This window comes from Klebsiella sp. BIGb0399 (assembly GCF_003752615.1).
Taxonomy (GTDB): Bacteria; Pseudomonadota; Gammaproteobacteria; order Enterobacterales; family Enterobacteriaceae; genus Klebsiella; species Klebsiella lignicola.
Window position 1 is genome coordinate 454024 of the sequence record NZ_RKHT01000007.1, and the last position, 115343, is coordinate 569366.

98 protein-coding genes, 3 tRNA genes and 1 pseudogene (1 of these 102 running past the window's edge) are annotated in these 115343 nt (G+C 57.2%); 62 read left to right on the top strand and 40 right to left on the bottom strand.

Features of this window, described 5'->3' with window-relative positions:
- Nucleotides 1-83: 83 nt before the first annotated feature.
- Both aas and lplT read left to right on the top strand, forming a co-directional pair.
- Nucleotides 84-2243, top strand: a complete 2160-nt coding sequence (gene aas, locus EDF82_RS16810) for a bifunctional acyl-ACP--phospholipid O-acyltransferase/long-chain-fatty-acid--ACP ligase (protein WP_123756660.1) — start codon at nt 84-86, stop codon at nt 2241-2243.
- A complete protein-coding gene (gene lplT, locus EDF82_RS16815) occupies nt 2236-3429 on the top strand; it encodes a lysophospholipid transporter LplT (protein ID WP_123756661.1) in 1194 nt (397 codons plus the stop codon). Before aas ends, lplT begins: the two co-directional genes overlap by 8 nt.
- Nucleotides 3430-3551: 122 nt before the next feature.
- Here the strand turns inward: lplT and EDF82_RS16820 are convergent, their stop codons facing one another.
- From EDF82_RS16820 to EDF82_RS25680, 5 genes and pseudogenes are all read right to left on the bottom strand, one after another.
- Nucleotides 3552-4592 (bottom strand): NADP(H)-dependent aldo-keto reductase, encoded by a 1041-nt coding sequence (locus EDF82_RS16820; RefSeq protein ID WP_123756662.1) that lies wholly within the window; start codon nt 4590-4592, stop codon nt 3552-3554.
- A gap of 236 nt (nt 4593-4828) precedes the next feature.
- Complete coding sequence (locus EDF82_RS16825; RefSeq protein ID WP_004867116.1) at nt 4829-5047, bottom strand: YgdI/YgdR family lipoprotein; 219 nt, start codon at nt 5045-5047, stop codon at nt 4829-4831.
- Nucleotides 5048-5171: 124 nt separating this feature from the next.
- Nucleotides 5172-5885, bottom strand: coding sequence for a TerC family protein (locus EDF82_RS16830; protein WP_123756663.1), 714 nt, complete (start codon nt 5883-5885; stop codon nt 5172-5174).
- A 63-nt stretch (nt 5886-5948) separates the two neighbouring features.
- Complete coding sequence (gene mutH / locus EDF82_RS16835) at nt 5949-6644, bottom strand: DNA mismatch repair endonuclease MutH (protein WP_123756664.1); 696 nt, start codon at nt 6642-6644, stop codon at nt 5949-5951.
- Nucleotides 6645-6732: 88 nt separating this feature from the next.
- A pseudogene (locus EDF82_RS25680) lies at nt 6733-6873 on the bottom strand (hypothetical protein); the annotation flags it as partial.
- 453 nt (nt 6874-7326) lie between these two features.
- On the opposite strand from EDF82_RS25680, the gene rppH reads away from it, so the two are divergent.
- From rppH to recD, 12 genes are all read left to right on the top strand, one after another.
- Nucleotides 7327-7857 carry an RNA pyrophosphohydrolase gene (rppH, locus tag EDF82_RS16850; protein WP_123756667.1) on the top strand — a complete coding sequence of 177 codons (531 nt, stop codon included), beginning with the start codon at nt 7327-7329 and terminating at the stop codon, nt 7855-7857.
- 12 nt (nt 7858-7869) lie between these two features.
- Nucleotides 7870-10116 carry a phosphoenolpyruvate--protein phosphotransferase gene (gene ptsP, locus EDF82_RS16855; protein ID WP_123756668.1) on the top strand — a complete coding sequence of 749 codons (2247 nt, stop codon included), beginning with the start codon at nt 7870-7872 and terminating at the stop codon, nt 10114-10116.
- Nucleotides 10117-10345: 229 nt separating this feature from the next.
- Nucleotides 10346-11221 carry a prolipoprotein diacylglyceryl transferase gene (gene lgt, locus EDF82_RS16860; RefSeq protein ID WP_123756669.1) on the top strand — a complete coding sequence of 292 codons (876 nt, stop codon included), beginning with the start codon at nt 10346-10348 and terminating at the stop codon, nt 11219-11221.
- A gap of 6 nt (nt 11222-11227) precedes the next feature.
- Nucleotides 11228-12022 (top strand): thymidylate synthase, encoded by a 795-nt coding sequence (thyA, locus tag EDF82_RS16865; protein ID WP_123756670.1) that lies wholly within the window; start codon nt 11228-11230, stop codon nt 12020-12022.
- A gap of 159 nt (nt 12023-12181) precedes the next feature.
- Nucleotides 12182-12676 (top strand): prepilin peptidase-dependent protein, encoded by a 495-nt coding sequence (locus EDF82_RS16870; RefSeq protein WP_227540137.1) that lies wholly within the window; start codon nt 12182-12184, stop codon nt 12674-12676.
- The gene (locus EDF82_RS16875; protein ID WP_123756672.1) at nt 12667-13230 is read left to right on the top strand and encodes a prepilin peptidase-dependent protein; all 564 of its coding nucleotides are present in this window, start codon (nt 12667-12669) and stop codon (nt 13228-13230) included. The genes EDF82_RS16870 and EDF82_RS16875 overlap by 10 nt, the downstream gene beginning before the upstream one ends.
- The gene (locus tag EDF82_RS16880; RefSeq protein ID WP_123756673.1) at nt 13227-13634 is read left to right on the top strand and encodes a DUF2509 family protein; all 408 of its coding nucleotides are present in this window, start codon (nt 13227-13229) and stop codon (nt 13632-13634) included. The genes EDF82_RS16875 and EDF82_RS16880 overlap by 4 nt, the downstream gene beginning before the upstream one ends.
- Nucleotides 13619-13942, top strand: coding sequence for a prepilin-type N-terminal cleavage/methylation domain-containing protein (locus EDF82_RS16885; protein WP_123756674.1), 324 nt, complete (start codon nt 13619-13621; stop codon nt 13940-13942). Before EDF82_RS16880 ends, EDF82_RS16885 begins: the two co-directional genes overlap by 16 nt.
- Nucleotides 13943-13954: 12 nt before the next feature.
- Nucleotides 13955-17326 (top strand): exodeoxyribonuclease V subunit gamma, encoded by a 3372-nt coding sequence (gene recC / locus EDF82_RS16890; protein WP_123756675.1) that lies wholly within the window; start codon nt 13955-13957, stop codon nt 17324-17326.
- Between the two features lie 121 nt (nt 17327-17447).
- The gene (gene ptrA / locus EDF82_RS16895; protein ID WP_123756676.1) at nt 17448-20333 is read left to right on the top strand and encodes a pitrilysin; all 2886 of its coding nucleotides are present in this window, start codon (nt 17448-17450) and stop codon (nt 20331-20333) included.
- A complete protein-coding gene (gene recB, locus EDF82_RS16900; protein WP_123756677.1) occupies nt 20330-23875 on the top strand; it encodes an exodeoxyribonuclease V subunit beta in 3546 nt (1181 codons plus the stop codon). Before ptrA ends, recB begins: the two co-directional genes overlap by 4 nt.
- Nucleotides 23872-25710 (top strand): exodeoxyribonuclease V subunit alpha, encoded by a 1839-nt coding sequence (gene recD, locus EDF82_RS16905; RefSeq protein WP_123756678.1) that lies wholly within the window; start codon nt 23872-23874, stop codon nt 25708-25710. The genes recB and recD overlap by 4 nt, the downstream gene beginning before the upstream one ends.
- A 75-nt stretch (nt 25711-25785) precedes the next feature.
- Here recD and argA read toward each other — a convergent pair whose 3' ends face one another.
- Nucleotides 25786-27117 carry an amino-acid N-acetyltransferase gene (gene argA / locus EDF82_RS16910; RefSeq protein ID WP_123756679.1) on the bottom strand — a complete coding sequence of 444 codons (1332 nt, stop codon included), beginning with the start codon at nt 27115-27117 and terminating at the stop codon, nt 25786-25788.
- Nucleotides 27118-27343: 226 nt separating this feature from the next.
- Here argA and amiC point away from each other — a divergent pair, with 226 nt between their 5' ends.
- The 6 genes from amiC to cobS all read left to right on the top strand — a co-directional run bounded on the left by amiC (nt 27344) and on the right by cobS (nt 33685).
- On the top strand, nt 27344-28597 hold the full coding sequence (gene amiC, locus EDF82_RS16915) for an N-acetylmuramoyl-L-alanine amidase AmiC (RefSeq protein ID WP_123756680.1): 1254 nt from the start codon (nt 27344-27346) through the stop codon (nt 28595-28597).
- Nucleotides 28598-28615: 18 nt separating this feature from the next.
- On the top strand, nt 28616-29692 hold the full coding sequence (gene cobD, locus EDF82_RS16920; RefSeq protein ID WP_123756681.1) for a threonine-phosphate decarboxylase CobD: 1077 nt from the start codon (nt 28616-28618) through the stop codon (nt 29690-29692).
- A gap of 166 nt (nt 29693-29858) precedes the next feature.
- The gene (gene cbiB / locus EDF82_RS16925; protein ID WP_123756682.1) at nt 29859-30818 is read left to right on the top strand and encodes an adenosylcobinamide-phosphate synthase CbiB; all 960 of its coding nucleotides are present in this window, start codon (nt 29859-29861) and stop codon (nt 30816-30818) included.
- Between the two features lie 64 nt (nt 30819-30882).
- Complete coding sequence (locus EDF82_RS16930) at nt 30883-32406, top strand: cobyric acid synthase (RefSeq protein WP_123756683.1); 1524 nt, start codon at nt 30883-30885, stop codon at nt 32404-32406.
- Nucleotides 32400-32945 carry a bifunctional adenosylcobinamide kinase/adenosylcobinamide-phosphate guanylyltransferase gene (cobU, locus tag EDF82_RS16935; RefSeq protein WP_123756684.1) on the top strand — a complete coding sequence of 182 codons (546 nt, stop codon included), beginning with the start codon at nt 32400-32402 and terminating at the stop codon, nt 32943-32945. Before EDF82_RS16930 ends, cobU begins: the two co-directional genes overlap by 7 nt.
- Nucleotides 32942-33685, top strand: coding sequence for an adenosylcobinamide-GDP ribazoletransferase (gene cobS, locus EDF82_RS16940; protein WP_123756685.1), 744 nt, complete (start codon nt 32942-32944; stop codon nt 33683-33685). The genes cobU and cobS overlap by 4 nt, the downstream gene beginning before the upstream one ends.
- A 136-nt stretch (nt 33686-33821) precedes the next feature.
- Here cobS and EDF82_RS16945 read toward each other — a convergent pair.
- From EDF82_RS16945 to EDF82_RS16955, 3 genes are all read right to left on the bottom strand, one after another.
- Nucleotides 33822-33898, bottom strand: a tRNA-Met gene (locus EDF82_RS16945).
- Between the two features lie 46 nt (nt 33899-33944).
- Nucleotides 33945-34021 (bottom strand) — tRNA-Met (locus EDF82_RS16950).
- A 51-nt stretch (nt 34022-34072) separates the two neighbouring features.
- Nucleotides 34073-34149: transfer RNA gene (locus EDF82_RS16955), tRNA-Met, on the bottom strand.
- Nucleotides 34150-34364: 215 nt separating this feature from the next.
- Here EDF82_RS16955 and mltA point away from each other — a divergent pair.
- Together mltA and tcdA are read left to right on the top strand one after the other, a co-directional pair.
- A complete protein-coding gene (gene mltA / locus EDF82_RS16965) occupies nt 34365-35462 on the top strand; it encodes a murein transglycosylase A (RefSeq protein ID WP_123756686.1) in 1098 nt (365 codons plus the stop codon).
- Nucleotides 35463-35567: 105 nt separating this feature from the next.
- Nucleotides 35568-36374 carry a tRNA cyclic N6-threonylcarbamoyladenosine(37) synthase TcdA gene (gene tcdA, locus EDF82_RS16970; RefSeq protein ID WP_123756687.1) on the top strand — a complete coding sequence of 269 codons (807 nt, stop codon included), beginning with the start codon at nt 35568-35570 and terminating at the stop codon, nt 36372-36374.
- A 77-nt stretch (nt 36375-36451) separates the two neighbouring features.
- Here the strand turns inward: tcdA and csdE are convergent, their stop codons facing one another.
- Nucleotides 36452-36880, bottom strand: a complete 429-nt coding sequence (csdE, locus tag EDF82_RS16975) for a cysteine desulfurase sulfur acceptor subunit CsdE (protein ID WP_123756688.1) — start codon at nt 36878-36880, stop codon at nt 36452-36454.
- Nucleotides 36880-38085 (bottom strand): cysteine desulfurase CsdA, encoded by a 1206-nt coding sequence (gene csdA, locus EDF82_RS16980; RefSeq protein WP_123756689.1) that lies wholly within the window; start codon nt 38083-38085, stop codon nt 36880-36882. The genes csdE and csdA overlap by 1 nt, the downstream gene beginning before the upstream one ends.
- Nucleotides 38086-38528: 443 nt before the next feature.
- On the opposite strand from csdA, the gene gcvA reads away from it, so the two are divergent.
- Genes gcvA through rlmM form a run of 3 tightly spaced genes read left to right on the top strand, consistent with a single transcriptional unit; the run spans nt 38529 to nt 40954 of the window.
- Nucleotides 38529-39446, top strand: a complete 918-nt coding sequence (gene gcvA / locus EDF82_RS16985; protein WP_123756690.1) for a glycine cleavage system transcriptional regulator GcvA — start codon at nt 38529-38531, stop codon at nt 39444-39446.
- A 19-nt stretch (nt 39447-39465) separates the two neighbouring features.
- Nucleotides 39466-39861 carry a DUF423 domain-containing protein gene (locus tag EDF82_RS16990; RefSeq protein WP_123756691.1) on the top strand — a complete coding sequence of 132 codons (396 nt, stop codon included), beginning with the start codon at nt 39466-39468 and terminating at the stop codon, nt 39859-39861.
- Nucleotides 39854-40954 carry a 23S rRNA (cytidine(2498)-2'-O)-methyltransferase RlmM gene (gene rlmM / locus EDF82_RS16995; RefSeq protein WP_123756692.1) on the top strand — a complete coding sequence of 367 codons (1101 nt, stop codon included), beginning with the start codon at nt 39854-39856 and terminating at the stop codon, nt 40952-40954. Before EDF82_RS16990 ends, rlmM begins: the two co-directional genes overlap by 8 nt.
- A 97-nt stretch (nt 40955-41051) precedes the next feature.
- Here rlmM and fucR read toward each other — a convergent pair whose 3' ends face one another.
- The 5 genes from fucR to fucP are packed head-to-tail and all read right to left on the bottom strand — an operon-like array spanning nt 41052 to nt 46837.
- Nucleotides 41052-41768, bottom strand: a complete 717-nt coding sequence (gene fucR / locus EDF82_RS17000) for an L-fucose operon activator (RefSeq protein ID WP_123756693.1) — start codon at nt 41766-41768, stop codon at nt 41052-41054.
- 56 nt (nt 41769-41824) lie between these two features.
- Nucleotides 41825-42247: an L-fucose mutarotase gene (gene fucU / locus EDF82_RS17005; protein WP_123756694.1), complete on the bottom strand. Its 423-nt coding sequence runs from the start codon at nt 42245-42247 to the stop codon at nt 41825-41827.
- A gap of 1 nt (nt 42248) precedes the next feature.
- The gene (fucK, locus tag EDF82_RS17010; protein ID WP_123756695.1) at nt 42249-43667 is read right to left on the bottom strand and encodes an L-fuculokinase; all 1419 of its coding nucleotides are present in this window, start codon (nt 43665-43667) and stop codon (nt 42249-42251) included.
- A gap of 53 nt (nt 43668-43720) precedes the next feature.
- Nucleotides 43721-45496: an L-fucose isomerase gene (gene fucI, locus EDF82_RS17015; protein WP_123756696.1), complete on the bottom strand. Its 1776-nt coding sequence runs from the start codon at nt 45494-45496 to the stop codon at nt 43721-43723.
- Nucleotides 45497-45526: 30 nt separating this feature from the next.
- A complete protein-coding gene (gene fucP / locus EDF82_RS17020; RefSeq protein ID WP_123756697.1) occupies nt 45527-46837 on the bottom strand; it encodes an L-fucose:H+ symporter permease in 1311 nt (436 codons plus the stop codon).
- Nucleotides 46838-47435: 598 nt separating this feature from the next.
- On the opposite strand from fucP, the gene fucA reads away from it, so the two are divergent.
- Together fucA and fucO are read left to right on the top strand one after the other, a co-directional pair.
- Complete coding sequence (gene fucA / locus EDF82_RS17025) at nt 47436-48083, top strand: L-fuculose-phosphate aldolase (protein ID WP_123756698.1); 648 nt, start codon at nt 47436-47438, stop codon at nt 48081-48083.
- Between the two features lie 25 nt (nt 48084-48108).
- On the top strand, nt 48109-49257 hold the full coding sequence (fucO, locus tag EDF82_RS17030) for a lactaldehyde reductase (protein ID WP_123756699.1): 1149 nt from the start codon (nt 48109-48111) through the stop codon (nt 49255-49257).
- 60 nt (nt 49258-49317) lie between these two features.
- On the opposite strand, the gene xni is transcribed toward fucO, so the two are convergent.
- Together xni and kdgT are read right to left on the bottom strand one after the other, a co-directional pair.
- Nucleotides 49318-50073, bottom strand: a complete 756-nt coding sequence (gene xni, locus EDF82_RS17035; protein ID WP_123756700.1) for a flap endonuclease Xni — start codon at nt 50071-50073, stop codon at nt 49318-49320.
- 237 nt (nt 50074-50310) lie between these two features.
- Nucleotides 50311-51300 (bottom strand): 2-keto-3-deoxygluconate transporter, encoded by a 990-nt coding sequence (kdgT, locus tag EDF82_RS17040; RefSeq protein ID WP_123756701.1) that lies wholly within the window; start codon nt 51298-51300, stop codon nt 50311-50313.
- Between the two features lie 409 nt (nt 51301-51709).
- Between kdgT and kduI the strand changes: the two genes are divergently transcribed.
- On the top strand, nt 51710-52546 hold the full coding sequence (gene kduI, locus EDF82_RS17045; RefSeq protein WP_123756702.1) for a 5-dehydro-4-deoxy-D-glucuronate isomerase: 837 nt from the start codon (nt 51710-51712) through the stop codon (nt 52544-52546).
- A gap of 74 nt (nt 52547-52620) precedes the next feature.
- Here kduI and EDF82_RS17050 read toward each other — a convergent pair whose 3' ends face one another.
- The 4 genes from EDF82_RS17050 to queF all read right to left on the bottom strand — a co-directional run bounded on the left by EDF82_RS17050 (nt 52621) and on the right by queF (nt 58265).
- The gene (locus tag EDF82_RS17050; RefSeq protein ID WP_123756703.1) at nt 52621-53988 is read right to left on the bottom strand and encodes an L-serine ammonia-lyase; all 1368 of its coding nucleotides are present in this window, start codon (nt 53986-53988) and stop codon (nt 52621-52623) included.
- A gap of 54 nt (nt 53989-54042) precedes the next feature.
- Nucleotides 54043-55332 (bottom strand): HAAAP family serine/threonine permease, encoded by a 1290-nt coding sequence (locus EDF82_RS17055; RefSeq protein WP_123756704.1) that lies wholly within the window; start codon nt 55330-55332, stop codon nt 54043-54045.
- Nucleotides 55333-55940: 608 nt separating this feature from the next.
- Nucleotides 55941-57308: a nucleotide 5'-monophosphate nucleosidase PpnN gene (ppnN, locus tag EDF82_RS17060; RefSeq protein WP_123756705.1), complete on the bottom strand. Its 1368-nt coding sequence runs from the start codon at nt 57306-57308 to the stop codon at nt 55941-55943.
- A 111-nt stretch (nt 57309-57419) separates the two neighbouring features.
- Nucleotides 57420-58265, bottom strand: coding sequence for an NADPH-dependent 7-cyano-7-deazaguanine reductase QueF (gene queF / locus EDF82_RS17065; RefSeq protein ID WP_123756706.1), 846 nt, complete (start codon nt 58263-58265; stop codon nt 57420-57422).
- A gap of 68 nt (nt 58266-58333) precedes the next feature.
- On the opposite strand from queF, the gene syd reads away from it, so the two are divergent.
- From syd to EDF82_RS17105, 8 genes are all read left to right on the top strand, one after another.
- Nucleotides 58334-58879 (top strand): SecY-interacting protein, encoded by a 546-nt coding sequence (gene syd / locus EDF82_RS17070; RefSeq protein WP_123756707.1) that lies wholly within the window; start codon nt 58334-58336, stop codon nt 58877-58879.
- Between the two features lie 850 nt (nt 58880-59729).
- Complete coding sequence (locus tag EDF82_RS17075) at nt 59730-60059, top strand: YqcC family protein (protein WP_123756708.1); 330 nt, start codon at nt 59730-59732, stop codon at nt 60057-60059.
- Nucleotides 60059-60853, top strand: coding sequence for a tRNA pseudouridine(65) synthase TruC (gene truC / locus EDF82_RS17080; protein ID WP_123756709.1), 795 nt, complete (start codon nt 60059-60061; stop codon nt 60851-60853). Before EDF82_RS17075 ends, truC begins: the two co-directional genes overlap by 1 nt.
- A 2-nt stretch (nt 60854-60855) precedes the next feature.
- Nucleotides 60856-61299 (top strand): flavodoxin, encoded by a 444-nt coding sequence (locus tag EDF82_RS17085; RefSeq protein WP_123756710.1) that lies wholly within the window; start codon nt 60856-60858, stop codon nt 61297-61299.
- A 459-nt stretch (nt 61300-61758) separates the two neighbouring features.
- Nucleotides 61759-63111, top strand: coding sequence for a galactarate/glucarate/glycerate transporter GudP (gudP, locus tag EDF82_RS17090; RefSeq protein WP_123756711.1), 1353 nt, complete (start codon nt 61759-61761; stop codon nt 63109-63111).
- A 2-nt stretch (nt 63112-63113) separates the two neighbouring features.
- Entirely contained in the window at nt 63114-64454 is a 1341-nt protein-coding gene (locus tag EDF82_RS17095; protein ID WP_123756942.1) for an enolase C-terminal domain-like protein, read from the top strand.
- Between the two features lie 29 nt (nt 64455-64483).
- Nucleotides 64484-65824, top strand: coding sequence for a glucarate dehydratase (gene gudD / locus EDF82_RS17100; RefSeq protein ID WP_123756712.1), 1341 nt, complete (start codon nt 64484-64486; stop codon nt 65822-65824).
- Between the two features lie 69 nt (nt 65825-65893).
- Nucleotides 65894-67033, top strand: a complete 1140-nt coding sequence (locus tag EDF82_RS17105; RefSeq protein ID WP_123756713.1) for a glycerate kinase — start codon at nt 65894-65896, stop codon at nt 67031-67033.
- Nucleotides 67034-67106: 73 nt separating this feature from the next.
- On the opposite strand, the gene barA is transcribed toward EDF82_RS17105, so the two are convergent.
- On the bottom strand, nt 67107-69878 hold the full coding sequence (gene barA / locus EDF82_RS17110; protein WP_123756714.1) for a two-component sensor histidine kinase BarA: 2772 nt from the start codon (nt 69876-69878) through the stop codon (nt 67107-67109).
- A 169-nt stretch (nt 69879-70047) separates the two neighbouring features.
- Between barA and rlmD the strand changes: the two genes are divergently transcribed.
- From rlmD to eno, 5 genes are all read left to right on the top strand, one after another.
- The gene (gene rlmD / locus EDF82_RS17115; protein WP_123756715.1) at nt 70048-71355 is read left to right on the top strand and encodes a 23S rRNA (uracil(1939)-C(5))-methyltransferase RlmD; all 1308 of its coding nucleotides are present in this window, start codon (nt 70048-70050) and stop codon (nt 71353-71355) included.
- Between the two features lie 288 nt (nt 71356-71643).
- Entirely contained in the window at nt 71644-73881 is a 2238-nt protein-coding gene (gene relA, locus EDF82_RS17125; protein WP_123756717.1) for a GTP diphosphokinase, read from the top strand.
- A 104-nt stretch (nt 73882-73985) separates the two neighbouring features.
- Nucleotides 73986-74777, top strand: coding sequence for a nucleoside triphosphate pyrophosphohydrolase (gene mazG / locus EDF82_RS17130; protein ID WP_123756718.1), 792 nt, complete (start codon nt 73986-73988; stop codon nt 74775-74777).
- A 227-nt stretch (nt 74778-75004) separates the two neighbouring features.
- Nucleotides 75005-76642: a glutamine hydrolyzing CTP synthase gene (gene pyrG / locus EDF82_RS17135; RefSeq protein ID WP_123756719.1), complete on the top strand. Its 1638-nt coding sequence runs from the start codon at nt 75005-75007 to the stop codon at nt 76640-76642.
- Nucleotides 76643-76723: 81 nt separating this feature from the next.
- Nucleotides 76724-78019, top strand: coding sequence for a phosphopyruvate hydratase (gene eno / locus EDF82_RS17140; protein WP_123756720.1), 1296 nt, complete (start codon nt 76724-76726; stop codon nt 78017-78019).
- 62 nt (nt 78020-78081) lie between these two features.
- Here eno and EDF82_RS17145 read toward each other — a convergent pair whose 3' ends face one another.
- A complete protein-coding gene (locus tag EDF82_RS17145; protein WP_123756721.1) occupies nt 78082-79191 on the bottom strand; it encodes an SDR family oxidoreductase in 1110 nt (369 codons plus the stop codon).
- 338 nt (nt 79192-79529) lie between these two features.
- Here EDF82_RS17145 and queE point away from each other — a divergent pair, with 338 nt between their 5' ends.
- Nucleotides 79530-80201 (top strand): 7-carboxy-7-deazaguanine synthase QueE, encoded by a 672-nt coding sequence (queE, locus tag EDF82_RS17150; protein WP_123756943.1) that lies wholly within the window; start codon nt 79530-79532, stop codon nt 80199-80201.
- An 81-nt stretch (nt 80202-80282) separates the two neighbouring features.
- On the opposite strand, the gene queD is transcribed toward queE, so the two are convergent.
- Nucleotides 80283-80645, bottom strand: coding sequence for a 6-carboxytetrahydropterin synthase QueD (gene queD, locus EDF82_RS17155; protein ID WP_123756722.1), 363 nt, complete (start codon nt 80643-80645; stop codon nt 80283-80285).
- Between the two features lie 434 nt (nt 80646-81079).
- Here queD and cysJ point away from each other — a divergent pair, with 434 nt between their 5' ends.
- From cysJ to cysH, 3 genes are all read left to right on the top strand, one after another.
- Entirely contained in the window at nt 81080-82879 is a 1800-nt protein-coding gene (gene cysJ / locus EDF82_RS17165; RefSeq protein WP_123756723.1) for an NADPH-dependent assimilatory sulfite reductase flavoprotein subunit, read from the top strand.
- Nucleotides 82879-84591, top strand: coding sequence for an assimilatory sulfite reductase (NADPH) hemoprotein subunit (cysI, locus tag EDF82_RS17170; RefSeq protein WP_123756724.1), 1713 nt, complete (start codon nt 82879-82881; stop codon nt 84589-84591). Before cysJ ends, cysI begins: the two co-directional genes overlap by 1 nt.
- A gap of 98 nt (nt 84592-84689) precedes the next feature.
- On the top strand, nt 84690-85424 hold the full coding sequence (gene cysH / locus EDF82_RS17175) for a phosphoadenosine phosphosulfate reductase (RefSeq protein ID WP_123756725.1): 735 nt from the start codon (nt 84690-84692) through the stop codon (nt 85422-85424).
- Between the two features lie 79 nt (nt 85425-85503).
- On the opposite strand, the gene EDF82_RS17180 is transcribed toward cysH, so the two are convergent.
- The 3 genes from EDF82_RS17180 to EDF82_RS17190 all read right to left on the bottom strand — a co-directional run bounded on the left by EDF82_RS17180 (nt 85504) and on the right by EDF82_RS17190 (nt 87445).
- Nucleotides 85504-85803, bottom strand: a complete 300-nt coding sequence (locus EDF82_RS17180; RefSeq protein WP_123756726.1) for a helix-turn-helix domain-containing protein — start codon at nt 85801-85803, stop codon at nt 85504-85506.
- 9 nt (nt 85804-85812) lie between these two features.
- A complete protein-coding gene (locus EDF82_RS17185; protein WP_123756727.1) occupies nt 85813-86154 on the bottom strand; it encodes a type II toxin-antitoxin system RelE/ParE family toxin in 342 nt (113 codons plus the stop codon).
- Nucleotides 86155-86401: 247 nt separating this feature from the next.
- Nucleotides 86402-87445 (bottom strand): aminopeptidase, encoded by a 1044-nt coding sequence (locus EDF82_RS17190; protein ID WP_123756728.1) that lies wholly within the window; start codon nt 87443-87445, stop codon nt 86402-86404.
- A 247-nt stretch (nt 87446-87692) separates the two neighbouring features.
- Here EDF82_RS17190 and cysG point away from each other — a divergent pair, with 247 nt between their 5' ends.
- The 13 genes from cysG to rpoS all read left to right on the top strand — a co-directional run bounded on the left by cysG (nt 87693) and on the right by rpoS (nt 98985).
- A complete protein-coding gene (cysG, locus tag EDF82_RS17195) occupies nt 87693-89099 on the top strand; it encodes a siroheme synthase CysG (RefSeq protein ID WP_154144129.1) in 1407 nt (468 codons plus the stop codon).
- Between the two features lie 32 nt (nt 89100-89131).
- Nucleotides 89132-90040 (top strand): sulfate adenylyltransferase subunit CysD, encoded by a 909-nt coding sequence (gene cysD / locus EDF82_RS17200; RefSeq protein WP_004866959.1) that lies wholly within the window; start codon nt 89132-89134, stop codon nt 90038-90040.
- A 9-nt stretch (nt 90041-90049) separates the two neighbouring features.
- A complete protein-coding gene (gene cysN / locus EDF82_RS17205) occupies nt 90050-91477 on the top strand; it encodes a sulfate adenylyltransferase subunit CysN (protein WP_123756730.1) in 1428 nt (475 codons plus the stop codon).
- The gene (gene cysC / locus EDF82_RS17210) at nt 91477-92082 is read left to right on the top strand and encodes an adenylyl-sulfate kinase (protein WP_123756731.1); all 606 of its coding nucleotides are present in this window, start codon (nt 91477-91479) and stop codon (nt 92080-92082) included. The genes cysN and cysC overlap by 1 nt, the downstream gene beginning before the upstream one ends.
- A 48-nt stretch (nt 92083-92130) precedes the next feature.
- On the top strand, nt 92131-92457 hold the full coding sequence (locus EDF82_RS17215; protein WP_123756732.1) for a DUF3561 family protein: 327 nt from the start codon (nt 92131-92133) through the stop codon (nt 92455-92457).
- 140 nt (nt 92458-92597) lie between these two features.
- Entirely contained in the window at nt 92598-92909 is a 312-nt protein-coding gene (gene ftsB / locus EDF82_RS17220; protein ID WP_123756733.1) for a cell division protein FtsB, read from the top strand.
- Nucleotides 92910-92928: 19 nt separating this feature from the next.
- The gene (gene ispD, locus EDF82_RS17225) at nt 92929-93639 is read left to right on the top strand and encodes a 2-C-methyl-D-erythritol 4-phosphate cytidylyltransferase (RefSeq protein WP_123756734.1); all 711 of its coding nucleotides are present in this window, start codon (nt 92929-92931) and stop codon (nt 93637-93639) included.
- Nucleotides 93639-94118: a 2-C-methyl-D-erythritol 2,4-cyclodiphosphate synthase gene (gene ispF / locus EDF82_RS17230; RefSeq protein WP_123756735.1), complete on the top strand. Its 480-nt coding sequence runs from the start codon at nt 93639-93641 to the stop codon at nt 94116-94118. Before ispD ends, ispF begins: the two co-directional genes overlap by 1 nt.
- Entirely contained in the window at nt 94115-95164 is a 1050-nt protein-coding gene (truD, locus tag EDF82_RS17235) for a tRNA pseudouridine(13) synthase TruD (protein WP_123756736.1), read from the top strand. Before ispF ends, truD begins: the two co-directional genes overlap by 4 nt.
- Nucleotides 95145-95906 (top strand): 5'/3'-nucleotidase SurE, encoded by a 762-nt coding sequence (gene surE, locus EDF82_RS17240; protein WP_123756737.1) that lies wholly within the window; start codon nt 95145-95147, stop codon nt 95904-95906. Before truD ends, surE begins: the two co-directional genes overlap by 20 nt.
- Nucleotides 95900-96526 (top strand): protein-L-isoaspartate(D-aspartate) O-methyltransferase, encoded by a 627-nt coding sequence (locus tag EDF82_RS17245; protein WP_123756738.1) that lies wholly within the window; start codon nt 95900-95902, stop codon nt 96524-96526. The genes surE and EDF82_RS17245 overlap by 7 nt, the downstream gene beginning before the upstream one ends.
- 124 nt (nt 96527-96650) lie before the next feature.
- A complete protein-coding gene (nlpD, locus tag EDF82_RS17250) occupies nt 96651-97775 on the top strand; it encodes a murein hydrolase activator NlpD (RefSeq protein WP_123756739.1) in 1125 nt (374 codons plus the stop codon).
- A gap of 217 nt (nt 97776-97992) precedes the next feature.
- Nucleotides 97993-98985 carry an RNA polymerase sigma factor RpoS gene (gene rpoS, locus EDF82_RS17255; protein ID WP_123756740.1) on the top strand — a complete coding sequence of 331 codons (993 nt, stop codon included), beginning with the start codon at nt 97993-97995 and terminating at the stop codon, nt 98983-98985.
- A 65-nt stretch (nt 98986-99050) separates the two neighbouring features.
- Here the strand turns inward: rpoS and EDF82_RS17260 are convergent, their stop codons facing one another.
- Nucleotides 99051-99428, bottom strand: a complete 378-nt coding sequence (locus EDF82_RS17260; protein ID WP_123756741.1) for a DUF4440 domain-containing protein — start codon at nt 99426-99428, stop codon at nt 99051-99053.
- On the bottom strand, nt 99425-100639 hold the full coding sequence (locus EDF82_RS17265) for an MFS transporter (RefSeq protein ID WP_123756742.1): 1215 nt from the start codon (nt 100637-100639) through the stop codon (nt 99425-99427). Before EDF82_RS17265 ends, EDF82_RS17260 begins: the two co-directional genes overlap by 4 nt.
- Nucleotides 100640-100748: 109 nt before the next feature.
- Here EDF82_RS17265 and EDF82_RS17270 point away from each other — a divergent pair, with 109 nt between their 5' ends.
- Nucleotides 100749-101636, top strand: a complete 888-nt coding sequence (locus EDF82_RS17270; protein ID WP_123756743.1) for a LysR family transcriptional regulator — start codon at nt 100749-100751, stop codon at nt 101634-101636.
- 89 nt (nt 101637-101725) lie between these two features.
- Here the strand turns inward: EDF82_RS17270 and mutS are convergent, their stop codons facing one another.
- Nucleotides 101726-104293 (bottom strand): DNA mismatch repair protein MutS, encoded by a 2568-nt coding sequence (gene mutS, locus EDF82_RS17275; protein ID WP_123756744.1) that lies wholly within the window; start codon nt 104291-104293, stop codon nt 101726-101728.
- Nucleotides 104294-104566: 273 nt separating this feature from the next.
- Nucleotides 104567-105499 carry a LysR family transcriptional regulator gene (locus tag EDF82_RS17280; RefSeq protein WP_123756745.1) on the bottom strand — a complete coding sequence of 311 codons (933 nt, stop codon included), beginning with the start codon at nt 105497-105499 and terminating at the stop codon, nt 104567-104569.
- A gap of 92 nt (nt 105500-105591) precedes the next feature.
- Here EDF82_RS17280 and EDF82_RS17285 point away from each other — a divergent pair, with 92 nt between their 5' ends.
- Nucleotides 105592-106068, top strand: coding sequence for a GNAT family N-acetyltransferase (locus tag EDF82_RS17285; RefSeq protein WP_123756746.1), 477 nt, complete (start codon nt 105592-105594; stop codon nt 106066-106068).
- Nucleotides 106069-106158: 90 nt separating this feature from the next.
- Here EDF82_RS17285 and EDF82_RS17290 read toward each other — a convergent pair whose 3' ends face one another.
- The 5 genes from EDF82_RS17290 to EDF82_RS17310 all read right to left on the bottom strand — a co-directional run bounded on the left by EDF82_RS17290 (nt 106159) and on the right by EDF82_RS17310 (nt 112226).
- Nucleotides 106159-106938, bottom strand: coding sequence for a heme ABC transporter ATP-binding protein (locus EDF82_RS17290; protein WP_187043084.1), 780 nt, complete (start codon nt 106936-106938; stop codon nt 106159-106161).
- Nucleotide 106939: 1 nt separating this feature from the next.
- Complete coding sequence (locus EDF82_RS17295; protein ID WP_123756748.1) at nt 106940-107935, bottom strand: iron ABC transporter permease; 996 nt, start codon at nt 107933-107935, stop codon at nt 106940-106942.
- Nucleotides 107935-108753: a hemin ABC transporter substrate-binding protein gene (locus EDF82_RS17300; protein ID WP_123756749.1), complete on the bottom strand. Its 819-nt coding sequence runs from the start codon at nt 108751-108753 to the stop codon at nt 107935-107937. The genes EDF82_RS17295 and EDF82_RS17300 overlap by 1 nt, the downstream gene beginning before the upstream one ends.
- Nucleotides 108750-109781 carry a hemin-degrading factor gene (locus tag EDF82_RS17305; RefSeq protein ID WP_123756750.1) on the bottom strand — a complete coding sequence of 344 codons (1032 nt, stop codon included), beginning with the start codon at nt 109779-109781 and terminating at the stop codon, nt 108750-108752. The genes EDF82_RS17300 and EDF82_RS17305 overlap by 4 nt, the downstream gene beginning before the upstream one ends.
- Nucleotides 109782-109856: 75 nt before the next feature.
- Nucleotides 109857-112226 (bottom strand): TonB-dependent receptor domain-containing protein, encoded by a 2370-nt coding sequence (locus tag EDF82_RS17310; protein ID WP_123756751.1) that lies wholly within the window; start codon nt 112224-112226, stop codon nt 109857-109859.
- A 215-nt stretch (nt 112227-112441) separates the two neighbouring features.
- Here EDF82_RS17310 and EDF82_RS17315 point away from each other — a divergent pair, with 215 nt between their 5' ends.
- Entirely contained in the window at nt 112442-112735 is a 294-nt protein-coding gene (locus tag EDF82_RS17315) for a SelT/SelW/SelH family protein (RefSeq protein WP_123756752.1), read from the top strand.
- 75 nt (nt 112736-112810) lie between these two features.
- Nucleotides 112811-113161, top strand: a complete 351-nt coding sequence (locus tag EDF82_RS17320) for a nitrous oxide-stimulated promoter family protein (RefSeq protein ID WP_123756753.1) — start codon at nt 112811-112813, stop codon at nt 113159-113161.
- A gap of 104 nt (nt 113162-113265) precedes the next feature.
- Here the strand turns inward: EDF82_RS17320 and EDF82_RS17325 are convergent, their stop codons facing one another.
- The 3 genes in view from EDF82_RS17325 to EDF82_RS17335 are tightly spaced (each overlapping or abutting the next) and all read right to left on the bottom strand, a layout consistent with a single transcriptional unit that may run on beyond the window.
- The gene (locus EDF82_RS17325; protein WP_187042435.1) at nt 113266-114111 is read right to left on the bottom strand and encodes a metal ABC transporter permease; all 846 of its coding nucleotides are present in this window, start codon (nt 114109-114111) and stop codon (nt 113266-113268) included.
- Nucleotides 114105-114953 carry an iron/manganese ABC transporter permease subunit SitC gene (gene sitC / locus EDF82_RS17330; protein WP_123756754.1) on the bottom strand — a complete coding sequence of 283 codons (849 nt, stop codon included), beginning with the start codon at nt 114951-114953 and terminating at the stop codon, nt 114105-114107. Before sitC ends, EDF82_RS17325 begins: the two co-directional genes overlap by 7 nt.
- Nucleotides 114950-115343: the 3' end of a manganese/iron ABC transporter ATP-binding protein gene (locus tag EDF82_RS17335; protein WP_123756755.1), read on the bottom strand. Its footprint extends 428 nt past the window's final position; the window shows 394 of its 822 coding nt (coding positions 429-822); its start codon lies beyond the right edge, outside the window — the gene reads right to left on this strand; it ends in the stop codon at nt 114950-114952. The genes sitC and EDF82_RS17335 overlap by 4 nt, the downstream gene beginning before the upstream one ends.

Here is a 115343-nt window from a genome sequence, read left to right on the forward strand (position 1 = left end):
TCTGAATTCCGCACCCTACACTGCATTCCCGCCTCTTCTCGTGTAACCTGCTTTGACTTACTCACCGGTCAAATGGAGTTGTTATGCTGTTGGCATTTTTCAGGTTGCTGTTCAAAGGGTTGTATCGGGTCAGATTGACCGGTGACACGCAGTCCTTGCAACAACAAAAGGTCTTGATCACCCCGAATCACGTCTCTTTTATCGATGGGATCTTGTTAGCCTTATTCCTGCCCGTCAAACCGGTTTTTGCCGTATACAGCTCTATCAGCGAACGCTGGTTTATGCGGGCGCTAAAGCCAATTATTGATTTTGTCCCGCTGGATCCGACCAAGCCGATGTCGATTAAGCATCTGGTGCGCCTGATTGAGCAGGGGCGTCCGGTGGTGATTTTCCCGGAAGGCCGTATTTCAGTCAGCGGCTCGCTGATGAAAATCTATGACGGCGCGGCTTTCGTGGCGGCGAAGTCACAGGCGACGATCGTTCCGCTGCGTATCGAAGGCGCAGAGCTGACCCCGTTCAGCCGCCTGAAAGGGCTGGTGAAGCGCCGCCTGTTTCCACGCATTCAGCTCCATCTGCTGCCGCCAACCCGCATTGAGATGCCGCAGGCGCCTCGCGCCCGCGACCGCCGTAAAATTGCCGGTGAAATGCTGCATCAGATCATGATGGAAGCGCGCATGGCGGTTCGCCCGCGGGAAACCCTGTATGAATCGCTGCTGGCGGCGCAGGACCGGTTCGGCGCCCGTAAAAACTGCGTGGAAGACATTAACTTCACGCCGGATACCTACCGCAAACTGCTGACCAAAACCCTGTTTGTGGCGCGTATTCTGGAAAAGTACAGCGCTCAGGGTGAGAAAATTGGCCTGATGTTGCCCAACGCCGGCATCAGCGCGGCGGTGATCTTCGGCGCCATTGCCCGCGGGCGTATCCCGGCGATGATGAACTATACCTCGGGCGTAAAAGGTCTGAGCAGCGCCATTACCGCCGCCGGGATCAACACCATTTTCACCTCCCGTACCTTCCTCGATAAAGGCAAACTCTGGCATCTGCCAGAGCAATTGACCCAGGTACGCTGGGTCTTTCTGGAAGACCTGAAAGGCGACGTCACGACCGGCGATAAGCTGTGGATCTTCGGCCATTTGCTGGCGCCAAAGCTGGCGCAGGTGAAACAGCAGCCGGAAGATGCGGCGATCATCCTCTTTACCTCCGGCTCGGAAGGCCACCCGAAAGGGGTGGTGCACAGCCACAAGAGCATTCTTGCCAACGTTGAGCAGATTAAAACCATCGCCGACTTCACCGCCAACGACCGCTTTATGTCGGCGCTGCCGCTGTTTCACTCCTTCGGTCTGACCGTTGGCCTGTTGACCCCGCTGTTTACCGGCGCCGAAGTGTTCCTCTATCCCAGCCCGCTGCATTACCGCGTGGTGCCGGAGCTGGTTTACGATCGCAACTGTACGGTACTGTTCGGCACCTCAACCTTCCTTGGGAACTACGCGCGCTTTGCCAACCCGTATGATTTTTATCGTCTACGCTACGTGGTAGCAGGAGCGGAAAAGCTTCAGGAAAGTACTAAGCAGCTGTGGCAGGACAAATTTGGTCTGCGCATCCTCGAAGGCTACGGCGTCACCGAGTGTGCGCCGGTAGTGTCCATTAACGTGCCGATGGCCGCGAAGGTCGGAACCGTCGGGCGCATTCTGCCGGGGATGGATGCCCGCCTGCTGGCAATGCCGGGGATTGAAGAGGGCGGCCGCCTGCAGTTAAAAGGGCCGAACATCATGAACGGCTATCTGCGTGTCGAGCAGCCAGGCGTGCTGGAAGCGCCAACCGCCGAGAATCAGCACGGTGAAATGGAAAGCGGCTGGTACGACACCGGGGATATCGTCACCTTTGACGAGCAGGGCTATGTCCGGATTCAGGGGCGTGCCAAACGCTTTGCGAAAATCGCCGGCGAAATGGTGTCGCTGGAGATGGTCGAGCAGCTGGCGTTGGCGCTCTCTCCGGACAAGATGCATGCCACGGCGATTAAACAGGATGCCAGCAAGGGCGAGGCGCTGGTGCTCTTTACCACCGACGATGAACTGAACCGTGAAAAACTGCTGCGCTACGCCCGCGAACATGGCGTACCGGAGCTGGCTGTACCGCGCGACATTCGCTGGCTGAAGCAGCTTCCGGTTCTCGGCAGCGGTAAGCCGGACTTTGTCACTCTGAAAGGCATGGTTGATCAGACGGAACATTCGCATGAGTGAGTCAGTACACACTAACACTTCGCTGTACTCGAAAGGCATGATGGCGGTCATCTGCGCCCAGTTTTTCTCAGCCTTTGGCGACAACGCTCTGCTGTTCGCCACCCTGGCGCTGATGAAGCAACAGTTCTATCCGGACTGGAGCCAGCCGGTGATGCAGATGTTGTTTGTAGGTGCTTACATACTCTTTGCGCCGTTCGTCGGACAGTTCGCCGACAGCTTTGCAAAGGGACGGGTGATGATGGTCGCCAACGGCATGAAGCTGATTGGTGCCGGCTGTATCTGCTTCGGTCTCAACCCGTTTATCGGCTATACCCTGGTGGGGATTGGCGCTGCCGCCTACTCGCCGGCTAAATACGGCATCCTCGGCGAACTGACCACCGGCGATAAGCTGGTCAAAGCCAACGGCCTGATGGAATCTTCCACGATTGCGGCGATTTTGCTGGGATCTATGGCCGGCGGGATCCTTGCCGACTGGCACGTGCTGGCGGCCCTGGCTATCTGTGCGCTGGTGTACGGTGCGGCGGTGATCGCCAACCTGTGGATCCCGAAACTGCCGGCGGCGCGACCGGGCCAGTCATGGCGTTTCACGCCGATGACCCACAACTTCTTCAGCGCCTGCCGCACGCTGTGGCGCAATGGCGAGACGCGGTTTTCCCTGATGGGGACCAGCCTGTTCTGGGGCGCTGGCGTGACCTTGCGTTTCCTGCTGGTGCTGTGGGTCCCGGCGGCGCTGGGCATCACCAGCAACGCCATGCCGACCTACCTTAACGCGATGGTGGCGGTCGGGATTGTGCTGGGGGCCGGGGCGGCGGCGAAGCTGGTTACGCTGCAAACGGTCTCTCGCTGCATGCCTGCCGGGATTCTGATTGGTGTGGCGGTGATCTTTTTCGCCGTGCAGCACGCGCTGCTGCCGGCGTTTGGCCTGCTGCTGCTGCTGGGTATCTTCGGTGGTTTCTTTATCGTGCCGCTCAACGCGCTGCTGCAGGAGCGCGGTAAGCATACGGTTGGCGCCGGCAATGCCATTGCGGTGCAGAACCTCGGTGAAAACGTGGCGATGTTGCTGATGCTGGGGCTCTATTCGCTGGCGGTCAGCATCGGTATTCCGGTGGTTGGCGTCGGGATTGGCTTTGGCGCGGTGTTTGCGCTGGCGATCGCTGCCCTATGGATTTGGGGACGGCGTAAATAATCTCTCGGTGGCGCTGAACTGGTATTTTCCCGGAGTCGGCGCATTGCGCCTGTCCGGGCTACAAGTTCATGCGGTTTGTAGCCCGGGTAGGGCGTTTACGTCGCGACCCGGGATTTCCCTTCTTACGGTGCCGGGTAGGTATAAACCTGATGCACCGCTTCAATCTCTGCCAGGACCTCAGCGCTTAACTCAAGATGCAGGCTCTCGACGTTGGTCTTAAGCTGATCCATGGTGGTTGCGCCCAGCAGGGTGCTGGCGACAAACGGCTGACGGCGTACGAAAGCCAGCGCCATCTGAGCCGGGTCGAGGTGATGACGTTTGGCGATATCGACATAGGCCGCGACCGCTTTCTGCGTTTGCTCGCCGCTGTAGCGCGTGAAACGGCTGAACAGCGTATTGCGCGCCCCGGCCGGTTTCGCACCATTCAGGTATTTCCCGGTCAGCGTACCGAAGCCGAGGCATGAGTATGCCAGCAGCTCCACGCCTTCATACTGACTGACTTCCGCCAGACCCACTTCGTAGCTACGGTTGAGCAGGCTGTAGGGGTTTTGAATGGTCACGATGCGCGGCAGGTCGTGTTTGTCCGCCAGGTGCAGGTAGCGCATGACGCCAAAAGCCGTTTCGTTGGAGACGCCGATATAGCGGATTTTACCGGCCCGCTGGAATTCGGTGAGTGCTTCGAGGGTATCGAGCAGCGTCACCACCGGCGCGGAGTCGCTCCAGCTGTAGCCCAGTTTGCCGAAACAGTTGGTCGGGCGCTGCGGCCAGTGAACCTGATAGAGATCGAGATAATCGGTTTGCAGACGCTTCAGGCTGTCGTGCAGGGCATCGCGGATATTTTTACGGTCGAGCACATGGTTGGGGCGAATGCTGCTGTCGCTGTTGCGCGCCGGGCCGCTGACTTTGGAGGCGAGGACTAACTTTTCGCGATTTCCGCGCTTCGCCAGCCAGTTACCGACATAGGTTTCCGTCAGCCCCTGGGTTTCCGGGCGCGGCGGGACAGGGTACATCTCAGCAACATCAATCAGGTTAATGCCCTGACTGACCGCGTAGTCGAGCTGTTCGTGCGCGTCGGCCTCGCTATTTTGCTCACCAAACGTCATGGTGCCCAGTCCAAGCGTACTGATTTCAAGAGAACTGTGTGGGATACGGTGATACTGCATAGCCGGCTTCCTTTTTTATTAACAAGGTCAGGAGTTCCCCCGACAAAGGAGTATCAACATGGCAGAGGGGGAGAAAAAGAGGAAGTAAAAAGATCAAAAAAGCCGGGCTTTCAGAATCCGCAGGCGTGATGCGGCGGATGTATCAGAACGTCCCGACTCTTTTATTAAGACGATATGGCGATGTTGCAAGCGACGTCAGCAATCTGCTTCGGTTCAGTGCTGGCCGCTGACGCGTATTAACGTTTAATAATCTGTGAAACGTCATCGCGATTGATCTGCATTTTGTTGCCTTGCTGATCTTCGTAACTGATAAGACCGGTGTCATCATCGACGGCCGGTTTGCCATCGGTCAGAATCATGCGTCCATCTTTCGTTGCCATCACGTAATCGCTGCTGCAACCGGAAACCGAGAACGCCAGTCCTACGGCGGAAATCAAGACTGCCCATTTTTTCATCGTTATTACCTCTTTATATGGTCGCACCTCACACCAGTGTATTAATAGCCTGATTTGTGAGACATAAAAAGCAGTTAAGTCTTAAAAAAGATTACAGCCCAGGTTTGGGCTGTAATTTTGTGGGTTACAGCGGATTTTTTTTGTTACGCAGCAGGTTGAGACTTTCGACGGCAATCGAGAAGAACATCGCGAAGTAGATGTAGCCTTTCGGGATATGGATCTCGAAGCTTTCCAGCATCAGGGTAAAGCCGACCAGAATCAAAAATGACAGGGCCAGCATTTTTACCGACGGGTGTCGGTCAACGAAATCGCCGATTGGACGCGCGGCGAACATCATAACGCCGACGGCAATCACCACCGCAGCCATCATGATAAACAGGTGATCCGACAGGCCCACGGCGGTAATGACCGAATCAAGGCTGAAAATAATATCCAGCAACATGATCTGCACGATCGCCCCCATAAAGGAGTGGACGTTGGTTTTGAGCCCTTCTTCCTCGCCTTCTATTGATTCATGGATCTCCTTACTGGCTTTCCAGATAAGGAACAGTCCGCCGAGCAGTAAAATCAAATCGCGAAACGAGACTTCATGACCGAGCACGCTAAACAGCGGGTTGGTGAGCTTAATAACCCAGGCAATAGAGGCCAGCAGCGCCAGGCGCATTATCATCGCGCCCATCAGGCCGATTCGTCGCGCGTGAGCGCGCTGAGCGGTCGGAAGTTTGGCGACAACCAGAGAGAGGAAAATAATATTATCAATCCCGAGCACGATTTCCAGCAGCGTCAGTGTACCGAGCGCCAGCCAGGCGTTAGGGTCGGTTATCCATGCAAATAACATTGTTCAAAGTCCAGCAAAAAAGAAAGTCGTAATTATATGCAACCCGGCTGGCAGAACAAAAATTTAATCGTGCCGCAGAAGAAAATGTCGGGCCAGCAGGGCGGCGGTAAAATTCTTCTTCAGATAAAAGCCCCGAGGCAGCGTGAGAATGGGTTCGCCATGTGCGCCAATCGCCTCGGTTAGTGCTTTGCTGTTGGCGGCTTTTGGGCGCAGCTGCAGCACTTCGCCGTGGCGGGCGGTGATACGTTCAACCTGGCCGAGGACGATCAGATCCATCAGCTCCTCCCAGTCCATGCGCAACTGGCGATCCTCTTCCTCATTCGGGGTCCACAGCAGCGGCGCGCCGACACGGCGTTGTGCCAGGGGGATCGCCCGATCGCCCTCCACCGGCACCCACAATACCTGTTGGAGCTTATGACGCACGTGGCTGCTTTCCCAGGTCACGCCGCTGTTGCCGGTCAAGGGAGCGACACAGACAAAGGTGGTTTCCAGCGGGCGACCCTGGCTATCGACAGGAATGGTTTTGAGCTCGATGCCCAGCGCGGCGAAATCCTGCTCGGGCTTGCTGCCGGCGCTGGCGCCAAGCCACATCTCCAGCAGAATGCCGATCCACCCCTTATCGCGTTTTAAATCTCGTGGAATGGGAATGCCTGCCAGTGCCGCCAGTTCACCCAGCGAGTAGCCTGCCAGCTGCTGGGCCTGGGCCAGAAGTTGCTGCCGGGATTGCGGTGGTGACGTTAACGGCGCGATGGCGGTCATACGGTGATTATCCTGGTTAAAAAACGAACGCTAAAATAGCGCGTTGTGGACAGAGTTTACCTTTTCTTGGGTAACTATGACAATGTGATGATTCATATGGCTTTTTTTTGATATTTTTGTCGTTGTGAAAATGATGAAAACAGGTTTTCCAGAACTGGTCACTGGCAATGAACAGGATCTTACACCATGTTATCCACAGAAAAATGGGATAACTGGGGAAAAGCCCCACTACTGTTTCCATTTACAGCCTTGACGTGCGACGAAAATCGAATTTTTAGACAAAATGTGCCCAGTGGGCAGGCATAATCTGTGGATAAAATCGACATTGTTCGATCTTTCATCAGTTCCAGGATCGCATGTGTGATGATCATCACGTTATGCTGCAATTATTGAAAGATATATGTGCTAACATAATGAATACAATGCCATTATTAAATGATGTTATCCGTAAGCGATTCAGACTACTCCGGGTTTTCCCTGGGTAATTCCATACTTCTTCACAACTCTATCCACAGAAAAAGTGAATAAAATGGGGCTGCGATCGCTTTCACTGTTTATAACTCTGCTGATTACTGTGAGTTATTCAAATGTTATTCGATCGCACAGTGGCAACAGAGTGGTTTACCGTTTACAGCGAGTGTGAAACAATCATTCACATTGAAGATTATTTTGAGGTAGTCCGGTGATTGATGACGATGGCTACCGCCCAAATGTCGGTATTGTAATCTGTAATCGTCAGGGCCAGGTCATGTGGGCCAGACGCTATGGTCAGCACTCGTGGCAGTTCCCGCAAGGGGGCATTAATCCAGGGGAATCAGCCGAGCAGGCGATGTACCGGGAGTTGTTTGAAGAGGTTGGGTTAAGTCGTAAAGATGTACGAATCCTGGCTTCTACCCGGAACTGGTTGCGTTACAAATTGCCTAAACGTTTGGTGCGTTGGGACACAAAGCCGGTTTGTATCGGCCAGAAACAGAAGTGGTTTCTTCTGCAGTTGATAGGCAGTGATGCAGAAATCAATATGCAAACCAGTAGTACACCTGAGTTTGATGGTTGGCGATGGGTAAGTTACTGGTACCCGGTTCGTCAGGTGGTGTCGTTTAAGCGCGACGTGTACCGCCGGGTGATGAAAGAGTTTGCCAGCGTCACCATGTCGCTGGCAGAAACGGCACCTAAACCGCAAAGCGCGCCTGCTTATCGACGCAAAAGAGGTTAAGCCACGCACATTATGCTCACTCGGTTACGAGAAATCGTCGAGAAAGTCGCGAGTGCGCCACGTTTAAACGAGGCGCTGGATATTCTGGTCACAGATATCTGCCAGGCGATGGAAACGGAAGTCTGTTCGGTCTACCTGGCCGATAACGATCGGCGATGCTACTACCTTATGGCCACTCGCGGGCTGAAAAAACCTCGCGGGCGTACCGTTGCGCTCGCCTTTGATGAAGGCCTGGTTGGCCTGGTCGGCCGCCTGGCTGAACCTATCAACCTTGCCGATGCGCAAAAGCACCCCAGCTTTAAATATATTCCGGCCGTTAAAGAGGATCGCTTCCGCGCGTTTCTTGGCGTACCGATTATCCAGCGGCGCCAGCTGCTGGGCGTGCTGGTGGTGCAGCAGCGCGAGCTGCGCCAGTTTGACGAAAGCGAAGAGTCGTTCCTTGTTACGCTGGCGACGCAGATGGCCGCCATTCTCTCCCAGTCACAGCTGACGGCGCTGTTTGGCCAGTATCGCCAAACCCGCATTCGCGCACTGCCGGCATCTTCCGGGGTGGCGATTGCCGAAGGCTGGATGGACATTAGCCTGCCGCTGATGGAGCAGGTCTATGAAGCCTCGACGCTGGATACCGCTTCCGAACGCGAACGTCTGACCGGCGCGTTGGAAGAGGCGGCTAACGAATTCCGCCGCTACAGCAAGCGCTATGCCGCCGGGGCGCAAAAAGAGACCTCGGCAATCTTTGACCTCTATTCTCACCTGCTGTCTGATGCCCGACTGCGCCGCGAGCTTTTTGCCGAAGTCGATCAGGGCGCGGTGGCCGAATGGGCGGTGAAAAAGATCATCGAGAAGTTCGCCGAGCAGTTTGCCGCGCTGAGCGATGGCTATCTGAAAGAACGTGCTGGCGACCTGCGTACCCTCGGACAGCGCCTGCTGTTCCACCTCGATGACACCATCCAGGGGCCCAATACCTGGCCGGCTCGCATCGTTCTGGTGGCGGACGAACTCTCCGCGACAACGCTGGCAGAGGTTCCTCAGGACCGGCTGGCGGGTGTCGTCGTACGCGACGGGGCGGCGAACTCTCACGCGGCGATCATGGTTCGTGCCTTAGGGATCCCGACGGTGATGGGCGCCGACATTCAGCCCTCGTTGCTTCACGGACGCATGCTGGTGGTGGATGGCTACCGTGGCGAGCTGCTGGTGGATCCTGAACCGGCGCTATTGCAAGAGTATCAGCGGCTGGTCAGCGAAGAGAACGAACTCAGCCGCCTGGCGGAAGACGATCTTGAACGGATCTCCGAGCTAAAAAGCGGCGAGCGGGTCAAGGTCATGCTGAATGCCGGCCTGAGCCTCGAGCATGAAGAGAAGCTCGGTAACTTTATCGACGGCATTGGTCTGTATCGCACTGAAATACCGTTTATGCTGCAAAGCGGCTTCCCGTCGGAAGAGGAGCAGGTTGCTCAGTATCAGGGCATGCTGCAGATGTTTAATGAAAAACCGGTAACCCTGCGTACGCTGGATATCGGTGCCGATAAACAGCTGCCGTATATGCCGATCAGTGAAGAGAACCCGTGCCTTGGCTGGCGTGGGATCCGCATCACCCTCGATCAGCCGGAGATTTTTCTGATTCAGGTGCGCGCCATGCTGCGTGCCAACGCCGCCACCGGCAACCTCAGTATTTTGCTGCCGATGGTGACCAGTCTGGATGAGGTCGATGAGGCACGACGCCTGATCGATCGCGCCAGTCGCGAAGTGGAAGAGATGATTGGCTATGCCATTCCGCGTCCGCGTCTTGGGGTGATGCTGGAGGTGCCGTCGATGGTCTTTATGCTGCCGCACCTGGCCAGCCGCGTCGATTTTATCTCTGTCGGAACGAATGACCTGACCCAGTATATTCTCGCAGTCGATCGCAACAATACCCGGGTGGCCAGTCTGTACGACAGCCTGCATCCGGCGGTATTGCGGGCACTGTCGATGATTGCACATGATGCCGAACGTTTCGGTATCGACCTGCGGTTGTGCGGCGAAATGGCCGGTGACCCGATGTGCGTGACGATTCTGATTGGCCTCGGCTATCGCCATCTCTCGATGAACGGCCGTTCGGTGGCAAGGGTAAAATATCTGCTGCGCCGCATTGATCTCGAGGAGGCGCAAGAGTTGTCGCGTCGTAGCCTTGAAGCGCAGATGACAACGGAAGTGCGTCATCAGGTAGCGGCCTTTATGGAGCGTCGTGGCCTGGGCGGTCTGATCCGCGGCGGCCGGTAGCCTCTCTTCCGGGTAAGGCATTGATGCCGCAGCCCGGGAGAACTTCACCGAGTGGATCACCGGCAGCACGATGGCCGTTAGCATCCGTATACATATCTTTTACAACAACGGCACGGCCAGTGAATTAACCTTATGTTATTATTCGCCCCCTTGGAGCACCCGCATAGCTCGGGCGTGTATGATGACCGCTGTCCACTTTCGGCGGAATAACAAGTCTTTATGGTGACAGATGAATAGTGGCTACCTGCATTTTCCGGAGTTTGATCCGGTAATATTTTCCGTTGGGCCGGTTGCCCTCCATTGGTACGGCATGATGTATCTGGTCGGGTTTGTTTTTGCGATGTGGCTGGCCACCCGTCGGGCCAATCGTCCGGGCAGCGGCTGGACCAAAAACGAAGTCGAAAACCTGCTGTATGCCGGCTTCCTTGGCGTCTTCCTCGGTGGTCGTATTGGTTACGTTCTGTTCTATAACCTGCCGGTCTTCCTGCAGGATCCGCTGTATCTGTTCCGCGTCTGGGACGGCGGGATGTCGTTCCACGGTGGCCTGATTGGCGTTATCCTGGTGATGATTATCTTTGCCAAACGCACCAAACGCACCTTCTTCCAGGTATCCGATTTTATCGCGCCGCTGATCCCGTTTGGCCTCGGTGCTGGACGACTGGGCAACTTTATCAACGGTGAACTGTGGGGCCGCGTTGACCCGAGCTTCCACTACACGATGATTTTCCCCGGCTCACGGGCGGAAGATCTGGCGCTGCTGCCGTCACATCCGGAATGGCAATCGCTGTTTGATACCTATGGCGCACTGCCGCGTCACGCTTCACAGCTGTACGAACTGGCGCTGGAAGGGATTGTGCTGTTCCTGATCCTGAACCTGTTTATCCGCAAACCGCGCCCAATCGGCTCGGTCTCGGGTCTGTTCCTGATTGGCTACGGCCTGTTCCGCATTATCGTGGAATTCTTCCGTCAGCCGGATCAGCAGTTCACCGGTGAGTGGGTGCAGTACATCAGCATGGGCCAGATTCTTTCCATTCCAATGGTGCTTGCGGGCATCATTATGATGGTCTGGGCTTACCGCCGCCGTCCGCAGCAACAAACTTCTTGAGGAACCATGAAACAGTATCTTGATTTGATGCAGAAAGTGCTTACAGAAGGCACGCCAAAAAATGACCGCACCGGTACCGGCACGATCTCTATTTTCGGCCATCAGATGCGTTTTAACCTGCAGGAAGGTTTCCCGCTGGTGACGACCAAACGCTGTCATTTACGCTCCATCATCCATGAACTGCTGTGGTTCCTCCAGGGTGACACCAACGTCGCGTATCTGCATGAGAACAACGTCAGCATCTGGGACGAATGGGCAGATGAAAATGGCGATCTGGGGCCGGTTTACGGCAAACAGTGGCGCTCCTGGCCGGCGCCAGACGGCCGCCATATTGACCAGATCAGCACCGTAATGGAGCAGCTGAAAAACGACCCGGATTCGCGTCGTATCATCGTTTCCGCCTGGAACGTTGGCGAACTGGACAAGATGGCGCTGGCGCCGTGCCATGCGTTCTTCCAGTTCTATGTTGCGGACGGAAAACTCTCCTGTCAGCTCTATCAGCGCTCCTGCGACGTGTTCCTCGGCCTGCCGTTTAACATCGCCAGCTATGCGTTGCTGGTTCATATGGTGGCCCAGCAGTGCGATCTGGAAGTGGGTGATTTTGTCTGGACCGGCGGGGATACCCACCTGTACAGCAACCACCTTGAGCAGACGGATCTGCAGCTGAGCCGCGAGCCTCGTTCACTGCCGAAGCTGGTTATCAAGCGCAAACCGGCGTCGATTTTCGACTACCGCTTTGAAGACTTTGAGATCGAAGGCTACGACCCGCATCCGGGAATTAAAGCGCCGGTGGCGATTTAATTTAACCAGATCAGGACGTGACAGAAAACAACAACCGGTGCCAGTGGCGCCGGTTTTTTTTGTGCCATGAATAACCCTTCCAGATTTCCCGCAACGCGCTGCAAATGTTGATTCTTGCTTCGGCGCGCCACGCGAATCGCTCTTTTTCCTGTCGTTCCGATGCTGCAACTTCCCCATACTTGCGCCATGAACAGACAACGCGGCTATACCCTCATTGAAACGCTGATAACGCTGGCTCTGATGCTAATCCTCAGCGCCGGGGCGCTGTACGGCTGGCAGCGCTGGCAGCAGCAACAGCGATTATGGCAAACCGCCAGCCAGGTGCGCGAATACCTCGTGCTGCTGCGCGATGATGCCAACTGGCATAACCGCACCCGCCTGCTGAGCGTGGGCCAGCACGCCGATGGCTGGTGCCTGAGCGCCCTGGAGGCGCCCGTGAATTGTGCGCCCGCAACGCCGTTTACATTCCTGCCGCGCTGGCCTGAGGTATCGCTCAGCCATATCACGCCGGGCCTGGGCTTTTACGGGCTGCGCAATAGCGCCTGGGCCGGACATATCCGGCTGCACAGCGCGGGTGACAGCTGGAACATAATTGTCTCTAACTGGGGGCGCATTCGTCTGTGCCGCAATGAGGAGAGCGCATCATGCCTGTGATCTCCCGTGGGTTTTCTCTGGCTGAGACGCTTATCGCGATGGCTATCAGCGCCATTTTGCTGACCGGCGCCTCGCGTTTCTTACCTGCGCTGCAACGGCAGGTACTGCGCCAGACGCAGCAGCAGTCGCTGGATGACGAACTGTGGCAGCGCCTTTATACGGTAGCCAAACATCTGCAACGGGCAGGGTATTGCCGTGGGAAGTGCGTGGGGGAGCCGCTGCTGATCGCCAGCAGCGGCCACTGCATCATCGTCCGCTGGGACAGTAACAGCAACGGCGTATGGGATATCTCGCCGGAGGCAACCTCCGATGCCACGGGCTTTCGCCTGAGCAACGGCGCGTTAGAAACCCGGCGCGGGGTGACCAGCTGTTATGGCGGCGGATGGGAGAAAATGACCAATCCCGCGGCGATCAACGTGACCCATTTTGAGGTGACCCGCCAGACGACTACCGGCTTTGCGCCAGAGCTTATCGTGACCCTGGCCGCACACTCGACCGCGGATCCACGAATGACCGCCCATGCGGAATACCGCGTGACGGGATATAACCTATGAGCCGCCAGCAGGGGTTCTCGTCATTGTTGATGGTGCTGTTGCTACTGGTGCTCGGTAGTACCCTGCTACAAGGGCTGAATCAGCGCCAGCGCGCGTTGTTGGCGCAAACCGCCGGAGAAACCCGGGCCATCCAGGAAACCGCCGGGGCGCACTCCGCCCTGCAGTGGGGAAAAGAGCAGCCGTGGTCGATAGATGACCCCGCAGCCTGTCGGCACACAGGTAGCGATAACTGGCGAGCTTGTCTGCGTATTTTTAACGATGCCTCGGTGCTGCTGATAGCCAGCGGCGGCAGCATCTTATTATGGCAATCCGGGCGGGTTGAAAAGGGCGTGGTCCAGTTTTCACCCCACGGCTGGAGCGACTTCTGCCCGCTGACGGGGGAGGGCTTATGCCAAATGCCCTGAGCCGGGAGCACGGTTTTAGCCTGCCGGAAACGCTGCTGGCGATGGTGCTGCTGATGATGGTAGTGACCGCACTTGGCGGCTATCAGCGGGGGTTAGCCAGCGGATTTATTCAATTAAATCAGTATCGCCAGCTATGGCGTGATGCGTGGCGCTACGGTCAACTGAACCCTCCCGTCATCTCGGGCGGCAGGGCGGTCAGCCGTTTGCAGACATCGGCGGCAAGATGTGTCAGCATCACGGTAACGATCACCATGCCCGTTGAAAAACGGGTGCAGATGACCCGGCTGCATTGCCCGGTAAATCAGTAGTCAGGAGCGAATATGTTAAGGGTGTACCACTCAAACCGTCTGGATGTTCTTGAAGCGTTGATGGAGTTTATCGTCGAGCGCCAGCGGCTGGACGACCCTTTCAAACCGGAGATGGTACTGGTGCAAAGTACCGGTATGGCGCAGTGGCTCCAGATGACCCTGGCAAAGCGATTTGGCATTGCGGCCAATATCGAATTTCCACTGCCAGCCAGCTTTATCTGGGACATGTTTGTTCGCGTACTGGCGGATATCCCCGGTGAAAGCGCCTTTAATAAACAGAGCATGAGCTGGAAACTCATGACCTTGCTGCCGCAGCGCCTCGACGATGACGCCTTTACGTTGCTGCGCCACTATCTGAGCGACGACAGCGATAAGCGCAAGCTGTTCCAGCTTGCCTCCAGGGTGGCAGACCTCTATGACCAGTATCTGGTCTATCGCCCGGAATGGCTGATGCGCTGGGAGGCTGACGAACGGGTTGATGGCCTTGGCGACGCGCAGCAGTGGCAGGCGCCGCTGTGGAAAGCGCTGGTCGAACACACCGCCGAACTGGGACAAGAGTCCTGGCACCGAGCGAATTTGTACCAGCGTTTTATCAGCGCCCTGGAAGCGGCAGATGAACCGCCGGCCGGGCTGCCTTCACGGGTGTTTATCTGTGGTATTTCGGCGCTGCCGCCGGTCTATCTGCAGGCGCTACAGGCGCTGGGCAAGCACGTGGATGTCTACGTGCTGTTCACCAACCCTTGCCGCTACTACTGGGGCGATATTAAAGACCCGGCTTTTCTGGCGAAACTGATGTCGCGCCAGCGCCGTCATCACCGCGAATCACGGGAGCTGCCGCTGTTCCGCGATGCCGAACAGGCGCCGGGGTTGTTTAACGACGCCGGGGAACAGGATGTTGGCAACCCGCTGTTGGCCTCCTGGGGCAAGCTGGGCCGGGACTATATCTATCTGTTGGCCGGGCTGGAACGCTATGAAGAGCTGGATGCCTTCGTCGATATCACGCCTGATAATCTGCTGCACAATGTACAGGCCGATATTCTCGATCTGCGCAATGCGGCGGTGGCCGGGCGTAACGCCGAAGAGTTTGCCCGCAGTGACAGCAAGCGCAGGCTGGCTCTGGACGACCGTAGTTTGACTATTCAGGTGTGCCATAGCCCGCAGCGCGAAGTAGAAGTCCTGCACGACCGGCTGCTGGCGATGCTCGAAGAGGACCCGACCCTGACGCCGCGCGATATTATCGTGATGGTGGCGGATATCGACAGCTACAGCCCCTACATTCAGGCTGTATTCGGCAGCGCCAGCGGCGAACGCTGGCTGCCGTGGGCTATTTCCGACCGACGCGCCCGTGAATCGCACCCGGCGCTACAGGCGTTTATTACGCTGCTGTCGCTGCCCGACAGCCGCTTTGCCAGTGAAGATGTTCTGGCTCTGCTGGATGTGCCGGTTCTGGCTGCCCGCTTTAGCATTGATGAAGCGGGGCTGCGCTACCTGCGTCAGTGGGTTAACGAGTCCGGCGTGCGCTGGGGGATGGACGACGATAACGTACGTGAGCTGGATCTACCCGCCACCGGGCAGCACACCTGGCGTTTTGGTTTGACGCGTATGCTGCTGGGCTATGCGATGGACAGCAGCCAGGGCGAGTGGCAATCGGTATTGCCGTACGACGAGTCCAGCGGGCTGATCGCCGAGCTGGTGGGCAACCTGGCGTCACTGCTGATGAAGCTCAACCAGTGGCGTCACACGCTGGCGCAGGAGCGCCCGCTGGCGGAATGGTTACCGCTGTGTCGCGAACTGCTGGACGACTTTTTCCTGCCTGATGGCGACACGGAAGCCGCTCTGGCGTTGATCGAGCAGCAGTGGCAGGCGGTCATTGGCGAAGGCGCTCAGGCGCAATATGCGCAGAGCGTTCCCCTGTCGCTACTTCGTGATGAGCTGGCCCAGCGCCTGGATCAGCAGCGTATCAGCCAGCGTTTCCTCGCCGGGCCGGTCAACATCTGTACCCTGATGCCGATGCGTTCGATCCCGTTCAAAGTGGTGTGCCTGCTGGGGATGAACGACGGCATTTACCCGCGTACGCTGGCACCGCTGGGCTTCGATTTAATGAGCCAGAGGCCGCAGCGGGGCGATCGCAGCCGCCGCGATGACGACCGCTATCTGTTCCTCGAGGCGCTGATGTCTACCGAACAGACCTTATATATCAGCTATATCGGCCGCTCGATTCAGGACAATAGCGAACGTTACCCGTCGGTACTGGTACAAGAGCTGGCGGACTATATTGGCCAGAGCCACTGTCTGGAAGGTGATGAAGAGCTGGATTGCGACGCCAGCGAGCGGCGGGTCAAAGCGCACATCACCCATCTGCATACCCGGATGCCCTTCGATGCGGCCAATTTCCTCAACGATGAACATCGAAGCTACGCCCGGGAATGGCTGGCGGCCGCCAGCCAGCAAGGGGAGGCGCACAGTGACTTTATCCAGCCGCTGCCGGTGCCGCCCATTGACACTCTGCCGTTTGAACAGCTGTTGCGCTTCTGGCAGCACCCGGTCCGGGCCTTTTTCCAGCAGCGCCTGCGGGTTAACTTCCGCTCTGAAGAGAGCGATATTCCCGATGACGAACCCTTTACCCTGGAAGGGCTTAGCCGTTATCAGCTGAATCAACAGCTGCTGAATACCTTGATTGAGCAACAGGATGCCGCAGCGATGTATCGTCGTTTCCGGGCTGCGGGCGAGCTACCTTTCGGTGCTTTTGGCGAGCTGGCCTGGGAGACGCAACGTCAGGAGATGCAGAACCTTGCGGAGCGGGTTATTGCCAGCCGCCAGCCAGGGCAGAGCGTGGAAATCGATCTGCAATGTCACGGCGTTAACATTACGGGCTGGCTGCAGCAGGTACAATCGGACGGCCTGTTACGCTGGCGGCCTTCGCTGCTGAGCGTGGCGCAGGGGATGCAACTTTGGCTGGAACACCTTGTCTACTGTGCTGGTGGCGGAACCGGCGAAAGTCGGCTGCTGGTGCGAAAAGAAGGCGAGTGGCGTTTCCCACCGCTGGCGCAAGAACAGGCAAAGGCATATCTTGATGAACTGGTAGCGGGTTACCTGCAAGGCATGTCCAGACCGCTACTGCTGCTGCCTGAAAGCGGCGGCGCATGGCTAAAAGTCTGTTATGACGCTGAAAAGGATGTCATGTTAACGGACGAAGAGACACAACAAAAAGCGCGGAGTAAATTTCTTCAGGCCTATGAAGGCAATATGGTGGTCAGCGGTGAAGGTACCGATGTCTGGTATCAACGCCTGTGGCGCACTCTTGAACCGGAATACTATGACGAGATTATTATCCAAACACAGCGTTACCTGTTGCCGATATTTCGTTTCCATCAGTCCGAATAAATTGTAATAGTATAAAAATTGCGCAGATTAGGGTGTTCAATTATCATGCGCAACCAATCACGGACTGATGTGCACCGCGCCGATGCAACCGGCGCAAATTTGTTAATGATGAGGTTCGTGAATGCCCCGCAGTGTATGGTTCAAGGTTATTTTAGTGCTGGCGGCCCTTTGGGCGCCGTTAAGTCAGGCAGATACCGGATGGCAACCGATTCAGGACACTATCCGCAAAAGTGAAAAAGATCCCCGGCAATATCAGGCAATTCGTCTGGATAATGGCATGGTGGTTCTGCTGGTTTCCGATCCGCAGGCGGTGAAATCGCTGTCTGCGCTGGTGGTGCCCGTGGGATCGTTGCAGGATCCCGTCGAACACCAGGGGCTGGCGCATTTCCTCGAGCACATGACGCTGATGGGCTCGCAAAAATACCAGCAGCCCGACAGCCTCGCCGAATTCCTCAAAATGCACGGCGGCAGTCATAACGCCAGTACCGCGCCTTATCGCACGGCGTTCTATCTTGAAGTCGAGAACGATGCGCTGGACGGTGCGGTCGATCGCCTGGCGGATGCCATCGCGGCCCCGTTGCTCGATAAAAAATATGCCGACCGCGAGCGCAACGCCGTCAATGCCGAGCTGACCATGGCGCGGACCCGGGACGGGATGCGTATGGCGCAGGTCAGTGCCGAAACCATTAACCCGGCTCACCCGGCATCACATTTTTCCGGTGGTAACCTCGAAACGCTCAGCGACAAGCCCGGTAAACCGGTGCTCGACGCCCTGCATGCTTTCCGTGATAACTGGTACTCCGCGAACCTGATGAAAGCGGTGATTTACAGCAATAAACCGCTGCCGGAGCTGGCAAGTATCGCGGCCGCGACCTATGGCCGGGTACCCAACCACAATATCAGTAAACCGGAGATCACCGTTCCGGTAGTGACCGATGCGCAAAAGGGCATCATCATCCACTACGTTCCGGCGATGCCGCGTAAAGTGCTGCGCATTGAATTCCGCATTGATAACAATAGCGACCAGTTCCGCAGTAAAACCGACGAGCTGGTGACCTATATGATAGGGAACCGTAGCCCGGGGACCTTATCCGACTGGCTGCAGCAGCAAGGCCTGGTAGAAGGCATTCGCGCGGACTCCGATCCGGCGGTGAATGGCAACAGCGGCGTGCTGGCGATTTCCGCGACCCTGACGGATAAAGGCCTGGCGAACCGCGATGAAGTCGCCGCGGCGATCTTCAGCTACCTTAACCTGCTGCGTAGTCAGGGCATCGATAAACGCTATTTCGATGAGCTGTCTCACGTTCTGGCGCTCGATTTCCGCTATCCCTCGATCAACCGCGATATGGACTACGTTGAATGGCTGGCGGATACCATGATCCGCGTGCCGGTAGAGCATACGCTGGACGTGGTGAATATTGCCGACCGGTACGACCCGCAGGCGATTAAAGACCGGCTGGCGATGATGACGCCGCAAAACGCCCGCGTCTGGTATATCAGCCCGCAGGAACCGCATAACAAAACCGCCTACTTTGTGAATGCGCCCTATCAGGTCGACAAGATTAGCCCCCAGACCTTTAGCGACTGGCAGCAGAAGGCGAGCGCTATCGACCTCAAGCTGCCGGTCCTGAACCCCTATATTCCTGATGATTTTACGCTGATTAAAAGCGACAAAGCCTACCCGCATCCGCAGCTGATCGTCGATGAGCCGACGCTGCGCGTGGTCTACGCGCCGAGCCAGTACTTCGCCAGTGAGCCGAAGGCCGATGTCTCGTTGGTGCTGCGCAACCCGCAGGCCATGGATAGCGCCCGCAGCCAGGTGATGTTTGCCCTGAATGATTATCTGGCGGGTATCGCACTCGACCAGCTCAGTAATCAGGCGGCGGTCGGGGGAATCAGCTTCTCTACCGGCGCCAATAACGGGTTAATGGTCAATGCCAATGGCTACACCCAGCGCCTGCCGCAGCTGTTTACCGCGCTGCTGGATGGCTATTTCAGCTACACGCCGACCGAAGAACAGCTGGCGCAGGCGAAGTCCTGGTACGCACAGATGATGGACTCGGCAGAGAAAGGGAAAGCGTACGACCTGGCGATTATGCCGGTGCAGATGCTGTCTCAGGTGCCTTATTTCCAGCGGGAAGAACGCCGTGGGCTGCTGCCGTCGATCACCCTGAAAGAGGTCCTGGCCTACCGGGACAACCTGAAAGCCAAAGGGCGACCGGAGCTGATGGTCATCGGTAATCTCAGCGCCGAGCAGTCCACCGCGATGGCGCGACAGATCCAGCAACAGCTGGGGGCCGATGGCAACGAGTGGTGCCGGAACAAAGATGTGCTGATTAACAGCCAGCAGCTGGCGATTTTTGAAAAAGCCGGTAACAGCACCGACTCGGCGCTGGCCGCGGTCTTTGCGCCGCCTGACGCCGATGAGTACAGCAGTTCTGCCGCCAGCTCCCTGCTCGGGCAGATTATCCAGCCGTGGTTCTATACCCAACTGCGTACCGAAGAGCAGCTTGGCTACGCGGTCTTTGCCTTCCCGATGAACATCGGCCGCCAGTGGGGGATGGGCTTCCTGCTGCAAAGCAGCGATAAACAGCCGGCGTTCCTCTGGCAGCGCTTTAAGGCCTTTTTCCCCACGGCTGAAGCTAAACTGCGGGCCATGAACCCGGCAGAGTTTGCGCAAATCCAGCAGGCGGTGATTGGCCAGATGACTCAGGCGCCGCAAACCCTCGGCGGGGAAGCCTCGCAGCTGAGCAAAGATTTCGATCGCGGTAATATGCGTTTCGATTCACGTGATAAAGTAGTGGCTCAGATAAAACTGCTGACGCCGCAAAAACTTGCCGACTTCTTCCATCAGACGGTGGTGGATCCGCAAGGCATGGCGATATTGTCCCAGGTCTCCGGCAGCCAGAATGGCAAGACCGATTACGTCCACCCTGAGGGGGGCAAAGTCTGGGAAAACGTCAGCGCATTGCAGAAATCCTTACCCCTGATGCGAGAGAACGAATGACCGAAACCGCCGAGCCTCTGAATCCTCTGCGCTTGCCCTTAACGGGCGAGCGCCTGATAGAAGCCTCTGCGGGCACCGGAAAAACCTTTACCATCGCCGCACTCTACCTGCGGCTGTTGCTGGGACTCGGCGGTGAATCCGCCTTTCCCCGGGCGGTCAGCGTGGAAGAACTGCTGGTGGTGACCTTCACCGAGGCTGCCACCGAAGAACTGCGTGGCCGTATCCGCAGCAATATTCATGACCTGCGCATTGCCTGCCTGCGTGAAAGCACGACCGATCCCCTCTATGCCGCACTGCTGGCCGAAATCCCGGATAAAACTCAGGCGGCGAACACGCTGCTGCTGGCAGAACGGCAGATGGACGAAGCGGCGGTGTTCACCATTCACGGCTTCTGCCAACGGATGCTGAGCCTGAACGCCTTTGAGTCAGGCATGCTGTTTGAACAGCAGCTGATCGAAGATGAGTCCCGGCTGCGCTACCAGGCCTGCGCCGACTTCTGGCGCCGCCACTGTTACCCGCTGCCGCGCGACATTGCCGCGGTGATCCACGAGGCATGGAAAGGCCCGCGCGATCTGTTGAAATCTCTCGACCGTTGGTTACAGGGCGAAGCCCCGCAGCTCAAATCCCCGCCCGCGCCGGAAGAGACGCTGGCTGAACGTCATCAGCAAATCATTACCCGTATCAATGCGCTGAAAGCGCAGTGGCGCGAGCAGGTTGGTGAGATTGACGGCGTGCTGGAGAGCTCCGGCATTGACCGGCGCAAGTTCAATCGTGGCAATCAGGGTAAGTGGATCGACAAGATCAACGCCTGGGCTCAGGAAGAGACGCTAAGCTACCTGCTGCCCGACGCGCTGGAGAAATTCTCTCAGCCCTTCCTGTATGAACGCACCAAGGCCGGCGGCGAGCCGCCGGTGCATCCGCTGTTCAGCGCGGTGGAACAGCTGCTGGCCTCTTCGCTGACGCTGACGGATCTGGTGATGGCCAGGGCGATGGTGGAGATCCGCGACGCGGTGGCACGGGAGAAACGTCGCCGCGGCGAGCTGGGTTTTGACGACATGCTCAGTCGGCTGGATGATGCGCTGCATGGCGAAAGCGCAGACGCGCTGGCCAGCGCTATCCGCCAGCGTTTCCCGGTGGCGATGATCGATGAATTCCAGGATACCGATCCGCAGCAGTATCGTATTTTCCGCCGTATCTGGCGGCACCAGCCGGAGACGGCGCTGCTGCTGATCGGCGATCCCAAACAGGCCATCTATGCCTTCCGCGGCGCGGATATTTTCACCTATATGAAAGCCCGTGGCGACGTTGCGGCTCACTATACGCTGGACACCAACTGGCGCTCTGCCCCCGGGATGGTAGAAAGCGTTAACCGCCTGTTTGGCCTCAGCGATAACCCCTTTATGTTCCGGGAAATCCCCTTTTTGCCGGTCAAAGCGGCCGGGAAGAACCACGGGCTGCGGTTTACCGTAGATAACGCCGCGGTGCCGGCGATGAACATCTGGCTGATGCCGGGTGAGGCCGTCGGGGCGGGCGAGTATCAGGCGTATATGGCGCAGCTGTGCGCGGCGCAAATTCGCGACTGGTTAAGCGCCGGTCAGCAGGGCAGCGCGCTGCTCTGGCGCGACGAAGCTGCCCGGCCGGTGCAGGCCTCGGATATGACGGTACTGGTGCGTAACCGCCAGGAAGCCTCGTTGATCCGGGACGCCTTGCGGGCGCTGGCGATTCCGTCGGTATACCTTTCAAACCGCGACAGCGTATTTGAAACCCCGGAAGCGCAGGAGATATTGTGGATCCTGCAGGCGGTGCTGTCCCCGGAGCGCGAAAATACGCTGCGCAGCGCGCTGGCGACCTCGGTCTTTGGCCTGAACGCGCTGGATATCGACAGCCTTAATCAGGACGAACGTGCGTGGGATGCGCTGGTTGAGGAGTTCAGCGACTATCGGCAAATCTGGCGCCAGCGTGGCGTGATGCCGATGCTGCGGGCGCTGATGAGCGCGCGGAAAATTGCGGAAAACCTGCTGGTGACGGTCGGCGGCGAGCGCCGGTTAACGGATATTCTGCACATCAGCGAACTGCTCCAGGAGGCGGCCAACCAGCTGGAGAGCGAACATGCGCTGGTCCGTTGGTTGACGCAGCATATCGCCGAGCCGGACAGCAATGCCTCAAGCCAGCAGATGCGCCTGGAGAGCGACAAGCACCTGGTGCAAATCGTCACCGTGCATAAATCGAAAGGTCTGGAATACCCGCTGGTCTGGCTGCCGTTTATCGCGCGTTTCCGTAAGCAGGATCAGGCGTTTTATCACGACCGTGACTCCTTCGCTGCGGTACTTGATCTCGACGAAAACGAGGGCAGCCTGGAGCTGGCGGAAGCGGAGCGCCTGGCGGAAGACTTACGTCTGCTGTACGTCGCACTGACTCGTGCGGTCTGGCACTGCAGTCTCGGCGTCGCGCCGCTCAGTACCCGCCGCAGTGACAAACCCGGGGCCAGTGATTTTCATCAAAGCGCCCTGGGGCGCCTGCTGCAGGGCGGCGAAGCGATGGATGCCGCCGGGCTGACGGCGCGTCTGCAGGCCTTATGCAGCGATGATATTGCGCTGCAAACCCCAGCGGCGCTAGACCCGACGCCCTGGCAGGCGCCTCAGGAGTCGTTGCCGCCGCTGTCAGCACGGTTCCTGACGCGCCACGTGACGGACGACTGGCGCGTCACCAGCTATTCCGGGCTACAGCAGCATGGTCATAGCCAGGCTCAGGATCTGCTGCCCCGCCTTGACGTTGATGCCGCTGGCGTCGGCGAGGTGGCCGACGATCCACAGCTCACTCCGCATCAGTTCCCGCGCGGCGCATCGCCGGGGACCTTCCTGCACAGCCTGTTTGAAGATCTCGATTTCACCCAACCGGTGCCTGCCGAGTGGATGGCGACACAGCTGCAGTCCGGCGGCTTCGGCGAGCAGTGGACGCCGGTCCTGACCCAGTGGCTGGATGACGTACTGCGTACGCCGTTGCCGGGCGCCGGGATCGCGCTAAATCAGCTTAGCGCGGGCGATAAACAGGTGGAGATGGCCTTCTATTTACCCATTGAACAGCCGCTGGATCCGCAGCGGCTGGATGCTCTGATTCGCCGCTACGATCCTCTCTCAGTCGATTGCCCGCCGCTGGATTTCCGCCAGGTTCGCGGCATGTTAAAAGGCTTTATTGACCTCGTGTTCCGCCATAACGGCCGCTACTACCTGCTGGATTACAAATCGAACTGGCTGGGACCAGACCGCGAGGCCTACACCCGACAGGCGATGGAACAGGCCATGCGCGGGCATCGCTACGATTTGCAGTACCAGCTCTATAGCCTGGCGCTGCACCGCTATTTGCGCCACCGCATCGCTGACTACCAATATGAACACCATTTCGGCGGCGTGATTTATCTCTTTTTGCGCGGCATGGATGGCGAGGGCGGCGAGCAGGGGATTTTTACCACCCGTCCCGTTCAGCCGCTGATTGATGGCCTGGATGCGCTGTTTGCCGGAGACGTTCAGGAGAGCATGCCATGACAATGGATGAACTGTTGCTGGAAGCAGCAAATCAGCGGGTGTTACGCCCGCTAGACGTACAGTTTGCGCTGATGGTGGCGCACGATGCGCATCCGGCGGTGAAACTGGCGGCCGCGGTGCTGAGCCGCGATGCCGGGGAAGGCCACGTTTGTCTGCCGGTGTCGCGCCTGCGCTCCGCGGAGTTTCTGAGTGGCAAAGCCAGCGAGATGCGTGAGCAACTGCTGGCACTGGCGGGATCGCCGGATGACTGGCCGGCGCTGCTGCTGGCGTCATCTGCGGTTAGCGTGGGCGATCGTCCGACGCCGATGATCCTCTGCGGCGAACGGCTCTATCTCAACCGCATGTGGCGAAATGAGCTAACCGTGGCCCATTTCTTTAACGAGGCGAACCAGGTTCTCGAGGTGGACGATGCCCGGCTGGCCGCCACGCTGGATGCCTTGTTCCCGGCAAGCGATGAAACCGACTGGCAAAAAGTCGCCGCCGCGGTTGCCCTGACCCGTCGTATTTCGGTGATCTCCGGCGGCCCCGGCACCGGGAAAACTACCACCGTCGCCAGGCTGCTGGCGGCGTTGATTCAGACCACTCACCAGCCGCACTGTCGTATCCGTCTGGCGGCCCCGACCGGGAAAGCCGCCGCCAGATTGACCGAGTCGCTGGGGGAAGCGCTGCGTCGCCTCCCGCTGAGCGATGAGCAAAAAGCGCTGCTGCCCAGCGAGGCCAGCACGCTGCACCGTCTGCTGGGCGCCCAGCCTGGCAGCCAACGTCTGCGCTATCACGCCGGTAACCCGTTACATCTGGACGTGCTGGTCGTGGATGAGGCCTCGATGATTGACCTGCCGATGATGGCGCGGCTGATTGACGCGCTGCCGGAACACGGGCGGGTTATTTTCCTCGGCGACCGCGATCAGCTGGCGTCGGTGGAGGCCGGGGCGGTGCTCGGGGATATCTGTGCCTGGGTGAATGCCGGCTATACCGCCGGGCGTGCGGCGCAACTGACGAAACTGACCGGCTATGCGCTGCCGGCCGGCGAAGGTGAAATTGCCGGTGCGCTGCGCGACAGCCTGTGCCTGCTGCAAAAAAGCTACCGTTTTGGCAGCCATTCCGGGATCGGCCACCTGGCACGGGCGGTGAATAACGGCGATCGCCAGGGCGTCAGGGCGACGTTACGCCAGCCGTTTGACGATATCGTGTTGCATCCGCTGAGCACCACCGAGGAATACGCCGCGATGCTCGCCCAGTCGCAGGATGGCTATGGCCGCTATCTACAGCTGCTGCGTGAACGGGCTGAGCCTGAAGTGCTGCTCGCCGCTTTCGCGGAATTCCAGCTGCTGTGCGCCCTGCGTGATGGCCCATATGGCGTCAGCGGCGTAAATGAACAGCTGGAACAACGGCTAAACTGCAACCGGGCGATTTCGCTGCCGCGCCACTCGCGCTGGTATGAAGGGCGTCCGGTGATGATTTCGCGCAACGATAGTGCGTTAGGGCTGTTTAATGGCGATATCGGGATTGCGCTGGAACGAGGAGAAGGGCTGCGGGTCTGGTTCCCGATGCCGGATGGCAGTATTAAGTCGGTACAGCCGAGCCGTTTGCCAGAGCATGATACCGCGTGGGCGATGACGGTGCATAAATCACAGGGGTCGGAGTTTGATCATGCGGCCTTGATTCTGCCAGCGAAGAGCGTTCCGCTGGTGACCCGCGAGCTGGTCTACACCGCGATCACCCGCGCAAAACAGCGTTTATCGATGTATGCCGACGAGCAGGTGCTGCTCCAGGCCATCGTTGCCCGCACCGAGCGGCGCAGCGGACTGGCGGATATTTTCGCCCGTCATCAATAGACGCAGGAACCCCGGCGGGCGACGGACGAGAGTCGCCCGGATAAGGTATTTACGCCACTATCCGGGAGGGTCGCTTTAGCCGAGGTCGGCCATCATCACTTTTGAGCGGCGCTGATAGTTGTACATCTCTTTCTTACTTTCCGGCAGCAGGTCGATATCCACTGGCGTGAAGCCGCGCTCCTGGAACCAGTGAATGCTACGGGTGGTGAGAACAAACAGTTTGCTCAGCCCCATCTGCTTCGCCTGGGTGGCAATCCGGTTCAGCAGCACTTCGCCGCGGGATGAACTGCGGTAATCCGGATGCACCGCCACGCAGGCCATTTCACCGATTTTCTCTTCCGGGAACGGATAAAGCGCGGCGCAGGCAATGGTGGTGTTATCGCGCTGAATAATGGTGAACTTATCGATCTCCATTTCCAGCTGCTCACGGGAGCGGCGCACCAGAATCCCCTGTTGCTCCAGCGGGCTAATCAGTTCGAGGATCCCGCCGATATCGTTAATGGTGGCGCGGCGAATCTGCTCCGCACTCTCCATCACGATCTGGGTCCCGATGCCGTCGCGTGAGAACAACTCCTGCAGCAAGGCGCCATCTTCCTGATAGCTGATCAGGTGGCAGCGACGGACGCCGCTACGACAGGCTTTCACCGCACCACGCAGAAAACGCACCGTGCCGGAGTTGTAATCTTCTTCCGCTTCCAGCTCTTCCACCCGTACCTGGGCTTCGTTCGGGAACAGCTCCGGAACTATCTCGCCATCCTGGTTGTAAACGCCTTGCGAGGAGCAGAAGCCGATCATTTTCTCGGCCTTCAGCTTAATCGCCAGCTGAGTCGCGATCTCTTCCGAGGTCAGATTGAAGCTTTCGCCAGTCACCGAAACGGCAACCGGTCCCATCAGGACGATGGCGCCGTTATCCAGCTGGCGATGGATAGCTTCTTCATCGATGCGGCGGATGCGTCCGCTATGGCAATAATCAACGCCGTCATCGACGCCCAGCGGCTGGGCGATAATAAAGTTGCCGCTCACCACGTTAATATGGGCGCCCTGCAGCGGGGTATTGTTCAGGCTCATCGACAGGCGCGCGGTAATTTCCAGCTGCAGCATACCGGCAGCCTGCTTCACCAGTTCGAGGGTTTTGGCGTCGGTTACGCGGGTCTGTTTATGGTAGACCGGCTCGTGACGGTGCTCCGACAGATTGGCATCAATCTGCGGACGGGCGCCATAGACCACCACCAGGCGGATGCCCAGGCTGTGTAACAGACCGATGTCATTGACTATGCTGGAGAAATTTTCATGCTCAATCGCTTCACCGCCAAGCATGATGACAAACGTTTTTCCCCGATGGGCGTTAATATAGGGGACTGAATGGCGGAATCCTTCTACCAGTTCGGTGCGACGTTCCTTCACCATGACAAACCCTCAATGCATGATTATTCGTAATAAGTGTATTTTTATTCTGTTTTGCCGTTAAACGCAAGCCTAAATTTATGGCTAAATTGATAAAAATCTGTGGCCAAATCCGCGTTCTCTAAGTTTGTTTACCCTTTTATTGATGACAGGTTATGCCGCTTTGGTTAAAGTTTCTGGTCAATCTGTTTGTTTTGAATACCAGTACGTTTTATTGCTTGGGAGTGGCATGCCGGGATACAAGTCAGGATTAAGCCGCCGTCGCCTGTTAAAAGGGGCGGGTGCGATGTGGTTAATGAGCGTCAGCCCGATAGGTTTCGCTGCGGCGGCGCAGGTCGTCGCCGTCCGCGTCTGGCCGTCGTCAACCTATACCCGCGTGACGGTAGAATCTAATCATGTGCTGAAATACCGGCAGTTTGCTTTGAGCAATCCGGAACGGCTGGTGGTGGATCTGGAAGGGGTGAACCTGAACTCCGTGCTCAAAGGCATGGGGGGGAGCATCCGTGATGACGATCCCTACATTAAATCCGCGCGCGTCGGGCAATTTGATCCCCAGACCGTGCGGATGGTGTTTGAACTGAAGCAAAACGTCAAACCGCAGCTGTTTGCCCTGGCGCCGGTGGCCGGCTTTAAAGAACGTCTGGTGATGGATCTCTATCCCTCCAATGCCACCGATGTGCAGGATCCTCTGCTGGCCCTGCTGGAAGATTACAACAAAGGCGACCTCGAACGGCAGGTGCCGCCTGCGGAGAGCGGCCCGAAGCCGGGGAAAGCCGGGCGCGATCGGCCGATTGTGATCATGCTCGATCCAGGCCACGGCGGCGAAGATTCCGGTGCGGTAGGCAAATACCATACCCGCGAGAAAGACGTGGTGCTGCAGATTGCCCGCCGGCTACGGGCGTTAATCGAAAAAGAGGGCAATATGCGGGCTTACATGACCCGCAATGAAGATGTCTTCATTCCGTTAAAGGTGCGCGTTGCCAAGGCGCAAAAACAGCGTGCCGATCTGTTCGTCTCCATTCACGCCGATGCCTTTACCAGCCGGCAGCCGCGGGGTTCTTCGGTCTTTGCCCTGTCGACCAAAGGGGCAACCAGTACCGCCGCGAAGTATCTTGCGCAAACCCAGAACGCCTCTGACCTCGTGGGGGGCGTCAGTAAGAGCGGCGATCGCTACGTCGACCATACGATGTTCGATATGGTGCAGTCGCTGACCATCGCCGATAGCCTGAAATTCGGGAAAGCGGTGCTGCAAAAAATGGGTAAGGTGAATAGCCTGCATAAAAACCAGGTCGAGCAGGCGGGCTTTGCGGTGCTGAAAGCGCCGGATATTCCGTCGATCCTCGTGGAAACGGCGTTTATCAGTAACGTTGAAGAAGAGCGTAAGCTGAAAACCGCCACCTTCCAGCAGCAGGTGGCCGAGTCCATCCTTGCCGGGATCAAAGCCTACTTTGCCGATGGCGCAACGCTGGCAAGACGCGGTTAATCAATACGGGAGCAGGAAATGGCGCTACTGAAGAGCGCGCATGGCGGTAATACCCGGGAAGCCGCAGCGCTGCTGGGCATCACCGCGGAACAGCTGCTGGATTTTAGCGCTAATATTAACCCGGCCGGCATGCCGGAAAGCCTCAGGCGCGTGCTGATTGATAACCTCGCCTGCGCCCAGCATTACCCCGACCTTGATTATCAGCAGCTGCATCGTGCGCTGGCCGAACATCACCAGATCCCCGCCGCGTGGATCCTCGCGGGCAATGGCGAAACCGAATCCATTTTTACGCTGGTCAACGGCCTGAAACCGCGTTCGGCGATGGTGGTAACGCCGGGTTTTGCGGAGTATCGCCGCGCGCTGCAGGCGATTGATTGCGTTCCCCGGAGCTATGCGCTGCGCGAAGAAGATGGCTGGCAGCTGACCGAGGCCATTCTTGACGTGCTGACGCCGGATCTGGACTGTCTGTTTCTCTGTACCCCCAATAATCCCACCGGCCTGCTGCCGGAGCGCCCGTTGCTGGAGGCGATTGCCGCCCGCTGCCAGGCCGCCGGTATTGCGCTGATTCTGGACGAAGCGTTTCTTGATTTTATCCCCGACCAACCGGGGTTTATCCCTTTCCTGCAGCATAACCCGCATATCTGGGTGCTGCGGTCGCTCACCAAGTTTTACGCCATTCCCGGCCTGCGTCTGGGCTATCTGGTGAACAGCGATGAACAAGCCGTGGCCCGGCTGCGCGAGAAGCAGATGCCATGGTCGATCAATGCCTTTGCCGCGCTGGCCGGCGAGGTAGTCCTCAAGGATCGCGTTTATCAACAGGCGACCTGGCAATGGCTGGCGCAGGAGGGGGCACGCTTTTACGAGGCGTTGAACCAGCTTGATGGTCTGACCGTCTATCCGGGGCGGGCCAACTATCTGTTTTTGCGCTGCAATCGCGAGGGGCTCGACCTGCAACAGGCGTTGTTGCAGCAGCATATTTTGATCCGCAGCTGCGCGAACTATTCGGGCCTGGGTGAGGGGTATTATCGTGTGGCGATTCGCAGCCTGGAAGAGAATCAGCGCCTGCTTACGGCGCTCCGCACTATCATGGCATAATAGCGCCCCCTGATGCCTCTATCATCGGGGCTGACTATCACCAACAGGTGCCAGGGAAGGGGGTAACACTTCCCCGCAGCGACCACTCTGAACAGGAACAGGGTATGGCGGTAACACTCCATCCATACATTTTCATCCACCGGCCGGTGGCCGCGAGGCGTAAGCCATGACGCTGCTGGCCTGGTGTGTCGCCTGGGTTCTCGATGTTTTGATCGGCGATCCCCCGCGGTGGCCGCATCCGGTGCGCTGGATGGGCAATCTCATTACCTTTATTCAATCTCTCGTACGTCGGTATTGTCGCAGCGACCGCGCGCTGCGCATCGGCGGTGCCGTGCTGTGGCTGACCGTCGTCGGTATGACGTGGGGGCTGAGTTGGGCGGTGCTGAATATCGCCCGGCATATTCATCCCTGGCTGGGCTGGGGCATTGAAGTGTGGCTGATCTTTACGCTGCTGGCCGGTCGTTGCCTCGCGGACTCTGCCCGGGAGGTCGAACGTCCGCTGCGGGCTGGCGACCTGGCGCAAAGCCGCGAAAAGCTCTCCTGGATCGTCGGGCGCGATACCTCTCAACTGAAGCCTGAACAGATTAACCGTGCGGTGGTGGAAACGGTGGCCGAGAACACCGTCGACGGCATTATTGCGCCGCTGTTCTTCTTATTGCTGGGCGGCGTACCGCTGGCGATGGCCTACAAAGCGGTAAACACCCTCGACTCGATGGTGGGGTATAAGCATCAAAAATATCGCGCCATTGGCATGGTCAGCGCCCGCCTCGACGACGTTGCGAATTATATTCCCGCCCGCCTGAGCTGGCTGCTGATCGGCTTCGCGGCGTTCTTATGCCGCAACGATGGCGCGCGTGCCCTGCGGATCGGCTGGCGCGATCGCTATTGCCACAGCAGCCCCAATTGCGCGTGGTCAGAAGCCAGCGTGGCGGGGGCGTTAGGTATTCGCCTCGGCGGCCCGAATGACTATTTTGGCGAGCGGGTGGAAAAACCGTGGATTGGCGACGCCGTGCGCGATATTGCGGTCGATGATATTCCCCGGACCATTCGCCTGATGTGGGTCGCCTCGACCTTAGCCCTGGTACTGTTTATGGTGCTGCGCTATCTGTGGGCTGGTGCGGCCTGAGCGCTGGCAGAGAAAACAAAATGGATTGCAATGACATGCGAGAAACCGCGAGCGAGGAAGCCTTATGAAGCAGGCAATTATGTTGCAGGGGACGGCGTCCGATGTCGGCAAAAGCGTGCTGGTGGCCGGATTATGTCGAATTTTTTATCAGGATGGCCTGCGCACGGCGCCGTTTAAATCGCAGAATATGGCCCTGAACTCCGGCATCACCGCCGACGGTAAAGAGATGGGCCGGGCGCAGATTTTCCAGGCCGAAGCGGCCGGAATTGCGCCGGACGTGCGCATGAACCCGGTATTGCTGAAACCGACCAGCGATCTCAAAGCCCAGGTGGTGCTGATGGGGAAAGTGGCCACCAACATGGACGCGGTGAGCTACCACGAGTACAAACCGCGCCTGCGCGAGCAGATCCTTGAGGTCTATCGCAGCCTGGCGCAGGAGTACGATGTCATGGTTCTGGAAGGGGCCGGCAGCCCGGCGGAGATCAACCTGCGCGACCGCGATATCGTCAACATGGGCATGGCGGAGCTGGCCCAGTGCCCGGTGATCCTCGTTGCCGATATCGATCGCGGCGGGGTGTTTGCCGCCATCTACGGCACTCTGGCCCTGCTGCAGGAGCATGAGCGCGCCAGGGTCAAAGGGGTGATCATCAATAAATTCCGCGGCGATATCGCGCTGCTCTACTCCGGGATCGAACAGATCGAAGCATTAACCGGCGTTCCCGTGCTGGGCGTACTGCCGTGGCTGGAGGTCGACCTGGAGGATGAAGACAGCGTCGCGTTGCAGAAAGGCAAATACCTGAGCACCGCGCAGCGCGAGATAGACATCGCGGTCATTCAGCTACCCCATACCTCGAACTTCACCGATTTCAACGCGCTGGCGGCGCAGCCGGATGTCCGCGTCCGTTACGTCCGTTATCCGCAGGATCTGGCGGGCTGCGATCTGGTGATCCTGCCCGGCAGCAAAAATACGCTGGGCGATCTGCTGTGGCTGCGCGAAAGCGGGATGGAGCAGGCGGTGCTGCAGGCGCATCAGCAGGAGATCCCTGTTCTGGGGATCTGCGGGGGATATCAGATGCTGGGCGAGACGATCGTTGATGGCGTCGAGTCCGGTCTGGAGACCTTACCCGGGCTGGGTCTGCTTAACACCGTGACCCGGTTTGCCCAGCATAAAACTACCACCCAGGTTGAGGCGACGATGTCGTCCGCGCTACCGGGCTGGCTGGCTGGGGTTGGCGGCCTGCGCGTGCGCGGCTATGAAATCCACATGGGGGAGACGGTACTCCTCGGGGACAGCCAGCCGGTGCTGGCGCTGGAGAAAAACGTCCAGCGCGTCGCGGACGGGGCAATGACCGCCGACGGCCTGGTATGGGGCACCTATCTGCACGGGCTGTTCGACAGCGATGATTTCACCCGCGCGCTGGTCAACGGCCTGCGTAGGCGTAAAGGGCTGGATGCGCTGGATCTGTCGGTCCATTACGCGCAATACAAATCACAGCAGTTTGATGTGCTGGCTGCCGCCATGCGCCAGCATATTGATATCGAAAAAATTTATCATATTATGCAGCAGCATCAGGAGCCATCATGCTGATTCTGGTTACCGGCGGCGCCCGTAGCGGCAAGAGCCGCCACGCCGAAGCGCTGATTGCCGATTCGCCGCAGGTCTTGTACCTCGCGACGTCGCAGATTGTTGATGACGAAATGGCCGAGCGGATCCAGCATCACCGCGATAGCCGACCGGCGCACTGGCGGACCGCCGAGCGCTGGCAGCATCTCGATGAACTGATTACGCCGCACAACGACCCGCAGGAAGCGGTGTTGCTGGAGTGCATCACCACCATGGTGACTAACCTGCTGTTTGCTCAGGGCGGCGAGAGTTCCCCGGATGACTGGGATTTTGCGGCGATGGAGCGGATGATAGACGACGAAATCCACACGCTGATCGCCGCCTGCCAGCGCTGTCCGGCGACGGTGGTGCTGGTCACCAATGAGGTGGGGATGGGGATTGTCCCGGAAAATCGTCTTGCGCGGCATTTCCGCGATATTGCCGGGCGGGTCAACCAGCGTCTGGCGTCCGCAGCGGATGAAGTCTGGTGGGTAGTATCAGGTATTGGAGTCAAAATTAAATGATTAAATTATTCTGGGCAACGCTCTCTTTTATCAGCCGTTTACCGGTGCCGGGCCGCTGGTCACAGGGGCTTGAGATCGATCACTACGTGCGCGGGATTGTGACCTTCCCGCTGGTCGGAGTGTTGCTGGGCGGGCTGAGCGGGCTGGTGTTTCTGGCTGTGGCGTCGTGGTGCGGCGTGCCGCTGGCGGCGCTGTTCTGTGTGCTGGCGCTGGCGTTGCTGACCGGTGGTTTTCATCTCGATGGCCTGGCCGACACCTGCGACGGGGTGTTTTCCGCCCGTGGCCGGGAACGGATGCTGGAGATCATGCGTGACAGCCGGCTGGGAACCCACGGCGGCCTGGCGCTGATTTTTGTCCTGCTGGCAAAAGTGCTGGTGATTAGCGAACTGGCGCTGCGCGGGGCACCGGTTCTGGCTGCGCTGGCGGCTGCCTGTGCGGCCGGGCGCGGTGTCGCCGTGCTGCTGATGTATCGCCATCGCTATGCCCGTGAAGAGGGGCTGGGCAATGTGTTTATCGGCAAAGTGAGCGGGAAACAAACCTGCGTAACGCTGGGCGTGACCGCCATTCTCGCGGCCATATTGCTGCCCGGCATGCAGGGCGTCATGGCGTTGGGGATCACCATGGTGGCGATTTTTGCCATTGGGCAATTATTGAAACGGACCCTGGGCGGGCAAACCGGCGACACGTTGGGAGCCGCGATAGAACTGGGTGAGCTGATTTTCCTGCTGGCGCTGCTGTGAGTCAGGACGAGTAACCGAGCGCCATGGTCGCTCCGCATGAGGTGGCGATGGCGTATCTGGCATCAGAGCTATTGGATGGCGGTGAGGGGAGCGGGGCGCAGAAACAAAAAAACACCCGTCAGGGTGTTCATTGTGTTGGTTGCGGGGGCCGGATTTGAACCGACGACCTTCGGGTTATGAGCCCGACGAGCTACCAGGCTGCTCCACCCCGCGTCCGTCTTTACTCTTCATCGAGTAAATTGCTTATCAGATTTTAAATTGGTTGCGGGGGCCGGATTTGAACCGACGACCTTCGGGTTATGAGCCCGACGAGCTACCAGGCTGCTCCACCCCGCGTCCGTCTTTACTCTTCCATCGAGTAAAGCTTACTGCTTATCTGATTTTAATTGGTTGCGGGGGCCGGATTTGAACCGACGACCTTCGGGTTATGAGCCCGACGAGCTACCAGGCTGCTCCACCCCGCGTCCGTGGATGCGCACTATACTCCGCTAACGTTCTGATGCAACCCTTTTTCATCTAAAACAGCAATTTTGTAATAACTGATGTATAAAAGAGCGCTTTTCGCTGGTTTTTTGCTCAAATTTGTATTTGTGATGCTTTAGCGCATTTCAATAGCCCTGGGGGTTTGTTATCTTCCCTCCTCACGAACCGCGACTAAGCAGCGTAAAGAAGAGATACCATGAAAGGACGTTGGGCAAAGTATGTAGTGACCGGGGCAATGATGGCAATGCTTGCTGCTTGTTCCTCAAAACCGACCGATCGCGGCCAGCAGTATAATGAAGGGAAGTTAACCCAGCCGTTTTCGCTGGTTAACCAGCCTGATGCAGTGGGTTCGCCCATTAACGCCGGTGACTTCTCCGAGCAGGTCAGACAGATTCGCAGTGCCTCACCGCGCCTCTATAATAGCCAGAGCAACGTTTATAGCGCGCTGCAGCAGTGGTTAAGCGCCGGTGGCGATACCCGCACCTTAAGCCAGTACGGTATTGATGCCTGGCAGATGCAGGGTGCTGATAGCTACGGCAACGTGCAGTTCACCGGCTACTACACCCCGGTGGTGCAGGCGCGCCATACCCGTCAGGGTGAATTCCAGTACCCTATTTATCGTATGCCGCCGAAACGCGGTAAGCTGCCGTCCCGCGCCAGCATTTATGCCGGTGGGCTGAGTGACGCCTATATCCTGGCCTACAGCAATTCGCTGATGGACAACTTTATTATGGACGTGCAGGGCAGCGGCTATATTGATTTTGGCGACGGCTCGCCGCTGAACTTCTTCAGCTATGCCGGCAAAAACGGCTGGTCTTACCGCAGTATTGGTAAAGTGCTGATCGACCGCGGCGAAGTGAAGAAAGAAGATATGTCGATGCAGGCGATTCGTGAATGGGGCGAAACCCATAGCGAAGCGGAAGTACGTGAACTGCTCGAACAGAACCCGTCGTTCGTCTTCTTTAAACCGCAGTCATTCGCACCGGTGAAAGGGGCGAGCGCGGTTCCGCTGATTGGCCGCGCGTCGGTGGCCTCTGATCGCAGCATTATTCCGCCGGGCACTACCCTGCTGGCAGAAGTGCCGCTGCTGGATAACAACGGCAAGTTTAACGGTCAGTACGAACTGCGTCTGATGGTGGCTCTGGATGTGGGCGGGGCGATTAAAGGGCAGCACTTCGATATTTACCAGGGCATTGGGGCGGACGCTGGCCATCGTGCCGGTTGGTATAACCACTATGGCCGCGTCTGGGTGCTGAAGAACGCGCCGGGTGCCGGCAACGTCTTTAGCGGTTAACACTCCCTCTCCTTGTTCCCCGGTCGCGCCGTGCGTTCCGGGGCGACGGTAGCCCGGTACGGCGCCTGTGCGCCATCCGGGTTTTTCCACTGATTCTGAGGTTTTATGTCTGTTGTAATCAGCGACGCCTGGCGCCAGCGTTTTGGCGGTACGGCGCGTTTATATGGTGAAAAAGCGCTGCAGTGTTTTGCGCAGGCGCATGTCTGCGTCGTTGGCATCGGCGGCGTCGGTTCCTGGGCGGCGGAAGCGCTGGCACGAACCGGTATCGGCGCGATCACCCTCATCGACATGGACGATGTCTGCGTCACCAACACCAACCGGCAGATCCACGCCCTGGGCGGCAACGTCGGGCTGGCGAAAGCCGAGGTGATGGCCGAGCGTATTCGCCTGATTAACCCGGAATGCCGGGTGACGGTGATTGACGATTTTGTCACGCCGGAAAACGTGGCCGAGTATATGGGGGCCGGTTATAGCTACGTGATTGATGCTATCGATAGCGTGCGTCCCAAGGTGGCGTTGATTGCCTGGTGTCGCCGTAATAAAGTGCCGCTGGTGACCACCGGCGGGGCGGGCGGACAAATCGACCCGACGCAGATTCAGGTGGCTGACCTGGCGAAAACCATCCAGGATCCGCTGGCGGCGAAGCTGCGTGAACGGTTGAAAGGGCAGTTTGGCGTGGTGAAAAACAGCAAAGGCAAACTGGGGATTGATTGCGTCTTCTCAACCGAAGCGCTGGTTTATCCGCAGGCCGACGGCAGCGTATGCGCCATGAAGAGCACCGCCGAAGGTCCGAAACGGATGGATTGCGCCTCTGGCTTTGGCGCGGCGACGATGGTGACCGCCACCTTTGGCTTTGTTGCCGTATCCCATGCATTGAAGAAAATGCTGGCGAAGGCCGAACGTCAGGGATAGGTTTTGGCGCGCCTGGTACGGGCTACGGGGTTAACTGTAGCCCGGCCAGGTGCAGCGCCAGCCGGGGGAATCAGCTGCTATATCTCGCGGGCGGCAGCAAGCACCGCCTCGCTGAGGGCCGACAGCCCCTGACTGCGCGACGCGCTCAGCTGACCGCGAAGTCCCAGCTCATCAAACAACGCCAGCGGATCCTGCGCCAGCAGCTCCGCCGCGCTTTTGCCTTCGACGGCGGTCAACAGCACCGCCAGCAGCCCACGCACGATGCGTCCTTCGCTGTCGCCGAAGAAATGCAGCCGGCCATCAACCACCTGATATCCCAGCCAGACGCGATTCTCACAGCCGGCGATCTCCCGGGCCTGAGCCTTTAACTCGTCGCTCAGCGTGGGAAGCTTTTTGCCGAGTAAAATCAGCTGCCGGTATTTATCCTCCCACTGGGTCAGCGGAAGGAATGTTTGCCGTAACGTCGTGTCGGTGACGGCAGTGCCAAAGGGATGTGAAGCTGTCATTAATCCACCAGTATTTCCAGGGCGCGGTCAACGGCGTGAACCAGCGCGTAAACATCGTCCTGGGTATTATAAGGGGCAAACGAGGCGCGCAGGGTGCCGCTGACGCCCAGCGACGCTAGTAACGGCTGGGCGCAGTGCTGCCCGGCGCGTAACGCAATTCCGGACTCTGCCAGCAGGGTGACCATATCGCTATGGTGTACGCCGGCGAAATCAAAGGCCAGCAGACTTGAATCCTGGCAGCGGAACGAACGGAACCCCGGTCGTTTAGCCAGCGCCTCTTCGGCCAGCGTCGCCAGACTGCGGCTCCAGCTTTCAGCCTGGGCGATATCGCAATTTTCCAGCCACTCCAGCGCCGCGCTCAGGCCAATCACTCCGGCGACGTTGGGAGTACCGGCTTCCAGACGATAGGGCACCGGCTGGGTGGTGAAACCCTCGAAGGTTACCTGCGAAATCATCTTGCCGCCGCCAAGCCATGGCGACATGGCGTCGAGGAGCTCGCTTTTGCCGTAGAGCACGCCAATCCCGGTCGGGCCATACAGTTTATGACCAGAGAAAGCATAAAAATCGATATCCAGCGCTTGTACGTCGGCGGGGAAATGGACCGCGCCCTGCGCTCCGTCTACCATTACCACCATCCCGGCATCATGGGCGTGACGGATCGCCGTCGCCAGGTCCGGGCAGCCGCCGGTGACGTTGGACATCTGGCCGATTGCCAGCAGCCGGCTGCGTGGGGTGATCAATGCAGGCAGCAGAGTGACGTCCGGCAGACGATCGGCGCCGATCGGTAGTTTAACGACCCGCGCACCGGTCTGCTCCGCCACCATCAGCCAGGGCACCAGGTTGGCATGATGTTCTGCCTCGCTGACGATGATCTCATCGCCGGGCTGCAGACGCGGGCGAAGATAGCTCTGCGCCACCATATTAATGGCTTCCGTGGTGCCGCGGGTCCAGACGATATCTTTGGCGGATGGCGCATTGAGCAGCGTCGCCACGCGTTCGCGGGCATCTTCATAGCGCTCGGTCAGCCGCTGGGCGGCAGCGAACTGGCTACGATGCACGTTACCTGCGCTGAGGCGATAAAACTGATCGCTGGCGTCGATCACCGCAAGCGGCTTCAGTGCCGTCGCGGCGCTATCAAGATAAACGCCAGCATCGGCCAGCGCAGGAAACTGGGCGCGAAATTGCGCAGGGTTGAATGCGTTCATGGAGCTCCTCTTTGCTATCCGACGATCGTCGCGCAAATTATCCATCAGGGCAAGGCTGGAGAGAGCAAGAGTGTGGGGAATCGTGAGCGTGCGGTGACGGACAGGCAAAAAAAAGCACCGCTTGTTGCGGTGCTACATTAAATCACTATGGACAGACAGGGTAAATGTACAGGAAGTGAAAAGGGGTAGCTTAGCTACCATGGTCCGCAAAGACAGACCAATTGCAAACACAACAACACAACATCACAACCGTAAGCCAAAAGCTTGTTGGAACACGCATTCCAAAAAAAGCTCTTCGTTCCGGCTCAGGAAGTGCCGCCACTATAGGTATTTGCTGGTAGAACCTCAACGGACAAATTATAATGGCTCAGATAAAAAAAACTAATAGGTTAACTGTTGTTTCCTGTTTGTTAAATTGCCTTAACATCTAAGCCAGAATAACTATGTCAAAGCGATTACCCCCCCTGAATGCATTACGTGTTTTTGATGCAGCCGCACGTCATTTAAGCTTCACTCGCGCCGCCGATGAGCTTTTTGTGACCCAGGCCGCAGTAAGTCATCAAATCAAGTCACTAGAGGATTTTCTAGGGCTGAAGCTGTTTCGACGCCGCAACCGTTCGCTGCTGCTGACGGAAGAAGGACAGAGCTATTTTCAGGATATTAAAGAGATTTTTTCGCAACTGACCGAAGCGACGCGTAAACTGCAGGCCCGCAGTGCAAAAGGGGCCTTAACGGTCAGTTTGCTGCCCAGTTTTGCGATTCAGTGGCTGGTGCCGCGACTTTCAAGCTTTAACTCAGCTTATCCGGGGATCGACGTCAGGATCCAGGCGGTGGACCGTCAGGAAGATAAGCTGGCGGATGACGTCGACGTGGCGATTTTCTATGGTCGGGGCAACTGGCCAGGGCTGCGTGTCGAAAAACTGTACGCCGAATATCTGCTGCCGGTGTGCTCACCGGCGTTGTTGACCGGCGACAGGGCATTGAAAACGCCTGCCGATCTGGCGCAACATACGCTGTTGCACGATGCTTCCCGTCGCGACTGGCAAACTTATACCCGCCAGCTAGGTCTAAGCCATATTAATGTGCAACAGGGGCCTATCTTCAGCCACAGCGCGATGGTGCTGCAGGCGGCGATTCACGGGCAAGGGGTGGCGCTCGCGAATAACGTGATGTCCCAGTCCGAAATTGAGGCCGGGAGACTGGTCTGCCCGTTTAATGATGTCCTGGTCAGTAAGAATGCGTTTTATCTGGTTTGTCATGACAGTCAGGCTGAACTGGGTAAAATAGCCGCCTTCCGGCAGTGGATACTGGCGAAAGCGGCGAGCGAACAAGAAAAATTTCGTTTTCGTTACGAACAATAGATGATTGTAGGGTAAAAACATGACCAGCCGTTTTATGCTGATATTCTCCGCGATCAGCGGTTTTATTTTTGTGGCTCTGGGCGCCTTCGGCGCACACGTGCTGAGTCGCACCATTGGGGCGACAGAAATGGCCTGGATCCATACCGGGCTTGAGTACCAGGCGTTCCATACGCTGGCGATTTTCGGCCTGGCGGTGGCGATGCAGCGTCGCATCAGCATCTGGTTCTACTGGAGCAGCGTGTTTATGGCGCTCGGTACCGTATTATTCAGCGGCAGCCTCTATTGCCTGGCGCTGTCGCATTTGCGCCTGTGGGCGTTTGTTACGCCGGTGGGAGGCGTGAGCTTCCTCGCTGGTTGGGTATTAATGTTAATTGGTGCAATTCGTCTGAAACGTAAGGGCGTTGTTCATGAATAAGGTTGTCCTCTATTGTCGCCCCGGGTTTGAGAAGGAGTGCGCAGCAGAAATTACGGACAAGGCTTCCCGCCTTGATATCTTTGGCTTTGCCCGGGTTAAAGAAGACTCTGGCTATGTCATTTTTGAATGCTATCAGATGGAAGATGGCGACAAGCTGGTACGCGACCTGCCGTTCAGCTCGCTGGTGTTTGCCCGTCAGATGTTTGTGGTTGGCGAGCTGTTGCGCGACCTGCCGCCAGAAGACCGCATCACGCCGATTGTCGGCATGCTGCAGGGCGTGGTGGAGAAGGGTGGCGATCTGCGGGTTGAAGTGGCCGACACCAACGAAAGCAAAGAGCTGATGAAGTTCTGCCGTAAACTGACGGTTCCGCTGCGCGCCGCGCTGCGCGAAGCTGGCGTGCTGACCAACTATGAAACGCCAAAACGTCCGGTAGTGCACGTGTTCTTTATTGCCCCTGGCTGCTGCTACACCGGTTATTCCTACACCACCAATAATTCGCCATTCTATATGGGGATCCCGCGTCTCAAGTTCCCGTCCGATGCGCCGAGCCGTTCAACGCTGAAGCTGGAAGAGGCGTTCCACGTCTTTATTCCTGCCGATGAGTGGGACGAGCGCCTGGGCAACGGCATGTATGCGGTAGACCTCGGGGCCTGCCCTGGCGGCTGGACCTATCAGCTGGTCAAACGCAATATGTGGGTGTCGTCAGTGGATAACGGCCCGATGGCGCAGAGCCTGATGGATACCGGGCAGGTGACCTGGCTGCGTGAAGATGGATTCCGCTACCGTCCAACCCGCAACAACATCTCGTGGATGGTCTGCGATATGGTGGAAAAACCGGCTAAAGTGGCGGCGCTGATGGCCCAGTGGCTGGTGAATGGCTGGTGTCGTGAAACCATCTTCAACCTCAAACTGCCGATGAAAAAGCGTTACGAAGAGCTGTCGCGTAACCTGGCCTATATCCAGGAACAGTTGGATGAACACGGCATTAATGCGCAGATCCAGGCGCGTCAGCTGTATCACGATCGTGAAGAAGTGACGGTGCACATTCGTCGCCTGTGGGCGGCAGTTGGCGGGCGTCGTGACGAGCGCTAAGCGCCAGTGAACGTCCGGAGATACCCGTCTTCAGTCACCGCATGAAGAGGGTATCGCGGCGCCGCCTGTCGGCGCCGTACCCGCTGTGCCGATAGCGCTACTTTGCCGCCAGCTGCTCATCAGAAATAATATGTGTCACATCATCAAGATGCCCAATGCTGGCCTCTCCCGAACGATTAAACTTACTTTTGTCGATCAGCAGTAACGACTGCGCCGCGCGTTTGAGCAGCAGCGATTTAAACTCGGCATTCACGGTATTCGAATCCCACAGCGCGCCGTTGCTATCGATGCCTTCGCAGGAAAAAATAAACAGGTCGATCTCCAGCGACTTAAGCTGCGAGACCAGCGACGGACTGACGTAGCAGCCATATTTGCGCTGCAGAGTGCCGCCGGAGCAGGTGAGCTGAATATTTTCGCGCTTGCTCAGCTCCTGGCAAATAGGCTGGCTGTTAGTAAACACGTGCAGGTTGATATCCGGCAGCTGACGGGCCAGATACCAGCAGGTGGAGCTGGCATCCAGGGCGATCACCATCCCTTCGTCGATCCACGCCAGCGCGCCGCGGGCGATGTCCGCTTTATGGGCATAATGGCTTTTGAGGCGGATGTGAAACGGATCGCCGCTGTCCTGGCTCTCCCGATGAATGATTTTGACCCGCCCGTGGTTACGCAACACTTTTCCCCGGGACTGCAGGTCGCTGAGATCGCGGCGAATCGTCTCTTTGCTGACGTTAAGCTGGAGCGATAAGGCTTCGGTCGTCAGGCTACTGTGGCTGATTAGCAGGTCTATTATCGCTTGCTGGCGTGCCGCTTTCATTGTCTCATCCTGTCATTCGATGAGCGCCCGCATCAGGCGGACGCTCCGGCATGAGATTACGGCGTTACTCCTTTTTTTAAAAGAATATTCCCGTACTTAGCGCGCTCGCCTGTGATAACGATCGCAAAGGCTTTTTGCGCCCGTTCATAGAAGGCAAAGCGGTCGATACGCGTGATCTCCGGGCAGGGGCCCTGGTACGAAAGCGCGTCGCGGTAGCGTGTTTCCACCTGCGGGTCGAGCGTATCGCCCTCTACCACCGCCATCATCACCAGCGGCGGCGCGTAGCTGTCCAGCTCAAACAGCGGAATAATCGCCCGCAGCAGATCGCTGACCAACAGGCCGTCGGCGCGCAGCACCTGTGGTCCGACGCTGTGGGCCGGGAAGTGGGCGTCGGAGAAAATAATTTCATCCCCATGTCCCATCTCCGCCAGCACCTTAAGCAGTTCCGGCGAGATAAGCGGCGAGATCGTTTTTAACATTTCAGGCTCCCTCTGTCAGTTCAGGTTCGGTTTGCGGATAAAAGTAACGGTAATGATAGTCCACCTGGGCTCTGGCCTCCTCGGGGGTGGCAAATTCCCCTGCGCCAGACCAGGCGTACATCGCCGCGCCGGCAACGGTGGTTTCGGCATCATCCAGGACTTTGATCGGGATATTCAACATGTTGGCTTTGATTTGATTCCACAGCAGGTTGCGACTACCGCCGCCAACCAGCAGCAGTTCGCTGGCGTTAAAGTGGCCGATGGTTTCCAGGGTGCGCAGGTTATTGCGCAGCTGAGCGGCTAAGCCTTCCAGCGCGGCGCGATAAAAATGGCCACGGGTGGTATTGAGCGTGACGCCTTGCCAGCCGGCATTGTGGCAGGCGAGCAGATCGCACTGCATGGTTACGCCCCCTGCGCCGTCGGGGATTTGGCGGGCCTCGTCAATCAGAGTTTGCCACGGTGTTTCCGCGGTCCAGAGCAGCTGGCGTACCCACTCCAGCACGCCGGATGCCAGCCACTGCATGCCGGGATTAGCCAGTCCGGCATGGCTGTCCAGCTCGCAGGTGGAACCGGGATACTGGCTGAGCAGGGACGTGTTGACCCTGGCGCTACGCACCATCAGGATTTCCCAGGTCCCGGAGGAGAGTACCGGTTCATCCTGCTGCGCACCGGCGCCGAACAAGGCAAATTGCGTGTCGTGACCGGCAGAGAACACCGGGATCCCGGCAGGCACCCCCAGCAGCGTGGCGGCGGTACTTTGCAGCACGCCAATGCGTTCACCGGCTTCAACCAGTACAGGAAACAGACGACGTGGTATCCCGGCGGCACCGAGGATCGCCGGGCTAAAATCGCGCTGATGAAGATCGAGCATCTGGCTGGTGCCGGCCATGGTGATATCGGTGGTGAACGCCCCGGTTAAGCGCTGGTTGATTAACGAGGAGATAAACAACCAGGCGTGGGCTTTTTCCAGCAGCTGCGGGTGGTTCTCTTTGAGCCACACCAGCTTATATAGCGTATTGAAGCTGAATGCGCCGACGCCGGAAATTTCCTGCAGCCGTTGCGGAGCCATGATGCGGCCGATGTTTTCCATCACCGCGAGCGTGCGCGGGCATTTCCAGCTGATGATCGGGTAGAGCAGCTCGCCCTGTTCATCGACCAGCGCACCGTCCACGCCAAAGGTGGTCACGGTGATGCCGCGGATCCGGCAGTGAGCCAGCTCCGCGCTCAGGCGCCGGCAGCACTCGGCGAAGCGTTGCAGAATGGCGTCCAGCGACCACTGGTGCCAGGCCGCGTTCTCGCAGGCGCTCTCGCTGGCGTTGGCAGTCGATGCCCGGGCGACAATCTTCCCCTGGCGGTCGACGGCGATGGCCCGCACGTTGGTGGCGCCGCAATCGAGGACCAGGATGACTTCATTTTTCATAATCTCTCCCAGCAAACAATTACGCCCTCCCGCATTGGGGAGGGCGCAGCGCATTAACGTTTGTACAGCGGTCCGTAATTCTGACAGGCGCGATAATCCTGACCTTCGCTGTCCATGCCGTGGGCTGACCAACTGGAAGGCCGGTAGATTTTGCCCTCTTCCACGTTGTGCATGCACACCGGAATACGCAGCATCGACGCCAGGGTAATAAAGTCAGCCCCGACGTGACCAATGGTCAGCACCCCGTGGTTGGCGCCCCAGTTAGCCATCACCGAGTAGACATCGGCGAACGGGCCTTTGCCGGTCAGGCGCGGCGCAAACCAGGTGGTAGGCCAGGTGGAGTTGGTTCGCGCATCGAGCTGGTCATGTACTTCTTCAGGTAAGTCGACGCTCCAGCCTTCCGCAATTTGCAGTACCGGCCCCAGCCCTTTGATGATGTTCACACGGGTCATGGTAAACGGCACGCCGCCTTCGGTCAGGAAGCGGGAGGAGAAGCCGCCGCCACGGAAATATTCGTGGATCGCCGGGCACCACTCGGTGGCCGCCAGGCAGGCATCGGCCTCCTGTTGCGTAATGTCCCAGTGCGGTTTGATCGTCGGGTTACCGGCGCTGTCGCACTGTTTGCAGGAGCCGTCGAGCGCCGCTGAACCGGAGTTAATCAGGTGAATAATACCGTGCTGCGCCAGGCCAGTAAGCGGCTGGCCGGTGACGCGTTCGACGGCATCTGGCGACCAGTAGGTACGCACGTCGGCAAAGACCTGCGCGGTACCGGTCAGCTGGTGGCCCATCAGCATCGCCACCCCGTTAAGGCTGTCGTTCTCGGTGGCGACAACGAACGGTTCACGCACGCCGTTCCAGTCGAAGGAACTGTTGAGCAGCGCCTCGGCGGTGTCGCCGTTGGGGTATTGATCGGTCCAGTGACGCTGGCCCTGGAAGCCGGCGGCAATGGCGTTAAAGCCCAGCGACTCTTCAACCAGCCCTTTTTCCGCCAGCTTGCTGTTGCCCTGCATCATGTCGCGAATGCACATCGCCATCAGCAGGCTCTCTTTCAGCACTGCGCGGCTCTGTTCTTCATTGCGCTTATACTGCTGGGCGTTCTGGTCCTCGCCATAGCGGAAGTTTTTATCCGCCCAGGCCAGCGCCATTTCCAGTTCGACTTCGTCATAGATCTTCTGGTCGATGCGGCGGCGCAGCTCGGTCATATCCACCGCCTGAACCTTCATCCCCAGCCAGGATTCAAAGAAGTTATGGTCGACGATGGAGCCGGCGATGCCCATCGATACGCCGCCAACGGAGAGGTAGCTTTTGCCTTTCATGCTGGCAACGGCCAGCCCGGCGCGGGCAAAACGCAGCAGCTTTTCTTCGACGTCGGCCGGGATGGTGTTGTCGTCAGCATCCTGAACGTCATGGCCGTAGATAGAAAAGGCCGGAATGCCTTTCTGAGTGTGGGCGGCCAGCGCGGCGGCGAGATACACGGCGCCGGGGCGCTCGGTGCCGTTGAAGCCCCAGATGGCCTTCGGGCGCATCGGGTCCATATCGATGGTTTCGCTGCCGTAGCACCAGCAAGGGGTGACGGTAATGGTCAGGCCGACGTTCTGACGGCTGAACTTCTCTTCACAGGCGGCGGATTCCGCCATGCCTGCGATACAGGTGTCGGCAATCACGCACTCAATCTGCGCGCCGCAGGCATGACGGAGCTTCTCGCCGATCAGCGCGGCGGTGGCTTTCGCCATGTTCATGGTTTGTTCTTCCAGCGATTCGCGGACACCCATACGACGTCCGTCAATCACCGGGCGAATACCAATTTTCGGTAAGCTGATACTTTTCATTTCAGACTCCTCACGTTATTCGGAAAATGTTCAGTGTGTTGCCGCTTGTGAACGGAAGCGGGCAAAAATAAAGATGACGGCAAAGCACAGCGCCGGGACCAGTTCTGCGGTAGGGATATTGCCGGCGGCATCGCTGACAAAGCCCATCACCGGCGTGACGATCCCGCCGCCGATAATCGTCATGACGATAAACGACGACCCGTATTTGGTGTCCTGTCCGAGGTTTTTGATCCCCAGCGAGAAGATGGTCGGGTACTGAATGGACATAAATGCGCTGCACAAGGTCAGGGCCAGCAGGCCGATATGCCCGCCGCTGATGGCAGAGATCAGGCACAGCACCATGGCCAGCAGGGCATAGGCCGCGAGCACTTTATGCGGGGCAAAGCGGCTGATAAGCCAGGTTCCGCTAAAACGGCCGATAAAGAAGCACATCATGGTGCCTGTCAGGTAGTTGGCGGCGAACCCAGGGGTCATGCCGGGGATCTCTTCAATGGCGTAGCGGATCAGATAGCTCCAGCAGGCGGTTTGCGCACCGACGTAGCAGAATTGTGCCAGCACCGCCCAGCGCCAGTGGCGAATGCGGGCAAGTCTGGCAAACGAGGCCATGAAGGAACTCTGTTCGGTTTCACTGTGGTCGTCACTCTGTAGCGCCGGGAATTTCGCCAGCATGATCAGCAGGGCAACCAGCAGTACGATAGCGACGATAATCATGTACGGGGTCTGAACCGACAGGACCAGGCTGTGTTTGTAGGCGCTGAGTTGCTCAGGGGCCATTTTATCGAGCACCTCCTGAGATTGATGCGGCACGCGTGACAAAATAAGACTTTGCCCAAATACCACCGCAATAATGGCGCCAAAGGAGTTAAACGTTTGTGCCAGATTGAGACGGAAGTGACCGCCGCTTTCTGGCCCTAATACCGTGACGAAAGGGTTGGCTGCGGTTTCAAGGCATCCGAGTCCGGCTGCGATAATAAAAAGGCCGATCAGAAATAAAGTGTAATTCATTATTTCAGCAGCAGGCCAGAATAGCGCTGCACCGAAAGCATATAAGAACAATCCGGTAATAATACCCGCTTTATAACTAAGCTTTTTCATCAGTATCCCGGCAGGGATAGGAATGACAAAGTAGCCAAAATAAAATGCCGACTGAATCAACCCAGCCTGGAAATTACTTAAGGTAAAGGCCTGCTGGAATTGCGGCAGCAAAATGTCATTAAGGTTATTGGCGACAGCCCACAGAAAAAATAATGAACACAGTAAGGCAAATGGAATGATGTAGCGCTGGCGTTGGCCGACATCGACCGCGCGAAAGCTCTGCGTTTGTATTGTTGTATTTCCCATAGCATCCTCATTAGTTCAGAAGCATTATCAGCATCTTAAGAGTGTGGTTGATATTGTTCACCAGACCATCAGCAGAGTGAGTGCCTGTGCGTACAGATTCGCTATTCACCGTTTGCCACGACACTGCATTTTGAATAAATCGCGGAGTAAATGAATTCGTGGAGGTCATTTTCAAATAAAAAAGGGCTTTTAATATGATAGCGGTCACATTTCCCCAGGTAACGGTGATTTTATGTGATAGCTATCACTTTAATTTTCATAAAAGAATGACCGTTTGCGACGATTTAATTTAAAAGCCACAGTCGGAGTGACCGATTTAATTTATTGTGGTGAAAACGGTCAGATGTTAAATGCCATTGATAAATGACCGTTTAGAAACGGAAAAATAATAACGGGCATTTTTTTCTGCTGAAAGAGATGGCGTCGGAATTAAACCGCTGGAATTAGTTGATGGGGGTCACAGAATACGCTGATGTAAATTCCATTCTGATTATTCAATATGATCATAGCGAGTAACTATAAAGCTTATTCAACAGAACCAGAGCCGCGTGAAAACGGTTCTGTTGGTCGGGTTATGAATCACTGAGAGAGGTTAAGAATGGAACGGAACAGACTGGCGCGACAGATTATTGATACCTGCCTGGAGATGACCCGACTGGGGCTGAACCAGGGCACCGCAGGGAATGTCAGCGTGCGCTATCAGGGCGGAATGTTGATTACCCCGACGGGCATTCCTTATGAAAAGCTGACCGAGTCGCACATTGTGTGGATCGATGCAAACGGCCAGCACGAGCAGGGGAAACTGCCGTCGAGCGAGTGGCGTTTCCATATGGCGGCCTACCAGACCCGGCCCGATGCTCATGCGGTTGTTCATAACCACGCGGTGCACTGCACGGCGGTGTCGATCCTTAATCGTCCGATCCCGGCGATCCACTACATGATTGCCGCCGCGGGGGGAAACTCGATCCCCTGCGCGCCGTATGCCACGTTTGGCACCCGCGAGCTGTCTGAGTTTGTCGCCGTGGCGTTAAAAAATCGCAAAGCGACCTTGCTGCAACACCATGGCCTGATTGCCTGCGAAGAGAATCTGGAAAAGGCGCTGTGGCTGGCCCACGAAGTGGAAGTCCTGGCCCAGCTGTATCTCAGTACTCTGGCGATTGTCGACCCGGTTCCGGTGCTGGACGATGAGTCGATTGCCATCGTGCTGGAAAAATTCAAAACCTACGGGTTACGGATTGAAGAGTAATTCGCAAAGCGAGCGGGAGGCAGCGATGGCGAACAGAATGATTTTAAATGAGACGGCATGGTTCGGGCGGGGAGCGATCGCCGCGTTAACCGATGAAGTGGCCCGTCGGGGATATCGTAAGGCGCTGATTGTGACTGATAAAAATCTGGCGCAATGCGGTACGGTTGAGCAGGTGACCCGCAAGATGGATGCCGCGGGGCTGACGTGGGATCTCTTTGCCGGGGCGATACCTAATCCAACGATTGCCGTGGTGCAGGAAGGGCTGCGGGTATTCCAACGCAGCGGCGCGGATTATCTGATCGCGATAGGCGGCGGCTCTCCGCAGGATACCGCGAAGGCGATCGGCATTATTAGCAATAACCCGGAATTTGCCGACGTGCGCAGTCTGGAAGGTCTCTCGCCGACCCGCCAGCCGAGCGTGCCGATCATGGCCATCCCGACCACCGCCGGGACGGCGGCTGAGGTGACCATAAACTACGTGATCACCGATGAAGACCAGCGGCGCAAATTTGTCTGTGTCGACCCGCATGATATTCCGCAGGTGGCGTTTATCGATGCCGATATGATGGACGGCATGCCGCCGGCATTAAAAGCGGCGACCGGGGTAGATGCGCTGACCCATGCCATTGAAGGCTACATCACGCGGGCGGCGTGGGCGCTGACCGATGCGCTGCACATTAAAGCCATCGAGGTGATTGCCGGGGCGCTACGAGACTCGGTTGCCGGCGATCGCCAGGCGGGAGAGGCGATGGCGCTGGGGCAGTATATCGCCGGCATGGGCTTTTCCAACGTGGGGCTGGGGTTGGTGCACGGCATGGCGCACCCTTTAGGGGCGTTTTATAACACTCCGCATGGGGTGGCAAATGCCATTTTATTGCCTCACGTGATGCGCTATAACGCCGACTTCAGCGGCGAGAAGTTTCGCGATATCGCCCGGGCCATGGGGGAGAAAGTCGAAGAGCTGAGTCTGGAACAGGCCCGGCAGTCGGCGGTTGACGCGGTCTTGCGCCTCAACCGCGATGTCGGGATCCCGCTGCATTTACGCGATGTCGGGGTTCGCAAAGAGGATATTCCGGCGCTGGCGCAGGCGGCTTTTGACGATGTCTGCACCGGCGGCAATCCGCGGGAAGCCAGCCTGGCAGACATTGTGGCGCTGTATCATACGGCCTGGTAGATAATGTTGTCGGGCAGTACACAGGGCGATACTGCTATCGCCCTGTCGCCGCAGGCAAATTTACGGCGTCAGTCGTAGCTGCTGTAAATTGCCGTCGAGCTGCAGGTCGGTCTGCAGACGGGCGATCTCACGGCAGGTAAACGCCATCTCTTTATGCATTTCCAGCTTCTTGCGCCACTTCTCAGGTACGTCGGCCAGACGGGCGTAGATCCCCTCGAGGTCCTGAAAATCCGTCAACAGCTGTGCCGCGCTTTTAGGGCCGATCCCCGCCACACCCGGCACTTTTGAACTGCTGATCCCGGCAAGTCCCCAGTAATCGGGCAGCTGCTCGGGCGTGACGCCAAACTCATTAGCGATGAAAGGGGCATCCAGCCAGCGCTTTTGAAAGTAGTCGCGAATACGGATTGGGGGCGACAGCAGCTGGCAATAGCCTTTATCGGTGGAGACGATGGTCGCCTGATGCCCGGCGTGCGCGACTTTGATCGCCAGGGTGGCGGCGAGGTCGTCTGCTTCATTGCCTGCTAAGGTCCAGCAGCGGATCCCGCGTTGCTCAAAGGCCGCCCGCAGCGCGGGCATTTCAGCCTCCAGGGTTTCTGGCATCGGGGAACGCCCGGCTTTGTATTCCGGCAAACGCTGGTGGCGCCAGCCGTGAGCGCGGTCTTCATCATCAAACACCGCCACGGCATGCGTGGGCTGGCTATGAACGATGAGCTGTTCCAGCGCATGCAGGCAGGTATCCACGCAGGGAGAGCCCTGAACGGCATGGATGCGACGGATCAGATTGAGTGCGTCGACAATTAACAGATGAACGGCCACAGATGCCCCCTTAGCGCCCGGTGTTCTCTAAATCCTAAGGGTATCAAAGCCGTGCGAGGGTGGCTATCGGCATGCGGATATTCAGGAATGCGTCACGCAAAGACGTCATATTCGCGTCGGCGATATCTGCGGTGTTAAATAACAGAACGGTGGAATAGTAGAATAGAAATATGGGGAATAGTGGAATAGCTGAATATAAAAGGAGCCTTGCGGCTCCTTTGAATAAACGATCACCCGTTAATGATGTTGTACTACCTGGGCCAGATCTTTTTCTTTGACCTTACCACTGACTTTTCGTGAATAAATTGCGGTAATAATGGGCACCAGAATTGCGGTGACAATAACGCTGGCGGCAACCAGCGCGGTTGCTGATGCGGCCACCGGTTCAAAGGCCGGATTAATTTGGGCAATAATTACCGGGTTAGCCACTGCAGCACCGGCGGCGGAAGAGGCTGCAATACCGGCAGTACCGTTACCGCCGCCAATAAATTTATCAGCGAAAATCAGTGGAATACCGGTGATGACAATGACCGCGACGCCCAGAATAATACCCAGCAGGCCGGTTTCCATAATCACGTTGAGATTAATCGTATTCCCCAGCGCGAAGCCGAAGAAAGGAATCAGCGTCGGCGTTGCTTTACTGAAGAACGCGCGGAAGTCGTGGTCAAGGTTGCCAAGGGTAAAGCCAATCAGGAACGGCAGCACTGCGCCAATAAAGTGGTGTGGTTCAAAGGTGGCGAGGCCGGCGGAACCCAGAATCACCATCGTCATCAGCGGGCCGGACTCCAGAGACATTAAGACGAACGCGCCGGACTCTTCTTTGGTACCGTACTGATTCATCAGGCTGGCGTACAGGCCGCCGTTGGTCATATCCATGGCGGAAACGATCGCCAGCACCGACAGGCCGGCGAACATGCCGGTCTGAATACCACCATCAGGAATAAAGGAGGCGGCAATCATCGCCACAACCCAGGCCACCGCAATTTTGGTGATCACCAGGGTGCCGGATTTTCGCAGTACCGTGCCGGTGGCACGAAGGTCAATTGAGGCGCCGATGCAGAAGAACCACACCGCAAGAATGGGTACCGTGCCGCTGATCATCCCTTTGGTAAAGGAGCCAAAATAGGCACCGGTATCTGGAGCGAAGGTATTCAGCATCGCGCCAAGCAGCAGCGGAATCAGCATCATCCCACCTGGGATACGTTCAATAGTTGCTTTAATTTTCATCATCATTCCCTTTATTTTTTTATTGTCTACAGCGACTTACTGGTGACAGTCCCTCTGCTGAGGCAATAAATTTCATTTTATAATTGAATTAAAAATCTTCTTTTAGGAGTCATGGTGTTGACTCTTTCTTCTGGCTCTGGGCGGTGTTGTAAAGGCTTTAGCCTTAAATGTTATGCTCCGAAAATGACCTGTCGGGGTATACTATCCTTTTGAAGAAACCTTGATTCAATCAAATTGAAACAATATTTCAGTTTAGATCACATTATTTTTATCACCACGCTGATAAGATATTTTCTAACAGGGTTAAATGTGAAAAATGTGTGATTAATTTAATTAAATGTCGTTTTTTTTATTAATGAGATGGAGGCGGTTACCGCGCCTGTATTGATTTGCCAGTGAGGAGTTATAAATGGATATTCGTCAAAGCATTCACAGCGATCACGCCAAAACGCTTGATACCGCAGGTTTACGCAAAGAGTTTCTGGTGGAGACCATCTTTGCCGCCGATCGCTATACCATGACCTACAGCCACATCGACCGCATCATCATCGGCGGGGTAATGCCGGTGACGCAAACCGTGAGCGTGGGCGGCGAAGTGGGCAAGCAGCTCGGCGTCAGCTACTTCCTTGAACGCCGTGAGCTGGGGGTTATCAATATCGGGGGAGCGGGCACCATTACCGTCGACGGCACCTGTTATGAAATCGGCCATCGCGATGCGCTGTATGTCGGGAAAGGGGCGAAAGAGGTGATCTTTGCCAGCGTCGATGCGGCGAAGCCTGCCCGTTTCTACTATAACTGCGCGCCAGCCCATACCACCTATCCGACAAAACGCGTGACCCCTGCGGATGTCGCGCCGGTTGTGCTGGGTGAGGATGTGACCAGCAACCGTCGCACGATTAACAAGTATTTTGTGCCGGATGTGCTGGAAACCTGCCAGCTGAGTATGGGGCTGACTGAGCTTGCGCCGGGCAACTTGTGGAATACGATGCCGTGCCATACGCATGAGCGCCGGATGGAGGTCTATTTCTACTTCGGTCTGGAAGAGAACAGCTGCGTGTTCCATATGATGGGGCAACCGCAGGAAACGCGGCATATTGTGGTGCAAAACGAACAAGCGGTGATTTCACCTAGCTGGTCGATTCACTCGGGTGTCGGTACGCGTGCGTATACTTTTATCTGGGGGATGGTAGGGGAGAACCAGGTGTTTGACGATATGGACCACGTCAAAGTGGGCGACCTGCGCTAACGTCTGAATGAGGCTGTCTGAGACAAGATAATATCGCCCTGGGCATTGCTGCTCAGGGCGTTTTTTTGTGCTGATTAATCGCAGGCGACGATTTTCATTGCCAGACCACCGCGCGAGGTTTCGCGGTATTTGGCGTTCATATCTTTGCCCGTTTCGTACATGGTTTCGATCACTTTATCGAGGCAGACGCGCGGCTCGCTGGTGCGGCGAAGCGCCATCCGCGCGGCGTTTACCGCTTTAACGGCGGCGATAGCATTACGCTCGATGCAGGGAACCTGCACCTGGCCGGCTACCGGATCGCAGGTCAGACCCAGATTGTGTTCCATGCCGATTTCAGCGGCGATACACACCTGGCCCGGACTTCCGCCCAACAGCTCCGCCAGACCGGCGGCGGCCATTGAACAAGCCACGCCGACTTCGCCCTGGCAGCCTACTTCGGCGCCGGAAATAGAGGCGTTCATCTTATACAGTGAGCCGATAGCGCTGGTGACCAGCAGGTAGCGGGCCAGCGAGTTGGCGTTCACCTTACGGATTAACTTGTCGTAATAGGCGAGTACCGCCGGGACGATCCCACAGGCGCCGTTGGTCGGTGCCGTGACCACGCGACCACCGGCCGCATTTTCTTCGTTAACCGCCAGAGCAAACATATTAATCCAGTCAACAACCGCCATCGGGTCGCTGTTGGTATTGTCCTGGCTGACCAGCATCCGGCGCAGGGCGGCGGCGCGGCGCGGTACCCGCAATCTGCCTGGCAGAACGCCTTCGGTGGTAATGCCGCGTTCAATACCGCCGCTCATCACTTCCCACACCGCTTCGAAGTGCTGTTCCAGTTGGGCTTTGCTGTGCAATGCCAGTTCGTTTTGCATCATCAGGCCGGATAGCGAAAGCCCACTTTCACGGCAGTGTCGTTGCAGGTCTGCGGCATTTTTGTATGGGTAAGGCACCACGGCCGGGGCTTCATTGGTCTGGCCGAAGTGTTGCTCATCGACGATAAAACCGCCGCCAATGGAGTAGTAGGTTTGCGTGTAGAGCACCTTGTCGCCGTTCAGGGCGGTGATGCGCATACCGTTTTCGTGCAGCGACAGGTTGTCGGCATGGAAATTCATGCACTGGTCAACCGGGAAGTCGACTTCATGCTGGCCGTTTGCCAGCATCAGACGCCCGTGGGTGTTGACGTCCTGAATAAACGCCGGGATGGCGTCGATATCGACGCTGTCTGGCAGGTTGCCCGCAAGGCCCATAATAATGGCGATGTCGGTGTGGTGGCCTTTACCGGTCAGGGAAAGCGAGCCGTAAACGTCGACAACAACTTTGCTGACGTCGGCAAGCAGCCCACGTGCGATGAGGTCGTCGGTGAATTGTTTGCCCGCTTTCATCGGTCCAACGGTATGGGAGCTGGACGGGCCAATGCCGATTTTAAAAATATCGAATACGCTGATCATGATGCATCCAGTACTGTCGGGAAGCGCGCCGCCAGCTGGCGGCGCGAAGGGGGATTAGCTGAACAGAGAGTAGAAAATAGCGGAGATGGCAATCAGACCCATAATCACAACGAAGACGTTGCTGATGTGGCCGCTGTATTTGCGCATGGCCGGGACTTTCTGAATGGCGTACATCGGCATCAGGAACAGAATCATCGCGATAATCGGGCCGCCGAGGGTTTCGATCATGCCGAGAATGCTTGGGTTCAGGGTCGCCACAATCCAGGTGGTAACCAGCATGAACAGCGCTGTGATTTTGTTCAGTTTGTTGATTTCGATGCTTTTGCCTTTACCGCGCAGGGACTTAATCACCATGCCGTTAAAGCCTTCGCGTGCACCCAGATAGTGGCCGAGGAAGGATTTGGTGATGGCAATCATCGCAATGATCGGCGCCATCCAGGCAATCAGCGGTGCGTTAAAGTGGTTCGCCAGGTATGAGAGAATCGAGATGTTCTGATCTTTGGCCGCCGCCAGGTCTGCCGGAGACAGGCTCAGTACGCAGCTGAAGACGAAGAACATCACGGTGATCACCATCATGACGTGGGCGCGAGCCAGGATGCTGGAGCATTTCTTCTCTGCGCCGTCGCCGTACTCTTCACGCTTCGCCACGGCGAAGGAGGAGATGATCGGTGAGTGGTTAAAGGAGAACACCATCACCGGAATAGCCAGCCACAACGTCATCCACAGGCCGTTACCGGTGGCGGAGGCGCTGCTCAGGGAGAGGGTTTCCAGTGCTGCGCCGTTCCACTGCGGGATCAGGTACAGTGCCAGAATCATCAGGGCGACAACAAACGGGAAGACCAGAATACTCATCGCTTTAACAATCATCTGCTCGCCGAAACGCACGATGGTCATCATACCCACGATCAGAATCAGCGAGAGGATCGCACGCGGCGGTGCCGTCATCTGCAGCTGGTGCGTCATAAAGCTCTCGACGGTATTGGTGATCGCCACGCTATACACCAACAGAATCGGGTAGATGGCGAAGAAATAGAGCAGCGTAATCAGCTTACCTGCGCCAACGCCAAAGTGCTCTTCAACCACTTCAGTGATGTCTTCGCCCGGATTTTTACCGGAAAGCACAAAACGGGTCATTCCGCGGTGAGCGAAATAGGTCATCGGGAAGGCAAGGATTGCCATGATAATCAGGGGGATCATACCGCCGACACCGGCATTAATCGGCAGGAACAACACGCCCGCTCCGATTGCCGTGCCGTACAGGCCCAGCATCCACATGGTGTCTGTTTTGCGCCATCCGCTGCGGGTTTCACCCGTAACGATAGTGCTGGTTTGAGTGGTTTCCATCTGTTTCTCCTGGAGGAAGCGACCAAATATAATGATTAAAATCAATTAAGTAATACTAAATTCGTTTGTTTACGGTTTTTTAATGATTTTCTCCGTAACAAGTGGGGCGGGAAGATACATTTATCTGGTAAATGCATCAGTGATCGCGATCCCAATTGCAATAATCCACTTTCTATATGGGTGTTTTTAGTTCAACAGTCTGTTTCTGGTGATCAGCCAGATATTTGTGGCGCGAAGGCTATCATTTACAGGATATGAGATAAAAGGAGTTGGGCGTAATAACGAGGTTTTTGCTGTAAAAATGAGATGCAGACGATGTTTTCACGCTTAAATGCATTTTTATTAGTGATATTTATCGCTGTTTATGGAAACGCAAACGATTGGCTTTGTAAAAACAGAACAAACGATTCTTAAAATAATTGAATCATTCGGAAAGTCGCGCCGAGGAAAGGCAAGGGAACACGCAGGGGAAAGTGAAGGAGTGCAAAAGAGAGCACAGGGGAGAACAAGGGGAGAACAAGGGGAGAACAAGGGGAGAACCAGGGCAGGAAAAGCGGGTTACGGCATCGCGCGTCGTAACCCGGTATGGCAGAGTGACAGCTTATCTGTCAGGAGCCGATTTCATAGCAAGGAATATAGGCACTGCCGCCTGGCAGCTTCATACGATGCTGGGCGACGAAGCCCTGCAGCAGTTCGTCCATCCGACGCATGATCTCCGGATCGCCGTGCAGCTTGTAAGGACCGAACTTCTCAATCGCCTGAATACCCACCTCTTTGACGTTGCCGGCCACGATGCCGGAAAACGCACGACGGAGGTCCGCCGCCAGCACTTCTACCGGTTGGTCCGGGTAGAGCTTGAGGTTGGCCATGTTTTCATGCGTTGGATCGAACGGCATTTGCAGGTCAGGAGTAATACGGATCGACCAGTTGAAGCTGTAGGCATCCCCGGTCTCGCGGCGGTTCTCTTTCACCAGCGGCATCGCTTTCTTCATCTGCCGCGCCACCTCTGCGGCATCGTCAACGATAATGCGGTAGTGGCGACGGGCCGATTCACCCAACGTGTGCACGATGAATTCATCCAGCACGCGGAAATAGTCAGCGCTCTCTTTTGGTCCGGTCAGGATCAGCGGCAGCACCTGCGACTGGTTCGCCGGGTGCATTAAAATACCCAGCAGATAGAGCAGCTCTTCTGCCGTCCCCACGCCGCCCGGGAAGATGATAATGCCGTGGGCGATGCGCACGAACGCTTCCAGACGCTTTTCGATATCCGGCATGATGATCAGCTCGTTCACCAGCGGGTTTGGCGGCTCGGCGGCAATAATTGACGGCTCGGTCATCCCGATAAAGCGGCTGTCTTTATAACGCTGCTGAGCATGGCCGACCGCGGCGCCTTTCATCGGTGCTTCCATGGCGCCCGGGCCACAACCGGTGCAGATGTTCAGCTCACGCAGACCAAGCTGGGTGCCGACGCGACGGGCGTACAGATATTCGTTTTCGTTAATAGAGTGGCCGCCCCAGCAGACAATCATGTTCGGCGCTTCGCCGACGTGCAGGGCGCGGGCGTTACGTAGAATCGAAAACACCAGGTTGGTGATATGTACCGAGCTTTCGAGATCGAGATTCGGGAAGCGCACGGTGTTGTGGATTTGTCCGTAGACGAACAGGATATCGCGCAGCACGGCAAACAGGTTGGCCTGCAGGGAGCGAATAATCCGCCCGTCAACGAAGGCCTCTTCCGGCGGGTTGATCAATTCCAGCTTCACACCGCGTTCGCGGCGCAGGACGTTAATATCGAAGTTTTCAAAACGAGACAGTAGCTCCTTGCTGTTATCGGTCAGGCTCCCCGAATTGAGTACAGCAAGCGAGCAGTTACGAAAGAGTTGATAGAGGTCACTGCTGGCGGTGCGTTTAAGCATATCCACTTCCAGCTGTGACAGCATATCCATTGAACCAAGCGGGCTAACATGTGTAATCAAGTGAACTCCTTACAGGACGATTATCGTCTTCCTGAGATTACAATAGCCTTGCCGGTGACGTTTCCACAACCTTGCGCACGCGTTAACGCACGCAAATTGTGAAAATGTTTACTACTGACGGGCGAGGCGGCCGATGGCCGGCACAAATTCGCCGTTGCTGCGCCACGGGTTAATATCCAGCCCCCCGCGGCGGGTATAGCGGGCATAGACGGAAAGGGATTCCGGCTGGCAGAAACGCAGGAGGTCGTTAAAAATTCGCTCGACGCACTGCTCGTGGAATTCATTGTGGTGGCGGAACGACACCAGATAGCGCAGCAGCTTTTCGCGGTCGATTTTAGGCCCACGATACTGAATCTGTACCGACCCCCAGTCTGGCTGGTGGGTGATCAGACAGTTGGATTTGAGCAGATGGCTGACCAGCGTCTCCTCGACGACCTTGCCGCCCGCAGCATCCTGCAGATAGTCGGTGCTGAACTCATAGTTATCAATCTCGATATCCTGCTCATCGATGCAGGTACCGTGCAGATGCGCCACCGGCTGGCCTTCGAGTTCGTCGAGGCGATACAGCGACACCGTGACCTCGCCCTGGGCGCAGGCGCTGAGATCGCGCGTCAGCGTTGCCTGAACGTCCTGCCAGCTGGCAAAACGGGTCTGGTTAAAGCTGTTGAGATAGAGCTTAAAGCTCTTCGATTCCACCAGGTTAACGGTTGTGTCATTCAGCTCAACGTGACCGACGGCGACCTGCGGCAGCCCTTTGGCATTCAGCCAGGAGAGCTCGTACAGGGTCCAGATATCACCGCCGTGAAACGGCAGATTATCCGCATGCAGCCCCAGCGGGTCGCGGTTCAGGCTGCGCGGCACGCCCTGAAGCAGGGAGGCATCATAAGTATCGCGGTAATCCGTTGATTTACCGAGCGTCAGGCCGGCCAGCGCCTGATGATTATCGTAAGAAGACATGTTTCACCATAGGAAAGCGGGTACACTAGCAACCAAGTGTATCCTGGCTAACGTGAAGAGAGAAACCGGTGGACCATCAAACTGCAGAAGCGCTGCAAGCCTTTACTCAACGCTATTGCGCTGCCTGGCAGCAGCAGTACGCCAGCCTGCCGCGAAGCGAAGAGCTTTATGGTGTCCCGTCTCCCTGTATCAGCGCGACGGACGATGATGCGGTGTTCTGGCAGCCGCAGCGCTTTTCCTTAGAGCCCGATATCAGCGCAGTTGAACGGGCGCTTGATATTGTGATACAACAGCCGATTCATCGTTATTATACCACCCAGTTTGCCGGTGATATGACGGCCCGTCTGGCGGGCGAGACGATGACGCTGTTGCAAACCTGGAGTCCGGATGACTTCCAGCGCGTGCAGGAGAATTTAATCGGTCATCTGCTGGTGCAAAAACGGCTTAAGCTGTCGCCGACGCTGTTTATTGCGACGCTGGACAGCGAGCTGGATGTCATTTCGGTCTGTAACGTGAGCGGCGAAGTGCTTAAAGAGACGCTCGGCACCCGCAAACGGACAACCCTTTCTCCTTCTCTTGCGAGTTTCCTTAATCAGCTTGAGCCAGTTCTGTAATCCATTTTACCAACCCGTTTGTGAGAGATCTCTTACAAGACCTGTAAGAGATCGTCATCATTTACGCAATTTTTTAATCAATTGATTTGTAATAAATTCATAAAATTCAAATCGTTGTTCTTTTTTGTTGCTCCGCAGGGTGGGGTTAATCTTAAGAGATTCTCTCAAGAAGGCTTGTAAGACGAAGCGGAATCAGTGATCCTATGTACGTCGACAGGAAGTCGCGAGAAGAAGTGAACATCAGGATGATGACACTTCTTGCAGGACCCGCCGGGAAGGCGTTGCAAGGACAGGCTTCAGGATGAAGCACAGGATCACGCAGGAACGCGTAAAGGACACCTCCAGGATGGAGAACGTGAGCCGCTCATTATGAACGGTGGATCAGGAAGATCGGGACAAACTTAGGGATAAGTGATTTCACATCGGGGTGGTGTGAGAGCAGGATGCGCTAGTTTATGGATGAACATGGTCAGGAGACCACAGGAAAAGTTTTCATGGACGAGCAGGGAGCACCAATGTAGCTGGATTGCTGCGAAACGAACCGGGAGCACTGTTAACACAGTGCTCCCTTTTTTATGCCTCGATACCCTTCATCCTTCACGTTGCCTGGGTGTTGGCTGCTCCCGTTATTCGGCTCATCCATGAGCTTCACCCTTATCAGGGCCGCTGCTCGCAGCGTTTAAATCTGTTCCAGACAGATTTGTCACCCCAGTCACTTACCTGAGTAAGCTCCTGGGGATTTACGGCCTTGCCGCCTACAAGCAACTCGAATTATTTTGGGTATAATGCAGTCGTTTTCGCTGCGGTATTTGCTATCCTGCGTCCGGTTTACAACTCATCGAGGTTTCCCATGACTCTTCACCTTAGCGTGCGCGAGCGTTTGCACGCCCTTGAAGCGCTGCTGCGCGAAACAGAACACTGGCAAGAAAATGCGCCGGAAAGCCGGGCTTTTGCCAGCGATCAGCCGTTCTGTATGGACACCCTGGAACCGCTGGAGTGGCTTCAGTGGGTTCTGATCCCGCGGATGCACAACTTACTCGATAGCGAACAGCCGCTGCCGCAGAATTTCGCCGTGGCCCCTTATTATGAGATGGCCCTCGATGCCACTCATCCGCTGCGTGAACGCGTCCTGGCGGAACTGCTGCTGCTCGATACGCTGTTTACGAGCGACGACGCCTGATGCTGGAAATTATCTATCAGGACGAATGGCTGGTGGCGGTGAATAAACCTTCCGGCTGGCTGGTCCATCGCAGCTGGCTGGATCGCGATGAAAAAGTGGTGGTGATGCAGACCGTCCGCGACCAGATTGGTCAGCACGTGTTTACCGCTCATCGTCTCGACCGCCCGACCTCCGGGGTCCTGCTGATGGGGCTGTCCAGCGAAGCGGGACGGCGGCTGTCGCAACAGTTTGAACTGCACCAGATGCAAAAGCGCTACCACGCGGTAGTTCGCGGCTGGCTGACCGACGATGCGGTCCTGGATTACCCGCTGGTGGAAGAGCTGGATAAAATCGCCGATAAATTCGCCCGCGATGACAAAGAGCCCCAGCCGGCCGTCACCCATTATCGCGGGATGGCGACGGTCGAAATGCCGGTTGCGACCGGGCGTTATCCGACGACGCGCTATAGCCTGGTGGAGCTGGAACCAAAAACCGGGCGAAAACATCAGCTGCGCCGCCATCTCTCCCATTTGCGCCATCCGATTATTGGCGACAGCAAACATGGTGATCTCCGGCAGAATCGTAGCGCCGCCGAACATTTTGCCGTAGACCGCCTGATGCTTCACGCCAGCCAGCTATCATTAACCCACCCCTTTACCGGCGAACCGTTGGTGATCCGCGCGGGCCTGGATGAGGTCTGGATGCGTGCGCTGTCGCAGTTTGGCTGGCGCGGCCTTCTGCCGTTAAATGAAAGGGTTGAGTTTGCTGACGACAGCGGTCAGGATGAAGAGATTGAGGTCAATCCAGGGAGATAATCATGGCAGAAGTCGGGATTTTTGTAGGCACGATGTATGGCAACGCGCTGCTGGTCGCCGAAGAGGCAGAAGCCATTCTGAGCGGACTGGGCCACAAAGCGAAGGTGTTCGAAGATCCTGAGATCCAGGACTGGGAACCCTACAGCGGCAAATATGTGCTGGTAGTGACATCCACCACCGGGCAGGGCGATCTGCCGGACAGCATCGTCCCGCTGTACGAAGGGATGAAAGACATGTACCAGCCGCATCTGCGCTACGGGATCATCGCGCTGGGCGATAGCACCTACGCCAACTTTTGCGGCGGCGGCAAGACCTTTGACGCGCTGCTGCAGGAGCAGGGCGCAAAACGGATCGGCGATATGCTGATGATCGATGCCAGCGAAGATCCGGAACCCGAGGGTGTCTCCAACCCGTGGGTGCAACAGTGGGCGAGCCTGCTGGAGTAACGCAATAACAGATTGCGCCCTCTGCGTCGCAGAGGGCTTTTTCGCCGCGGCCGGCGCTGGTTCACACCGTTTGGCCCGTGGTTCTGGCATTTGCACGATAGCCTTGCGGTTTATCTGGTTTTTTCCCCGACATTTCCACCGGGTCAAGAGAGACAATTCACACTCCTGCCGATTGTTTCACAGTTAGCGTGGCTGGCGGCCGTTGCTTTTCATTTCCGTGAACTACCCCCCATCTTCTCAGACAAAAGCCACAAATCTATTTCTAAATGCCCGCGAAAGCTGTGTATATGCACGGTGAGCCAGCCAGGGCCTCTTTCTATACTCTCCGAGCCAGTTAAAAAAACAGTACGTCAGACATAACAAAAATGAACAGAAACACGAACACGTCATTCTGATTACCCTACAGGTTGTGCCGTTCAGAATGAACGTAGCTATCGGCTATGATTCAGGAGTGCAACAATGAGTACATTAAGTCAGGCTGCGAGCGGCGCGGAAAAACGCACCAATGCTCGCTACTGGATAGTGGTGATGCTGTTTATCGTCACGTCCTTTAACTATGGCGATCGCGCTACGCTGTCGATCGCCGGTTCAGAAATGGCCAAAGATATTGGCCTCGATGCCGTCGGCATGGGATACGTTTTTTCCGCCTTCTCATGGGCTTACGTTATTGGTCAGATCCCCGGCGGCTGGTTGCTCGACCGCTTCGGCTCCAAACGCGTCTACTTTTGGTCCATTTTCATCTGGTCGATGTTTACCCTGCTGCAGGGTTTCGTCGATATCTTCAGCGGCTTCGGCATAATTATCGCGCTGTTTACCCTACGTTTTCTGGTCGGCCTGGCGGAAGCCCCGTCATTCCCCGGCAACAGTCGAATCGTCGCGGCCTGGTTCCCTGCACAGGAAAGGGGCACGGCGGTAGCGATTTTCAACTCGGCACAATACTTCGCCACCGTGATCTTCGCGCCAATCATGGGCTGGTTAACCCATGAAGTGGGCTGGTCACATGTGTTCTTCTTTATGGGCGGACTGGGGATTGTTATCAGCTTTGTGTGGCTGAAAGTCATCCATGAGCCGAATCAGCACCCCGGCGTGAACAAGAAAGAGCTGGAATATATTGCTGAAGGCGGTGCGCTGATCAATATGGATCAGAAGAAAGGCACCCATAAAGTCCCGATGAGCGAAAAATGGGGGCAAATCAAACAGCTGATCGGTTCCCGCATGATGGTTGGTATCTACATCGGCCAGTACTGCATCAACGCGTTGACCTACTTCTTTATCACCTGGTTCCCGGTGTATCTGGTTCAGGCTCGCGGCATGTCGATCCTGAAGGCCGGGTTTGTCGCCTCGATCCCGGCGATCTGCGGCTTTGCCGGGGGCGTGCTGGGCGGGATCATCTCCGACTGGTTAATGCGGCGCACCGGTTCACTCAATATTGCCCGTAAAACGCCGATTGTCTTAGGCATGCTGTTGTCGATGGTCATGGTGTTCTGTAACTACGTGAGCGCAGAATGGATGATTATCGGCTTCATGGCGATGGCCTTCTTCGGCAAAGGGATTGGCGCATTGGGTTGGGCCGTGATGGCGGACACCGCGCCGAAAGAGATCAGCGGCCTGTCTGGCGGTCTGTTCAACATGTTCGGCAATATCTCCGGCATCGTGACGCCGATTGCGATTGGCTACATCGTCGGGACAACGGGCTCATTTAACGGCGCGCTGATTTACGTCGGGGTGCATGCGCTGGTGGCCGTACTGAGCTATCTGGTGCTGGTAGGCGATATCAAACGTATTGAACTCAAACCGGTTACGGAGCGCTGATGATGAATACACAATCAAGTCCCGTCGTCACCGACATGAAAGTGATTCCGGTGGCCGGCCATGACAGCATGCTGCTGAACATCGGCGGCGCGCACAATGCCTGGTTTACCCGCAATATCGTGGTCCTGACCGACAGCGCCGGCAATACCGGCATCGGTGAGGCGCCGGGCGGCGAAGTGATTTATCAGACGCTGCTCGATAGCGTTCCGCTGGTGGTCGGGCAGGAGATCGCTCGCCTGAACAAAGTGGTTCAGCAGGTACACAAAGGTAACCAGGCTTCAGACTTCGATAGCTTTGGCAACGGCGCCTGGACCTTTGAGCTACGGGTGAACGCGGTGGCCGCGCTGGAAGCGGCGCTGCTGGATCTGCTCGGTAAAGCGCTGCAGGTTCCGGTCTGCGAACTGCTGGGGCCGGGCAAACAGCGCGATGCGGTCACCGTGCTGGGCTATCTCTTCTACATTGGCGATCGTAACAAAACCGACCTGCCGTATCTGGAGAATACCCCTGGCGATCACGACTGGTATCACCTGCGCCATCAGGAGGCGTTGAACAGCGACGCGGTGGTGCGTCTTGCCGAAGCCGCGCAGGACCGCTATGGCTTTAAGGATTTCAAGCTCAAGGGCGGCGTGTTGCCCGGCGAGCAGGAAATTGACACCGCCCGTGCACTGAAGAAGCGCTTCCCGGATGCGCGTATCACCGTCGACCCTAATGGCGCGTGGCTGCTTGATGAGGCGATTGCGCTGTGCAAGGGGCTGCAGGATGTGCTGACCTATGCCGAAGACCCGTGCGGCGCCGAACAGGGCTTCTCGGGCCGTGAGGTAATGGCCGAGTTTCGTCGTGCAACCGGGCTGCCGGTTGCCACCAATATGATCGCCACTAACTGGCGTGAAATGGGTCACGCGGTGATGCTTAACGCGGTGGATATTCCACTGGCCGACCCGCACTTCTGGACCCTCTCCGGGGCGGTCCGCGTCGCGCAGCTCTGCGATGACTGGGGGTTGACGTGGGGTTGTCACTCGAACAACCACTTTGATATTTCGCTGGCGATGTTTACCCATGTGGGCGCCGCCGCGCCGGGTAACCCGACCGCCATCGATACCCACTGGATCTGGCAGGAAGGCGATTGCCGCCTGACGAAGAATCCGCTGCAGATCGCTGACGGAAAAATTGCCGTACCGCAGGCGCCAGGACTGGGTATTGAACTGGATTGGGACCAGCTGCAAAAAGCCCATGAAGCCTATAAGACGCTGCCTGGAGGCGCGCGTAATGACGCGGGTCCGATGCAGTATCTGATCCCCGGCTGGAAATTCGATCGCAAACGTCCCGTATTTGGTCGCCGTTAAGTCGCCACGTAATAAGAAAAGGATTCAAGATGAGTACATTATTTTCTACTCCCGTCGTTACCACCATGCAGGTTATTCCGGTTGCCGGTCACGACAGCATGCTGATGAATCTTAGCGGGGCGCACGCCCCCTATTTCACCCGTAATATTGTGATTATTAAAGACAACTCGGGCCATACCGGCGTCGGCGAAATCCCCGGCGGCGAGAAAATCCGCCAGACGCTGGAAGAGGCGGCTGAACTGGTGGCCGGTAAGACGCTGGGCGAATATAAAAACGTGCTGGGCGCCGTGCGTCAGCGCTTCGCCGACCGGGATGCCGGCGGTCGCGGTTTGCAAACATTTGATTTACGTACCACCATTCACGTCGTGACCGGAATTGAAGCCGCGTTGCTGGATCTGCTGGGACAGCATCTTGGCGTTAACGTGGCCTCTCTGCTGGGCGACGGTCAGCAGCGTAGTGAAGTTGAAATGCTCGGCTACCTGTTCTTTGTCGGCAATCGTCATGCCACGCCGCTGGACTATCAAAGCCAGACCGACGAGCGTTGCGACTGGTACCGGATGCGCCATGAAGAGGCGATGACGCCGGATGCTGTTGTCCGACTGGCGGAAGCCGCTTACGAAAAATATGGCTTCAACGATTTCAAACTTAAAGGCGGCGTGCTGGCGGGTGAGGAAGAAGCCGAATCGATCGTTGCGCTGGCGAAGCGATTCCCGCAGGCGCGGGTGACTCTGGATCCTAACGGCGCCTGGCTGCTGGATGAAGCCATCCAGATTGGCAAACACCTGAAGGGCGTGCTGGCGTATGCTGAAGATCCTTGTGGCGCAGAGCAAGGGTTCTCCGGTCGCGAAGTGATGGCGGAGTTCCGTCGTGCCACCGGTTTGCCGACGGCCACCAATATGATTGCCACCGACTGGCGTCAGATGGGGCATACTCTGTCATTGCAATCGGTGGATATTCCTCTGGCGGATCCGCATTTCTGGACCATGCAGGGATCGGTACGTGTGGCGCAGATGTGCCATGAATTTGGTTTGACCTGGGGCTCACACTCCAACAACCATTTCGATATTTCGCTGGCGATGTTCACCCACGTAGCCGCGGCGGCACCAGGCAATATTACGGCGATCGATACCCACTGGATCTGGCAGGAAGGTAATCAGCGCTTAACCAAGCAACCTTTTGAAATTAAAGGGGGCATGGTGCAGGTGCCGTCAACGCCGGGCCTCGGCGTCGAACTGGATATGGATCGCGTGATGCAGGCGAACGAGCTGTATAAAAAGCATGGGCTGGGGGCGCGCGATGACGCCATGGCGATGCAGTATCTGATCCCGAACTGGACGTTTGATAACAAGCGCCCGTGCATGGTGCGCTAAGGAAAATCCGGTTCCTGCGGGAACCGGAGACCTATTGATACCGGGTGTTTGGTCATTTAAGGACAGCGTATGAAAATTGTGATTGCGCCGGATTCATACAAGGAGAGTCTGAGCGCCCTGGAGGTTGCGACCGCGATAGAGGCGGGGTTTCAGGAGATTTTCCCCGACGCGGAGTATGTCAAACTGCCCGTTGCCGACGGCGGCGAAGGGACCGTCGAAGCGATGGTCGCCGCCACTCAGGGGCATCTGGTACAGGTGACCGTGACCGGCCCGCTGGGGGAACCGGTGCAGGCATTTTACGGCCTGTCCGGGGATGAACGCTGCGCCTTTATCGAAATGGCGGCGGCCAGCGGCCTGGAAAGTGTCCCGGTGGCCAGCCGCAATCCCTTAATCACCACCACCTGGGGAACCGGGGAGCTGATCCGTCACGCGCTGGATGCGGGCGTCCAGCAGATTATTATCGGCATTGGCGGCAGTGCAACCAACGATGGCGGCGCCGGGATGGTGCAGGCGCTGGGGGCCAAATTGCTGACGCAAGATAACCAGCAGATTGCCGCCGGGGGCGGCGCCCTGGAGCAGCTGGCGCGCATTGACCTCAGCGGGCTGGACAGCCGTCTCGCCGATTGCCGCATTGATGTTGCCTGCGATGTGACTAACCCGCTGACCGGCCCGGAGGGGGCGACGGCGGTATTTGGCCCGCAAAAAGGGGCGACGGCGGAGATGATCGTCCGCCTGGATCGGGCGCTGGCGCATTTCGCGCAGATTATCCACCGCGATTTAGCCGTCGATGTCCTGCAGCTGGAAGGCGGCGGTGCCGCCGGCGGTATGGGCGCGGCGTTGTATGCGTTCTGTGGTGCCCGATTACGCCCAGGGATTGAGATCGTGACTGATGCCCTGCATCTCGCCGAGCTGGTCGCCGATGCCGACCTGGTGATCACCGGTGAAGGGCGCATTGACAGCCAGACCATTCACGGCAAGGTGCCGGTCGGGGTCGCGAAGGTCGCCCAGCGCTACAACGTGCCGGTGATTGCCATCGCCGGCAGCCTGACCGCCGATGTCGGTGTTGTGCATCAGCACGGCCTGGATGCGGTATTCAGCGTGATCTATTCGGTGTGCACCCTCGAGGAGGCGCTGGCCAATGCGGCAGACAATGTGCGCATGACGGCGCGAAACGTCGCCGCGGTGCTGAAACTCGGCCAGCAACGTTAACCCTTAGCCGTAACCCGGATAAGCGTCGTGCTATCCGGGACACGGGCTGACGGTAGCCCGGACAGGCAGCGCGTTATCCGTTATACGGCGTTTTGATCCCCGGCATTTTGCAGGCTTCCCGCGTGACGTTATCCATCTCATCCAGCAGTTCAAGCAGCTCCGGCTCCAGATCTTCTGCCGCGGTTCCGGCCCGCAGCTGGCTTTCAAGGGTCTGACACAACTTTTTCAGCCGCGGCACACCGCTGTAGCTACAGCTGCCGTGGAGTTTATGAATCAGATCCAACAGCCCCTCCGGTTCTTCACCCACCAGTTGCTCCTCCACTTTATTGCGCACCTCCGGCATAAAGGCGATCAGCATTTGCAGCATTTCTCGCGCCAGATCGGGCTTCATGGCGGCCTGGCGTAGCGACAGCTGCCAGTTGAGCGTCACGTTATGGTCAATGGGCGGCTCGATGGTCTCTGCCGTTAACGGCGGCGCGACATGGCCTCCTGGCTGATAGCGCAGCAGCAGGTTGTGTAACTTCTCTTCCTCGATGGGCTTCGCCAGATAGTCATTCATGCCGGCGTTCATCAGCTTTTCTTTCTGCCCGTCAAAGGCGTGGGCGGTCACGGCGATTACCGGCGTCTGCTGCTGATGGGGAAGATGACGAATCAGCTCGCAGGCACGAATGCCGTCCATCTCCGGCATCTGGATATCCATCAGAATCAGATCCAGCTGCATCTCTTTGGCCTGCTCCACCGCGCGCTGGCCGCTTTCACATAGCGTCACGTGCTGCACCAGATCCTCCAGCAGCACGCCGATAAGCTTGAGGTTTGCCGGATTATCATCCACCGCCATGACCGTCATCGGCAGCTTATTACTGTCGGTGTGGGGAAGGGCGGCGGGGGTTCTGGTGCGGCTGGAGGCGATAAGCGCCGGCACTAAACGCGTGGCGGTCAGTGGTTTGAGCAGGCAGGCGGCAACGCCATCCTGCTTCAGGGATTCGGCATTTATCTGCGCGTGGCAGGGGAGCGCCAGCAGCAAATGATCGGCGATGGCGCAGGCTTTCGCCAGGTTGTCTTTCTGTTGGCTAATATCGCGCATCGACACCGGGAGTCCGGCCAGCAGAATATCGTAGTGCGCTTTCGGCAACGCGGAGAAGGTCGGGCTGTAGACCACCTCCAGCGGCGTGGTGGCCAGCAGTTCCAGAGTACACTGCGCCGCCGTCGCGTTGGCCTCGATATAGGCCAGCGTTTTGCCCGCCAGAAGCGGCGTCAGCGGACTCTCCTGAACGGCGTTCGGGTTGAGGTCGAGACTGATATGGAACCAGAAGGTGGAGCCGCGATTGGGCTGGCTGTGGAAGGAGATATCGCCGCCCATCTCTTTGACCAGCCGCTGGGTAATCACCAGCCCAAGCCCGGTGCCGCCGTGACGGCGGGAAATACTGGCATCGGCCTGGCGGAAGGCCTGGAACAGCCGGGACTGGTCACGCTCGGGAATACCGATGCCGGTATCGTGGATTTGGATCTCGATCTGCACGCTGGTGTTGCTGAGCGCCCGTTGTTCGACCAGCACGTCGATATTGCCATGTTCGGTAAACTTGATGGCATTCCCGACCAGATTGGTGATGATTTGCTGCAGGCGCAGCGGGTCACCGATAATATTATCCGGCACATCGTTTTTGATGTTTAACGTCAGCTCCAGCCCCTTATCATGGGCCGAATGCGCCAGCAGGGTGACGACTTCATCCAAGGTATTGCGCAGCAGGAACGGAATGCTTTCCAGAATCAGCTTACCGGCTTCCAGCTTGGAGAAGTCCAGCACGTCATTGATGATCGCCAGCAGGTTATTTGCCGAGCGTTCAATCGTGGTGAGATGGTCACGCTGGATGGTGTTCAGGTCAGTTTTCAGCGTCAGGCGGGTGAAGCCAATCACCCCATTGAGCGGAGTTCGCAGCTCGTGGGACATATTAGCAAGGAACTCCGACTTGATACGCGCGGCTTCCTGGGCGCGCTTCTTCGCCAGATCCAGCTCAACGTTCTGAATCTCCATCTGTTCGAGGGTTTCGCGAAGATCGGACGTCGCCTGATCGATATTGTGCTGCATCTCTTCGTGGTAAGCCGCCAGCGACATCGCCATCGAGTTAATGCCGTTTTTCAGCATATCCAGCTCGCCGAGCATAAAGCCCTCGACGCGGCTATCCAGTTGCCCACGGCGAATTCGGTCAACGGTATTCACCATATTGCGGATCGGGCCGGTGACATCGCGCATCAGGCGCCAGCCGAAAATAAGCGCAATGCCAATGCAGAACAGCATCATGACGCTGGAGATAAAAATCTCTTTGTACTGCTGCAAACGCACCGATTTCAGATCGAGCTCGAGGGCCACATAGCCCAGCATATTGCCGGGCATCTTGGCGTCGGTCCCCGGTGATTCATCTGGCGAATAGCTTTCGGAGACGATCGGGGTACGCAAAATCATCACGTCGCCCTCGCGTATCGCGGTGAGCTGAGTGGGAAATTTCGCCCCTTTCGGCAGACGCAGTTCGCTGGGGTTCAGCTGAAAGTTAGAGGTGACAAACAGGCGGTTCTGCGAATCGTAGATGGAAATGGCCCGCACAATATCGGAGTGGCGGCGATGCAATACGCTAATGAGCTGGCCGATTGACTCGCGGTTTTGCAGATTCATGCCATATTCACTGGAGACCGCCAGTGGTTCAATAATGCTGGCTCCGGCGTCTTCCAGCTGACGCTGCAGGTCGTGATAGCGATGGGCGACGAAGAAAATACTGAGCAGCAAACCAATGAGTACGGTAGGTGCCAGAATAAGAATCATCATGCGAGCACGTAGGCTGTAGTTGGTCATGCGGTTCCGTTATGGGAGAATATACGCTTCATCCTTCAAGTGCCTCTGCGTTGCTGGCCTCCGTGCCGGGCTTACACACGCTGTCGTGGACTCCTGCCCGCCGCGCTGACGTATCTTGAAAGGACTCGTGTATAGAGTCGGTTTATTTTGATTGAGACAAATCTCTACGATGGCGCAATTCTACTCTGCAAAACGGCGTGTGACGACGCGCCAGATCATAACCGTGACAGTAAACGACCTCGATCCCTTTGGCCAGGGCGTTGCGCGTCACCATGGTAAAGCGCTATTTGTTAGTGGCTTACTGCCGCAGGAACAGGCCGAAGTTGTGCTGGTGGAAGACAAAAAACAGTACTCCCGGGCCCAGGTCAAACGCCGTCTGAGTGATAGCCCGCAGCGTCAGGCACCGCACTGCCCGCATTTTGGCGTTTGCGGCGGCTGCCAGCAACAGCATGCCAGCATTGAGCTCCAGCAGCACAGTAAGCGTGCCGCGCTTGCGCGACTCATGAAACACGATGTTGACGATATTATAGCCGCTTCGCCGTGGGGATATCGCCGGCGTGCGCGTCTGAGCTTGAATTACCAGCCGAAGTCCCAACAATTACAGATGGGTTTTCGCAAGGCCAACACCAACGACATTGTCGATGTGGTGCAATGCCCTGTTTTGGTGCCCGATCTTGAGGCATTGCTGCCGGCGGTACAGGCCTGCCTGACGGGGCTGAAATCCCAGCGTCAGTTGGGGCATGTCGAACTGGTGCTGGCGGATAATGGCCCGGTGATGATCCTGCGCCACACGGCGGCGCTGCCGGCAGGCGACAGAGAAAAACTGGAACGATTTTCGCAAACTCATGATCTTGCCCTGTATCTGGCCCCACAAAGCGAGATACTGGAGCATATTCGTGGCGAAGCGCCATGGTATACGTCAGACGGGCTACGCTTAATGTTCAGTCCGCGCGACTTTATTCAGGTGAATGACGGCGTCAATCAACAGATGGTGCAGACCGCGCTGGCGTGGCTGGACGTTCAGCCGCAGGACCGGGTGCTCGATCTGTTCTGCGGCATGGGTAATTTCACGCTGCCGCTGGCGACGCACGCCGCTGAGGTCGTCGGGGTTGAAGGCGTTCCGGCGCTGGTGGAAAAAGGGCGAGAAAATGCCGCACTCAACCAGTTGCACAACGTGACATTCTTTCATGAAAATCTGGAAGAAGATGTTACCCGTCAGGCGTGGGCGAAGCGTGGTTTTGATAAAATATTGATCGATCCGGCGCGAGCCGGGGCGCCAGCGGTGATACCGCAGATTATAAAACTCGCGCCGCGTCGCGTGGTTTATGTCTCCTGTAACCCGGCGACGCTGGCACGTGATAGCGAACACCTGCTACAGGCAGGCTATACGATCCAACGCCTGGCGATGCTGGACATGTTCCCGCATACCAGGCATCTGGAATCGATGGTGTTGTTCGAGCAAAAGCCTATACCCTAAATAATTAGAGTTGCTTGTAGGCAGCAAGGCCGTAAATCCCCAGGAGCTTACAGAAGTAAGTGACTGGGGTGAACGGGTGCAGCCAACACCCAAGCAACTTGAAGGATGAAGGGTATACATAACATCATTCCAATCGTATCGAGGTGGCAACAGAGTCAGTTCCCAAGCGCAGGCCCAGGTCGGTGATTGAGGTGAACGAAAAAGCCAGCGCTGATGCGGTTTGAAGGATGAGGTGTAAAAGTTGAGGCTTGCCGACTTCGGCAGGCCAGGTCCCTTAAGGAGAGGACAATGGTTGCGGTAAGAAGTGCACATCTTAATAAAGCTGGTGAATTTGACCCGAAGAAATGGATCGCGAGTCTGGGAATTTCCAGCCAGCAGTCGTGTGAACGCTTAGCCGAAACCTGGGACTACTGTCGCGAGAAAACGCAGGGACATCCTCGAGCGGACCTTCTGTTATGGCGCGGCGTGGAGATGGTGGAAATACTCTGCACGTTGAGTATGGATATCGACACGCTACGGGCCGCCATGCTGTTCCCGCTGGCGGACGGCAACGTCGTTAGCGAAGAGGTGATGCAAGAGAGCGTCGGTAAATCCGTCGTCACGTTGATTCACGGCGTGCGCGATATGGCGGCTATTCGCCAGCTTAAAGCCACCCACACCGATTCCGTCTCCTCGGAGCAGGTCGATAACATCCGCCGCATGCTGCTGGCGATGGTCGACGATTTCCGCTGCGTGGTCATCAAGCTTGCCGAGCGTATCGCCCACCTGCGGGAAGTCAAAGATGAGCCCGAAGACGAACGCGTGCTGGCGGCAAAAGAGTGCACTAACATCTATGCGCCGCTGGCCAACCGCTTAGGGATCGGCCAGCTGAAATGGGAGCTGGAGGACTACTGCTTCCGCTATCTGCACCCGGATGAATACAAACGCATTGCCAAACTGCTGCACGAACGGCGCATCGATCGTGAACACTACATCGATGAGTTCGTGGGGCATTTACGCTCCGAAATGAAAACCGAAGGCGTCAAGGCCGAGGTCTACGGGCGGCCGAAGCATATCTACAGCATCTGGCGGAAAATGCAGAAAAAACACCTCACCTTTGATGAGCTGTTTGACGTGCGGGCCGTGCGTATCGTCGCCGAACGCCTGCAGGACTGCTATGCCGCACTGGGGATCGTCCATACCCACTATCGCCACCTGCCGGATGAGTTCGATGATTACGTTGCCAACCCCAAACCGAACGGCTACCAGTCGATTCATACCGTGGTGCTCGGGCCTGGGGGAAAAACGGTCGAGATCCAGATCCGTACCCGGCAGATGCATGAAGATGCCGAGCTGGGCGTCGCGGCGCACTGGAAGTACAAAGAGGGCGCCAGCGCGGGCGTGAGCGGCGGGCGCGGCTATGAAGACCGTATCGCCTGGCTGCGTAAGTTGATCGCCTGGCAGGAAGAGATGGCCGATTCGGGTGAAATGCTGGATGAAGTCCGTAGCCAGGTCTTCGACGACCGGGTGTATGTCTTTACGCCGAAAGGCGATGTGGTGGATTTACCCGCCGGTTCCACGCCGCTCGACTTTGCCTACCACATTCACAGTGACGTCGGTCACCGCTGCATTGGCGCCAAAATCAGCGGGCGCATCGTGCCGTTTACCTACCAGCTGCAGATGGGCGATCAGATTGAAATCATCACCCAGAAGCAGCCGAACCCCAGCCGCGACTGGCTGAACCCGAACCTCGGTTATGTGACCACCAGCCGCGGGCGTTCCAAAATTCACGCCTGGTTCCGTAAACAGGATCGCGACAAAAACATTCTTGCCGGGCGGCAGATCCTGGACGATGAGCTTGAGCACCTGGGGATCAGCCTCAAGGAGGCAGAGAAACACCTGCTGCCGCGCTACAACTTCAACGAGCTGGACGAACTGCTGGCGGCCATCGGCGGCGGCGATATTCGCCTTAACCAGATGGTCAACTTCCTGCAGGCGCAGTTCAATAAGCCGAGCGCCGAAGAGCAGGATGCGGCAGCGTTGAAACAGCTGCAGCAGAAAAGCTGGGCGCCGCAGAGCCGCAGCAAAGACAATGGTCGGGTGGTGGTGGAAGGCGTCGGTAACCTGATGCACCACATTGCGCGCTGCTGCCAGCCCATCCCGGGCGATGAGATTGTCGGCTTTATCACCCAGGGGCGTGGGATTTCGGTACACCGGGCAGACTGCGATCAACTGACGGAACTGCAGTCGCATGCGCCGGAGCGTATCGTTGACGCGGTGTGGGGAGAAAGCTACTCCGCCGGTTATTCGCTGGTGGTTCGCGTTGTCGCCAACGATCGCAGCGGCCTGCTGCGGGATATCACCACGATCCTCGCCAATGAAAAAGTGAACGTGCTCGGCGTTGCCAGCCGCAGCGACACCAAACAGCAGTTGGCGACGATCGACATGAACATTGAAATCTACAACCTGCAGGTGCTGGGCCGCGTGCTCGGGAAACTGAACCAGGTACCGGATGTGATTGATGCCCGCCGTCTGCACGGGGGCTAATTGATCGTATTTTGCTTTCCCCGGCGGCGCCGGGGATACGCTTTCACGTTAGCCGGGTAAGGCGACATCCGTACCCGGCATTATCGTTTTCAACAGGAAAAAAGATGAACCAAATCGACCGGCTGCTCGGCATTATGCAGCGCCTGCGCGACCCGGAAAACGGCTGTCCATGGGATAAAGAGCAGACCTTCGCCACCATCGCCCCCTATACCCTCGAAGAAACTTACGAAGTGCTGGATGCCATCAGTCGCGAAGATTTCGACGATCTGCGCGGTGAGCTGGGCGATCTGCTGTTCCAGGTGGTGTTCTACGCGCAGATGGCGCAGGAGGAAGGGCGCTTTAACTTCGACGATATCTGCGCGGCTATCAGCGACAAGCTTGAGCGCCGCCACCCGCATATCTTCGGAGAAGCGACCGCCGGCGATAGCGCCGAAGTGCTGGCGCGCTGGGAGCAGATAAAAAGCGCTGAGCGGGCCGAAAAATCCCAACATTCCGCGCTGGATGATATTCCGCACAGCCTGCCGGCGTTGATGCGCGCGCATAAAATTCAGCGTCGTTGTTCGGCGGTGGGGTTTGACTGGACCTCGCTGGGTCCGGTGCTGGACAAAGTGCATGAAGAGATCGACGAGGTCATGCATGAAGCGCAGCAGGCCGTCGTAGATGAAGCTAAACTGGAGGAGGAAATGGGCGATCTGCTGTTCGCGACCGTCAATTTATCCCGCCATTTAGGGGTAAAAGCCGAAGTGGCGCTGCAAAAAGCGAACCTTAAATTTGAACGCCGTTTCCGCGAAGTTGAACGAATTGTGGCCGCCCGTGGGCTGGAAATGACCGGCGTTGACCTCGAAACCATGGAAGCCGTGTGGCAAGAGGTAAAACGGCAGGAAACTGATCTCTAACGAGTTTTCGTGATCAAGCGCCATTTGTGTGATTTTTTAAATAACAAGCGCTTGATTTGCGTCAAAAACATTTCGCCAAAAGCGGCTATTTTCTCACTCCCTGTGTTTGTGTGAGCCTGCTGAAAAGGAGGGAGAATGAAAGTTTGTGGCGTCAGTCATGATCGGGTATACTGCTTTCCCGTCTTGGTTATTCCATCGTCTTTTAAACCTAACTTCTCAGGTTCAGCATGACAACGAACTATATTTTTGTGACCGGCGGGGTCGTATCCTCTCTGGGTAAAGGCATTGCCGCAGCTTCCCTCGCCGCTATTCTTGAAGCCCGTGGGCTTAACGTGACCATGATGAAACTGGATCCGTACATCAACGTCGATCCGGGTACCATGAGTCCAATCCAACACGGGGAAGTGTTCGTTACTGAAGACGGCGCTGAAACCGACCTGGACCTGGGTCACTACGAGCGCTTCATCCGCACCAAAATGAGCCGCCGCAACAACTTCACTACGGGCCGTATCTACTCCGACGTTCTGCGTAAAGAACGCCGCGGTGATTATCTGGGCGCGACCGTACAGGTCATCCCACACATCACCAACGCGATCAAAGAGCGCGTGCTTGCCGGTGGTGAAGGTCACGACGTGGTGCTGGTGGAAATCGGCGGTACCGTCGGTGATATCGAATCCCTGCCGTTCCTCGAAGCTATCCGTCAGATGGCCGTAGAGATTGGTCGTGAGCATACTCTGTTTATGCATTTGACCCTGGTGCCGTATATGGCAGCCGCCGGCGAAGTCAAAACCAAACCGACTCAGCACTCCGTGAAAGAGCTGCTTTCTATCGGTATTCAGCCAGATATTCTGATCTGCCGCTCCGATCGGGCGGTACCGGCCAACGAACGTGCTAAAATTGCATTGTTCTGTAACGTTCCGGAAAAGGCTGTTATTTCTCTGAAAGACGTCGATTCCATTTATAAAATTCCGGGCCTGTTGAAATCTCAGGGGCTGGACGATTATATTTGTAAACGATTCAGCTTAAGCTGTCCGGAAGCGAACCTGGCCGAATGGGAACAGGTTATTTACGAAGAAGCCAATCCGGCTGGCGAAGTCACCATTGGTATGGTCGGTAAGTACATTGAACTGCCGGACGCCTACAAATCGGTGATTGAAGCGCTGAAACACGGTGGTCTGAAGAACCGCGTTACCGTCAACATCAAGCTGATTGATTCGCAGGATGTGGAAACGCGCGGCGTCGAAATTCTGAAAGATTTGGACGCTATCCTGATCCCGGGTGGCTTCGGCTACCGCGGTGTTGAAGGTAAAATCGCCACTGCACGCTATGCGCGTGAAAACAAAATTCCATATCTGGGCATTTGCCTGGGTATGCAGGTTGCGCTGATTGAGTTTGCGCGTAACGTCGCGGGAATGGAGAACGCCAACTCGACGGAATTTGTGCCAGACTGTAAGTACCCGGTTGTGGCCCTGATTACCGAATGGCGTGATGAAGAAGGCAACGTTGAAGTTCGTTCTGAGAAGAGCGATCTCGGCGGCACCATGCGCCTTGGCGCGCAGCAGTGCCAGCTGGAAGACGAAAGCCTGGTTCGCCAGCTGTACGGCGAATCAACCATTACTGAGCGTCATCGTCACCGCTACGAAGTCAACAACATGTTGTTGAAACAGATTGAAAATGCGGGCCTGCGTGTTGCGGGCCGTTCCGGGGATGATCAGTTGGTCGAGATCATCGAAGTGCCGAATCACCCGTGGTTTGTCGCTTGTCAGTTCCATCCGGAGTTTACTTCAACGCCACGTGATGGCCACCCGCTGTTTGCAGGTTTTGTGAAAGCGGCAGGCGAGTATCAAAAGCGTCAGGCGAAGTAAAATGAGTTAGAACGGCAATGCACCCATTTGGGTGCATTGTTTGTCTGGAGTTTTAGTTTAACTTGTACTGAGGAAAACCTAATGTCCAAAATCGTTAAAGTCATCGGTCGTGAAATCATCGACTCCCGTGGTAACCCGACTGTTGAAGCCGAAGTACACCTGGAAGGTGGTTTCGTTGGTATGGCAGCAGCTCCGTCAGGTGCTTCTACTGGTTCCCGCGAAGCGCTGGAACTGCGCGATGGCGACAAATCCCGTTTCATGGGTAAAGGCGTACTGAAAGCTGTTGGCGCTGTCAACGGCCCGATCGCTCAGGCAATCCTTGGCAAAGACGCCAAAGATCAGGCTGGCATCGATAAAATCATGATCGACCTGGACGGTACTGAAAACAAATCTAACTTCGGTGCAAACGCCATCCTGGCTGTGTCTCTGGCTAACGCCAAAGCAGCTGCTGCCTCTAAAGGCCAGCCGCTGTTCGAGCACATCGCTGAGCTGAACGGTACTCCGGGCAAATACTCCATGCCGGTTCCGATGATGAACATCATCAACGGTGGTGAGCATGCTGACAACAACGTCGACATCCAGGAATTTATGATTCAGCCGGTTGGCGCTAAATCCCTGAAAGAAGCCGTACGTATGGGTTCTGAAGTGTTCCACAACCTGGCTAAAGTTCTGAAAGCTAAAGGTATGAACACTGCAGTTGGTGACGAAGGTGGCTACGCGCCGAACCTGGGTTCCAACGCTGAAGCTCTGGCAGTTATCGCAGAAGCAGTTAAAGCTGCTGGCTACGAGCTGGGCACCGACATCACTCTGGCGATGGACTGTGCAGCTTCTGAATTCTACAAAGACGGTAAATACGTTCTGGCCGGCGAAGGCAACAAAGCGTTCACCTCTGAAGAGTTCACTCACTTCCTGGAAGACCTGACCAAACAGTATCCGATCGTTTCTATCGAAGACGGTCTGGACGAGTCTGACTGGGATGGTTTCGCATACCAGACTAAAGTTCTGGGCGACAAAATCCAGCTGGTTGGTGACGATCTGTTCGTAACCAACACCAAGATCCTGAAAGAAGGTATCGAAAAAGGCATCGTTAACTCCATCCTGATCAAATTCAACCAGATCGGTTCTCTGACCGAAACTCTGGCTGCGATCAAAATGGCGAAAGACGCTGGCTACACTGCTGTCATCTCTCACCGTTCAGGCGAAACTGAAGACGCTACCATCGCTGACCTGGCTGTTGGTACCGCTGCAGGCCAGATCAAAACTGGTTCTATGAGCCGTTCTGACCGCGTTGCTAAATACAACCAGCTGATTCGTATCGAAGAAGCGCTGGGTGAAAAAGCACCGTACAACGGTCGTAAAGAGATCAAAGGTCAGTAAGTCTGACTTTCGCTCTTAAGAAAAAACCCGCTTCGGCGGGTTTTTTTATGTCTGCAATCCGGCTATTTAAAATCAACGGCCATCTGCTGGGGAATGGTCAGCCCGCGGGTGGTTTGCACGCAACGGTCGATATAATCGGTAAAGCGCGGCGGCTTCGGCATTCCCATACTGAGAAGCTTATCGTTGCTGAACCGCACGTTAAGCGTGGCGAAAGCCCCATACAGGCGCATCGCTTTGAGCATCAGGCGTTCATTGCAGGGCCCAAAGATATCCTTCAGCTCACGGCGCATCTTCACCAGCGTTTCATAGCTCACCTGGGCATACTTATCGCCGACGGGAACCTTCTCCAGCGCGCAAGCCATGGCGTTATCAATCTCGGCAAATTTCACGCTATTCTCCTCCCCGGCAGAAATATGAACTACCTCGCCACGGGCCAGCGGACTGCTGAGCAGCATCAGCAATGCATCGGCACAGTAATCGACGGGGATCACATCGATACGGTCTTCCATCGAACACATGAATTTTTGCAGCATCAGCCCCATGCTGAACACCCAGAAGATGCTGCTGGAAGGCTGGCAGCCGTGGTGAGTGTGGCCCACCACAATCGAGGGGCGGGCGATGGCCAGCGGCAGCGTCGGGCAGTCCTGCTGCATCAGGCGTTCGATGGTTGATTTTGAATGGGTGTACTCAACCAGATGCTCTGCGCGCTCGCGGAATACCGCGCTTTCCGCCACCAGTGAATCGGGTTCTGGCGAGCAGGACATCGCGGTGCCCACATGCAGGAAGCGTTGCAGCGTGCCCACCTGCGCCATGGTCTGGGCAAACTTCAACGTGCCTTCGACATTCACTTTCCAGATCAGTGGATTGTTGCCAAAGGAGGCGACGGCGGCACAGTTAATCACGTGGGTTACCTGCTGCAGTCGCGGGTCGCTGAGAAAGGCGTCGGGATTGGCCAAATCTCCCAACAGCATATTGCGCGGGGTCAGCGCCGCCAGATTCTCTTCGGCGATGTTGAATTTACGCAGGTTTTCTTTGACCCGTTCCACGGCGGCAGTGCCCGAATCGGCACGGACTAACAGCAGCAGGTTCACCTCATTCCTCTGATTAAGAATGTTTTCTAAAACCGCTCCGCCCAGAAATCCGGTCACGCCTGTAATTAATAATGTGTTCATGAATACCGTCTCATCATGGTTGATTTGCGGATTTTAGGCGCGGGAAATTAAACGGTGGGTAAATAAAAAAAGGGCTATTTGTGCGCTGTCTTAAGACTATTTTAAGCCAATGAAACGTGGCGAATTAGGTTGGACTATGGCTGCCGATAATAGATTCACAATAATATGTATCTGTTTGTACATCTTTGAAATTTAGCTTTTTTATTCTTTTTGTTTGATTTTTATATGACGGATATTAAACATATCCTGTTACATCAAAATGACCCCGCAGCTGCGGACAAGACCTGAGCCGACAAATCTGCGATAATGTGCGCTCATAACCCCACACCGAGATGATTATGCAGTACCCGATTAACGAGATGTTCCAGACCTTGCAAGGCGAGGGTTACTTCACCGGCGTACCCGCCATTTTTATTCGTCTGCAGGGATGCCCGGTCGGTTGCGCCTGGTGCGACACCAAACATACCTGGGATAAGCTTGCCGATCGGGAAGTGTCGCTGTTCAGCATTCTGGCGAAAACCAAAGAGAGCGATAAATGGGGTCCGGCTAGCGGCGAAGATCTGCTGGCTATTATTGGCCGCCAGGGCTGGACGGCCCGCCATGTGGTGATCACCGGCGGAGAACCCTGTATTCATGATTTAACACCGCTGACCGTGTTGCTGGAGCAAAACGGTTTTAGCTGCCAGATAGAAACCAGCGGCACCCATGAAGTGCGCTGTAGCCCTCATACCTGGGTGACGGTATCGCCGAAGGTGAATATGCGCGGCGGCTATGATGTGCTGTCCCAGGCATTGCAGCGGGCCGATGAAATTAAACATCCAGTAGGACGCGTGCGCGATATTGAAGCCCTCGACGAACTGCTGGAAACGCTGACGGATGACAAGCCGCGGATTATTGCCCTGCAACCGATCAGCCAAAAAGAAGACGCGACGCGCCTGTGCATCGAGACCTGCATTGCGCGGAACTGGCGCCTCTCCATGCAAACGCATAAATATCTGAATATCGCCTGATAAAAAGGCCCGGTCACACACTGTGAACCGGGCCTTTTTGATCGACAGACCAGGCGGACGACACGCCGCCCGACCGGGAAATCACCCGCCGCGATAGATGCATCCTGCGGTACAGGTCTCTTTAATCATCACTGCGCTCAGCAACGGCACGACAGGTTTCATCTGTTCCCAGACCCAACGGGCCAGCACTTCGCTGGTCGGGTTTTCCAGGCCAGGAATATCGTTCAGATAGTAGTGATCCAGACGATCGTAGATCGGCTTAAAGGCGGCCTTGAGCTCGGCAAAATCCATGATCCAGCCCGTGTGGGGATCGACTTCACCGGTAATCTCCAGACGCACCATAAAAGAGTGACCGTGCAGGCGACCGCACTTATGACCTTCCGGTACGTGAGGCAGGTGATGGGCGGCTTCGAAGGTGAAATCTTTAAACAGGGTGGTGGACATCTTTCATTCTCATAAGACAAAAAAACCGCCGTAGGGTACCGGAAAGTCTATTTTTTATCATTAACTAAAACCGTTCCTGAGGGAAAACAGCATCATTGACTATGTTGTCAGGAAAGATATCTTTATATTTTATGTAGTTAGCTAATCGCTTTTGTTGTTAATAACTATAACTAAAACAGGTTAGTCCATTTGGTTATTTGTTATTTCCATCCCTTCTTTAATTGTTATTATCTGCGCCGTTAACCTTATAACTCGTCATACTTCGAGCCGCATGTGCGTCGGTTTTGCTCGCTCACTCCAGTCACTTACTGATGTAAGCTCCCGGGGATTTGCTACGCAACCGTCCTCCTGCCACTCGAACTATTTATTATTTCTGTTTTTGGCGCGCTGACAGGGTGCGATGAACAGCTTAGCTTACTGGAACATAACGACGCATGACGACACAGGCCCCATCTTCCAATTTGCTGCCGCTTAACCCGGAGCAAATGGCGCGCCTTCAGGCGGCCACGACAGATTTCACCCCAACTCAGCTTGCCTGGGTTTCTGGCTATTTTTGGGGCGTGCTGAATCAGCAGTCCGGTGCCGCGGTTGCGGTACCTGCCCAGGCGGCGGAAGCCCCGAGCATTACCCTTATCTCCGCATCGCAAACCGGCAACGCCCGTCGGGTGGCGGAAGCGCTGCGGGACGATCTCCAGGCAGCGCAGCTGAACGTGAAGCTGGTTAACGCAGGCGACTATAAATTCAAACAAATTGCCTCCGAAAAACTGCTGGTGATCGTGACCTCTACTCAGGGTGAAGGCGAGTCGCCGGAAGAAGCCGTCGCGCTGCATAAGTTCCTGTTCTCGAAAAAAGCGCCAGCGCTGACCGGGACGGCTTTTGCGGTCTTCGGCCTGGGCGATACCTCTTATGAATTCTTCTGCCAGTCCGGGAAAGACTTCGATAGCCGCCTGGCGGAGCTGGGCGGTGAACGCCTGCTGGATCGTGTGGATGCCGATGTCGAATATCAACCGGCGGCGGCAGAATGGCGTGCGCGGGTGGTCGAGGTGCTGAAAGCACGGGCACCTGTCGCGGCACCGGTTCAGGCTGTTGCGTCCGGCGCGGTCAACGACATTCACTCCAGCCCGTATACCAAAGAAGCGCCGCTGACGGCGACGCTGGCGGTGAACCAGAAAATCACCGGCCGTGATTCCGAAAAAGACGTGCGCCACATTGAAATTGACCTTGCGGATTCCGGCCTGCGCTACCAGCCGGGCGATGCGCTGGGCGTGTGGTATCAGAATGACCCGGCGCTGGTGAAAGAGCTGGTCGAGTTGCTGTGGCTGAAGGGCGATGAGCCTGTTACCGTTGACGGCAAAACGCTGCCGCTGGCCGAAGCGCTGGAATGGCACTTTGAACTGACGGTGAATACCGGCAATATCGTCGAGAACTATGCCACCCTGACCCGCAGCGAATCGCTGCTGCCGCTGGTGGGCGATAAGGCGCAGCTGCAGCATTATGCGGCGACCACACCGATCGTCGATATGGTGCGCTTCTCCCCGGCGCAGCTTGATGCCGAGGCGCTGATTGCGCTGCTGCGTCCGTTAACGCCGCGTCTGTATTCTATCGCCTCGTCGCAGGCGGAAGTAGAAACGGAAGTCCACGTGACCGTGGGCGTCGTGCGCTTTGATATCGAAGGCCGCGCTCGCGCAGGGGGCGCCTCCAGTTTCCTCGCCGACCGTCTGGAAGAAGATGGTGAAGTTCGCGTCTTTATTGAACACAACGATAACTTCCGTCTGCCGGCTAACCCGCAAACGCCGGTCATCATGATTGGTCCGGGTACCGGCATTGCGCCGTTCCGTGCCTTCATGCAGCAGCGTGCGGCGGAAGGGGCTGACGGGAAGAACTGGCTGTTCTTCGGCAACCCGCACTTTACGGAAGATTTCCTGTATCAGGTCGAGTGGCAAAGCTACGTCAAAGAGGGCGTACTGAGCCGTATCGATCTGGCCTGGTCCCGCGATCAACAACAAAAAGTCTATGTTCAGGACAAGCTGCGCGAGCAGGGGGCCGAACTGTGGCGCTGGATTAATGACGGTGCCCATATTTATGTCTGCGGCGATGCCAATCGTATGGCAAAAGACGTTGAGCAGACGTTGCTGGAAGTGATTGCCGAATTCGGCGCGATGGACGCCGAAGCGGCGGACGAATTTTTAAGTGAGCTGCGCGTTGAGCGCCGTTATCAGCGAGATGTCTACTAATGAGCGAAAAACATCCTGGACCCCTGGTGGTTGAAGGTAAACTGGCCGACGCCGAGCGTCTGAAGGTAGAGAGCAACTATCTGCGCGGCACGATTGCAGAAGACTTAAATGACTCCCTTACCGGTGGCTTTAATGGCGACAACTTCCTGCTGATTCGCTTTCACGGCATGTATCAGCAAGATGACCGCGACATTCGCGCCGAGCGTGCGGCTCAGAAGCTGGAGCCGCGCCATGCGATGCTGCTGCGCTGCCGCCTGCCGGGTGGCGTGATCACCACTACGCAGTGGCAGGCGATTGATAAATTCGCCGCCGATAACACCATTTACGGCAGTATTCGTCTGACCAACCGCCAGACCTTTCAGTTTCACGGCATTCTGAAGAAGCATGTGAAGCCGGTGCACCAGATGCTGCACTCGGTGGGCCTGGATGCGCTGGCGACCGCCAACGACGTGAACCGTAACGTCCTGTGCACCTCGAACCCCAACGAGTCTCAGCTGCATGCTGAAGCCTACGAGTGGGCGAAAAAGATCTCTGAGCATCTGCTGCCGCGTACCCGCGCCTATGCTGAGATCTGGCTCGATCAGAAAAAGGTCGCCACCACCGACGAAGAACCGATCCTCGGCCCTACCTATCTGCCGCGTAAGTTCAAAACCACGGTGGTGATCCCGCCGCAGAATGATATCGATCTGCACGCCAACGACATGAACTTCGTGGCGATTGCTGAAAACGGCAAGCTGGTTGGCTTTAACCTGCTGGTGGGCGGCGGTCTGTCTATCGATCACGGCAACAAAAAAACCTATGCCCGCACGGCGAGCGAGTTCGGCTATCTGCCGCTTGAACATACGTTAGCGGTGGCGGAAGCGGTGGTGACGACTCAGCGCGACTGGGGTAACCGTACCGACCGTAAAAATGCGAAAACGAAATATACCCTTGAGCGCGTTGGCGTTGAGACCTTCAAGGCTGAAGTTGAGCGCCGGGCAGGCATCAAGTTCGAGCCGATCCGGGCGTATGAGTTCACCGGTCGCGGCGATCGCATTGGCTGGGTTAAAGGGATCGATGATAAATGGTATCTGACGCTGTTTATTGAAAACGGTCGTATCCTTGATTATCCGGGCCGTCCGCTGAAAACCGGCCTGCTGGAGATCTCGAAGATCCACCAGGGCGAGTTCCGGATTACGGCCAACCAGAACCTGATCATCGCCAGCGTACCGGAAGCGGAAAAAGCGCGGATTGAAAAGCTGGCGCGCGATCACGGGTTGATGAATGCTGTTACTCCGCAGCGTGAAAACTCGATGGCCTGCGTCTCCTTCCCGACCTGTCCGCTGGCGATGGCCGAAGCTGAGCGCTTCTTACCGTCGTTTATCGATAAGGTGGATGGGGTGATGAGCAAACACGGCGTGAGCGATGAGCATATCGTAACGCGTGTGACCGGTTGCCCTAACGGCTGTGGCCGTGCGCTGCTGGCGGAAGTCGGGCTGGTGGGTAAAGCGCCGGGTCGTTACAACCTGCACCTGGGGGGGAACCGCAGCGGAACGCGTATTCCACGCATGTATCGCGAGAACATTACCGAGTCGGAGATCCTCGACTCGATTGACCAGCTGGTAGGGCGCTGGGCGAAGGAGCGTGAAGCGGGTGAAGGCTTCGGCGACTTTACGGTGCGTGCGGGCATCGTTCGCCCGGTGCTCGACCCAGCCCGTGATTTCTGGGAATAACTCAGCATCGCCCGCTAAGGTTATGCTTATCGGGCGTACTGGTTTTGCAGGCCGGGCACAAGCAGTACCGCCCGACGAAACAGGTAAATGAGGTCCTTATGTCCGTACTCGATCTAAACGTGCTTAACGAATTACCGAAGGTCGATCGTGTTTTGCAACTGGCGGAAACCAACGCGCAGCTGGAGAAGCTCAGCGCCGAGGAGCGCGTCGCGTGGGCGCTGGAAAACCTGCCGGGCGACTATGCGCTCTCTTCCAGTTTCGGTATTCAGGCGGCGGTCAGTTTGCATCTGGTGAATCAGATCCGCCCGGATATCCCGGTGATCCTCACCGATACCGGCTACCTGTTCCCGGAAACCTATCAGTTTATCGACGAGCTTACCGACAAGCTGCAGCTCAATCTGAAAGTGTATCGTGCAGAAACCAGCCCTGCCTGGCAGGAAGCGCGCTACGGCAAGCTGTGGGAGCAGGGTGTTGAAGGCATTGAGAAATACAATGAGATCAACAAAGTCGAGCCGATGAACCGGGCGTTGAAATCGCTGAACACCCAGACCTGGTTTGCGGGCCTGCGTCGGGAGCAGTCCGGCAGCCGCGCCACGTTACCGGTGCTGGCTATCCAGCGCGGCGTCTTTAAGGTGCTGCCGATCATCGACTGGGATAACCGTACCGTCTACCAGTATCTGCAAAAACACGGCCTGAAGTACCACCCGCTGTGGGACCAGGGCTATTTGTCGGTGGGCGATACCCATACGACCCGTAAATGGGAACCGGGCATGGCGGAAGAAGAGACGCGCTTCTTTGGCCTGAAGCGCGAGTGCGGACTGCACGAAGGGTAAGGTTCGTTGCTCTGTCTCGCCTGGCCGGCATGAACGTCGGTCAGGCGAGGCGAAATCTCACTATCTTTCAATCTCGTTTTTAGAGATGAAATGCGATTCTCTTACCTGTCGGCAGCTTTACGTCGATACTGAGCTCGCCCCCCAGTGCCGTGACATAACGTTTCAGAGTCGACAGGCGGGGGTCGTTATCCGCTTGCTCCATTTTTGCTACCGTTGGTTGTTTCACGCCCATGGCGGCCGCCAGTTCCGATTGAGAAATGTTCAGCTCTTCCCTCAGCATATTTAAAGCAATTGTCTGGCGGAGTTCTTCCACTTTTGCGGCAATACGCTCCTGGCTTTCCGGACTTTGCTTCGCCATTAGTTCTTTAAGGGTTGCCATAGTCATTCCTCATTTGTTCAGGTGCTTACGGTATTCAGCATCGGCAAGCTTAAGCATATCACTATAAAATTTCTTTTCGTTTAACCCCGTTTTGTCTCCGGCGCAGAGCACGATACCGCGGCGCGAAGGGTCAAACGCAAAGAAAGCTCGGACTGGATTACCTTGATGCTGTACGCGTAATTCTTTCATGTTCGGAAAATCAGAACTATTCACGGTATCGACGAACGGCCTGCCTAACTGGGGGCCATACTCAGATAAAATCACCATCGCGGCGAGCATGTCTTCCTGAAGTGCACCCGTTTGTGCCTCAAACCACTTATCGAACACGTCCGTTGTTTCAATATCCCACATCGACGATCCCTCATAGCCAATAAGCTATGGGTGGATTATAGCCTATAAGCTATGGTGACAACGCCTTTTTCAGCGTTGTCGTCGTGGGTACTTTCCGTTGGTGAGATAGATTTGTATTGTGGGTATTCACGATGGTGATTACTGCGGATTTTCATCATTGAATGACAAAAACAGTGATATGTGAAGAAGATCAGGATTCCCCGCCTCAGCGGGGATTGTGCCGATATTGGCGTGAAGACCAGCCCGATCAGCGCTGCTTTTCGGTCTTCGCCAGCTCTTTGATCAGCGGCAGCATCACTTTGACGACATCGCGGCTGCGGTGCTCGATGCGGCCCGGCAGGGCTTTATCGATATGCTGCTGGTTATCCAGCTGTACGTCATGCCAGCTGGTGCCCTGCGGGAAAGAGGCCGATTTGTTGCGCTGCTGATAGCCATCTTTCTTACCCAGCGCCCAGTTGGTGGCCTCTACCGATAGCACCGGGATCCCGGCGCTATCAAAAACGCTGGCGTCATTACAGCACCCGGTACCTTTGGGATAATCCGGATTGAGCCCAGGGTTGGTGTAGGCGGCGATGCCTTTGCTGCGCGCAATGGTCAGGGCGCGGTCACGGGTAAGTTTGCGGATCGCGGCGGGGGTGCTGCGGCCGCTGTTAAAATAGAGCTTATCGCCGACCACCAGATTGTCGAGATTAATCACCAGCAGCGTATTTTTCTTCTCCGCATCGCTCATCCGTTTGAGGACATTTTGCGCGCCGAGGCTGCCTTCTTCTTCGCCGCTGGAGGCGATAAAGCGAATGCCGTATCGAGTCGGGACATTCTTCAGGTGTTCCGCCAGCTCCAGTAATACGCCTACCCCGACGGCGTTATCGTCAATACCCTGCAGGGTTAAGCCACCGAGGTTGTTCTCGACATCGGTATCGCTTCTTGGCGCATAGGTATCGAGGTGTGCCATCACGATGATTTGCTGGCGATCTGAGCCCTCATGTGCCGCGATGACGGTGCTACCGGTGACGTTTTGCCAGTTTTTGCGCGCATCTTTATTACTGTAGATATAGCGCGCGTGGAAGCTGCGAATATCGCTCTGGTAGCCCATCTGGGCAAACTGCTGGCGAACGTAATCCGCCGACAGCATCTCTGCGGGCGTTCCGGTCATTCTGCCGGGGAAAACTGTCGCGATATGACGAGCCTGGGTATTTGCGGTATCACCCATGGCGCTGAACGCCGGGGCAGAGAAGACAAAACCTGCGCCAAGCGCCAGGGGAAGCAGGCGGCGGCACAACGCGGAATACATAGAAAGGTCCTTTCTCGGCGGGAATATTTTAACCCATGTAGTATGAAACTGTGACCGGGGTTAAACAATTTCATTTCCTCTTAAATGGCGGAAAAATCGCGTGTTAAGCACTTTTTGATATTTGTATTTCCAGCTCGTTATTCTTTTGGGTAACAACTCATTCCATTTAGTAATTTCATTTGCTCTAAGCAGCACCCTATAGTCGCTCTATGACTGAATGTAAGCGAGTTGTTGCACCGTGGACTATTTGCCCTTATTTGCCGAAGTGAAAGAAAGACCTGTGCTGGTAGTTGGCGGTGGGGAGATTGCTGCGCGCAAAATTCTGTTTCTGCGCAGAGCCGGTGCCAGGGTTCAGGTGGTGGCGGCGGAGTTATCCGAAGCCATCGCCGGGCAGGTTGAACGCCAGGAAATCAGCTGGCGCGCTAAGGCGTTTGAAGAGCAACAACTTGACGATGTTTTTCTGGTGATTGCCGCCACTGACGATGATGCGCTTAATCAGCGGGTCTCGACGGCGGCAAACGCCCGTTACCGCCTGGTTAACGTTGTCGACAATCAGCCGCTGTGCTCGGCGGTGTTTCCCTCCATTGTGGACCGCTCCCCGCTGCTGATTGCCATTTTCTCTGGCGGTTCGGCGCCGGTACTGTCCCGGCTGATTCGCGAAAAAATTGAAGCCTTACTGCCGACCAATCTCGGACGCGTTGCCGAAGCGGCAAGCTACTGGCGGCATCATATTAAAACCCATCTGACCACCACGGCAGCGCGGCGTCGCTTCTGGGAGCGGGTGTTCAATGGCCGCTTTGCCAGCCTGATGATCGCCGGCAACAAAGCCGCCGCCGATAAGGCGCTGGAAGATGAACTGCATCAGCCGGAAAAACGGCTGGGCGAAATTATTCTCGTCGGAGCAGGGCCGGGAGATGCCGGGCTGCTGACGCTGCGAGGCCTGCAGGCGGTCCAGCAAGCCGACGTGGTGTTTTATGACTCTCTGGTGACGCCGGAAATCCGCGAGCTGGTTCGTCGTGATGCCGACATGATCTGCGTCGGCAAACGGGCTGGCGAACACTCCGTGCCGCAGCATGAAACCAACCAGATGCTGGTGGATGCGGCGCGAGAGGGCAAAACGGTGGTGCGTCTGAAAGGCGGCGATCCGTTTATTTTCGGTCGCGGTGGCGAAGAGCTGCAGGCGGCAGCGGCGGCGGGGATCCCGTTTCAGGTGGTCCCGGGCGTTACGGCAGCGGCAGGGGCGACAGCCTACGCCGGCATTCCGCTCACCCATCGCGATTACGCCCAGAGCGTGACCTTTGTGACCGGCCATTTCAAGGCGGACAGCGCGTCGCTCGACTGGACGCAGCTGGCACAAAGCCGACAAACCCTGGCTATCTACATGGGCACCCTGAAAGCGGCGGAGATCAGCGCGCAGCTGATCGCCCATGGCCGGGATGCTAACACGCCAGTGGCGGTGATTTCTCGTGGTACCCGTGCCGATCAGCAAACGACGACGGGCACATTACAACAGCTGGAACAGCTGGCGAAAGAGGCTCCGATGCCAGCTCTGCTGGTCGTGGGCGAAGTGGTGCAACTGCATCAACAGCTCGCCTGGTTTCAACACTCAACTCAAGCAGAGGCATTTAATGCGTCTGTGGTAAATCTGGCTTAGTCCCGGCGCGACAGGCCTTATAAGGAACGGTTATGGACCAAAAACGACTCACTCACCTGCGGCAACTGGAAGCAGAAAGCATCCATATTATTCGTGAGGTGGCCGCCGAATTCTCTAACCCGGTGATGATGTACTCCATCGGTAAAGATTCCAGCGTGATGCTGCATCTGGCGCGTAAAGCGTTTTATCCGGGAACCTTGCCTTTTCCGCTGCTGCACGTGGATACCGGCTGGAAATTCCGTGAGATGTACGAGTTCCGTGACCGTACCGCGAAAGCCTACGGCTGCGAGCTGCTGGTGCATAAAAACCCGGAAGGGGTGGCGATGGGCATTAACCCGTTCGTTCACGGCAGCGCCAAGCACACCGATATCATGAAGACCGAAGGCCTGAAGCAGGCGCTGGACAAATACGGCTTTGACGCCGCGTTTGGCGGAGCCCGTCGTGATGAAGAGAAGTCGCGCGCCAAAGAGCGTATCTACTCGTTCCGCGATCGCTTCCACCGTTGGGATCCGAAAAACCAGCGCCCGGAGCTGTGGCACAACTACAACGGCCAGATTAACAAAGGCGAAAGCATCCGCGTCTTCCCGCTCTCCAACTGGACCGAGCTGGATATCTGGCAGTACATCTACCTGGAAAATATCGAAATCGTTCCGCTGTATCTGGCGGCCGAGCGCCCGGTGTTGGAACGTGACGGGATGCTGATGATGATCGATGACGATCGCATCGATTTACAACCGGGTGAGATGATCAAAAAACAGATGGTGCGCTTCCGTACTCTGGGCTGCTGGCCGCTGACCGGCGCGGTAGAATCCAATGCGCAAACGCTGCCGGAAATTATTGAAGAGATGCTGGTGTCGACAACCAGCGAACGTCAGGGTCGCATGATAGACCGCGACCAGGCCGGCTCCATGGAGCTGAAGAAACGTCAGGGGTATTTCTAAGGAGCCGCCATGAACACGACAATTGCACAACAAATTGCTAATGAAGGCGGCGTAGAAGCGTACCTGCACGCGCAACAGCACAAAAGCCTGCTGCGTTTCCTGACCTGCGGCAGCGTCGATGACGGCAAAAGTACCCTTATTGGCCGTCTGCTGCACGATACCCGTCAGATTTACGAAGATCAGCTCTCATCGCTGCATAATGACAGTAAACGTCACGGTACCCAGGGCGAGAAACTGGATCTGGCGCTGCTGGTGGATGGCCTGCAGGCCGAACGCGAGCAGGGCATCACCATTGACGTGGCCTATCGCTATTTCTCCACCGAGAAGCGCAAATTTATCATCGCCGATACCCCGGGGCATGAGCAGTACACCCGTAATATGGCGACCGGCGCCTCCACCTGCGACCTGGCGATTCTGCTGATGGACGCACGTAAAGGCGTCCTCGATCAGACCCGTCGTCACAGCTTCATTTCTACCCTGCTGGGGATTAAAAACCTGGTGGTAGCGGTGAATAAAATGGACCTGGTGGACTTCAGCGAAGAGACGTTCAACCGTATTCGTGAAGAGTATCTGACCTTTGCCGGGCAGCTGCCGGGCGATATCGATATCCGCTTTGTGCCGTTGTCGGCCCTGGAAGGGGACAACGTCGCTTCCCAGAGCGCCAGCATGCCGTGGTACAGCGGCCCGACGCTGCTGGAAGTTCTGGAAACCGTTGAAATTCGCCGGGCGGTAGAAAACCAGCCGCTGCGTTTCCCGGTACAGTTCGTCAACCGCCCGAACCTCGACTTCCGTGGTTTTTCCGGCACGGTGGCCTCAGGCAACGTGACGGTCGGACAGCGTCTGAAGGTGCTGCCATCTGGCGTAGAATCCAGCGTTGCCCGCATCGTGACCTTTGACGGCGATCTGCAGGAAGCCGGCGCCGGTGAAGCCATCACCATCGTGCTGAAAGATGAAATTGATATCAGCCGTGGCGATTTGCTGGTGGATGCGCAGGTTTCCCTGCCGGCGGTACAGAGCGCCAGCGTGGATGTAGTGTGGATGGCGGAGCAGGCGCTAGCGCCGGGCCAGAGCTACGACATCAAAATTGCCGGCAAGAAAACCCGCGCGCGGGTCGACGGCATTCGCTATCAGGTGGACATCAATAACCTGACCCAGCGTGAAGTCGACGCTCTGCCGCTGAACGGCATTGGGCTGGTGGATCTGACCTTTGACGAACCGCTGGTGCTGGATAAATACCAGCATAACCCGGTGACCGGGGGACTGATCTTTATCGACCGTCTGAGCAACGTCACGGTCGGGGCTGGCATGGTGCGTGAGCCGCAGGAGCAATCTCAGGCATCGGCATCGTCCTTCAGCGCGTTTGAACTGGAGCTGAATCAGCTGATTCGCAAACATTTCCCACACTGGGACGCCCGCGATCTGCTGGGAGGCAAGTAATGGCCCAGCATGACGAAAATGTCGTCTGGCACGCTCATCCTGTTACTCAGCAGCAGCGTGAACAACACCACGGCCATCGCGGCGTGGTGCTGTGGTTTACCGGGCTGTCCGGCTCCGGTAAATCCACCGTTGCCGGGGCGCTGGAAGAGGCGCTGCATCAGGCCGGCGTCAGCACCTATCTGCTGGATGGCGATAATGTGCGTCATGGCCTGTGCAGTGACCTGGGATTCAGTGATGACGATCGCAAAGAGAACATTCGCCGCGTTGGTGAAGTCGCCCGACTGATGGTCGATGCGGGGCTGGTTGTGTTGACCGCATTTATCTCTCCGCATCGTGCTGAGCGACAGATGGTGCGTGAACGGCTGGGGGAAGGGCGCTTTATCGAAGTGTTCGTCGACACCCCGCTGGCTATCTGTGAAGCGCGGGACCCGAAAGGGTTATACAAAAAGGCGCGTGCGGGTGAGTTGCGTAACTTTACCGGGATTGATTCAGTGTATGAATCACCGGAACAGGCGGAAATTCATCTGGATGGAGAACAATTGGTAACAAATTTGGTGCACCAACTATTAGACCTCCTCAGACAGAGCGATATTATCAGATCCTGAAACGGCGACGGCACTGAGATGCCGGTCGCCCGGTCAACAGGATTCGATATGCGTAACACCCAGAACCTCAGTCTTATTCGTTCAGAACCACCCGCGGTGGCCAATGACGAGACCACCTGGTCTCTGTCAGGGGCGGCCGTGGGCTTTATCTCATGGCTGCTGGCGCTGGGTATTCCCTTCCTTATGTATGGCAGCAACACGCTGTTTTTCCTGCTCTACACCTGGCCGTTTTTCCTTGCACTGATGCCGGTCGCCGTGGTGGTCGGTATTGCGCTGCACTCTTTGTTGAACGGTAAACTCCTCTACAGCGTCTGCGCGACGATTTTGACGGTAGGACTGATGTTTGGCCTGCTGTTCCTCTGGTTACTGGGATAGTTCTTTTTGTGCGAGAATCTAGCCTGGGTATCGGCGACAGAAATGTGTTACAGTCCCCGCGTTACGCGGCATCGTCCGCGCGTCGGAGTAACAAACTCAGACGAGTTTTGGGATGATGATGCCGTTTTTCAGGGGGCAGAATGGGTAAATTAACGCTGCTGCTATTGGCGTTGCTGGTCTGGCTGCAGTACTCACTGTGGTTCGGTAAAAATGGTCTGCATGACTATAGCCGGGTGAACGACGACGTCACCGCGCAGCAAACCACTAACAGCAAATTAAAAGCGCGCAACGATCAGCTCTTCGCAGAAATCGACGACCTCAACGGTGGTCAGGAAGCGATCGAAGAACGCGCACGCAATGAATTAAGCATGACCCGCCCGGGCGAAACCTTTTATCGTCTGGTCCCGGATGCGTCTAAACGCAACCAGGGGTCGGCGCAGAACTCTCGATAAACCAGCCCAGGATTAAGACATGGCAGCCACTTTTCCGGGTGTTTGCGCCGTGGTGCCGGCCGCCGGCTTTGGCCGCCGGATGCAAACGGAATGCCCGAAACAATATCTCTTAATCGGTAACAAAACGATTCTCGAACATACGGTTGCCGCGCTGCTGGCCAATGCCTGTGTTCAGCGCGTGGTGATTGCCGTCAGCCCTGGCGATGTTCGCTTCAGCCAGTTGCCGTTAGCCAGCCACCCACAAATTACCGTCGTCGACGGCGGCGCAGAACGCGCTGACTCTGTACTGGCTGGCCTGCAGGCTCTGCCCGACGCCGAGTGGGTGCTGGTGCATGATGCGGCGCGTCCGTGCCTGCATCAGGACGATCTCAACCGTCTGCTGGCGCTGCGTGAAACCAGCCGCGTGGGCGGTATTCTCGCCGCGCCGGTGCGCGACACCATGAAGCGCGCTGAACCCGGCAAGACCGCCATTGCCCATACCGTCGATCGCAATGACTTATGGCACGCCTTAACACCGCAATTTTTCCCTCGTGAACTACTCCTCGAATGCCTGACGCGTGCGCTCAATGAACGGGCGACCATCACCGATGAAGCGTCGGCGCTGGAGTACTGTGGCTTCCATCCCGAACTGGTGGCCGGACGAGCTGATAATATTAAAGTGACGCGCCCGGAAGACCTGGCGCTGGCAGAATTTTACCTTACCCGTTCCCCACACCAGGAGAAAGCATAATGCGAATTGGACACGGTTTTGACGTACACGCTTTTGGCGGTGAAGGCCCAATCATTATTGGTGGGGTGCGAGTGCCTTATGAGAAAGGGCTGCTGGCCCACTCTGATGGTGACGTGGCGCTGCACGCATTGACCGATGCGCTGCTGGGGGCCGCGGCGCTCGGGGATATCGGCAAGCTGTTCCCGGATACCGACCCGGCTTTCAAAGGCGCCGACAGCCGCGAACTGCTGCGTGAAGCCTGGCGGCGGATTCAGGCCAAAGGCTATACCCTTGGCAACGTCGATGTCACCATTATTGCCCAGGCGCCGAAAATGCTGCCGCATATTCCTCAAATGCGCGTCTTTATTGCCGAAGATCTCGGGTGCCACATGGATGACGTTAACGTAAAAGCCACCACCACCGAAAAGCTGGGGTTCACCGGCCGCGGCGAAGGCATCGCCTGCGAAGCGGTGGCGCTGCTGCATAAGGCTGCGCAATGATTGCGTTCAACGACCTCACCTGGCTGCACGGCCAACCACAGGGGCAGGGGCTTCTGAAAGCCAATCCGGAAGATTTCGTGGTGGTCGAGGATCTGGGCTTTGGGCCGGACGGCGAAGGCGAGCATCTGCTGGTGCGGATCCTCAAGAAAGACTGCAATACGCGGTTTGTCGCCGATGCGCTGGCGAAATTCCTTAAAATCCATGCCCGTGAAGTGAGCTTTGCCGGGCAGAAAGACAAGCACGCCGTCGCCGAACAGTGGCTGTGCGCCCGGCTGCCGGGTAAAGAGATGCCCGACCTGAGCAAGTTTCAGCTGGAAGGCTGCCAGGTACTGGAATACGCGCGGCATAAACGCAAGCTGCGTCTCGGCGCCCTGAAGGGCAACCAGTTTACCCTGATTCTGCGGGAAATCAGTGACCGTGACGATGTTGAACAGCGTCTGCAGGCCATCGCCGCGCAGGGCGTGCCGAACTATTTCGGCGCTCAGCGTTTTGGGATCGGCGGCAGCAACCTGCAGGGCGCACTGCGTTGGGCAGAGAGCGGAGCACCGGTTCGCGATCGCAATAAACGCAGTTTTTGGCTGTCGGCGGCACGTAGCAGCTTGTTTAATCAACAAGTCAGTATTAGATTAAAAAAACCGGAATTTAATCAGGTTGTTGATGGCGATGCGCTACAATTAGCGGGGCGCGGGAGCTGGTTTGTCGCCACCTCTGAAGAACGCGAGCTGCTGCAGGCACGGGTTGATAGCCGTGAACTGATGATTACTGCTGCCTTACCGGGGAGCGGTGACTGGGGCAGCCAACGCGATGCGCTGGTCGCCGAACAGGCGGCCATTGCTGAAGAGACGCAGCTTCAGGCTCTGCTGGTGCGTGAAAAAGTGGAAGCGGCACGCCGGGCGATGCTGCTCTATCCGCAGCAGATGAGCTGGAACTGGTGGGATGACGTAACCGTTGAACTGCGTTTCTGGCTGCCAGCGGGCAGCTTCGCCACCAGCGTGGTAAGGGAACTTATCAATACAACGGGTGACTATGCGAATATTGCTGAGTAACGATGACGGGATTCATGCGCCGGGCATTCAGACCCTGGCGAAGGCCTTGCGCGAGTTTGCTGAGGTCCAGGTAGTTGCACCCGATCGTAACCGCAGTGGCGCATCGAATTCCCTGACCCTGGAGTCTTCGCTTCGTACTTTCACCTTCGATAACGGCGATATCGCCGTCCAGATGGGCACGCCAACGGACTGTGTCTATCTCGGCGTTAACGCCCTGATGCGTCCTCGCCCGGATATTGTGGTCTCTGGGATCAACGCCGGGCCAAATCTCGGTGATGACGTCATCTACTCCGGCACCGTCGCAGCCGCGATGGAGGGCCGCCACCTTGGTTTCCCGGCACTGGCCGTCTCTCTGAACGGCCACAAACACTACGATACCGCGGCGGCCATCACCTGTTCCATTCTGCGCGCCTTAAACCGCGAACCGCTGCGCACCGGTCGAATCCTCAATATCAACGTCCCGGATCTGCCGCTGGAGCAGATTAAAGGCATTCGGGTCACCCGCTGTGGCAGTCGTCATCCCGCCGATCAGGTGATCCCGCAAAAAGATCCGCGCGGCAATACGCTGTACTGGATTGGCCCGCCGGGGGAAAAACACGATGCCGGGCCGGATACCGATTTTGCCGCAATAGATGAAGGCTATGTCTCAGTGACTCCGCTGCACGTTGATTTAACCGCCCATCAGGCTCACAGCGTGGTGAGTGACTGGCTGGATCGCGTTGGGGTGGATACACAATGGTAAGCAAACGTGTTGAAAGTCTGCTGAATCAACTGCGCACGCAGGGCATTGTCGACGAGCGGGTGCTGGAGGCGATAGCCCTGGTACCCCGTGAAAAATTCGTTGATGAAGCCTTCGAGCATAAGGCGTGGGAAAACACGGCATTGCCTATCGGCCAGGGGCAAACCATCTCGCAACCCTACATGGTGGCGCGGATGACGGAGCTTTTGACCTTAGCACCGGAGTCGCGGGTGCTGGAAATCGGCACCGGTTCCGGCTACCAAACGGCAATCCTGGCGCACCTGGTGCATCACGTCTGTTCGGTCGAACGTATTAAGAGTTTGCAGTGGCAGGCGCGCCGTCGCCTGAAGCAACTTGATTTACATAATGTTTCAACCCGCCACGGTGATGGATGGCAGGGTTGGACCGCACGAGCGCCTTTTGATGCGATAATCGTTACTGCAGCGCCGCCGGAAATTCCGCCTGCGCTGCTGGCGCAGCTGGATGAAGGTGGCGTGCTGGTTTTACCGGTCGGCGAGGAGCATCAGTATCTGAAGCGGATCCGCCGTCGCGGTGATGAGTTTGTGATTGATACCGTCGAAGCCGTACGCTTTGTTCCCCTGGTTCAGGGTGAGCTGGCGTGAGACCCGGATTAATCCATGTTTTTTTTGCCTGACTTTAGGCGTAGGGTGGACACATTTTCAGTGTCCTGGCCGGGTGTTGCCCGGTAAGCAAGATATTGGCAGTTAACATATTCCTGGGGGATAAATGAGCGCGGGAAGCCCAAAATTTACCTTAAGTCGCATTGCGGCATTATCACTGGTTTCACTCTGGCTGGCAGGTTGTTCAAATAACAATAACCCGCCTGCACCGGTTAGTTCTGCGGGTGGAGCCTCTTCTTCCGGAACCAATTCCGGGATGCTGATTACCCCGCCGTCGCCAACAGGATCCTCCACAGCGGTACAGACCGCACCGCAGATTCAGCCGGTTCAGACGCCGACAACGCAGGTTCAGCCTGTCGCGCAACAGCCGGTGCAGACCGTCGATGGTAAGATCGTCTATAACCGTAAATATGGCGATATTCCGAAAGGTAGCTACACCGGTGGCAGCACTTACACCGTGAAACGCGGCGACACGCTGTTCTATATTGCATGGGTTACCGGCAACGATTTCCGTGACCTTGCCCAGCGTAATAATATCCCCGCACCGTATGGCCTGAACGTCGGTCAGACGCTGCAGGTTGGCAACTCTGCCGGCCAGCCGATTACCGGCGATAACGCGGTTGCTCAGGCCAGCGCACAGTCCAGCGGCGGTATGACGGCGGCCGCAACTTCTGCACAAAAATCCACCGCAGTGGTTGCGTCGCAACCAACTATTACGTATTCTGAATCTTCAGGTGAACAGAATGCTAATAAGATGTTGCCGAACAATAAACCTGCGACGACCACCGTTGCGCCGGTTACGGCTCCAGCTGTCAGCACTACCCAACCGACTGCAAGCAGTACGTCAACCAGTTCGCCGATCTCCGCATGGCGCTGGCCGACTGACGGCAAAGTTATCGAAAACTTTAGTGGTGCCGAAGGCGGCAATAAAGGGATTGATATTGCAGGCAGTAAGGGACAGGCTATTGTCGCGACAGCTGATGGTCGCGTCGTCTATGCCGGTAATGCGCTGCGCGGTTACGGTAATCTTATTATCATCAAACACAACGATGATTACCTGAGTGCCTACGCTCATAACGATACAATGCTGGTCCGGGAGCAACAGGAAGTTAAAGCGGGGCAGAAAATCGCTACCATGGGTAGCACCGGCACCAGCTCTACAAGATTACACTTTGAAATTCGTTACAAGGGGAAATCCGTCAACCCGCTGCAATATTTACCGCAGCGATAATTTGGCAGAGTACGGATAAGCGTCATATCAGTTTACTGGCGTCAGGCCGGTTGTCATCGCCCCTTCAGTGGGGCAAAAGTTTCCGTCCTGGCGTTGTTTGATTGATATATACCCTAAATAATTCGAGTTGCAGGAAAGCTAACGCTCATGCAGCTTGAAGTATGACGGGTAATCGCGAAGGTGCTTTGCTCAGGGATCACGGGTAGGAGCCATCTTTATGAGTCAGAATACGCTGAAAGTTCATGATTTAAATGAAGACGCGGAATTTGATGAGAACGGAGTCGAGGCCTTCGATGAGAAAGCCTTAGTAGAAGAGGAACCCAGTGATAGCGATCTGGCTGAGGAAGATCTCCTGTCGCAAGGCGCAACACAACGCGTGCTTGATGCGACACAGCTCTATCTTGGTGAGATTGGTTATTCCCCACTGCTGACGGCGGAAGAAGAAGTTTATTTCGCTCGTCGCGCGTTGCGTGGTGATGTCGCATCACGCCGCAGGATGATCGAAAGTAACCTGCGGTTGGTGGTGAAGATTGCTCGTCGTTACAGCAATCGTGGTCTGGCGCTGCTGGATCTGATTGAAGAGGGCAACCTGGGGCTGATCCGTGCGGTTGAGAAGTTTGACCCGGAACGTGGTTTCCGTTTCTCAACTTACGCAACCTGGTGGATCCGTCAAACGATTGAACGGGCGATCATGAACCAAACCCGTACCATCCGTTTGCCTATCCATATCGTTAAAGAGCTGAACGTCTATCTGCGTACCGCCCGTGAGTTGTCCCATAAACTGGACCACGAGCCGAGTGCGGAAGAGATTGCCGAACAGCTGGATAAGCCGGTTGATGACGTGAGCCGTATGCTGCGTCTGAACGAGCGCATTACCTCGGTGGATACTCCGCTGGGTGGTGACTCGGAAAAAGCGCTGCTGGATATTCTGGCCGATGAGAAAGACAACGGTCCGGAAGACACCACGCAAGACGATGATATGAAACAAAGCATCGTTAAATGGCTGTTCGAACTGAACGCCAAGCAGCGTGAAGTGCTGGCCCGTCGTTTCGGTTTGCTGGGTTATGAAGCCGCTACGCTTGAAGATGTTGGCCGTGAAATCGGTCTGACCCGCGAACGCGTTCGTCAGATTCAGGTTGAAGGTCTGCGCCGCCTGCGGGAGATCCTGCAAGGCCAGGGGCTGAACATCGAAGCGCTATTCCGCGAATAAGACATTTTCTCTCAAAAAGGCCCGCTCGAAAGATTGGGCCTTTTCCTTTTGTAGTCAGCCTGACTTTACCCCTGCCAGGTCTCCTGCAGGTGGCGCCACAAAATCCGCTCACCCTCCAGCCTGAACACGACCGTTGACCAGCGCACCGTTGGCGCCTGCCCGGGAAGGGTCTGCGTTTCCCGATAAAGAACCGCCGCACCGTCGTGCCAGCGGGCAAGCTCCGTGAGGCTATCAATAGCGATCTTCAGGCCCGCGCGGCTGCCGCCGGCCTGCTGGAAAAAGTCGCTGACCTTTGGCTGGTCCAGACAAATGCCGCCGGTGGTCAGCAGCGTAAAATCGTGGGTAAAGCGCGCCATTAACGCCGCCGCGCTCCCTTCCTTGCGGCCTAACCAGTTTTCAATCACGACGTGGGCATCAATAACTTCGTCAAAATATGCGCTCATTTGTTCTCCATTTTGCTATGCAGGCGCAGGATCAGCGCCCGGTTGTCGAATCGCAGGCAGCTCAGCAGGGGGATGAGGGTGATCCCGGCTGCGGTCATAAACACCCCGCGCCATGCCTGCGCGGTGGGATAATGGTGGAGCAGGACGCTGAGCAGCGTTGCCAGCAGCGCCGCGCCGGCTAAAAAGCTGAGCTGGCGGTTGATATTCCACAGCGCGCTGGCGTCCGGCAGGTGGTGATTGGCGATATTCAAAAAGGCGCTGCTTTGCGCCGTGCTGCTGCACAGGCTACCGCCTGCGCCCATCAGCGTGAAGGCGCTTATCAGCGTGCTCGCCGAAGTCTGCCGGCCGACGCCAATCAGCAGCAGGATCCCCGCCGCCTGGAGCAGACATCCGCTGATAATAAACGGTCGGGGGCCGAATCGATTGTAGTATCTGCCGGTCAGCGTAATCGCCACAAACGATGCCAGCGACCACGGCAGCATCAGCGAGCCGACGGCGGAAGGCGACATGCCGGTGAGGGTTTGCAGGTAAAACAGGCCGACCACGTTGATGCCAATGAAGATGCCGGGGACGCAGAGGTAAATCAGCATCGCGAAGCGCAGCAGCGGGTCGGCCAGCAGCGGCAGGTGTAAAAAGCGTCCCGGACGCGTCGTTTTTGCCTCTTCTTTAAGCCAGAAGGCGGCTAAGGTAAGCGTCAGAAAAGCCACAGGCAGGCTGGCAAAGAAGACCCAGCGCCAGCTGAACGTCTGCACCAGCAGCCCGCCAAGCGCCGGAGAGCAGGCGGGAGCCAGCAGCCCGACCAGCATCACCGCGGCCGAGAGCTTTGCTCGCTCGTGGCTGTGAAAGTACTGCCAGGTCATGGCCTGGCCGACGGGAATTAAGAGCCCGCCGCCCATCCCCTGCAGCGCGCGCCAGAAAATCAGCGTGCTCAGCGATTCCGCCATTCCGGCACCCAGCGCCGCCGCGCTGAACAGCAGCAGCGACAGCAGAAAAACATGTCGGGCGCCAAATCTCTGCGCAAGCCAGGCGCTAAAGGGGAGCACTAACGTGAGCCCGGCAATGTAGCCGTTGCTGACCCAGGTGAGTTCCCCCACGGAGGCGTTAAGCGCCCGGCTCATATCGGGAAAGGCAACGCTGGCGATAAACATATTGATTAAGTCGAGAAAAAAACCGAGCAGAAAAACGGTGGCAACCTTGCTGCGATAGGTCATGGCGATCTCCGGTTAAGAAGGTCGCTACTCTAAACCCCTGCGTCGGGCGGATAAACGCGGCGAAGCGGGATATACTGTCTGAAAATTTTTGACAATAAGCTGAATTAGCATGCTGAATCTGCAACGTATGGCCATGTTTGTGGCGGTGGTGGACTGCGGAAGTTTTACCGCGGCGGCAGCGGCCCTGGCCCAGACCAAGGCGGTGGTGAGCTTTAATGTGCGCCAGCTGGAGAGCGAGCTTGGCGTCACTCTGCTTTTACGCTCCACGCGACGGCTGACCCTGACGGACGCGGGGACGGTGTTCTATCAGCGCGGTGTCGGGCTGCTGAAGGCGGCGGAAAATCTCCAGGATGAGGTGCGGGCCGGCCACGCCGGATTGAGCGGCGAGCTGCGCATTACCACCACCCCGGAGTACGGAGCACAGGTGATTATTCCGACGCTGGCCGAGTTTAGCCGGCTGCACCCGGCGCTGCGCGTGCGCCACGTTTCATCCTCGCATCATGCCGACTTAATCTCCGAACGTTTTGATGTCGCCATTCGCCTCGGGACGCTGGCAGACTCGCGCTACCGCGCGGCGCTGATCTCGCGTTTTGCGATCCTGCCCGTTGCTGCACCCGCGTGGCTGGCGCAGCATCCGCTGGCAGCGCTTGAAGACCTGGCCCAGGCCGAGTGGATTATTCACGAGCGGTTGCAAACCCCGCTACGCTGGCAGCTCAGCGGTCGGGATCGCAAGGTTATTGATTTTGAGATTAAAAAGACCCCGCGTCTGTCGGCGGACAGCGCCAATGCGCTGATGGCCTTCGCTATCGCCGGCAGCGGCGTGGCGCTGTTGCCGGAGTGGCTGGTGGCCGCATCGTTGGCTCAGCAGCGTTTGATCCATCTGCTGCCGGAGCTAAGTTTTCCGCCGCAGGGGGTCTATGCGGTTTACCCGGACGCGCGGCACGTGCCGACTAAGGTCAGGGCGTTCATCGATTTTTTACGCCAAAGGGTGGGGTAATCTGCAGGCGTCTTCGGCCACTCCTGCGGTGCATCCCCGGGCGACGCGGTGCCGTGCGCCCGGGAGTGACGCTCAGAGGAGGAGAGGGATTAGGCCAGGCTTTTCAGCCGATAAATCCACTCCAGCGCCTGGCGCGGGGTCAGCGTATCGGGGTCAAGATGCTCCAGCGCTTCGAGCGCCGGGGAGGTCTCTTCCGGAGCCGACAGCAGCGACATCTGGGTGCCGTCCACTTGAGTGGCCGCCGCGTTGGGGGCAATGCTCTCCAGTTCGCGCAGCTTCTGGCGTGCACGTTTGATCACCTCTTTCGGCACGCCGGCCAGCGCGGCAACCGCCAGACCGTAGCTCTTGCTGGCCGCGCCATCCTGCACGCTGTGCATAAAGGCGATGGTGTCGCCGTGCTCCAGCGCGTCCAGATGGACGTTGGCGACCCCTTCCATTTTCTCCGGCAGCTGCGTCAGCTCGAAGTAGTGGGTGGCGAACAGCGTCAGCGCCTTAATCTTATTGGCGAGGTTTTCCGCACAGGCCCACGCCAGCGACAGGCCGTCGTAGGTGGAGGTGCCGCGGCCGATTTCGTCCATCAGCACCAGGCTGTGCTCGGTGGCGTTATGCAGAATATTGGCGGTTTCGGTCATTTCAACCATGAAGGTTGAACGACCGCTTGCCAGGTCATCCGCTGCCCCGACGCGGGTAAAGATACGATCGATGGGACCGATCTCGACTTTCTCTGCCGGCACATAGCTGCCGATATAGGCCAGCAGCGCGATAAGCGCGGTCTGGCGCATATAGGTACTTTTACCGCCCATATTCGGCCCGGTAATAATCAACATCCGACGCTGCGGTGCCAGGTTCAACGGGTTAGCGATGAACGGCTCTTTCAGCACCTGCTCGACGACCGGGTGGCGGCCTTCAGTGATACGAATTCCCGGCTTGTCGCTAAAGGTCGGGCAGCAGTAGTTCAGGGCTTCGGCGCGCTCGGCGAGGTTGATCAGCACATCGAGCTCAGCCAGCGCGCTGGCGCTCTGCTGCAGGTCGGCCAGGTGCGGCAGCAGCATGTCGAACAGCTGCTCGTAGAGCTGCTTCTCCAGCGCCAGGGCTTTGCCTTTCGAGGTCAGAACCTTGTCTTCATACTCCTTCAGTTCCGGAATAATGTAGCGCTCGGCGTTTTTCAGGGTCTGGCGGCGGACGTAGTGGATCGGCGCATGCTGGCTCTGGCCGCGGCTGATCTGGATGTAGTAACCATGAACGGCATTGTAGCCGACCTTCAGGGTGTCCAGACCCAGACGTTCACGCTCGCGAATTTCCAGCTTATCAAGATAGTCGGTGGCACCATCTGCCAGGGCCCGCCATTCGTCGAGCTCCTCATTGTAGCCCGGGGCGATGACTCCGCCGTCGCGCACCAGCACCGGCGGCGACTCGATAATCGCCTGCTCCAGCAGTTCGCGCAGTTCGCTGAACTCGCCCATTTTGTCGCGCAGTTGCTGAACCGGCGCGCAGCTGACGTCAGCCAGCATTTCACGCAGGGCCGGCAGCTGCTGGAACGCGTAACGCATGCGGGCAAGATCGCGAGGGCGTGCGGTACGCAGCGCCAGTCGCGCCAGGATACGTTCCAGATCGCCGACCTGACGCAGAACCGGCTGCAGGTCGCTGTAGTACTCCTGCAAGGCGCCGATGGTCTGCTGACGTTCAACGAGCACCTTGGTGTCGCGTACCGGCATATGCAGCCAGCGTTTCAGCATGCGGCTGCCCATTGGCGTCACGGTGCAGTCGAGCACCGATGCCAGGGTATTGTCGAAACCGCCGGCCAGGTTCTGGGTAATCTCGAGGTTACGGCGGGTTGCGGCATCCATGATGATGCTGTCCTGCTGACGCTCCATGGTGATGGAACGAATATGCGGCAGGGAGGTGCGCTGGGTATCTTTGACGTACTGCAGCAGGCAGCCGGCGGCGCACAGGCCGCGCGGCGCATTTTCGACGCCGAAGCCGACCAGGTCGCGGGTGCCAAACTGTAAGTTCAGCTGCTGACGGGCGGTATCGATTTCAAATTCCCACAGCGGACGACGGCGCAGGCCGCGACGACCTTCGATCAGCGCGGACTCGGCGAAATCTTCGGCGTACAGCAGTTCGGCCGGGTTGGTGCGCTGCAGTTCTGCGGCCATGGTGTCGCGGTCTGCCGGTTCGCTGAGGCGAAAACGGCCGGAGCTGATATCCAGAGTGGCATAGCCAAAGCCTTTGCTGTCCTGCCAGATAGCGGCCAGCAGGTTATCCTGACGCTCCTGCAGCAGCGCTTCATCGCTGATGGTGCCGGGGGTGACGATGCGCACCACTTTGCGCTCGACCGGCCCTTTGGTGGTGGCCGGATCGCCAATCTGTTCGCAAATCGCCACCGACTCGCCCTGATTCACCAGCTTCGCGAGGTAGTTTTCCACCGCATGGTGGGGGATCCCGGCCATTGGGATCGGCTCGCCCGCTGAGGCGCCGCGTTTGGTCAGCGAGATATCCAGCAGCTGCGAAGCGCGTTTGGCATCGTCATAAAACAGTTCGTAGAAATCACCCATCCGGTAGAACAGCAGGATCTCCGGGTGCTGAGCTTTCAGCTTCAGATACTGCTGCATCATGGGCGTGTGGTTGGAGAAGTCCTTGTCTGTGGCTTCAGTCATAGTGGTATTACTCTTTTTTTAGTCTTTCTAGTGCTTATGTGGCCCATGCTCAATCCCTGTAAATCCACATAAACCCGCAAATTTTCTCGCCTGGCCCGCAACGATATTCTTGCTGTCATATCTGACGTTCGCTGCGTTGCGCCAGGCGTTACTGGCATGCCGTCAGTTTGACGAAAAACGCGAATCGAATCCAGCGAAGAGTATTCTCGTCAGAGGGTAATGGCCATGTATAACAGCTGGCTATGGTTATCAGCGAATGGGACCGGCCCGCCTTTATGTTTGCGACCCGACCTCGTATGCCAGTGCCTGCAGGATTTCCTTCAACCAGTGGGTTACATCGCGCTTGCCGCTGCGCTTGTGTGAGTAAATTTTCACTTCAAACCTTGGGATCTCAAACGGTAGCGGGAAGATCCTGATATCCGCTGCCGGAAGCAGCTTCGTCGCGGCAAAACGGGGGATCGCCAGCAGCAGGTCGCTTTCCGCCACGATAAACGGTGCGCTAAGCATCGACGGTGTTTTGATGGTGGTCTGGCGGGTATATCCCATCTGTTCCAGCTGTAAATCCAGCACCCCCAGCTTCTCATTCCAGGGCGTCACCACCAGATGCCGGGCGGCGAGATAATCCTCCAGCGTCAGCGCTGTGCGCCGGGTATTGCTGATGACGACGTACTCATCCTCGAACCAGCTGAGCTCATCCAGCTCCGGATGCCGGATATCGTCTGCCGTACTGAATCCAAGCGCCAGATCCACTTCGCCCGCCAGCAATTCGGTTAATGCCGGGCTGTGCGGCAGATAGCGGAGCTCAAAGCGCAGGCCCGGCGCGGCATGCTGCAGCTTTTGCATCAGGGCCGGGAAAATGCAGAACGCGGTAAAATCGGTAATCGCAATATGTAAGCACTCGGTACTGCTGGCAGCTTCAAATTTCGGCTGGGGCGTCAGCTCCTGGTTCAGCAGTTTTAGCGCCGCGGCCAGGGTCGGCGCGAGCTGAATCGCATACACGCTGGGGCACATCCGGTGGCCTTCGCGATAAAACAACGGGTCATTGAGGGAGAGCCGTAGTCGCGATAACGCGTGGCTCAACGCCGAGGTGCTCATTGCCAGCTCATCCGCCGCCAGGCGAACCGAACGATGACGATAGATCGCATCAAAAACAGGCAGGAGATTTAAATCAATACGCCGCAGCGCCGGATGCATAATATTCATCATTACGTGATTTCATTGCACTTAATTCTCCTGACAATAACCCTTATGCTTAGCGCCATCAATGTTCACGCCAGACCGCAATGACAGGAAAATTTATGAGCATCAGGATTCGCCAGGCCCGCCCGGAAGACGTCACCACGATTTACGATATGATCTATGAGCTGGCGGTGTATGAAAAAGCCCCGGAGCAGGTCGTTACCACGCCAGATGAGATCCGCGAAACGCTATTTGGCGCAGACAGCAAGACCGAAGCGCTCATCTGCGAAATTGACGGAACATCAGTAGGCTATGCCGTCTTCTTTACCAGCTACTCCACCTGGCTTGGACGCAATGGTATTTATATGGAAGATTTGTATATCTCCCCTGAATATCGCGGCAAAGGGGCAGGCAGGGCGATGCTGAAGCATATCGCGCAATGCGCGGTACAGCGCCAGTGCGGCCGCCTTGAATGGAGCGTGCTGGACTGGAACCAGCCCGCTATCGATTTTTACCTGAGCATCGGCGCATTGCCGCAATCTGAGTGGGTACGCTATCGTCTGGATGGTGAGGCGCTGCTGAAGTTTGCCGAATGACCCTGCGCTAAACAAAGAAAACTCCGCCGAAGCGGAGTTTCGCGGATGGACCGGTTTTGCCTCCGTCAGCAAGGCGCTGGCGTTTGAGGTTTACGGCGCCAGGTAGACCTGCGGGATGGCGATATCCGGGTGCTCGCCGAGGCGCACGTCGGCGCCGTACCAGCGGCCGATCACCGACTGGCGGATAACCTCATGCGGCGTGCCCTGAGCCACTAGTTTGCCCTGATGCAGCAGCAGAATTCGGTCCGCCCAAAGCGCGGCGAGATTGAGATCGTGCAGTACTACGCAGACGTGTAGCAGGCCGCTGCGGGTCAGTCGTTTAAGCAGGCGCAGCAGGTGCTGCTGATAGTACAGATCCAGCGCCGAAGTCGGCTCATCAAGAAACAGCCAGCCCTGAGGGGCGTTTTCATGCCACAGCTGGGCGAGACTGCGTGCCAGCTGCACCCGCTGTTGCTCGCCACCGGAAAGCGACGGGTAGCGCCTGCCAGCCAGATGGTCGCAGCCGGTTTCCACCATCACCTGCTGGATCATCTGCGGGTCCGGGTTTTTCCCCCACGGCGAGCGCCCCATGGCGATCACCGTTTCAACGGGCCAGTCGGCCTGCAGCTGCGTGCGCTGCAGCATCACCGCCCGGCGGCGGGAGAGCGCACCGGGCGACCAGCTTTCCAGCGGACGGCCTTCCACCTGGCGTTGGCCGTCATCCGGGACCAGAAAACCGGTCAGCAGCCGGAGCAGCGTCGATTTCCCGGCGCCGTTCGGGCCAATCAGCGCCGTCACCTCTCCCGTGTGCAGCTGCACCGAGACATCATCGATTACCCGGCGTTGACCCAGTTGCAGAGAGAGCGAGGTGGCGCTGTAAGCGTGATTCAGGTTAGCCATAAGTTGCCCTCTGCTGGCGAAAAATAAGCCACAAAAACCACGGCGCACCGAGCATGCTGGTCAACAGACCGACCGGCATTTCAGCCGGTGCCGCGACGGTGCGGGCGAGGGTATCGGCCAGCAGCAGCAAAATCGCCCCGGCCAGCAGCGACCCCGGCACCAGCCCGCGATGGTCTGGCCCCAGCCACATGCGCATCAGGTGTGGCACCACCAGGCCGATAAAGCCAATCACCCCGCTGATCGCCACCGACGAGGCCACCAGCAGCGCGCTGCACAGCAGCAACAGCCGCTGCAACGCCCGGACGTTGATGCCAAGATAGTGCGCTTCTTCATCGCCAAGCTGGAGCAGATTAAGGCGCGATGCCATCAGCCAGACGAACGCCGACGCGGGGATCATTAAGGTGGCCGCCACCAGCAGCGTCGACCATTCGGCCTGCCCGAGGCTGCCCATCCCCCATAGCGAAAGCTGGCGCAGCTGGGTATCGTTGCTGATCCACGCCAGCACGCCAACCAGCGCGCCGCACAGCGCGTTAATGGCGATGCCGACCAGCAGCAGCCGCGAAAGTGAACCATCCCCGGCTTTGCTGAGGATAAAAATCACCACCATCACCGCCATGCTGCCGATAAATGCCGCCAGCATCGGGGCATACAGCGCCACCAGTACCGGAACCGACAGCGGCAGCACCAGCCAGCAGGCGACCGCCAGCGCCGCGCCGCTGCTGATCCCCAACAGGCCGGGATCCGCCAGCGGGTTGCGGAACAGCCCCTGCATAACACAGCCAGAGAGCGCCAGCGCGGCGCCCACCAGCAGCGCCAGCAGCACCCGTGGCAGACGAATGGTCAGCCAGATATGGCGGAGCATCTCATCGCCGGGCGGCCACAGGCTGGCAATCGGCAACGGCATCGCCCCGAGGGTCGTGGCGAACAACGTCAGGCCGATCAGCAGGAGCACCATTAACCACAGATAGCGGGAGGTGGTGGGGCGCATCAGGGGAGCTGCTCCGCTTTTTGGCGCAGCTGGCTGACGGCTTCAGGCGTGCGTGGGCCAAAGCCGAGCAGGGCCATATCATCAATCACCAGCACCTGCTTGTTGCGACCGGCCGGGGTTTGCGCGAGACCGGGCAGTTTCCACAATCCGGCTTCGCCACCCATGCCTTTGAGGCCATCGGCGGAGATCACCACCAGGTCCGGCAGACTGGCCACCACCCCTTCCTGGGACATGCTGCGATAGTGGTCAAAACCCTGCATCGCGTTTTGCAGCCCGGCCGCCCGAATGGCGCCGTCCGCCGAGGTCTGTTTCCCGGCCACCATGGTGTTCATGCCGCCATGGCTGAGAATAAACAGCACCCGCTTGTTGATGGGCTGCGTCGGTATTCGGGCGATTTGAGCGGCGACCGTCTGGCGTAGCGTATTGCCTTCCGCCTCTTTGCCCAGCGCCTCGGCCACGGCCGCGATTTTGCTATCAATTGCCGCGAGGTCGTTTCCACCGGGAATATTGACCACTTTCACCTGGCTCTCCTGCACCTTTTTCAGCACCAGCGAAGGCTGGGCCTGTGCGCTCGCCAGCACCAGCGTCGGGCGCAAAGAGAGGATCCCTTCGGTATTCAGCTGGCGGATATAACCCACATCCGGGAGCGAATGCGCGGCGGGAGGCCAGGTGCTGGTGCTGTCTTTGGCGACCAACTGCTGTTGCGCCTGCAGGGCATAGACGATCTCCGTTACGTCGCCGCCGAGCGACACGATACGCTCGGTCGCCGCATGGGCCCACAGCGGCAATGCGGCACATAACATCAGCCAGTATTTCATGCGGTTTGTCCCTGCGTCGTCAGGCTGTCAACCTGGCTCCGCCACGTTGCTTGCTCCGGGTGACCTTCGCTGCGTTGTCCGTACAGCTGGGCAATCTGGGTTCCGTCCTGGGCAAACAGCTCCACGCTGGTGACATGGCCATCTGAAGTGGGCTTGCGGGTCACCCACACTTCATCGATGCTGTCTTCGCGCAGGTGCAGGGTAAAGGCGGTGTTGAAGATGTTCAGCCAGCCGCGCATCGGCGTAAGTTTTTCCAGCGCGCCGGTAAAGATCTGCACGCAGCCGCGGTTGCCAACGAAGATCATGATCTCGTTCCCTTCTTCGCGGATGGTCTCCAGCAGACGCGGCAGGGCATCATTATCAATGCGGCAGGCCAGGTCGTCGTTGACCAGGCGGAATGCCTGCTGGCGCGAGAGGTTGTATTTGCGCAGCAGCCCGAAGAACTGATGCACGTCGGTCATGGCGCGCCATTCGTTTTCCAGCGCGGCGCCGTCGGCGGAATCCGCGTAGCGAGGGGCATCGACCGGGCGCAGAGCCAGCGCTTGCGCAGCCGTCTGGCTGTGCCCGGCAACCAGCGCATCCCACGCCGCCATATCGGTCTGCTCGGTGGTGTAGACCTTCAGCAGCGCGTCGCCGTGATGGTCGAAGAACTGGATGCTCTGACGACCGTTGTCGTTCAGGTGGAAGGCGCTGGCCCACTGGCTGAGGAACAGGCGCAGATCGAGCGCGCGCGGGTTGAGAACCAGCCCCGCGTGGCCGTTAAGATGCTGGTGGGTAAACTGGCCAACCTGTTCATGGACCGCATATTCGTTACGGCAGATGCATTTGGTCTCGCCGACGCTTTCCAGCCCGGCAATCAGCACCCGTGCGTCATCCTGCAGGCGCGTGGCGTCGTATCCGACGCGCGCGGCGGTCAGTTCGGCTTCACTGATCGCCATTTCGGCGGCGATATCGCGCGCATATTTGGCGGATGAGTTGGCTTTGGCGGTCTGATAACGCTGCCACAGGTCGTTTTGCGCGTTTTGCATAATTCACATCCTTCTCTACGATGAATATCCCCGGCCTCGTCAGGCCGGGGAGCAGGTTTATTATTATGGCGGCGATTAGAAGTCGACGTTCACGCCCAGTTGCCAGGTTCGGCCCGGCATGACCGCCAGCGCTTTATCGTTGGCATCCTGGTTGGTGGATGTCTCAATATTGCGGCTGCTCAGGTAATCCCAGTATTTACGATCGGTAATGTTGTACACGCCGCCGTTCAGGCGCACGTTCTTCGCCACCTGCCAGTAAGCGGTCCAGTCCAGCATGCCATAGCCCGGTACGCGCATGTATTCGCTGGTGGAATCGGTGATCGCGGTGCCGGTGTTGGTGTAGCTTTCGCGGTTGGTGGCGGTGGCCTGCTTACCTTTCACAAAGGTCGCGGTCAGCGCGGTACCGTAGCGTTTGGCCGGGTCATCCCATGCCACGCCGACAATCGCTTTCATTGGCGCAACGCTATCGATGTCGACATATTTGTCGCCGCTGTAGCTGGATTTCGACTTGCCTTCGTTATAACCGTAGGCGAGGGTCGCGCTCAGGCCGTTAACCTCTTCAAACCAGGTGCCGAAGTTGAACTTCGCGCTGATTTCACCACCGTAGATATAGGCTTTATCACGGTTTTCCGCCTGATAGATGGTGTAGATATTCGACGGTACGTTGCTGAACTTATCCGGGTTGCCGGAGCGCGTATAGCGGCTATAGGCGATGAAGTTTTTATAGCTGTTATAGAACAGCGCGGTGCGCATGGTGATCCCTTCCACCACTTCACCTTTTAAGCCCCATTCGAAGTTATCGCTGGTTTCGGTTTTCAGATCGGTGTTACCGATCAGCGCATATTGCGCCCGGCCGGCATAGCTGGAGCCAAGGTTCCACGAGCCGTACAGCTGGCTGGCATTCGGGAATTCAGCGCCGCGCTTATATTGCAGATAGGTCATGGCGCGCGGCGTAATGTCGTACTGGAAGGTTAAGGACGGCAAGACCTGGGTGTCGGAGTTTTTGCCGTACAGGGTGGCAACCGAGTCTTCGGTCAACACGCTGCTGTTAGTGGTCAGCGAGCTGAGGTTCTCAGGCTTGGTGGATTGATGCACCACGCGCACGCCCGGGATCACCGCAAAGTTGTGGCTATCCAGATCGAAGTTGATCTTGTCCTGCACGAAACCGCCCAGCGTGTAGCCGCGGCTGTCCGCTTCCGGCTGCATGATCGCGGTGTAGACGCTCGGTACCGGTGACTGGCTAAACGGACGCTGAGTTTTGGTGGTGCTGGCGTTCAGGCCGGCGCTCAGGTCGTGACGACCGATCGACTTAGCCAGCGCGGTCTGGAAGCCCCAGGTGTCGGTATCGTAGTTGGAGTTGACCGTTTCCATCGCCAGGGAGGTGCTGTCCGGCATGTAGGTCCAGTCGTGGGCTTCGGTGTGCTGGTAATAGACTTTGGTCGACATGCTGTCGATGTAGTCATTCATCGGCGTCCAGTCGTCTTTCAGGCTGATGCCCCAGCGACGAGTCTGGCTGGTCTGGTTAGACGTGCCGATAACGCTGTTACCGCTGGAATCCCACGCGTCGTAATGGGTATGGTTGGTTTTGTGGTAGTAATCGAAGGTGCTGGTCAGCTTATGTTCGTCGTTCGGCTGCCAGATCCCGGAGGCCATAAACGCATCGGAGTGCCAGTTTGCCGGGTACGCATCAACCGTCCCGCTGTTATTTTCCGTTTCCTGGCCATCGCGGCGGCTGTAGACGAAAATGCCGCGCAGGGTTTCATCGCCGCCCGCTACGGTCACGCCGTTATGCCAGCTGCGATCCGCCGAGTCATAGCCGCTGCGGTAACCAAACGCGCTGGTTTTTCCCGGATGCAGATAGTCATCCGCCGATTTCGGCTGGAACGAGACATTCCCGCCGATCGAGGTATTCACGGTTTCAGTCGAGGTCGCGCCGGACTGAATATCGATGCTGCCGTACATGTACGGGTCGATATAATCGCGGCCGATGCCGAAGGTATTCAGGCCCGCGCGGCTGACGTAGCTGCGCCCGGTGGCGTCCGGCTGGGCGATGCCGTCGACGTCAATACCGACGCGGTTGCTTTCCAGCCCGCGAATGTTATACCCGGTGTAGCCGCCGCGGTCGAAGCCGCTTTTGCCGTTGCCCGAGCCGCCGCTGGCGCCGGTTGCGCCAATCAGCGGTTCATAACGCATGATGGAGCCAAAGTCTTTGGCCCCTTTATCCTGCAGTTCCTGGGCGCTAACCGAATGTTCGCTGCCCGGCTTGAGCACCGGCGCAGGTGCCGTGACCGTCATCTGCTCCGTCGTATCGGACGAAGCATCGTTGATCGAAGTTTGGGTGGTGGTATCAGCCGCCCCGGCGGTGGTCTGATACATTGCTGCGAGCAAAGAAGTCACCAGCAGGCTTTTTTTAAACCAGACAGGTGATTGAGTGGATTTATACATAGTAGCCACGCCTTGATAATTATTAGTATCGGCTCACGCGTTACTTCCAGATTTGCAGGTTAGTCCCGTTGTTTCCCTGGCGGACCGTATTCTCCATGCTTATTGATTGCGAATGGTAATAATAGGCATTATCATTTGCAACAAGATCTTCAATTATTCCTCATTTATTCTGCAACCTGTTTACAATTTACCCTTTCAGTCACCGTGAGATAACCATGAGCCATAAAGCCAACATCACCATCAACTACTGTTCGCAATGTAACTGGATGCTGCGCGCCAGCTGGATGGCGCAGGAGCTGCTGCATACTTTCAGCACCGATATCGCCTCGGTGAAGCTGGTTCCCGGAACCGGAGGGATCTTCACGATCCACGTGGACGAGGTACAAATCTGGGAGCGCAAACAGGATCAGGGCTTCCCGGATGCCGCCGAGCTGAAGCGCCGGGTTCGCGATGTCTGCTTCCCGGAAAAAGCGCTGGGGCACGTGGATAAACCGGCCGACCCGGCGTAAGCGGCAGGGGAAAAACGGCTGCGGCCCGGACGTTAAAGGTGTATTATTTTTGCATCTTTATTGAGGGGAAAGGCCATGGCAGGAAAACGCATCGACCGTGAGAAACAGACCATTCGTTGCTTGATTGCGCTCTACCAGCGCCGCTGCCCGGATGCGCAGGGCGATGCGGAGCACTATCAGGCGCTGAACGCCTATGCGGATAAGCGGCTGGATAAGTGCGTGTTTGGCGAGGAGAAACCGGCCTGCAAGCAGTGCCCGGTGCACTGCTACCAGCCGCAAAAACGCGAAGAGATGAAGCAGATCATGCGTTGGGCCGGGCCGCGCATGCTCTGGCGGCACCCGATGCTGACCCTTCGCCATCTGATTGATGATAAACGCCCGGTGCCGGAGCTACCGGAGAAATACCGCCCGAAAAAGTCGCGGTGATTTCCCCGGAGGCGATGCTGCGCATCTGTCCGGGCTACTGGCAGGTGCGATGGGGTAGCCCGGATAGGCGCAACGCGCCGCCTCCGGGAAGCGTATTCTGACTGCTAACCACCACTTACGGTCGCCTGGGTCCGACTATCACGAACCGACGTACCGACAAAGGTAATCACGAACAGCGCGCTGAACAGCACCACGATTGTCGGCGCCGGTGCGCTATCCAGATAAAACGACAGCCAGACGCCGGCGAAGCTACAGCTAACGGCAATGCCCACCGCCAGCAGCAGCGCGCTGACAAACCGTCGGGTCAGCAGCAGCGCAATGGCGCCGGGGGCAATCAGCAGCGAGATCGACAGAATAATCCCTACCGCCTTGAGCGTCGCCACGATGGTCAGCGCAATCATGCACAGCAGCCCGTAGTGCAGCAGCCCGCAGCGCAAGCCGCTGGCTTTGGCCTGATGCGGGTCGAAGGCATGCAATACAAAATCACGCCATTTTAACCCGACGATCAGCGTAATCATTAAGGCAATCACCGACGTTTGCCCAATATCACTCGCGGAAATCCCCAGCATATCGCCAAACAGAATGTGGTCGAGATGGACCTCCGACTGGATCGAAACGTACAGCACCAGCCCGGCGCCAAACATCCCGGAAAAGACAATGCCCATAATGGTATCGCGCTTGATGCGGCTGTTATCGTCGAGATAGCCGGTGGCCACGGCGCAGAACAGGCCGGCGACAAAAGCGCCGATGGCGAACGGAATACCGATAATGTAGGCCACCACCACGCCGGGGAAGACCGCGTGGCTCATGGCGTCTCCCATTAACGCCCAGCCCTTCAGCACCAGAAATACCGACAGCAGCGCGCACGGGACGGCGACAATCGTCGCCACCAGGATGGCGTTAACCATAAACGAAAACTGGAAGGGTTCGAGGAGGGTTGTTATCAGCATGAAGACCTCCGGGCGCGGCGACGGTTAGCCAGCAGACCGTGTTTAGGCGCCATCACAAAGGTGATTAAAAAGATCAGCGTCTGGGCCACCACGATAATGCCGCCGGTGGCGCCGTCGAGATAGTAGCTTAGCCAGGCGCCGAAAAAGCTGGTCAGGCTGCCAATGGCCACGGCAATTGCCAGCAGGCGCGGAAAGCGGTCGGTCAGCAGCCAGGCGGTGGCGCCGGGGGTGACCACCAGGCAAATTACCAGGAAGGCGCCCACGGTTTGCAGGGCCGCCACGGTACAGGCTGCCAGCAGGGTAAAGAACAGCAGCTTCAGCCCGGTGGTGTTGAGGCCAATGGAGCGGGCATGACTTTCATCGAAAAAGGTCACCATCAGATCTTTCCATTTCAGCAGCAGTATCACCATTGAAATCGATCCGATGGCCGCCAGCTGAATAATATCCTCCGGTGCAATCGCCAGAATATTTCCGAGAATAATGGTCTGGATATTCACCGAGGTCGGATTGAGGGAGACCATAAACAGCCCGATGCCGAAGAACGAGGAGAATATCAGGCCGATAATGGCGTCTTCTTTCAGCTTCGACCGTTGGTTGAGAAACAGCATGCTGCCCGCCGCCAGCCCGCCGGAGAGAAACGCGCCGACGGCAAAGGGCAGACCCAGCATATACGCCCCGGCGACGCCGGGCACGATGGAGTGGGAGAGGGCATCGCCAATCAGCGACCAGCCTTTCAGCATCAGGTAGCAGGAGAGAAAAGCGCAGACGCCGCCAACCAGTGCCGATACCCACATCGCATTCAGCATGTATTGATAGCCAAACGGCTCAAGCAGCCAGTTCACTTTTCACCGCCCGTCGCCCGGCGGCTGATAAACGGACGTTCATCGTCAGTAATGACCTGGGTTTCACCGCCGCTGAGCACCACGTGGCGCAGGACGCCGCTGAACGCGCGCTCGAGGTTTCCGGCGGTGAAGGTGGTTTCCGTCGGCCCGCTGGCCAGCACGGTACCTTTGACCATCACCGTATAATCGCAAAACTCGCTGACCGACCCGAGATTATGGGTGGAGACCAGCATGGTGCAGCCTTCATCGCGCAGTTCGCGCAGCAGGGCGATGATCCGCGCTTCGGTCTGGACATCAACGCCGGTGAACGGTTCGTCGAGCAGAATCACCTGGCCTTGCTGAGCAATCGCGCGGGCAAGAAACACCCGCTTTTTCTGCCCGCCGGAAAGC

Excerpts from the sequence above, each read along its gene's own strand:
- aas (WP_123756660.1), top strand. The coding sequence starts at position 84 with ATGCTGTTGGCATTTTTCAGGTTGCTGTTCAAAGGGTTGTATCGGGTC.
- lplT (WP_123756661.1), top strand. The coding sequence starts at position 2,236 with ATGAGTGAGTCAGTACACACTAACACTTCGCTGTACTCGAAAGGCATG.
- EDF82_RS16820 (WP_123756662.1), bottom strand. The coding sequence starts at position 4,592 with ATGCAGTATCACCGTATCCCACACAGTTCTCTTGAAATCAGTACGCTT.
- EDF82_RS16825 (WP_004867116.1), bottom strand. The coding sequence starts at position 5,047 with ATGAAAAAATGGGCAGTCTTGATTTCCGCCGTAGGACTGGCGTTCTCG.
- EDF82_RS16830 (WP_123756663.1), bottom strand. The coding sequence starts at position 5,885 with ATGTTATTTGCATGGATAACCGACCCTAACGCCTGGCTGGCGCTCGGT.
- mutH (WP_123756664.1), bottom strand. The coding sequence starts at position 6,644 with ATGACCGCCATCGCGCCGTTAACGTCACCACCGCAATCCCGGCAGCAA.
- ptsP (WP_123756668.1), top strand. The coding sequence starts at position 7,870 with ATGCTCACTCGGTTACGAGAAATCGTCGAGAAAGTCGCGAGTGCGCCA.
- lgt (WP_123756669.1), top strand. The coding sequence starts at position 10,346 with ATGAATAGTGGCTACCTGCATTTTCCGGAGTTTGATCCGGTAATATTT.
- thyA (WP_123756670.1), top strand. The coding sequence starts at position 11,228 with ATGAAACAGTATCTTGATTTGATGCAGAAAGTGCTTACAGAAGGCACG.
- EDF82_RS16870 (WP_227540137.1), top strand. The coding sequence starts at position 12,182 with ATGCTGCAACTTCCCCATACTTGCGCCATGAACAGACAACGCGGCTAT.
- EDF82_RS16875 (WP_123756672.1), top strand. The coding sequence starts at position 12,667 with ATGCCTGTGATCTCCCGTGGGTTTTCTCTGGCTGAGACGCTTATCGCG.
- EDF82_RS16880 (WP_123756673.1), top strand. The coding sequence starts at position 13,227 with ATGAGCCGCCAGCAGGGGTTCTCGTCATTGTTGATGGTGCTGTTGCTA.
- EDF82_RS16885 (WP_123756674.1), top strand. The coding sequence starts at position 13,619 with ATGCCAAATGCCCTGAGCCGGGAGCACGGTTTTAGCCTGCCGGAAACG.
- recC (WP_123756675.1), top strand. The coding sequence starts at position 13,955 with ATGTTAAGGGTGTACCACTCAAACCGTCTGGATGTTCTTGAAGCGTTG.
- ptrA (WP_123756676.1), top strand. The coding sequence starts at position 17,448 with ATGCCCCGCAGTGTATGGTTCAAGGTTATTTTAGTGCTGGCGGCCCTT.
- recB (WP_123756677.1), top strand. The coding sequence starts at position 20,330 with ATGACCGAAACCGCCGAGCCTCTGAATCCTCTGCGCTTGCCCTTAACG.
- recD (WP_123756678.1), top strand. The coding sequence starts at position 23,872 with ATGACAATGGATGAACTGTTGCTGGAAGCAGCAAATCAGCGGGTGTTA.
- argA (WP_123756679.1), bottom strand. The coding sequence starts at position 27,117 with ATGGTGAAGGAACGTCGCACCGAACTGGTAGAAGGATTCCGCCATTCA.
- amiC (WP_123756680.1), top strand. The coding sequence starts at position 27,344 with ATGCCGGGATACAAGTCAGGATTAAGCCGCCGTCGCCTGTTAAAAGGG.
- cobD (WP_123756681.1), top strand. The coding sequence starts at position 28,616 with ATGGCGCTACTGAAGAGCGCGCATGGCGGTAATACCCGGGAAGCCGCA.
- cbiB (WP_123756682.1), top strand. The coding sequence starts at position 29,859 with ATGACGCTGCTGGCCTGGTGTGTCGCCTGGGTTCTCGATGTTTTGATC.
- EDF82_RS16930 (WP_123756683.1), top strand. The coding sequence starts at position 30,883 with ATGAAGCAGGCAATTATGTTGCAGGGGACGGCGTCCGATGTCGGCAAA.
- cobU (WP_123756684.1), top strand. The coding sequence starts at position 32,400 with ATGCTGATTCTGGTTACCGGCGGCGCCCGTAGCGGCAAGAGCCGCCAC.
- cobS (WP_123756685.1), top strand. The coding sequence starts at position 32,942 with ATGATTAAATTATTCTGGGCAACGCTCTCTTTTATCAGCCGTTTACCG.
- mltA (WP_123756686.1), top strand. The coding sequence starts at position 34,365 with ATGAAAGGACGTTGGGCAAAGTATGTAGTGACCGGGGCAATGATGGCA.
- tcdA (WP_123756687.1), top strand. The coding sequence starts at position 35,568 with ATGTCTGTTGTAATCAGCGACGCCTGGCGCCAGCGTTTTGGCGGTACG.
- csdE (WP_123756688.1), bottom strand. The coding sequence starts at position 36,880 with ATGACAGCTTCACATCCCTTTGGCACTGCCGTCACCGACACGACGTTA.
- csdA (WP_123756689.1), bottom strand. The coding sequence starts at position 38,085 with ATGAACGCATTCAACCCTGCGCAATTTCGCGCCCAGTTTCCTGCGCTG.
- gcvA (WP_123756690.1), top strand. The coding sequence starts at position 38,529 with ATGTCAAAGCGATTACCCCCCCTGAATGCATTACGTGTTTTTGATGCA.
- EDF82_RS16990 (WP_123756691.1), top strand. The coding sequence starts at position 39,466 with ATGACCAGCCGTTTTATGCTGATATTCTCCGCGATCAGCGGTTTTATT.
- rlmM (WP_123756692.1), top strand. The coding sequence starts at position 39,854 with ATGAATAAGGTTGTCCTCTATTGTCGCCCCGGGTTTGAGAAGGAGTGC.
- fucR (WP_123756693.1), bottom strand. The coding sequence starts at position 41,768 with ATGAAAGCGGCACGCCAGCAAGCGATAATAGACCTGCTAATCAGCCAC.
- fucU (WP_123756694.1), bottom strand. The coding sequence starts at position 42,247 with ATGTTAAAAACGATCTCGCCGCTTATCTCGCCGGAACTGCTTAAGGTG.
- fucK (WP_123756695.1), bottom strand. The coding sequence starts at position 43,667 with ATGAAAAATGAAGTCATCCTGGTCCTCGATTGCGGCGCCACCAACGTG.
- fucI (WP_123756696.1), bottom strand. The coding sequence starts at position 45,496 with ATGAAAAGTATCAGCTTACCGAAAATTGGTATTCGCCCGGTGATTGAC.
- fucP (WP_123756697.1), bottom strand. The coding sequence starts at position 46,837 with ATGGGAAATACAACAATACAAACGCAGAGCTTTCGCGCGGTCGATGTC.
- fucA (WP_123756698.1), top strand. The coding sequence starts at position 47,436 with ATGGAACGGAACAGACTGGCGCGACAGATTATTGATACCTGCCTGGAG.
- fucO (WP_123756699.1), top strand. The coding sequence starts at position 48,109 with ATGGCGAACAGAATGATTTTAAATGAGACGGCATGGTTCGGGCGGGGA.
- kdgT (WP_123756701.1), bottom strand. The coding sequence starts at position 51,300 with ATGAAAATTAAAGCAACTATTGAACGTATCCCAGGTGGGATGATGCTG.
- kduI (WP_123756702.1), top strand. The coding sequence starts at position 51,710 with ATGGATATTCGTCAAAGCATTCACAGCGATCACGCCAAAACGCTTGAT.
- EDF82_RS17050 (WP_123756703.1), bottom strand. The coding sequence starts at position 53,988 with ATGATCAGCGTATTCGATATTTTTAAAATCGGCATTGGCCCGTCCAGC.
- EDF82_RS17055 (WP_123756704.1), bottom strand. The coding sequence starts at position 55,332 with ATGGAAACCACTCAAACCAGCACTATCGTTACGGGTGAAACCCGCAGC.
- queF (WP_123756706.1), bottom strand. The coding sequence starts at position 58,265 with ATGTCTTCTTACGATAATCATCAGGCGCTGGCCGGCCTGACGCTCGGT.
- EDF82_RS17075 (WP_123756708.1), top strand. The coding sequence starts at position 59,730 with ATGACTCTTCACCTTAGCGTGCGCGAGCGTTTGCACGCCCTTGAAGCG.
- truC (WP_123756709.1), top strand. The coding sequence starts at position 60,059 with ATGCTGGAAATTATCTATCAGGACGAATGGCTGGTGGCGGTGAATAAA.
- EDF82_RS17085 (WP_123756710.1), top strand. The coding sequence starts at position 60,856 with ATGGCAGAAGTCGGGATTTTTGTAGGCACGATGTATGGCAACGCGCTG.
- gudP (WP_123756711.1), top strand. The coding sequence starts at position 61,759 with ATGAGTACATTAAGTCAGGCTGCGAGCGGCGCGGAAAAACGCACCAAT.
- EDF82_RS17095 (WP_123756942.1), top strand. The coding sequence starts at position 63,114 with ATGAATACACAATCAAGTCCCGTCGTCACCGACATGAAAGTGATTCCG.
- gudD (WP_123756712.1), top strand. The coding sequence starts at position 64,484 with ATGAGTACATTATTTTCTACTCCCGTCGTTACCACCATGCAGGTTATT.
- EDF82_RS17105 (WP_123756713.1), top strand. The coding sequence starts at position 65,894 with ATGAAAATTGTGATTGCGCCGGATTCATACAAGGAGAGTCTGAGCGCC.
- barA (WP_123756714.1), bottom strand. The coding sequence starts at position 69,878 with ATGACCAACTACAGCCTACGTGCTCGCATGATGATTCTTATTCTGGCA.
- rlmD (WP_123756715.1), top strand. The coding sequence starts at position 70,048 with ATGGCGCAATTCTACTCTGCAAAACGGCGTGTGACGACGCGCCAGATC.
- relA (WP_123756717.1), top strand. The coding sequence starts at position 71,644 with ATGGTTGCGGTAAGAAGTGCACATCTTAATAAAGCTGGTGAATTTGAC.
- mazG (WP_123756718.1), top strand. The coding sequence starts at position 73,986 with ATGAACCAAATCGACCGGCTGCTCGGCATTATGCAGCGCCTGCGCGAC.
- pyrG (WP_123756719.1), top strand. The coding sequence starts at position 75,005 with ATGACAACGAACTATATTTTTGTGACCGGCGGGGTCGTATCCTCTCTG.
- eno (WP_123756720.1), top strand. The coding sequence starts at position 76,724 with ATGTCCAAAATCGTTAAAGTCATCGGTCGTGAAATCATCGACTCCCGT.
- EDF82_RS17145 (WP_123756721.1), bottom strand. The coding sequence starts at position 79,191 with ATGAACACATTATTAATTACAGGCGTGACCGGATTTCTGGGCGGAGCG.
- queE (WP_123756943.1), top strand. The coding sequence starts at position 79,530 with ATGCAGTACCCGATTAACGAGATGTTCCAGACCTTGCAAGGCGAGGGT.
- queD (WP_123756722.1), bottom strand. The coding sequence starts at position 80,645 with ATGTCCACCACCCTGTTTAAAGATTTCACCTTCGAAGCCGCCCATCAC.
- cysJ (WP_123756723.1), top strand. The coding sequence starts at position 81,080 with ATGACGACACAGGCCCCATCTTCCAATTTGCTGCCGCTTAACCCGGAG.
- cysI (WP_123756724.1), top strand. The coding sequence starts at position 82,879 with ATGAGCGAAAAACATCCTGGACCCCTGGTGGTTGAAGGTAAACTGGCC.
- cysH (WP_123756725.1), top strand. The coding sequence starts at position 84,690 with ATGTCCGTACTCGATCTAAACGTGCTTAACGAATTACCGAAGGTCGAT.
- EDF82_RS17180 (WP_123756726.1), bottom strand. The coding sequence starts at position 85,803 with ATGGCAACCCTTAAAGAACTAATGGCGAAGCAAAGTCCGGAAAGCCAG.
- EDF82_RS17185 (WP_123756727.1), bottom strand. The coding sequence starts at position 86,154 with ATGTGGGATATTGAAACAACGGACGTGTTCGATAAGTGGTTTGAGGCA.
- EDF82_RS17190 (WP_123756728.1), bottom strand. The coding sequence starts at position 87,445 with ATGTATTCCGCGTTGTGCCGCCGCCTGCTTCCCCTGGCGCTTGGCGCA.
- cysD (WP_004866959.1), top strand. The coding sequence starts at position 89,132 with ATGGACCAAAAACGACTCACTCACCTGCGGCAACTGGAAGCAGAAAGC.
- cysN (WP_123756730.1), top strand. The coding sequence starts at position 90,050 with ATGAACACGACAATTGCACAACAAATTGCTAATGAAGGCGGCGTAGAA.
- cysC (WP_123756731.1), top strand. The coding sequence starts at position 91,477 with ATGGCCCAGCATGACGAAAATGTCGTCTGGCACGCTCATCCTGTTACT.
- EDF82_RS17215 (WP_123756732.1), top strand. The coding sequence starts at position 92,131 with ATGCGTAACACCCAGAACCTCAGTCTTATTCGTTCAGAACCACCCGCG.
- ftsB (WP_123756733.1), top strand. The coding sequence starts at position 92,598 with ATGGGTAAATTAACGCTGCTGCTATTGGCGTTGCTGGTCTGGCTGCAG.
- ispD (WP_123756734.1), top strand. The coding sequence starts at position 92,929 with ATGGCAGCCACTTTTCCGGGTGTTTGCGCCGTGGTGCCGGCCGCCGGC.
- ispF (WP_123756735.1), top strand. The coding sequence starts at position 93,639 with ATGCGAATTGGACACGGTTTTGACGTACACGCTTTTGGCGGTGAAGGC.
- truD (WP_123756736.1), top strand. The coding sequence starts at position 94,115 with ATGATTGCGTTCAACGACCTCACCTGGCTGCACGGCCAACCACAGGGG.
- surE (WP_123756737.1), top strand. The coding sequence starts at position 95,145 with ATGCGAATATTGCTGAGTAACGATGACGGGATTCATGCGCCGGGCATT.
- EDF82_RS17245 (WP_123756738.1), top strand. The coding sequence starts at position 95,900 with ATGGTAAGCAAACGTGTTGAAAGTCTGCTGAATCAACTGCGCACGCAG.
- nlpD (WP_123756739.1), top strand. The coding sequence starts at position 96,651 with ATGAGCGCGGGAAGCCCAAAATTTACCTTAAGTCGCATTGCGGCATTA.
- rpoS (WP_123756740.1), top strand. The coding sequence starts at position 97,993 with ATGAGTCAGAATACGCTGAAAGTTCATGATTTAAATGAAGACGCGGAA.
- EDF82_RS17260 (WP_123756741.1), bottom strand. The coding sequence starts at position 99,428 with ATGAGCGCATATTTTGACGAAGTTATTGATGCCCACGTCGTGATTGAA.
- EDF82_RS17265 (WP_123756742.1), bottom strand. The coding sequence starts at position 100,639 with ATGACCTATCGCAGCAAGGTTGCCACCGTTTTTCTGCTCGGTTTTTTT.
- EDF82_RS17270 (WP_123756743.1), top strand. The coding sequence starts at position 100,749 with ATGCTGAATCTGCAACGTATGGCCATGTTTGTGGCGGTGGTGGACTGC.
- mutS (WP_123756744.1), bottom strand. The coding sequence starts at position 104,293 with ATGACTGAAGCCACAGACAAGGACTTCTCCAACCACACGCCCATGATG.
- EDF82_RS17280 (WP_123756745.1), bottom strand. The coding sequence starts at position 105,499 with ATGATGAATATTATGCATCCGGCGCTGCGGCGTATTGATTTAAATCTC.
- EDF82_RS17285 (WP_123756746.1), top strand. The coding sequence starts at position 105,592 with ATGAGCATCAGGATTCGCCAGGCCCGCCCGGAAGACGTCACCACGATT.
- EDF82_RS17295 (WP_123756748.1), bottom strand. The coding sequence starts at position 107,935 with ATGCGCCCCACCACCTCCCGCTATCTGTGGTTAATGGTGCTCCTGCTG.
- EDF82_RS17300 (WP_123756749.1), bottom strand. The coding sequence starts at position 108,753 with ATGAAATACTGGCTGATGTTATGTGCCGCATTGCCGCTGTGGGCCCAT.
- EDF82_RS17305 (WP_123756750.1), bottom strand. The coding sequence starts at position 109,781 with ATGCAAAACGCGCAAAACGACCTGTGGCAGCGTTATCAGACCGCCAAA.
- EDF82_RS17310 (WP_123756751.1), bottom strand. The coding sequence starts at position 112,226 with ATGTATAAATCCACTCAATCACCTGTCTGGTTTAAAAAAAGCCTGCTG.
- EDF82_RS17315 (WP_123756752.1), top strand. The coding sequence starts at position 112,442 with ATGAGCCATAAAGCCAACATCACCATCAACTACTGTTCGCAATGTAAC.
- EDF82_RS17320 (WP_123756753.1), top strand. The coding sequence starts at position 112,811 with ATGGCAGGAAAACGCATCGACCGTGAGAAACAGACCATTCGTTGCTTG.
- EDF82_RS17325 (WP_187042435.1), bottom strand. The coding sequence starts at position 114,111 with ATGCTGATAACAACCCTCCTCGAACCCTTCCAGTTTTCGTTTATGGTT.